The organism is Pontibacter sp. HSC-14F20, from assembly GCF_019599265.1.
GTDB lineage: Bacteria > Bacteroidota > Bacteroidia > Cytophagales > Hymenobacteraceae > Pontibacter.
Map to the genome: position 1 here is coordinate 1 of NZ_JAHZTC010000002.1, position 115,343 is coordinate 115,343.

Below are 115,343 nucleotides of genomic sequence, written 5' to 3' on the forward strand. Positions count from 1 at the left end.
ATACAAGTGATCGTTCGGTTGGCCAGCACGACTTCTGATAATAAGAGAAGCGATCAGGTAAAAACATGGTTTTACCTGATCGCTTCTAAGGGTTGCTCCTAAATGAGGGACTTTTTCAGTGCCCTCCTTAACAGATGGGGCTTTTTTTATGCTCAGCGGAATTACAATAGTTGTCTCAAACTTCATCAAAGCCGTCTGAATCCCACCGACACTTTCTGCTACCTGAAGAAGGGTATAGCGGCAGGATCGTTTCATGCTACCACTGTTGTCATCCTGTAGAGATCTTTGTAAAGAGGTCTTACTCCTGGCAGTAACTTCAGGTTAACATCCGGGGGGTGTGGCCTTTATTTCTACCAAGTTTCTTAACAGAATGAAAGTAAGTTTTTGAGCCTGTCTTTTAGAATAAAACGACCCAGGTATAGTGGAGTAGGGGAAAAGGCTCATTTTTCATTTATGCCTGGTGTCTTGTACATGTGCGCCACACTTTCCTGCTTAATTCCCGAACGCGAAAACCAGTAACAGCACAAAACCACCCACCGCCAGCAGCCCGTGCCCGACAGCCAATACTTTAGGTATAGGGCGACCTGTCAGATCCCGGGATACCATGTACAAACCTCCCAGTGCAGCCAGCACAAACAGCACCAGGCTCTCCCACGGGTTAGGGCCTCCTTTAGCGATGTAGATCATCAGCAGCACCAGACCGACGACCGCCATGGGGCCGTGCGAGAAAACAATGGCCTTGGGCGTCTCTTTGCCACGGAGCACGAAGGTGAGCAGGTACATACCCAGCAACGCGGCCAGCGCGAAAAAACCAATGGAGGTATAAATCAAACTCATGGCTTTCGGGGTTTACGTGATAGGGTTATTGATTTCGCGCTCACCTGAAGTGTTGCCACCTGATGCAAGTAAGTGACCGGTTTTGGGATCAATAGCTTTCCGTTCCAGATTGAGGATAGCAGGCCCTTCAATCACACTCCCATCTATCATAAAGCGGCTTCCGTGGCAGGGACAGTCCCAGGTTTTCTCAGCGTTGTTCCAATTCACGATACATTTCATGTGGGTACAGACTGCAGAGCAGACATGCAGTTGATTTTGCTCATCACGGTATACGGCCAATTTTTCAGAGTCTACCTCAATGGTTTTGCCTTCACCCTGACCTATGTCAGCAAAATGACTAACCTGCCCGGCAGGTATGTCTTTCAGGTACTGCGCTGCGACGTTGGCATTTTCCTTGATAAACTGACCTGCAGTAGCCAGGTTAGCCCCTCTAGTTGCGTCAAATGCCTCCAACCATGGAGTTTTCTCGCCCGCTATCATTTCGGCTAATTGAATACCGGCCACAGTGCCGTAAGTGAGACCGTCAGCGTAGAAGCCGGTGGCAATGTACGTTCGCTTCGCCCCTTTGTGGGTAAGTCCAATGTATGGCACCCCGTCCCCGGAGCGGTAGTGCTGTGCCGACCACCTGAACTCCACTGAGGCCACATCAAAGTGCTGCCGGGCATAGGCCTCCAGTTCGTTAAAATAATGCTGGTATTCCTGGTGCGAGGCATGGCCGGTTTTGTGATGATTGCCCGCTATCATCAGCATATCCAGCTCCATGGAGTTGGTGCTGTGAGTAGTAATGGCGTGGTGAGTCTTGTCGTTGTGCCAGTAATAAGCATCCGGATAAGCACCTGACTTCAAGCGCATGGCTACGACATAGCTTCTATAGGGAGCAGCCACGGTTTGCACAGAATGGATGCCGATGGGGATGTGCGTGGCGATGACCATTTGGTTGCAGGTTACTGTACCATGTGCTGTTGTTAGTAGGCAGTGGTCTTCTTCCTCCTTCAGGTCCAGCGCGGTGGTGTGTTCGTAGATCTGCCCACCCAATTGGGTGACAGCTTTTGCCAGGCCCAGCACATACCGCAGCGGGTGGAATCGAGCCTGCCCTTCCATGCGCACAGCCCGCTTAACATTGTCAAACCTGAGCCCGGGAACCTGGGTTACAAATTCAGTGGCCATACCTGCCTGTTGCAGTGCCTCCGCCTCCTTCTCTATGGTAGAGACCATGTCCTCATCCTGGGTAAAAAAATACCACGGCCGCCGCGCGAAATGGCAGTCCATGCTATACCTGTGGGCATGATGCTCCATATAATTCAGGGCCGTGAACCTCGCTTCAGCAACGGTATTGGCGACCTCCTGGCTTCTGGTATTGGCTATGTGATGAAAATATGGCCCTACAGGTACATACAGGTTGCCTGTAGACCAGCCGGTGGTACCGCCTCCCACGCTGCGCGCCTCCAGTACCGCCACTCGCTTACCTGCTTTCACAAGTTGGTGGGCAGTGGTGATTCCGGTTATGCCGCCACCTATAATGGCTACGTCCACTCGCAGGTTACCATCCAAAGTGGGGTGATCCGGGCGTTGGGGAGTGGTAGCCTCCCAGAAAGACTGTGTCTCCATAATGAGTGGTAAAAGTATAAGTGTTATTACAAAATCGACTTCTTAGCGCACATATTTAACTGTCCATCAGGTCGAGTAGCAGCTCTCTTAAATCCTTTGAAAAACATTGGCCACCACCTGATCGCAGTAGATCAGATTGAAATCATACACAGCGGCCTTAGGATACCAACTCTCCAACTGCTTGCGCAGCATGTTTTTAGCCCTGTTCAGACGCACTTTTACATTTGCTTCTGTCAGGCTCATCACCTCGGCTGTCTCATGCACATTAAGGCCCTCCAGCTCACGCAGTACAAACACGGTGCGATATTCGGGAGCCAGTTTTTCAATGCATTTCTCCAGCACCTGACCAAGCTCCCGGTTCAACACCTCTTTATTTCCGTCAGAGGACGGACTTGTCTCTATGAAATCTACTTTTCCGGTATGGCTGGCCTCTGAGAAGGCGGATCTGAGTTTATGCACTTTTTCCATATTCCAGTGATAGCACTTGTTTAGCATGATTCTGATCAGCCAGGTTTTATAAGTGGAGCGGGACTCAAACCTTCCCAAATTCAGATAAGCCGCTATGTGAGCTTCCTGCATCAGGTCCTGCACGTCATCATGCACAAGTCCGAAAGAACGGCCCACTTTGTAAAGTGCTCCATTGTGTCGCCTGATCAGGATTTCAAACAGATCTTTCTCACCGGCATTTATCTTTGAGACAATCTCACCATCCGGGGTATAACTGGCTGAAACTTCCATTTTATGCATGTTTTTCAAGCGGGTAAGTGTGATTAACTGATTGTATATCAGATTTGTATTCAAGTACCAGTCGCTCTTATAAATAGTTGCCTGTCCATAAGAAGCTTGTCTGGAACCAATCCTTTTAACTTAGAGTAGGTGGGCTCCCAATTGGTTACAAAAGCACAGCTGATGCCTGTCGTTGGCAAGCGGGGAGTATGGTTAAAGGAGATAGCCGGATTGCGTTTCAAACCTTTTGCCTTTAGGAAGAACATGCATCAACATATTTTCCAGACAGAGTGGCTCGTGAGGTGCCAGTTGTGCGTAGTTATTTTCCTTTAAGTGCCTGCCATCAAACAGCACCACCAGCCCAGAGCCAATGGTCTCCAGACAATTCCCACCTGTAATAAGGACCGCAGTGTCTTCTCCAAGCCCTATACCTATAAGAGCCGGGTTGGCAGCCAGACTTTCTATCATTCTGGGAATGCGGCGGCGGTTCACAAAGTGGGTATCTATAATCACATTTTTCAGGAAGCCCAATCCGTTACCAAGTTCAACTGCCCCTTTCACCAACAGACTTTGTTCTATTGCCCCCAGAATCATTATTTCGGCCATGGCCATAGCACCAGCACTGGTCCCGGAGATTAAAAACTTTTCCTCCTGCCAGTATCTTTCCTCTAAAATTTTCAGTGCCTGTGATCCCGCAAAAACCTCTGTAATCCTGCGCTGGTCACCTCCCGTGAACATGACAGCATCCGTTTTCCGCAACCGGTCCAGGTTTTCGGGCTTAACTATATCCTCTTTTGTTTGCAGGTGCAGAGTGCCTACGTTGTCGCAGCCCAGAAGCAGGAAACTATCATAATAGGCCTGCGCCATTTCCTCCGGAATGTGGGAAGCAGTTGTAATGACCTCGATGCGGGTGCCGATTCCATGAAGCTCGTCATGGATGCGTTTGAGAATGCCGGTCTCAAAGAAGCGCACTTGCGCTCGCAAATGCGCCTCATCAGGCATGGGCAAGGAGCCTTTGTCCTCGTTTCCGCCTATCGCCACAATTTTTCCCTTCGGATATCGCATGGGTTCTCTTTTAAACTCTTAGAGTGCTTCTGGCAGGTATAGGTTACAACCTGGGCAATTCCGGTGGCACCACAAAAACGATGACGCTACTTGTAACCAATTACCGCCGAACGACTCCAATAGGTATACAATCACTTAAAATCAGAAAACATGAAACATTCAGAGAGAATCACAATCAATGCCCTGGCTTTATTGCTTGGTATGTTCGTCTTCGGATCAACTGTTTTGGCACAGGGAAATCCGACTTTGTCTGATGCAGAAGTAGCATCGGCGGCGGTAACAGCCAACCAAATCGACATTGATTTTGCTGCTATCGCGGAAGAGAAATCTAAGAATGCACAGGTGCTGAAATTTGCCCAGACTATGGCCAATGACCACCAGGCTGTAATTGAGCAGGCAGTTGCGCTGGTGGAAAAGCTTGGTGTGACGCCCAAGGACAACGCAGTAAGCCAGCAGCTGAAAGCCGACGCAGAAAAAACAAAACAGCAACTACGCTCCAAATCAGGGAAGGACTTTGACAAAACTTATATAGACAATGAAGTGGCTTACCACGAATCTGTTATCGCTGCGGTAAAAAATCTGCTTATTCCCGAGTCGGAGAATGCAGAACTGAGGGACTTGTTAAAGGCCGTGGTACCAGCCCTGGAGGCGCACCTGGAACATGCGAAAATGATACAGCACGAAATGTCCGGAAAATGAGGCGACCAATCTTGATGACAAAGCGCGGCGGGGTATTGTGCTGCGCTTTGATGTTTCTGACGGGGTTTTCCTTTTCGGGAGCAGGGCCTGTTGCAAAGACGCACAGGGTAGAGATCAGGCAAATGAAGTTCAACCCGTCCCATCTGAGTGTGAAACCGGGGGATACGGTGGTGTTCATAAACCTGGATATGGTGACCCATGATGTGACAGAGGCCACCGGCCAGTCGTGGAAGTCGCCGCCCCTGCCTGCCAAAAGCTCCTGGAAGAAAGTTGCCAGGACTAGCGCCACTTACTATTGCAGTTTTCATCCTGTTATGAAGGGTGCTATTACTGTTAAATAACGGCCAGGGAAAACCAATTCGCAGCGTCACGTATTGCTTTAGAGGTGTTTCACTGAAACCACCTTATCTGTTACATACGCCCAATGGGTGGAACAAGCGCAATATGAAAGGCACGAATAAAACCATCTGGACCATAGGCCACTCTACCAGAAGACAGCAGGAATTTGTGGCATTACTGCAGGCATTTGAGATTGAGGTGTTGTCTGATGTTCGGCGCTATCCTGGTTCTAAAAAATATCCGCACTTTAACGTCTCTGACCTGGAGCTATACCTACCCGAGGCTGGCATTACCTACAGCCAGCATCCCGAGCTTGGCGGTCGCAGAAAGCCAAGGCCGGACACGGCCAATACGGTCTGGCGGAGTGAATCCTTTCGAGGCTACGCAGATTACGCTGAAACGCCGGAGTTCGAAGAAGGTATAAGAAGATTGACGGAGATAGCATCTCAGCAGCCTACAGCTTACATGTGCTCTGAGGCAGTATGGTGGCGTTGTCACCGTGCCATCATCTCTGACTATTTGAAAGAAAGAGGCTGGACTGTGTTACACATCATGGATAGTAGCACCGCCAAAGAACACCCTTTCACCACGGCTTACCTTGAGACTCATTGATTCATGCAGACACTAACTGGATAGCAGAAAAGCGGAGCAGTTAAATGGCCGGTTCTGGCAAATATTCCAAGATGACGCCTCCAGATAATTGTAAAAATTCATTTTCTATACCTGATCTTACTGTTGTGCAGGTACGAGCTTTTGTGTTTGTAAGTGAGCGGGCTAGCAGGAGATGATCAGGCCTTAATTTAATTTTAAGGAATTAATCTTAACTTTAAGTCTCGAGTGTGAGGTAACCTATTCGAGACCGTTTTAGTCTGTTGCAAATAAAAGCGCTGGATAACAGCTGTTTGTGTTTGATATAATCCCAGCGGGATCACTTCTGGAAAGCCTCAAACCTGCGTTTGGGGCTTTTTTTGTTTCTACCGTCTTCAAACTTAAACCCTTTGGGTAGTTTCGAGTTTAAACGGCTTAGCTTACTTAAAGTCTATTCATGGAAAACTTTGTCAAGATTCAGGTGCCGATTACTGTCTCTTACCCTGCTTTGGAGGGCGTGCTCAAAAAACAACTGGTAGGAGAATACATACCCAAACCCTCAGAAGAAGCCAGCGATTCACCTTACGCGCAGATTCTGGATGTGGGGCTAGCAGGCAGCAGTTCAGGTAACGGCGACATTATCTTAAGAGTCAGGATCCGGATATTGCGGACCATCCTCAAACGTGACAACGTGGACCTGTATGTGCTGGCAACGCCCGGTTATGATAATGACACGCAGCAGGTATACATCCGCAGGTTCAACATGCAGGCCCAGACGACCAGCCGCTTTTATAATTCCTCGCTCGAGGTGCTGGTCAATAAAGTGGCCTATAACCAGATCATCCAGAAGGCAAGGGTAAACCTCGCCGAAATTATTTCGGGTGAGCTGATTAAGGCAAACGGAATGCTGGAGACAGGTATGGAACTGAAAGGGCTAAAACTGACCGGTGCTGTGGAAGAGGTGCGCGTGCAGGATATTACCCCGAAATCCAACCGGATGTTTCTGAACCTGGAGTTGCAGGCAAAAGTGGAAGTAGACGTGTTTGATCTGAGTGAATTGCTGCCTGCTTAGCTTCCTTGAAAGGAACAGTATTTATAACGGGAATCTATTGGCAGGTATAGATGCTGAAATTTTTTCTACAATAATTAATTTTGCTCAATCTGGATAACACCTTGATGCTTAGGTGGATTAAACCAAAATTGCGTTGCCGCGTTTTATACAGTTACCGTGAGGAGAGCGAATAAATATATTAGGTTTTGCGAATTAAGGAAAAAGCCCTACTTTTGCACTCCCAACACGGGAATAACAAGTGCCGATTCTGTAGCTCAGCTGGTAGAGCAATACACTTTTAATGTATGGGTCCTGGGTTCGAATCCCAGCGGGATCACGGAAAACAAAAATGCTGCTTACGTATGTGAGCAGCTTTTTTGTTTTTAGCCCTCACTTAGCATTGCCCTCAAAGTTTGTCTTGTGCAGTATACCTTTGCTGCACAGGTATAGCAGGCTGCAAAAGCAGCTACATCGTATCGTGCCATTAAACCAAAAGTCCCCGGCTATTGTGGTAGCCGGGGACTTTCAGGTATAAGGTATAGGCAGCCTATTCTGTTTTATAGAGCGTCTCAAACAGCCTGTACTTGTATTGCTTATACTCCTGTAATACCGCTACCATGGCAAATAAGGTCAGGGCGATCACAAGAGGGTATACCATGTACAGCATCGGGTGCAGCAGCGGCAAAAACAGCAGGCCCAGCAGCAGGATTGAAATGAAACTGTACAGATATGAAGTCTTGGCACTGAAACTCAGGATACCGCCTTTCACCATCTTAGGGCTTGTAAAGGAAGCAATGATAGCGATAGGTGTCAGCACCAGAACGGCGGCACTATACATCAGCAGAATAAAAGTCGCCTGCTCGTGGTTAAAGAAAGCAACATACAGCACCACAATGGCCGCGTCTATCAGGATAGGCATACGCAGCGGCAGCAGGCTGGCCCGCAGAAATTCTTTGTAGCTTCCGGTAGCACGCTCAGTTGTCAGCCACAGGTTTTTGTAAAAGCCCCACACGTTGTTGAACACGTAGGTATAGATCACGAGTGGACCCACAAACAACCAGAGCGTTGCGTTCTTGTCGAGCATGTGAATGCCCTTGGCCGAATATACCGTGGCGTCGATGCCGAGCATGAGCACCTTAAAACCCAGACCAAACAGGAGTAGCTGCTTGGCCATTTTGTGGTTCTTGAACAGGCGCCAGCCCAGGCTCCGGCGGGCATCGTTGCTGTAGTTCACAGTGCGGCGCTTCGGCTCGTAGGCTGCTTGCTCCAGCAAGTAATTGGCAAGCAGAAAAAAAGCCAGCGAAGCCAGGTGAACTACCAACATCATTACCGAATTGACAGGCTCAAACATAGGCGCGCGGGCCTCTAAGGCTATAAAAGCGCCCACCATAATCACTGCTCCCCAAAATGCACTGCCACGCCAGTTGATGCGCCGCTCAATAAATACCTGTAGCGACCGCCTGGTAATGTGCGCCGTCAGGAACACCAGAAAACTCTGCATGAGGTGCAGGGCGGTATAGTCAGACGACATCATGAAGAGCAGCAGCAGGAAGTTGAGCAGCACAAAATAAAACGGCGACACCAGCTCCACTACCAGTTCAGTACTGAAGCGTTTGAGTGGTTTGATAGGGTAGATGCGGTTAATGAAATCCGCTTTCGGGATATAAGCCGGAAAAAAGCCACGCAGTATTGTAAAGCTCAGTAGCAGCAGGTTGGTATAGCCCAGCATCTGGCTGACATCCATATTCAGTACACCTTCGCGGGCCTGCTGTAACAGGTATGTAAAAAGCCAGGCATAAAAGGCTGACAGCACAATACCCAGCGCAAGCAGGAGCACCCGTTGCATTTTCTTTTGCCGGAAATAGCTGTTTAACCTCGCCTTGCAGGAATATAAAATCAGATCCATGTAATTGCGTTTAGGAGTTTGAGAGCCGGGGAATTCAGGAGTGCTTTTCAATCTCAGACTCCTAAACCCTAAAACTCTCTAACTAATTCAACATCCAGTCGATGTCGGCCTCGGTGGTGGCGTGGTGCGGAAGCAGCAACTGGAACAGAGCCTGGTCAATTAATGCTTCACCGTTCATGGTGAACTCCTGCACCGATCCGTTATACATCAGCTGTCCGTCGTTGAGCACACCAATGTGCGTCGCCACGCGCTCTACATAATTGAGGTCATGCGATGAGATAAGTACTACCCGGTTTGGTGTACTGTAGTTGCGGATCAGTTTCACAAGTAGCTGGGCAGCAATGGGGTCGAGGCCTGTAAAAGGTTCATCCAGAATGAGCACGCGCGGTTTGTGCAGGATAGCGGCTACAATGCCCACCTTCTTTTTCATGCCGGTAGAATAGCCCGCTATATTTTTGTGCAGCGACTCCCGCTCCGTAAAAAAGTAATTGGTCAGGCTATTGATGCGCTGCTGGGCTTCGTCTTCGGGCAACTTATACAGTTTCGCCACAAAGTTGAGATACTCTAGTCCTGTAAACTCTTCGATAAGCGGATTGTCTTCGCACAGAGCGCCTAAATCCTGCTTCACCTCCAGTGCATTGGTCAGGTAATCCTTGCCATATAGTGAAATAGTGCCGCTGTCAGGCTTTATGAGATCGAGAATGCTGTTAAGGAAAGTGCTTTTGCCGACGCCATTTTTGCCGAGCAGGCAATAGCACTGGCCCTGATCTATTGTCATGTCAAGCGATTGCAATACGTGTTTGTTGCCATACGCTTTGGATAGTCCTTTTATCTCGATGCTCATACACTTCCCTGGCTAAATATTGTAATATAACTATTCTTAATGCAGGTATAAATTTAGGTATACACCCGAAATAGTCCAAACATTAAATGCGAAACTTAAGCATAAGGCCAGCGGTGTCCTTAAAACTTTATGCGCTTTTGTGCTAAAGCAACATTGTTAGCTATGCATATGGTTTCGGCGCTTCCCAAATGTTTTGCGTTTTTTCGGGATTAGTTATGCAAACCTTTCACTTCCAAAATGTTGCAACAAGTATGCTAGCTGAACAACAAAACAGGAATAATGTTTTTAGTCTAGTCTAAAAAAATGTATAAGGAAATCTAAACTTTTATTTAAGTTTGTCTCGTAATAGTTAGAAAAAGCTTAATTGAGAAAAATGAAGAACATATACCTGATCTGTGCTTTTTTAGTCATTCCGCTTACGGTTTATGCCCAGGTTGGTAATGTAAAGGGACACGTAATGGCAGGGAACGCACCTGCAGCCTTTGCCAGCATTGGTCTGGTTGGGAGCAGCACCGGCACCACTGCCGATGAAAACGGCTATTTTGAGTTAGGCCAGGTACAGGCAGGACAGCATAAACTTCATGTTTCAGCAATCGGTTTTAGGGCGCAGGAACTGGAAATTACTGTTAGGGCAGGAGAAGTGAGCACGGTAAAAGTTACCCTACAGCCACAGGACGCCCGTTTGCGCGAAGTTGTCGTATCGGGCACCATGCGCGAAACGTATCTGCTGGAGTCGCCGGTGCCTGTAGAGATCTATACCCCGAAGTATTTTCAGAAGAACCCGACACCGGCTATTTTCGAAGCACTTGAAATTGTGAATGGGGTGCAGCCTCAGATCAACTGCAATGTGTGCGGCACCGGCGACATCCATATTAACGGCATGGAAGGGGCCTATACGATGGTGCTGATAGACGGAATGCCGATCGTGAGTGCCCTCTCCACGGTGTATGGTCTGAGCGGTATACCTAACAGTTTGATTGAGCGGGTTGAAGTGGTGAAGGGACCAGCCTCTACTTTGTACGGATCCGAAGCGGTGGCAGGGCTTATCAACATCATCACCAAAAGTCCTGCCACGGCGCCACGCCTTTCTGCCGACTTATTCTATACCTCACACCGCGAACTGAACGCTGACCTTGGGTATAGCAAGCGCTGGAACCGCGTATCGACTATGCTAAGTACCAATTATTTTCGTTTTGCCGACCGACGCGACATGAACCAGGATAATTTTACAGATATCCCGCTGCAGCATCGCTTTTCAATTTTCAACAAATGGAGCCTGAACCGTCCGCAAAACCGTGTGGCCAACCTGGCGGCCCGCTATTATTACGAAGACCGTTTTGGAGGGGAGATGCCCTGGCAGCCCGTGCACCGTGGGGGAGATCAGGTATACGGTGAGTCGGTGTATACGAGTCGTTATGAAGTGCTGGGAAGCTACCAGTTGCCTATACCTGAAAACCTGTTGCTGAGCTTTTCCTACAACGATCACCAGCAGAACGCCGCTTATGGAGAGACAGTTTACAGAGGGCATCAGCGCGTAGGTTTTGGGCAGTTGGTATGGGACCGTGATCTTGGAGTAAAGCAGAAGCTGCTACTGGGTGGAAACTACCGCTATACCTGGTACGATGATAACACACCTGCCACGCAGCGGGGCGAAGATGACGAAAATCAGCCGGACCGCTCCTCGCTGCCAGGGGCTTTTGCCCAGCACGAGTTCAAAGCCTCCGACAAGTTTACTTTGCTTTCCGGCCTGCGCTACGACTTCCATTCGGAACACGGCGGCATTTTCTCTCCACGCCTAAGCATGCGCTGGGCACCAAACGGGGACAATATCTTCCGGCTGGGTATGGGCAATGGTTACCGTGTGGTCAACCTGTTTACCGAAGACCACGCCGCCCTGACCGGTGCCCGCGAGGTAGTCATCCGGAATGAGTTGAAGCCGGAGCAGTCTTACAACGCCAACCTGAATTACCAGCGCTACATTCCGATCGGCAGCGGATTTCTGAACCTGGAAGGATCGGTTTTCTATACCTATTTCACAAACAAGATCATCGCTGATTTTTTGACGAACAACACACAGATCATTTACGACAACCTGAGCGGGCATGCCATTTCCAAAGGTATAGCCCTAAACACAGAGCTGGCTTTTACGTTCCCGCTGCGCCTGTATGCTGGTGTTACTTTGATGGATGTATACCAGGTAAAGGACACAGGCGAGGGGCAGAAAGAACGCATTCCGCAATTGCACGCACCTCGGTTTTCGGGCACTTTCACAGCATCATATCAGTTAAGGCAACTCGGCCTCACGCTCGACTACACAGGCAGCGTAAAAGGCCCGATGTACCTGCCGGTGCAGGAAAATGATTTCAGGCCTGAGAAGTCACCCTGGTTTAGTCTGCAGAACCTGCAAGCAACCAAGACCATGGGAGAGGGGCTGGAGGTATACGGAGGTGTGAAAAACCTGTTCAATTTCATGCCCCAGCACCCGCTCATGCGCCCCTTTGATCCATTTGATAAGCAAGTAGAGGTAGACAACCCTTACGGCTACAGCTTCGATACGGAGTACAACTATGCGCCTATGCAGGGCCGGCGGTTTTTCCTGGGTATTCGCTATACCTTACCGCAATAGCTATCAGCCTGACTGTTTGGGGAATAAGGTATAGACTGCGATTGAGAAGCTGCTTGTGTGTTAAAAAAGTGTACTTGTGGGAGTCTGGCAGTTGCAATTCTCAATTCTGCAGTATACTTTTGCAAACCTAATCAGCTGCGCACGTGGTGAAACTGGTAGACACGCCATCTTGAGGGGGTGGTGCCTTCGGGTGTGGGAGTTCGAATCTCCCCGCGCGCACTCTAAAAGCTCTATTCTTAACTGAATGGGGCTTTTTTGTTTTTAAGGCTTATGAAGGTATAGCAAGTCAGGTATAGCATATGGCGCGAGCGTCCCTGCCTTATCATGTCCCCTAAGTTTTCTGTAACGCGAGTTGATAGCCCCGGCACCTGCTCGAGCAGATATTCCATCCTCTCCCAATGATTTTCTCTCCTGGCAACGGCTGCTTTTTGGAAGGCGTAAAGCCAGCCCGTGCAGCTATGGCGCCTAAGGCTCCTTTTACTGTCAGCGTCTCCTTGCCTATCTGCTGCTCGAGTACTTGCAGCTGAAGCGGCTCAAAAACATGCGCTGCTCTGCCAGTTTCTTGAGCCAAAGCCGCTCCACTTTCACGCCGCCCTTGAGCACCAGGTGCCACCGCTCCATGACCCAGCGCCTGCGGTAATTGACTCAGCGCCTGCGGTCATAGTCGAGCATGAGCAGGGCGGTGACTTCATCTTCCGCCTGGATGGTGGTGAGCAGACACCAGGCTACAGGCTCTTGCCCTGCTGGAGGCGCCGCCTCTATGGCCTTTACCAGCCCCAGCGGCAGGCCCGCCGGGCTCATCGCCAGCGCCGAGTGCAGGCTCAGCCCCAGGTTCACCCCGCCGCTGCCCCCGCCCAGGTCGCCCAGCCCCTCCGTGGCATGGTGGGACAGGTAGCTCAGGCCAGGTCGTGTCCTGGCTCACCAGCACCCCCTGGCAGTCTTGGCAGCGCTGGGCCGTCCGAGGGTAGTGCCCGCAGCTCACATCCACCTCCTCTTTGGAGAAGAGGCGCCAGGCGGCCTTACGCAACCCTTTGCCAACAGCGCTGGAAAAGGCCATCTCAGGGGGCTCCAACAGCCTGTCGGCCAGGGCCGACAAACTTTTCGCCTCGCCTCTGTCTTCCACTCCGCATGCCTTAAACTCTCTTGTGCCCCAGCTCTCTTCCATAAACCCACCTCCTTTCCGGCTATTCTACGAAACTTATGGCACAGGATAAGGCCACAAGCTCGTGTCTGGTATAGTGGGGCCTCTGGCCCGGAGGTTGCTCTGTAGCTTTTGCAGGTATAGCGTCCTATGTTGTTTTATAGCTTCGCCTGTGCGGCGGGCACTCGCTTTTTGTCTTGACAAAAAAATCGAGGCACCCTACCCCCAGTAAGCAAAAAAATCAAGACGCTCCAAATCGAGGGCCCCTACCCCCACTCGCTGAACGCTCTTGACAGGGGGACCCCTTCACCCCCAACAGTGGAGTGTCAATTGGTGCACCTGGCTCAGGAGATCTGTTTCATTGCTTAAGGGGCAAGTTAGTCTTGTTATACCTGTCAGTAGCTTGTGATGTTGTAACTACAATGTTTTATACTTATAAATCCGCAATGGCGGGAAATTACCCCTTTGAAGGGGGCAGGGGGATGTTAATCGTGCACATGTAACCGCAGTTCAACGCTTATACCTGTAAATCGGCAGCTACACCAAAATCCCCCTCCTGTTTTGGGGTAGGGACTCTCTACAAAAGGAGGGGCTAGAGGAGGTAATTCAATCCGGAGACTCCTTGAAGAAGAGCCCCCTTTGTATAGATCCAGACTTATACCTTCCGCTCAAACGGATTTTCAGGCTTTACCAGCATCACCTGCTCTCGTTCTACTACTACAGCGCCTGCGGGGGCGCCTTTGGGTTTGCGGACCCACTTTTTGGGAGTGTAAAGAACCGGGCAGAGGGAGTCGCTTTTGCGTTTGCTGTAGTAGGCGGCCAGTTGAGCGGCTTTCTCGAGTACGGTGGCAGGTATAGCTTTGCCTGCCTGGTACTTGATCACTACATGCGAGCCTGATACGTCTTTGGCATGCAGCCAGATGTCTTCTTTGTAGGTATGGCGCTGCGTGAGCAGGTCGTTGTTCTGGGCACTTTTGCCAACCAGGATCTTAAAACCTTCAGTTTCAAATAACCGGAATGGCGCTTCCTGCTGGGCTTGCTGTTTGGTCGTGAGCAAGTGAGTGTACTCCTTCAGGTATAGCTTGAGCGCTTTATAGGTCTTAGCCTCCACAAGTGCCTGCAACGCATCTTCCAGCACAATGGCTTCCTCCAGTTTGCGCTCTTGACGCTCCTCAAGTTGATTGACCTCCACGTGCTGCTTTTTGGCTTTTCGGTACAGGCGCTCGGCTTGCTTTTGGGGTGTCTCCGTGGCCTTGAGCTTGAACTTGCGCTGGCGGTCGGTATAGAAATCGTAGAGCACTACTTCGGTAGCACGGGGCGGAATGTTAGTCAGGTTGGCCATAATGATGTCGGCGATCTGGGAGTAGGAGCGTCCGTGGCGCAACTCGTGCAGACGTGCCTCGGTCTGCTCCAGTATGGCCTGTGTGGCGCGTTGTTTTTTTAGGAGCTGCTGCTGCGTCTGTTCAAATAATCGCTCGAAGCCGGTCTCGCTCAGGTAGCTGCGGGTAAAACCATTTAGGGCTTCCATTGGGTTATCGTATTCCTGCAGCACTTCACCTAATTGGAGCAGCGACAGCCGCAGCTTGCCATTGAGTCTGATGACGTAGTACGCTTCCGGGGCTTCGAGTTGCTCGAGCATCGTCTGCACCAGTTCCCATTTCTCCTCGAGCGAAGCGTTGCGATACCCCAGCTGCTCCAGGAATAGGGCCGGCAGGTCGCCGAAGGTCGGGTATACCTTCTTGAGATTTCCATCCCCTGCGACAAAAGCATCAAGGTTTTGTCGCAGGGGCCTGTCCATCTGCAGTGGGTTTAGCTCCAGATCGGCACCGAATTTTTTGTGAAAGGGCTTTAGCGGCTCTTCGCCACGAAAAAGCACGATGTTAGAGCGGTTGCCGAAAAGTTTAAACAGCAAGATATAGCCCTTGCTAAGCTTTAAATAGAAGCTTCGTTCGTTCAGATGCTGCACCACATCCTGCACGGTTCTCCCCAGCAGTTCACCAAACAGGTTAATGGTATTAGCCTTTGCCCGCTTAAACTCAGTCGGGAAGGAAAGTGACGAAAAGTGCGAAGTGAGTGCAGCACGGATGTACAGCTCCTGCTCTCCGGCTGCAAAACCAATGACCAGTTCGTCCTTGTTCTGACTGAAGCAGGCAATCACTTCCATCCCCACCAGCTGAGTGCGCAGCTGTTCGGAGAGTTGCCTTAAGAAATAGTAATTCTGGTGCATGAGCTAAAATGACAAAGGACAATTTGACGAAAGACAATGGATAGCTGCCGGAAAGAGGAAAGTAGTAAGAATCCGAATGGATAATCTATCAAGACTTATTCAGTGAATTTTTTGAAATAGTCTTTTGTCTTAGGTCAGGAAGCCAAAGAACCTCCAAACTATACCTCAATCTGCAGACCATCGTAGCCTAATCGGATAAAGTCGGGGAGGGTGAGTTCTACTTCGCGGTGCAGGCCCAGCAGGTGACTGATGTGGGTCAGGTAGGCACGTTCGGGCTGCAGGTCTTTCAGCAACTCAACAGCCTCCTGCAGCGAGAAGTGCGAAATGTGTGGCTCCAGGCGCAGAGCGTTCAGTACGATCACCTTAGAGCCGCGTACCTTTTCCTTCTCCGTTTCCGAAATGTAGTTGGCATCGGTAATGTAAGTGAAGTCGCCGACCCGGTAGCCCAGCACGGGCAGCTTGTAGTGCTTCACCCGGATAGGTATAAAAGGGACGCCCTCAATTTCAAAAGGATCCTCAGTAATAGGATTTAGCGCCACACGGGGTATGCCCGGGTACTGTATACCTGAGAAGATGTAGGCAAACTCCCGCTTGAGCTGCTCCAGCACACGTTCCTCGCCGTAGAGCGGCATGTCTTTGTGTTGCGAGAAGTTGTAGGCGCGGATGTCGTCGAGGCCGGCGGTGTGGTCTTTGTGCTCGTGGGTAAACACCAGGGCATCGAGCGTGCGGATACGTTCGCGCAGCACCTGCTGGCGAAAATCGGGACCGGAGTCGATGATGATGCTCTTGCCCTCCACCTGCAGATGTACCGAGACGCGCAGGCGCTTGTCCCTGTAATCAACAGAACGGCACACTTCGCAGGAGCAACCGATAACCGGTACGCCCTGCGAAGTGCCCGTGCCTAAAAGCGTTACTTTCAATTGGTTTTTTCCTGGTTGCGAATGTCCTGGTAAAGCTGTCGGTACTTTTCGCTCAGCAGGCTTTCATCTACTGTGATGGTTCTCAGAATGTCGTACAGGCAATTGATTTTCCCCTCCAGGCTGAAGTACTTGTTCACGACAGCCACCTTCATGTCTTTGAGCACACAGTAACCCGCTTTAAAATTCCCCTTCTCGTAGCGCAGCACAAAATCCGACTCCGCAAAAATATCCTCCAGCTTATTTAAAAATGGCCGTGTGTACTTCAGCTCCATCTATAGCTCTCCGGTGTGCTTCTTTACAGTCTGTACCAGCATATCGAAATCAAGTGGCTTTGGCAGGTACTCATTAATGCCTACTTCCTTGAAGTCTTCCATGGTATAGTTGTTGGCGTTGCCTGTTACCGCAATGATCGGAATGTTGGAGATCTGCTCGTCTTTGTGTGCGCGGATTTCCTTTGAGCACTCCATGCCATTCTTGATCGGAATGTTGAGGTCCATCAGGATGGCGTCGATCTTGTTGTTTTCTACCTGTTTGATCACTTCGCTGCCATTCTTGGCGGTCAGGATCTTGTAGTTCTGAAGCTCGAGGATTTTCTTAGTCAGGTTCAGGATCACAGAACTGTCTTCTGCAATCAGGATGGTCTTGTTGTCTGCCATGGATTTAATAAACTATAAAATGATCTCTTTATAAGTTCTGCAGTAGTTTTTGTATTGGGCCAGCAGCTTCGCAAAGTTATTTCCTACGTTTTCGAACTGGTCATGTTTAATGTCATGTTCCAGGATTTTGGCTAGCTCGGCCACCTGGTTTATGCCAAGTGTAAAGCCGGTTCCCTTTAGCTGATGCAATGTACTTAAAATACTTTTGTATTGTTGTGCGTCCAGTTCTTTTTTGGCCTCTTCGAGCAATTCACCGGCTTCCTGCTCAAATTCTACATACAACTGGTGCGCAAAGTCCGCGCCGCCGATTTCTTTGAGCTGCTCTGTTATGGACAGGTCAATTACAGGTATAGCCTCAGCTTCTGAAGCATCGTCTACTGCCGCGGTCAATCCGGCGGTGTTGTCGCGCTTCCAGTTTTGCTCGTACCACCGCATGATCACCTTGTACAGATCAGAGCTCTTCACCGGCTTGGAAATATAATCGTCCATACCCTGGCTCATGAACTTCTCGGCATCTTCGCGCATGGAGTAGGCTGTCATGGCTACCACCGGAGGACATGCGCTGCCCAGTTTTTCTTTGATGATGGTGGTTGCTGTCACGCCGTCCATCTCTGGCATCTGAATGTCCATAAACACCATGTCGTAGCCATTATTAAGGGCTCTGTCGATGGCTTCGTAACCGTTGGAGGCAACATCAGTACGACAGCCTAAGCGTTCCAGCAGCTTAAAGGCTACTTTCTGGTTGATCTGGTTGTCGTCTACCAGCAGCACGTAAGGGGAGAAGTCCAGCACCTCAGCTTCGGCATTCTGCAGCTGCATACGCTGCAGCTGTGCCTCCACTTCCGCGTTGTTGGCTTTTTTCACTTTTATCGTAAACCAGAAGTCACTGCCATCGTTTGGCTTGGACTCTACCCAGATATCTCCACCAAGCAGGTGTGTGAGCTGCTTCGAAATGGCCAAACCGAGTCCCGTACCACCAAAAGTTTTGGTAGAAGAATTATCAAGCTGCGTAAAATCGGTGAAGAGCAGTCGCTGGTCGTCCTCGGTTATACCTATACCTGAGTCTTTCACCCGTACCTTCAGTACATACTCCTCGCCTTTTTTCAATGGCTCGGCATCTACGTGTATGCTTACTTCGCCTTCGTTCGTAAACTTAATGGCGTTAGAGGTGAGGTTAGACAATACCTGCAGGAAGCGCGTCTCGTCGGTGAGGACATAACGCGGCGTTTCCGGGGTAATCGTGTATGTAAAGTTCAGGTCTTTCTGCTGAGCACGGTTAGCAAAGAGTGAGTATATCTTGTTGAGCGTATCGTGCACGTCCACACCACTCTCGTGCAGTACCAACTTGCCGGCCTGCATTTTCGACAGGTCCAGGATGTCGTTGAGGATCGCCAGCAGCGCATCTGAAGATTTGCGCAGTGTATCGATGTACTCTTTCTGCTCTTCGTCACTGACAATCTGGCTTAGCAAGTCGATCATACCGATGATGCCGTTCATCGGGGTACGCAGCTCGTGGCTCATGTTGGCCAGGAACTGTGTCTTCACTTTCAGCAGGTTTTCGGCTTCTTCTTTTGCCTTCAACAGGGCTACCTGCGTACGCTTCAGTTCCGAAACATCGCGCAGTACACCTTCCAAACCTGCAGGCTGACCATCCTGGTCATAAGTAAGGCGCGAATCTAGCAGCACAGTTTTAGTAGAGCCATCCTTGCAGATCATCTCAATCTCGAAGTCACGGATGCTTTCCTGCTCCAGTACCCGCTCTTTTACCAGTGCCCGGTCAGTTACATTGGCATACAGCTGATCTGAAGGAATACGATGAACTTCTTCTACTTCATAACCCAGTAAGTTATAAATTGAAGGGCTTACCAGCTCAAACACACCACTCAGCGTGGTACGGTAGTACACGTCCTGGAAGGACTCGAATATACTTCGGAATTTTACTTCGCTCTGGGCCAGTGCCAGCTGCGAGCGCTTCTTGTCTGTGATGTCGAGGGCTATACCTGAAATCTCCTCAAAGCTACCGTCCTCCAGGTAAATTGGGTTGAGGTATACCTCGCGCCAGCTTTCCGGATTGTGCAGGTGTATTTCAAAGTGCTGTGGCTGCCCCTGAAAGGCCTGCTCATATTTGTCTTTCCAAAATTCAAACGAGCTTTCGTGGAAGTTCAGCACCTCGTCGTCATTCAGCTTGGTGTAGAGCTCCAGTTCATGGCCGCTTCGGTTGAAGAAGGCGGTAGCAAAGTTCTTATTGAAAGAAGTAAGCTCAAGCTCACGGTTGAGCGACCACATGTGGTGCGTCCCGGATTCAAAGATGGCGTTGAGGCGTGCGTTCTGGTTGTTAATTTGCTCTTCGTTGCGCTTGCGCTCAATGGCCAGCGCCACCTGGTTCGAGATAAAGTGCAGAATCTCAATGTCGGTGTGCACATAAGCGTTCGGGTCCTGGTAGTCCTGCAGGGTGATCACCCCGATAATGCGATCGCCGATGGCCAGCGGGGAGCAGAGCATGACTTCAGGTATAGCGCCATATAGGGTAATGTCCTGTTCTCTGGCCAGCTCCAGCAGCTCCGACTTCTGCATGTAAAGCGGCTTGCCTGTTTCAATGATATACTCCGACAGCCCATGGGAGAACTGTCGACGCACCTGCGTTTTGGAAGATTTGTCTACAAACTGATCGACCAGGTATACAAAGTGCAGATGGCGGTGGTTATCGTCGCAAAGGGCAATGTAGATGTTGCGTGTCTCGATGATTTTGCTTAACTCCCGGTGTATAGCCGAGTAAAGTGAGTTGAGGTCCTTGCTGCTGATAGCCAGGTTAGCGATACTATAATATACCTTTTGCAAACGTTCCGCTTTGATGCGGTCGGTAATGTCGTGCAGGATGGCACGCGTTGCCACCGGACGACCATCCTGCCAGCTGCAGGTGATGGAGCCGATCAGATGGACGGGCTTCCCGGCCTTGGTCAGGAATACGGTTTCCATCTTGTTCACGTTCTCGCCCTTGTACAAATTGCGCAGCTGGTAGATTAGCTTGGCCTTGTAGTAAGGATGCACAATGTCGTTGAGCGTGAGTGACTCAATGTCGTAATCGGTATAGCCCAGGCGTTCTTTCCAGGCTTTGTTCACGAAGATGAACTTGTTATCTACCGAGATATTCTGGATCAGGTCATGGGCATTGTCGAAGAGGTCCTGGAGGCGGACTTTGTTGTCCTTCAGGGCTTCCATGGCAATACGCTTGTCGGTCATGTCCTTGCCTACGCTGGTCAGGCCGATCAGCTCGCCATCCGGTCCGTACTCAAACATGCAGTTCCAGCGCACGGTCTTCACCTGGCCGGATTTAGTGATCAGGTCGCGCTCATAGTAGGAGTTCAGTTGCCGGGTTTCTATGGATCGCTTGAAGTCGGTCAGGCGGTTTTCGCGGTCGGCTTCCGACACCAGCAGTTCATAGAAATTCTGCCCGATCAGTTCTTCCCGGCTATATTCCACATAGGTGAGGAAATAATCGTTGGCATAGGCGATGTTGCCGTTTTTGTCGAGGCTGTAATAGATCAGGTTTACCTTCTCCAGGAAACTTCGGAAGTGGGCCATCGACTCGCGGGCAATCTCCTCGCGGCGTTTCGAACCCTGCACCTGCTTGCGCTCAGTGATATCGCGCTTAAATACCAGAATGTGGTAAGTACCGTCGATCATCACCCGGTTCAGGTTGAGCTCGGTATCCATGGTGGAGCCGTCTTTGCGGATGTTTTTCCAATCTACTGTGATCGGCTTTCCGGTCGCCATCAGCTGCTCGGTTAGCATGGCTGTTTTCTCGGCTGAAGGTATGCCGTCAGGCTGATACTCCGGCGAAAACTCATTCGGAGACTTGCCTACCAGTTCTTCGCGTTTGCAGCGGAAATACTCCAGCGCCTTCTCATTGCAGTCTACTACAATGCCATCCCGGAAAAGCAGGATCGCGTCGTAAGTAGACTCAAACATGATTTTATACTTGTCCTCGGTGTAGGTAAGCTTGCGTTGCAGGTCGTGTTTGGCAATGTAGTTGCCGATGGCGCTCCCGATAAAGTCGAGCAGCGACATAAACGACTCGGTAATTTTAGCATCGTGCCCTGGCCATACCAGTAGCAGTGCTGTAAGGCCCGCCTCCGAGCTGACAGGCAGCACCGTCAGGTGCTGGCCCAGCAGTTCTTCCATCTGGTGTATGGTAGCGTATAGCGCTTTGTGGCGGTCAGGTTGAATGAGTTGCTCGGCATGTGTACGCGGAAAGGCAATTGAGGTGGGCAGATTGCCCGACAGTGTTTCGCCTGTGCTGAAAGAAAGCAAGATACTGCCTTTTGCAGCATCATAGGTATAAACGGCCCCGCCAATGATGTCGGTCTTGTCCAGCAGCTCGTTCAAGGTATAGCGCAGCACATCCTCACGACTTTCGGAGCCCGATAGGTTCGTGATCAGGTGATTGACGAACTCGAGCTGGTGATTCCGGTAGCGCACGTTGCGTTCCGCACCAACTGCCTCGTACAGGTTTTTAGCAGAACCGAAGATGACTGTCTGGCCATTGAAGTTGCCCTTTCTGAGGGAAATCTCCACCGGCATCAGTTCATTGTCTATTTCACGAAGCCACCACTCAAAGCGCTGCGGTTCCCCCTTCAATGTGTTCTGCAACTGGTTGCGTAAGGCGACGCGCTCAAACAGGTTAAGCTCAAACTGCTTAAAAAGCGACTTGCCGATGATTTCCTCTTTTCGGAATTCCACCAGATCGGAAGCGCTTTGGTTTATATCAATGAAAATGCCATCGCGATCGAGAACGAAGAGTGGTTCGGCGCTATCATCGAACAGATTATGATAACTGGAGTCGTTGGCTTCTGCAGCTACGCTCTCCGGAATATCGAAATACAAAAATGGCTGTCCCTGAAACTCCAGTTGCTGACAATGGAAGGTGCACCGGTTGCCCTGTAAGTCCTTTACTTCGCCTGTCACTTTATCCTGACGGGTCAGCGATACCTTAAAGGCAGCAAAATCATCTTCGTCGGCCAGTCCGATAAGCGGGCGAATGGCAGTGCCCTGCTCTACAGAAAAGATCGTTTCTGCTTTGGTATTGGCGGCCAGCAGCTCTCCTGCGGCAGATGTCACCAGCAAAGCATGGTCAGCAGGGTATAGCTGACGAAGCACCTGCAGCAGGTTGTCGGCAAGAATTGTCAGGTTGTTGGTAGTTTGTCGACTAGGTATCAGTGGCATCCGGTTGTAGATCAGTTCTCGTTTAAACCCATAAATTAGTAAAAAAACAAAAGCAAAGGCACTTTTGCTTCCTGAATAACAAGAAAGGGAGTTAATTTGTGGCAAATTTACGAAGTAAATCGTTTGTCTTACCCATGCCTGCAGTTCAAGCCCCCCGTTTTCTGATTGTAGTAGTTGGTCCGACTGCTGTGGGCAAAACCGATTTGTGCGTACGCCTTGCCCGGCATTTCGGTACCGAGATCATTTCAGCTGACTCACGCCAGTTTTACCAGGAAATGTCAATTGGTACGGCCAAACCTACGCCGGAGGAGCAGCAAGGTATACAGCATCATTTTGTGGATTCGCACCCGATCACAGAAACTTACAATGCAGGCGCTTACGAGCAGGATGTGCTGGCTTTACTTGGGCAATTATACCAACAATATAAATCCGTGATTCTGACAGGTGGCTCGGGGCTGTATGTGCGGGCCGTCACCGACGGGATGGATGAAATGCCGGAAACAGACCCTGCCGTGCGCGACAAACTGACTGCGCGCTACCGGCAGGAAGGGCTGCAGCCGTTGTTAGTGCAGTTGCAGCAACTCGACCCTGCTTATTACGAGCGGGTAGACAAGGCCAATCCGCAGCGTGTTATACGTGCGCTGGAGGTATGCCTTTCGAGCGGACAGCCTTATTCTGATTTCCGGAAAGCAGGTGCTCAGGAGCGCCCTTTCCACATCATCAAAGTTGGCCTGAACCGTAACCGGCAGGAACTGTACGAGCGCATTGACCGCCGCATGGACCTGATGCTGGAGCAGGGGCTCTTAGAGGAAGCGAAAACTCTATACCCGTACCGCGATCATAATGCCTTGCAAACAGTTGGCTACAAAGAGATATTTGACTACCTGGAAGGGAAGTACGATTGGGAGGAAGCGGTGCGCCTTTTGAAGCGGAACAGCCGACGTTATGCCAAGCGGCAGCTCACCTGGTTTCACAAACATCAGGACTATACCTGGTTTCATCCGGAGCAGTGGGATGCCATCCTCACTTTCATCGGGGAGCAGATGCAGCACCCAAAACAGGTATAGGTATAGAAACAGCGAAGCCGGCACAGTAAGTAGCCGGCTTCGCTGTTTGGCAGGTATAGCGTGTTTATACCGACAGAATATCCACCATTTTAGTGAAGTTCGGGTTGATAAGTTTCTGCTTGGTGATGGTCTCGATGAAAGGAGTATACACCAGTTCTCTGTTGATGATACCGGCCATTTCGTTTGTGCGTCCCGCTATCAGGCCTTCCACGCAGGCGATGCCCAGCTGGCTGGCCAGCATACGGTCGGCTGCGGATGGCGCACCGCCACGCTGCACGTGGCCCAGTATGGTCACACGCGCATCCATGTCCGGGATCTGCTGCGATACTTTAGCCGCGATCTCTGTTGCGCTTCCCTCTTCGTCGCCTTCCGCTACAATCACGATAAAAGAAGTCTTGGAGCGTCTCCAGCCTGCTTTTAACTGGTCGATCACATAGTCAATGGAGGTGTCCGTTTCCGGGATCATCACAATTTCAGCGCCCCCGCCAATGGCGCAAGGTATAGCGATATAACCTGAGTCGCGTCCCATCACCTCCACAAAAAATACGCGTTCGTGACTGTCGGCCGTATCGCGGATCTTGTCGATGGCATCGAGGGCTGTGTTCACAGCTGTGTCGTAGCCAATGGTATAGTCAGTACCGTAAAGGTCGTTGTCGATCGTGCCGGGTGCACCAATGGTAGGGATGCCATACTCCTCGAAAAAAATGTTGGCTCCAGTAAAAGTACCATCTCCTCCAATTGCCACCAGGCCCTCAATTCCGTTTGCCTTTAACTGCTCGTAAGCAGCCTGGCGTCCTTCTTTTGTTGCAAACTCCTTGCTGCGTGCCGATTTCAGGATCGTGCCGCCTTTCTGTATGATGTTGCTCACTGTCAATGACTCCATTCTGAAAATGTCGCCTTTGATCATGCCGTTGTAGCCTCTTCTGATACCGTAAACTTCCAAATCGTTGTAAACGGCTGTCCGTACGATCGCTCGAATACAGGCATTCATGCCCGGCGCGTCGCCTCCTGATGTAAATACTCCAATCCTCTTCATAAAGAGTTGCTGTTTGATGTGTTCCGTGTAGAAGCCGGTTTCCAGCTCCGTTCAATAGATCCCCGCAAAATACGCCGTGGTTTTAATGAAATCGCAAGGTAGCCATTTGTTGATTTAAGTGGAAATAAAAAAAGAATACAAAATCATAACTAATAAGATAGCAAAAACCGTATGTAAATGCACTACCGTCTGCAGACTTAAAGCAAGAAAAATACGTTTCTACTGTAGTTACTGCAAAATTAGATGCCTGGGTGTAGCAATACTTAGAGCATTCGTTATTAAATTGTTACGAATTAGTCAATCAGTGAAAAAGGAGCCGTATGTTTAGTTTTTTTGAAAGCGAGGCAGAGAAAAAATTAAAGAGCCACATTACCAACCTTGGAGCTCTCGCTAAGGCAGATGGTCACGTGGATCCTACTGAAATGGAGTTTATTATTTCGATCGGGGAGCGGCACGGTATGAAATCAAGCGAGGTGCGCAACCTGCTTTCGAATGTGCAGGCTGTGAAACCGCAGCTGCCCTCTAACGATACCGAGCGCTTTGATCAGATCTACGACCTGGTGGAAATGATGCTGGCCGACGGCATCGTAGACGAAAGCGAAATGGAGTTTTGTGTCAACATGGCCGTGCGGCTTGGTTTCAAGAAATCTATTGTCGGGGTGCTGGTACGCAGGATCTCCATTGGCGTGAAGGACGGACTCTCGCGCGAACAAATACGGGAGGATGCACAGTCTTTCCTGAATTACTAAAAGGACTGCATGAAAAACCTGCGCGTTTGGAATGGGGCCATTTTGGGAACCTACGCTTTGGCGCTGTTAGTACTGGCCTATTTCTTTTTCGCGCACGAACTCTACCTCATTTCCTACGAGCCTACCTTACTATCCGACGATTTCATTCTTCGTTTTTTTGCCTTCTGGTTCATCAGCTTTCTGCTCACCATCATGGTCTACCTGCTCAACCTGAGCCTGAACTACCTTTGGCTGCCCCGCTCTGAAAAAATTGTGGCTATGCAGGCAGGTAAACTAATATTGGCTGTAGGACTTTCAGCTGCTTTTTTTGCGGTCGTGATCGTCACACTCAGCGGCCTGCAGTAATCTCCTCTACATAGGCCAGAACACAGGCACCAGGACCAATATCACAATCACCAGGATCAAAGTAAGTGGTGAACCAATCCGGATGAAATCCCAGAAGCGGTACTTGCCCGGGCTGTAAACCAGGATGCAGGCAGGTTCAAAAGGCGTAACCAGCGACACTGAGGCCCCCAGCATAATGGCGATGGCAAAGGCACGCGGATCAGCACCCAGTTCCATGGCAGCCCGCAACGCCACAGGTATAACCACCAGCGCCGCGGCCGCATTCGACATCGGTTGGGTGAGGATTACGGTCAGGATTACAAAGCCCGCCAGTATACCTGTTGTGCCGCCAATGGGCTCCATCACCTGCACAATGCCCTGCGCCAGAAACTCGGCGGCACCGGAGTTTTCCATGGCTGCGCCAAAAGCCGTCATGCCTCCTATGAGTATAAGCAGACGCCAGTCGATGGCATTGTAGGCTTTCTCGGTACTGATAGCCCGCAGCAGGATACTCGCAACAGCGGCCGATAGGAAAGCGATAGAGAGTGGAAGCAGCTTCAGTGTCCCTGCCAGTATGGCCAACGCAAAACAGGCAATCACGATCAGACCCTTTTTCTTTTTGTAGAACACTGGCTCAAACTCATCGAGCACGGCAATGTGGTTCGAGTTGCGGACCTGTTCAAAGCGCTCAGGGGCTCCCTGTACCAGCAGGACATCTCCCATGTGCATTTTTATACTTCCTATTTTACTACGCAGCGTTTCGCCATGCCGCGAGACAGCCAGCACCACCAGACCAAATCGCCGCAGAAACTCTGACTCTTTAATGGTGCGGTTAATCAGGTTCGACTGCCGGGTGATCATGATTTCGGCCAGCCGGATATTTTCCGTTTCGAGGTCTTCAGAAATAAGTGCATCGGCCATGATCTGCAGACCTTTGGTTTCCTTTACCTTCAACAGGGTATCGATATCTCCCTCCACCAGCAAAATATCATTGGCGCGGATGCGGGTACGGAAGTCGGGCAGGAAGTTTTCTTTGGCGCGGATAACGTTGAGCATGCGCAGGTTCAGCGTAGTTAGCTCTGAGGTAAAGACCAGCTGCCCTACGAGCGGCGAATCAGGTTGTACCACTACTTCAGTCACATATTTTTGCAGCTTATACTCTTCGGCCAGTTCCTGGTCGGCGTGGTCCGGCAACATGCGCTGCCCAAAGGTCATCATGTAGATGATACCCACCACAAAGATGATGAAGCCTATACCTGATATCTCGAACAGCCCGATCGGTTCCAAACCAGCCTTGGCGATGTAGCCGCTGACAGCCACGTTGGTAGAGGTGCCGATGAGCGTGCAGGTACCTCCCAGAATAGCGGCATAGGCCAGCGGCATCAGTAGTTTCGACGCGCTCAGGTTGATGCGTTTGGAGAGGCCGACCAGCGGTGTGATGAACATGGCCGTTACGGTGGTATTGTTCATAAAAGCCGAAACCACACCCGTTACCAGCATAATAATAAACAGCATCAGGTTGTTGCTCTGCTGGGCAAGCCGTACGAGCCGTACCACGGCAAAATCGAGTATACCGGTCTCCTCGAGGGCGGCGCTAAGTATGAAGATGGAGGCAATGATAATGATAAAGTCGCTGCTGAAACCGGCGAAGGCCTCCTCAGGGCTAATGATGCGCAAACCTGCCAGAATGATGAGCATGACCAGCGTGACCAACTCAACGGACACCTTTTCGGTTGCGAACAGCACAACCGCTATCACCAGCAAGGTCAGTACAATGGTTATTTCCATAGAAGACGATTGGAAGCACACCAGATAGAAGGTGTAGCAACGGCTTTTACGTGACAAAGCCGCTCCCGATAGTCTCTTACCGGAAAATATTTGCAGTGCCAGCTCTTTATACCTGATCAGGACACCGTTTGGGTTCCCCCTATCAGGTATAGCAGGTTAAGCTAAAGCCTCGTCAATAGAGGTCAGGATGATCTGGCAGGCCTCGCGGATCTGCGCTTCGGTGATGGTGAGTGGTGGTGCGATGCGCATGGAGTTTTCGCAGAACAGGAACCAGTCAGTCAGCACGCCGTTGAGGATGGCCCGGTCGATCACCGCTTTTAAGACCTCAAACGACTCGAATTCTGCTGCCATCATCAGCCCTTGGTTGCGTATACCATTGATGCGCGGATGCACGAGTAACTGCTTAATCAGCTCGGCTTTTTGTGCGACGCCCTCCAGCAGGTTTTCTTCCTCAATGACCTGTAGCGTGGCAAGAGAGGCAGCGCAACTCACCGGGTGTCCGCCAAAGGTAGAGCAGTGGCCCAGAATCGGCTCGGTTTTAAAAACAGACATGATTTCCTGCGGTGCAATGAAAGCACCTATCGGCATGCCGCCTCCCATCCCTTTGGCGCAGACCAGTATGTCCGGCTCTATGCCGAACTGCTCAAAGGCCCAGAAGGTGCCCGTTCTGCCGAAGCCACATTGTATCTCATCCAGAATTAGCAGCGTGCCGGTCTGGTTGCAGCGTTCCCGTAGTTGCTTCAGGTAATCCTTCTCCGGCACACGAACACCAGCCTCTCCCTGCACAGTCTCTATCAAAACCGCGGCTGTACGCGCTGTTATTTGCTCCAGGTCTGCGACGCTATTGTAATGGATGTGGCGCACGTCGGGCAGGAGCGGACGAAAGGCATTCTTAAAGCTTTCGCTGCCGTTCATCGAAAGGGCACCCTGTGTAGAGCCGTGGTAGGCGTTGTAGCATGAAATCAGCTCGGTGCGGCCGGTATAGCGTTTTGCCAGTTTCAGGGCACCTTCCACCGCCTCTGCCCCGGAGTTGAGCAGGTAGGTGTTATTGAGTCGATCAGGTAATGTGCCGCTAAGAGCATGGGCCAGCTGTACCTGCGGCGCCTGTACAAACTCGCCGTATACCATCAGGTGCATGTAACGGTCAAGCTGGTCATGAATGGCCCGTAGCACTTTCGGGTGGCGGTGCCCCACATTGCTCACGCCTATACCTGAAATCAGGTCGATGTAGCGGTGGCCATCACTGCCATACATGTAAATTCCTTCTGCCTTCTCCACTTCGATCATCAGCGGAAAGTCACTTGTCTGCGCCTGGTGCTGCAAAAACAGCTGTCTCAATGATACCATGCCGCAATTTAGGCAATTTGAAGCTTTGCTCACACCATTTATACTTTCCGGCTAGTCAAAATTGGCTGCTGTTCGTACAATATGAGGGGCCGGTAAAAAGCCCGGCTTTAGATGTTGAACTTTAAAAAGGAGGATCAAATGCCACAAGGAGATAAATCATCTTACACAGATAAGCAGAAACGCCAGGCAGAGCATATTGAAAAAAGCTACGAGAAAAAAGGCGTGAGCAATGAAGAAGCTGAAAAGCGTGCCTGGGCAACAGTAAACAAGCAAGACGGAGGCGGCAAGAAAAGCGGCTCCGGAAGAGGCAAATAAGGTATAGAAACCTACATTAAGAGATAGATAAAAGAAAGACCGGAAGTGTTTGCTTCCGGCCTTTCTCGTCTATGGGTAATTGTTGGTATGCGCCTGTGGATCGTCTTCGTCCAGGGAGGCAGATACCGTAGGTGGTATACCTTGCAATGGTCTGTTGTGAGAAAACGGACGCTCCCGCATGGCACGCTCCTGCTGTTTTTGATGATTACTCCTCTTACGGCGGGCATATGCTACCAGGGCCATGCCAGCCAGCGCGACTATACCTGTCGCGGCCATTACTTTCGGTATGGTGTTGTCAGGGGCGGGAGGTACGGAGAGCACGCCCTGCTCGTCGGCAATGGCGGGCTCATGCACATACCGGCCATGAACCGGCACCGCCAGCGACCAGAAATCCTTTACAAGTTGTTCAAGCTGTCGCATGAGCTGCGTGCCTTCCATCGGCAGTCCGTGTCCGGTAGCTGCCACACTGGGGTTTAGCTCCATCAGTTTCTCCACGGAGCGGTGCGCCGAGCCCCAGTCGGAGGTATAGTATTTAGGAGGGCCATGCACTTCTCGTTTCTGCGTCATCACCGCCAACATCGACTCACCGTCGCGTGTGACGAAGGCGTCGCCTGCCAGTAGTACCCGGTCACGCTCCCGGAAAAAAGAAACGTGTCCTGCCGTATGGCCAGGTGTGTGGATCCAGCGCCATTCGGGCAGGCCGGGAACAGAGCCATCGGTTGGCAGCAGCTCTAGGTTCTCATGTATATCAATAGGTTTTTTAGGGTATAGGAACGACATGTACGCCATACCGCCGCCGCCCACACTCGGGTCTGGTGGCGGATAAGATGATTTTCCGTTCAGATAGGGCATCTCCAGCGGATGGGCGTACACGGGTACTTCCCATTCCCGGGCCAGCTCCTTTACAGCGCCGATGTGATCAAAATGGCCGTGGGTAAGCAGGATGGCTTTGGGACGGTTGCCCCCGAACAGTTCATCCACCACTTTCCGGATCTTATCCGCGGAGCCGTACATGCCGGCGTCCACGAGTACCCACGAGTGGTCAGGTGATGTTACAAAGTAGAGATTGACAAATACGGTCTTGAGTCCCCATACTCCCGGTGCAACTGCAAAAGCTTCCTTGCTATCGTGGGTCGAGGTACGATAAGTAGTTTCCATAGGCATTCACCATGTTTTGATTTCAAATGATAACGGGCGGAATATATACTACGGCTGTCGTGGTAATTGGCTGCAGTGAGCGGGCATATTCAGCGCTGATTTGTCTGGTTGTCATATATTATACCTGAAAAGAGTGACTTTGCTGCCAAAATGCTAGCTATACCCGACATGAAGAAGCCTGGTGTATACCTCACAATAAAGGCATACTTTTTGTGTTTATACCTGCGCAGACCTTCACTAAAATTAATGTGGACAATGTTTCCTGATTGGCAGGAATTATTTATCTTTCTGAAAACGTTACATACACATGGTAAATTTATTTGTTCCCCCCAGCTATATGGCCGTCTACGCGAAGTGTGTGGATGCGTCTATGCCGGCTTTCGAACCGGAAGAGTGGATCGAGGAAGGGCGAGTGTATCCTGTGAAGCACTTTACCGAGCCCCTCAACCAGGGTGACGGCTTTGCCGTGACGATCATGGATGAGGACGGCGTGGAGATCCATCCTTCTTCTTCGCACTGGAGTTTTGCCTCCACTAGATTTGAATTGTACACCCTCCATTTGAATTAATATCAAAACTGCTGATATTTTCGTTAACCAATAAGGCTGCCCCGGCAGCCTTTTTCTTTGCTTAAGTATGGAGTAGATTTTAATGTTGAGTATCGCTGAGTTTAATTTGCTTTCGCCCCGCGAACAAGCCGCCATGGTGCTGGAACAGGGCCGCTACCTGCATCATATTATTCGTGGGTGGTGCAAAATTGATTTGTACTGGTTTCATAACTATTATGTGGAGGTTTGGTTCTTGTACGATCTGAAAACCATCGGGCTGGTTCGCACCCTCACCAACAAGGCCTCGCTGGACCCTTACCTTGAAACAATCAAGCTCAAAGTCAAAACCTAGGTATAGCTGCACTGCCATTCTTCAAGCATTCAGATCGTGTACAGGTATAGCAGTTGTTTGTGGGGAGAATAAGCGGGGGTTTGCCGGAATTTGGTACTTTTGCAGGTATACGATACCGGTATCATCCATAATCGAGACAAATGAAAAAAGCCTTACCAAAGAAAGATATCCTTTTAGTCAGTACTTCTACCACCCATGGCACAGACTACCTGGAGCACTGCCAGAGCGAGATAAAAGAGTTGTTAGGCGACCGCAAGAACATCCTGTTTATACCTTATGCCCGTCCGGGCGGCATCTCTCACGCAGACTACACAGCCAAGGCAGGCGAAGCCTTTGAAGCAATGGGCATCAAATTAAGCAGTGTACACGAGGCCGAAAACCCGGTTGCGGCCGTAGAGCAGGCGGAGGCGGTTTTTATAGGCGGAGGTAATACATTTCTGCTGTTGCGCCAGCTCTATGCCAACAAACTGATCGAGCCGCTGCAGAAGCGGGTGGAGCAGGGCATGCCGTACATGGGCACGAGCGCCGGCACCAACGTGGCGGGCAAAACCATCGGTACTACTAACGACATGCCTATTGTGTTCCCTAAATCATTCGATGCACTACAGCTGGTGCCTTTCAACATCAATCCCCACTACCTTGACCCGCTACCTGATACGACCCACATGGGCGAAACGCGCGAGACGCGCATTCAGGAGTTTCATGTGCACAACCGTCAGCCTGTAGTGGGTTTGCGTGAGGGCAGTATGCTGCGCATCAAAGGAGATAAGATCAACCTGTTGGGGCCTCATACAGCGCGCGTCTTTTTGCAGGGTAAGCCCGCCATGGAATTTAAGTCCACGGACGATATACAATTCTTGCTGGAAGCTTACTGAAAAGAAAACCAGTAAAAGCAAAAGCCCCTGCCATCTCATTAGCAGGGGCTTTTTTGAAAAAAACAAGGCAAAATGCCAGGTCCTTTTACTGTTCTCACTATAATTATCTATTCAAAAAAAACTACTGTGCTCTGTTATTGGCCTCCAGTTTTTTCAGGAGGAGCTTGGTGAACTCACGCTCACTACGGTATAGTTTGATAACCTGGTTAGAGGAAATCACGCGCTGGTAACGCGACACATACTCTTTTTCCAGTTCCAGTTCTTTTTCGCGGGTGTTGAACATGCCATCCAGACGGGCTTTCGCCTCCTGATCGCTCAGTTCGTCCACGTCTTGGCGGTAACCGCTGCGATAGGAGCGGACCAGTTCACGGCGCTTGGCTTCGTACTCATTATAAAGCGGCCAGAACTTCTGCGACTGTTCGGCTGTCAGTCCCATCTTGTCAGTTAAAAAAGCCACTTTGGCTGCTTCCACGTTTTTGTCCTGCGAGCGGCCAGACTGTGCCATGGCTGCGGTGCTGCCAAACGTAAATGCGCAAAAAAGAAATAAAATAAAGGGCAATCTTTTCATGTGTGTATTAGTAGTCAGTCATATCCAGTTGGTAATACTCGAGTTCTTCTTCGGCTGCTTTCGGACTTACGTTCAAAAACTCTGCTGTCATATCAGGGTCGGAGAGTGAAGGCATCTCGGCAAAATCAGAACTCTCGAGCACGGCATAGGTGCTCAGGTAATCCATGATCGCTTCGTCGGCCACGGTGGCCAGAATGACTGCTGATTTCTCTTTTTCCTGACGCAGTTGCGAGAAGTACACGATGCCTGCCACCAAAAGCAGCACCAGCGGTGCCATGGCCAACTTCAACGGCTTCCATGCAGCGGCATACCACGGGGCAGGGCTATACCCGGCACCAGCAGTGCGCTCCATGATCTGCGCAGGCAGCCGGTCGAAGTACTTTTCCGGTACCTCGTAGATGTTGCGCTTGGGCAGGTCGCTTAGTTTAAAATCGTTTTTCATGGTCATTGTACTTATGGGTTAGATAGCTATAGCGCGCTATAGTTTAATCCTGTTTAATAAATTCTTCAATTTTTTTTACTGCGTGATGATAAGAGGCCTTTAAAGCGCCCACCGAAGTGCCCAGAATCTCAGACATTTCCTCGTATTTCAGCTCGTCGTAGTACTTCATGTTAAAGACCAGTCGTTGCTTGTCTGGCAGCTTTAGCAATGCTTTTTGCAGTTTGAGTTGTATCTCGTCTCCGTCAATATCCGGTGAGGAATCGATCTTCTCTGTGAGCTCGGCGGCTACATCGTTTATGGGCAAGAAGAATTTTTTGCGCTTACTCGAAAGGAAGGTAAGGCACTCGTTGGTGGCAATACGGTAAAGCCAGGTATAAAGCTGCGCATCCTGCCGGAAATTCTCCAGGTTCTTCCATACCTTGATAAAGACCTCCTGCGTCAGATCATCGGCGTCGTCGTGGTCGATCACCATCTTCCGGATGTGCCAGTAAATTTTTTGCTGGTACTTCCGGACAAGCTGGTTGAAGGCCAGGTTGCGGCTATCGGGGTTGGCGAATTTTTCTAAGATCTCTTTGTCTTCCACGTGTCAGGGAGCAGGGGCAGGGCGGTTATACCTCTCTGAATATGCAATATAATGCATAAAAACAGAAGGGGCTGCACTTTAGCAGTACAGCCCCTTCTGTTTTTCTAAAATAAGGTATAACCCTTATGTATTACTTGCGGCTAATGGCACGCTCAGCGGCAGCCACAATGTTGTCAGTGCTCAGGCCGTACTTCTCCATCAGCTGGTCCGGTGTGCCAGACTCTCCAAACGAATCGTTTACGCCCACCATTTCCAGTGGAGCAGGTAGCTGGCGACCCAATAGTTGCGCCACCGAATCACCCAGGCCACCATGTAGCTGGTGCTCTTCTGCCGTCACCACACACTTGGTTTTGCCAACTGATTTCAAAATGGCCTCGTCGTCAAGCGGCTTGATGGTGTGGATGTTAATTACTTCAGCATTGATGCCTTTCTCAGCCAGTTTGTGACCTGCCTCGATAGCTTTCCATACCAGGTGACCTGTGGCCAGAATAGTAATGTCAGTTCCTTCGTTCAGCATCACCGCTTTTCCGATTTCGAACTTCTGATCGGCAGGAGTGAAGTTAGGAACAGCCGGACGACCAAAACGCAGGTATACCGGACCTTCGTAATCGGCAATCGCGATGGTGGCGGCTTTGGTCTGGTTGAAGTCGCATGGGTTGATTACGGTCATGTGCGGCAGCATTTTCATCATGCCCACATCTTCCAGAATCTGGTGCGTGGCACCGTCCTCACCCAAGGTCAAACCGGCGTGCGAGGCGCAAATCTTCACGTTCTTGCCCGAGTAAGCGATCGACTGACGGATCTGATCGTACACGCGGCCCGTCGAGAAGTTTGCAAACGTACCTGTGAACGGAATCTTACCACCAATGGTCATACCTGCGGCCAGACCCATCATGTTGGCCTCGGCTATACCTACCTGGTAAAAACGCTCCGGAAACTCCTTTTTGAAGGCATCCATTTTTAGCGAACCGATCAGGTCAGCGCAAAGGGCTACTACGTTCGGGTTGGTGCGGCCAAGCTCCAGCAAGCCTACGCCAAAACCAGAACGGGTGTCTTTTTTCTCTGTATATGTATACTCTTTCATTGCTGTGTTTTAAAGCTTAGTAATCTGAAGCTGCCTCTACGGCTAGTTGCTGAAGTGCGATCTCGAGCTGCTCGTCGTTCGGCGCTACGCCGTGCCACTTGTGCGAACCCATCATGAAGTCCACGCCAAAGCCCATCTCGGTGTTCATCAGGATCATCACTGGTTTGCCGTTGCCGGTAGCTTTCTTCGCGTCTTCGAGTGCAGGTAGCAGGGTTTCAAAGTTGTTGCCGTCCGCCTCCAGTACATGCCAGCCGAATGCTTCGAATTTGGTACGGAGGTCGCCCAGCGCCAGAACTTCTTCGGTACCACCGTCAATCTGCTGGTAGTTGCGGTCTACGGTCGCAATCAGGTTATCCACTTTATTGTGAGCAGCATACATGGCCGCCTCCCATACCTGACCTTCGCCCAACTCGCCGTCGCCCATCAGCACGTACACCAGGTTGTTGTCTTTGTTCAGCTTCTTGGTCTGAGCAGCACCAACTGCCACCGAAAGTCCCTGACCCAATGAGCCAGAAGCTACGCGTATACCTGGCAGGCCTTCTTCTGTAGCCGGGTGGCCTTGCAGCCTGGAGTTGATCTTGCGGAAAGTAGCCAGTTCTGACACTTCAAAGAAGCCGGCGCGAGCCAACACACTGTACCATACCGGCGAGATGTGTCCGTTGGAAAGGAAGAAAAGGTCTTCGCCTTCGCCGTCCATGTTGAAAGGTTTTGCCTTGTAGTTCAACACCTTGAAGTACAGCGACACAAAATAATCCGTGCAGCCGAGTGAGCCGCCCGGGTGGCCGGAGTTTACCGCATGTACCATGCGCACGATGTCACGGCGAACCTGTGCCGCAATTTGCTTCAGCTCGTCGATGCTTTTGTTGTGTGGGTTCACGTTTTATGAATTGTTAAATTGTTGATTGCTAAATTGTCTAATTTTTGATTGCTGAATTGTTTATTCATGATAACAATCAAGTGTATTTTCTTCCAGCACACGGGTCAGGTGATACCTGAAATGCTGTAGCCAAGTGTCTTGTCTCTCTTCCGGAAACAAATATACAACGAAAAAAGCGCAGCCGCCTTTTCGGACAACTGCGCTTTGCGTTACTTTTTCAGAATCTGGGCGGCGTGGTCGGCCGTTTTCACTTTCGTCATGATGTCCTCGATGGTGCCCTCCTCGTCGATGACGAAGGTATAGCGCATGGTGCCCATGTACTTGCGGCCATACATCGATTTCTCCTGCCAGACGCCGTATTGTTCCACTATTTTTTTATCAGTGTCCGCCAGTAGCGTGAAAGGCAGTTCGTATTTGCCAATGAAATTCTGGTGTGACTTCTCGCTGTCGATGCTCACCCCGATCACTTCGTAGCCCTGTGCCTGCAGCTCGCTGTAGTTGTCGCGCAGGTTGCAGCTCTGGGCGGTGCAGCCGGGCGTGTTGTCTTTCGGGTAGAAATACATGACTACTTTTTTGCCGCGGTAGTCGCTCAGTTTCACCGTATTGCCGTGCTGGTCTTTTGCCTCAAACTCCGGCGCTTTATCTCCGATTTTCAGTTCCATGCTTTTTTATCTTGACATTAAACCATTTGACAAAGGACAAAAGTGGAATAAATTTTAAAAAGTCTTTTGTCACAAAGCCTTTTGTCCAGAAATTAGATAGTGGTCGTGAACTCCGCCTCGTTTCCGGCGTTGTCTTTTACCTTCAGTACCACCTTGCCAGACAAAGGTATGCTTTTATCTAATTTTTCGGAGTATATGGTGGCAGTTTTATGCTCGTACTTCATCAGCAACCATTTGCCATTCACTTCGCAGCGGAAAGAGTTTATACCTGACAGATTGTCTCCGATTCGGAATTTGATCTGTGTCTTGCTTTTGCTGAGCAGTTTGATCGTAGGTGCTTTCACATCTTCGAGTACTTTGAACTTGCCCATACTGCGGGTGGAGAAGGTGATGCTGTTGCCGTCCCAGACGCCGCCCATCATGCCGCGGCCTTTGCCCAGACCCAGGTAATATACAGCAGCTTTGCGCTTGTCGGTTACCGGTGTTTCTGGTGTGATAGTCACTTTCACTGCTTTGTGCAATGGCGTGAAGTAGTCGCCGATGGTATACACATCGCCTTCTTTTTTTGCCTGCAGGTAGAGCGTGTCGTACAGACTCTCCTTGTCAAAGCGGATGCTCATGTCGCGGTTGCTGAAGCTGTGTTCCTGACCCGCAGGTATAGCAGCCTGTAAATCGAGTGGGGTGGAGGTGCCGCAGAATTCCAGCGACTCAGGCAAACCGCCGCGCAGGTCATAGAGGCTCACCGAGGCAGTGCCTTTGGTATAACTTGGCACCAGCATCAGGCGTTGGTTGTTCACCACCATCTCCACGTTGCGCGGTGTAGACGATGTATCAGAGGCGTTCACTTTTAGGACGTTGCCGATGATCTCGTAGCTCAGCTGAGGTTTCGTTACTTTGCCATTGGCAGCCTGCGTGAAAGTCGGTTTTTGCCCTTTCACCACAAAAGTAAGGGTAGAAGCATTGTTGTAAGTGTCTTTTGCTACGAGCCGGATGTGATAAATCGAGTCTGCCTGCACGTTGAGCCTCCCCCGGTTTTGCGGAGCGGTATAGAGCGGCAGGTCGTTGCCATAGTCTACATAAGCCTTCTGGAAAGTACGTCCTGTGCGGCGGTAAACGTTGTAGTTCACGTGCTGCGATACCTGTTTCGAGAGCTCAAAAGGTACCCGGTCGATGTGGTGGTTGTATACCTGCTTGTCATTCACAAACACGGTCACGTCTTGGGTGCCGTTCCGGTTTTGTGTGTCGTCATAGCGGTCGATGGTCTGCAACTCAAAACCGATCAAACCATGGGCGAACACGGTATCCGGCAAGGTATGGGCGCCGTTGGTTTTCTTGGGAGTATATTCCTTCCGTGCAAATTCCTGGTTGATGCGGGCATGGATGTTCAGCGGCTGCACGCCCAAACCCAACAAATCAGGAGGTGTCGTGTCAGTGATCTCTTTGAAGCCCCAGCGAAGCGGATTGTACAGACGGTCCTCGGCGTCGCGAATCTCAAAGTGCAGGTGCGGACCGCCGGAGCCTCCCGTGTTTCCGGACAAAGCGATGATCTGCCCTTTCTTTACCGGAAACAGGTTTTTCTCCGGGAACACTTCCAGCTCAAAGGTCTCCTTCTCGTACTGCTTCTGCAGAATATAATCCGCCAAAGGGTCATAGAAAGCCAGCAAATGCGAATAAGTAGTGGTAAGACCGTTGGGGTGCGTCACGTAAATGATGTTGCCATACCCATAAGTTGACATCTTCACACGCGAGATATACCCGTCCGCAGCAGCGTATACCGACAAACCTTCGCGCTGATCGGTTTTAATGTCGATGCCGCCGTGGAAATGGGTGGAGCGTATCTCACCCATGGAGCCGGACAGGAAGTTGCGCTGTCCCGGCTTGATGGGAAACATAAAATAGCCCTGTTCCGGCGCCGGTTGAGCGGCCAGTCCGAGGGTGGTGAATACGTAAGCGAAAAGGAGCACCAGGCGCTTATTTAATTTCAAAATCAAGTAGTTTTTTATCTTCAACATAGCCTTCCAATCTGTCGCCGATCTGCACCGGACCTACTCCCTCAGGCGTACCTGTAAAGATAATATCGCCTTTCTTCAGGGTGATGAAGCGGGAGATATACGCGATGATGTCGTCAAAAGTGTTCAGCATCATCTTCGAATTTCCATTTTGTCTTGTCTCGCCGTTTACCTCAAGCTTGAAGTTGATATTTTGCAAATCCTCAAACTGATCAAGCAGCAGAAATTCCGAGATAGGAGCCGAACCATTGAAGCCTTTGGCCAGCGTCCAAGGCAATCCTTTGGCTTTGGCCTTGGCCTGGAGGTCGCGGGCCGTGAAGTCTATACCCAGACCAATCGCATCGTAGTATTTGTGAGCGAACTTCTTGTCGATGTTCTTGCCTTCGCGGCTGATGCGCACAAGCAGCTCCACCTCGTGGTGGATGTCCTGGCTGTATTCCGGATAATAAAAAGGCTCGTTGTTGCGAAGGATGGCCGTATCAGGCATAAAAAATATCACCGGTTCGTCCGGCACTTCATTCTTCAGTTCGGCTATATGATCGGCGTAATTGCGGCCGATGGCTACTATTTTCATAAAAGGGTCAGGGTGTTTTCTTTATCGATACTCAAAAATAGGCTATATCCGGTTTTCGTGCAGCATGATTTGCTAAAAAGAATCAATTAAAAGACAATTTTTTAGAAGTTCCTATACCTGTGGCAGGCGCAGGCTCTTTTTATACTTTAACAAGAGAAGGTCCGCATTATTGTGCTGAGGGGGACTACAACATTTTATATTAGAGCGTTCGTATACCTATGCAGCTGACAGTCTAAGTGGCAACCTGTCATTCCAGGTCAAGTTGCACTTTGTTTTATCAGTTAAAGTATAGTAATTTTAACATATTAAACGATTCAAGCATACCTGACTTTTAAAATTGGTTCAAAATTTGAAACAGCCATTTTATGAAGTCATTTAAATTTTAAAACTATGTACAAGAAGTTAATCGCCTTTTCAATAGCGGTAGTGATGATGGTAGCCTGTACAACGGTGCCGATCACAGGCCGCAGGCAGCTGAGTCTCGTGTCAGACGCGCAGATGATGCAAATGAGTTACGACGCTTACGACCAGTTCCTGAAAGAGAACAAGCTTTCGCGTGACGCACAGGCTACGGCCATGGTGAAACGTACTGGCCAGCGCATACAGCGTGCCGTGGAACAGTATATGGCTGCCAACAACATGTCAAATCAATTGCAGGGCTTTGCGTGGGAGCACAACCTGATCGAGGATGACCAGGTGAACGCCTGGGCCATGGCTGGTGGTAAAACCGTGACTTACACAGGTATACTGCCGATCGCTCAGAACGAAACTGGCCTGGCTGTGGTAATGGGCCACGAAATTGCCCATGCTATTGCCAAACACAGCAACGAGCGCATGAGCCAGCAATTGGCCCAGCAGTTCGGAGGCCAAACGCTTTCGGCCCTGGCTGGCACGCAACCTGGTGTGGCGCAGCAACTGATTATGACTGCCTACAGTGCCGGTTCTACACTCGGCCTGCTGAAGTATGGCCGTAACCAGGAAAGCGAAGCCGATCAACTAGGGCTAATTTTTATGGCCATGGCCGGTTATAATCCGCAGGAGGCTATCCCTTTCTGGGAGCGTATGGAGGCGAAGTCTGGCGGTCAGGCACCACCGGAATTCCTGAGCACGCACCCGAGCGCTGGTACTCGTCGTGCCACCCTGCAGAAGCATATGCCGGAAGCGATGAAATACTACAAGAAATAATCACTAACCCGATAAACCTACATGACTCCATCACCCTTAGCCAATGGCCGGCACCTGCTGCTGACCTGCCTGCGCTGGTCGCTGGCCCTGACTCTGATCCTACTGGTAGCGGCTGGTTGTACGCGCCGCGAAGCTTTCCCCGAGGAAAGTGAAGAGGAACCACTCGACGCAGAAGCCGGACCAAAGTATGACGGGCAATTGTTGGCACAAGTGGTGTTGGACGAGATCGATTTTGTAGTGCCGCAGCAGGAGCTGGTTCAGCCTTTTATAAAGGAGTTTGGCAACGGCACGGTGGTGAACAAAGTAACGATCCATAAGGTGCAGGACAACAAAAACCTTCCTGCTACTTATTACCTGGTAGGTTTGGGCATGTACAACGGCTCTTTCCGCTCGATGGCTCTGGAACTGGATGTGGCTTCTGACAACAGCCTATACCTGAGTAGTAAGTCGATGAAGCATATTTGCGAAGCTACTGCCGGTTGCGATTTCTGTTACTTCAGCTTCGAGGACAACAGAATCACGGGCTGCCAGTGCTCGATCCGGGCCGCTGGTTACGACTGTCGCCATAAGGTGCAGGAGGGCAATAAGCTGCTGCAGGGCGTCAGGTTAAAGAACCCGAGACAGGAATAGCCTTAGGTATAGACCACAAGAAAGAGCGGGCTGCCAGTTATCTGGCAGCCCGCTCTTGGTTATTTTTAATGCTATACCTGGAAGGCTCTTTTCAGAGACTTAGGACACACTACTCTGCATGTTCCGCAGTCTGATGCGTGTCAGAATTTTCTTGGTATACAGCGGGAAGTCGCCTTTCATCATCCAGTCGTAGTAGCTTGGCTCTTTGCTCAGCACTTCCTCCACCGGCACATTGCGGTGCTTGCCGAAGTTAAAGACTTCCTGCCCGGCATTGTTGTACACAATGCGACCAGCCAGATCGGCTGACTTCTCGAAGGTGAATTTGTGAAGCTGGGCCATGTCGTTCTGGATTGGTGCTTCCTCTATACCTTCTGACACTTCCACGATCGTGTTTTCGTAGCGCTCGAGCTGGGCTTTCAGAATGTGGTAAGTCGCTACGGTGTCGGCCTCCGCGCTGTGGGCATTCTCGAGCGTTTTGTTGCAATAGTATTTGTAAGCAGCTGAGAGCGTGCGCTTCTCCATCATATGGAAAATACGGCAGGCGTCTACCACGTGGCGGTTGTCGATGTCGAAGTCTATACCTATCCGCAGAAACTCCTCGGCCAGCAAAGGTATATCGAAGCGCACCAGGTTGTAGCCACCCAGATCGCAGCCCTCCATAAACTGGTAGAGATTGCGGGCCACTTGCTGGAAGGTAGGACAGTCCTTTACGTCCTCGTCGTAAATCTTGTGGATCAAACTCGACTCGAGCGGAATCGGCACGGTCGGGTTGATGCGGCGGGTTTTGAGGATTTCTTCGCCGTTTGGCATCACTTTCAACACGCTGATCTCGACGATGCGGTCTTTACAAATGTCGGTGCCGGTGGTTTCGAGATCGAAGAATACGATGGGGCGCTTCAGGTTCAACTTCATGGTTGGGTGGTTTAAAGAACCGCTTTTTTGAGCGCCTCCAGGTCAAGATTTTGATAAGTGCCGGAGCTCATAAGCAGCAGGTTGGCGTTTTGCCATTCCATACCTTTCAGGTGCTCGAGCAGGGCGGTTGAGTCGGTGAACACCTGCAGCTTCGGGTTGCCGAAAGCGTTGCGCAGGTCTTCTACCGACAGCATTTCCATGCGTTTGTGCTCCACCGTTTTAGGGCTGAAAAAAACGATCGGCACATCGGCTCTGTCGAGCGATCGCGCATACTGCGGCAGGAAATTCTTGTTGAGACTGCTGAAGGTATGCAGCTCCACACAGGCCACCAGCTTGCGCTGCGGGTACTGCGTTTTCACAGCTTCTGTTGTTGCCTTTACTTTAGAAGGTGCATGGGCAAAGTCACGGAAAATCACGGTTTTGTCGTTTTCGTCGAGTCGCTCCAGTCGTTTGGCGGCGCCTTTAAAGGTCTTGAGCGCTTCGTAAAAATCATGCGCTTTGATGCCGATCTTCTTGCAGACTTCCTTGGCCGCACTGATGTTGCGGAGGTTATGCTCCCCGAAAAGCGGGATCTCTACATCGCCCTCTTTCTTGGTATGCAGAATGGTTTTGCCGTGATGGATGCTGTGCGGATGCACCGTGTAGCCAATGTAAGCAATATCAGCCGGGTTGCGCGGTACGGCCGCCAGTTGTACCTGTTCGTCGTCTTGGTTGTAAATGAGCGTGCCGGCCTTTGGTGTCATCTCCGCGAAAATGCGGAACTGGTCGCGGTATACCTCCGGCGTCGGGAACACGTTAATATGGTCCCAGCTGATGCCGCTGATCACACCGATGTGGTGGTGGTACAGGTGGAATTTAGGTACGCGTTTGATCGGGTCGGAGAGGTACTCATCCCCTTCGATAATGATGATCGGTGCCTCCTCAGTTAGCCTCACCATGCGGTCGAAGCCCTCGAGCTGGGCGCCTACGGCGTAGTCGAACAGGCGGCCGCTATGCTGGAGCACGTGCATGATGATGGAGGTAATGGACGTCTTGCCATGGCTACCGCCTATCACGATGCGTTGTTTGTTTCTGCTTAGCTCATAAATGAAATCCGGAAATGAGTAGACCGGTATACCTGTCTCCTGTGCGCGAAGCAGTTCCGGGTTATCAGCGCGGGCGTGCATCCCCAGGATGACAGCGTCCGGGCGGTCTTCCAGCTTTTCGGGAAACCAGCCTTCTGCGGCGGGCAGTATACCTGCGGCAGCCAGTCGGCTCTTGGCCGGCTCGTAGATCTCGTCGTCCGAACCAGTTACTTTTATACCCTGGTCGTGCAAAGCCAGCGCCAGGTTGTGCATGATGCTGCCACCTGTGGCAATCAGGTGAATATGTTTAAAATCCGTTCTCTCCATAATCCGTGCTATCAGTTTAGCGAACCGACAAAATTAGAATTCCTAAGTTAAATGTAAATAGCTATACGCTAATATGTGGATATCTTCCGTAATTTGTGGATTACTTGGGCGGCTTACTTTTTAAATTTGTGGTATGGAGGAGATGAAAATGAACGTGCGGCCAACTGGCAACCGCGGCACCTGGAGCAAAAAAGCGCCTGCCGTGGCAGAGTTGGGTAAAAAACCGCCGCAGGCACTGGATTTGGAGGAGGCCGTGCTAGGCGCTCTGATGTTGGAGAAAGATGCGCTTACCACCGTAATCGACATTCTGCGACCAAACTCTTTTTACAAAGAGGCGCACCAACGCATTTTTAAAGCGATCCTGGCGCTGTTCGACAAGTCAGAGCCAATCGACATTTTAACAGTAACCCACGAGCTGCGCGAAAATGGTGAGTTGGAGCTGGCCGGTGGCGCTTACTACGTCACACAGCTGACAACCCGCGTTAACTCGGCGGCCAACATCGAGTACCACGCCCGTATCATCACGGAAAACTCGATCAAACGCGACCTGATCTCGATCTCCTCTGAAGTGCTCTCAAGCGCTTTCGAAGACACTACTGATGTATTTGAGCTCCTCGACAGAACAGAGGCCAAGCTTTACGAAGTATCCGAATCGAACATCCGCAAGAACTTCGACGACATGCGCTCTTTGATGCATGCCGCTATCAAGGAACTGGAAGAAAAGCGTAAGCAAACGGATGGTCTGACCGGTGTGCCAAGCGGTATGACGGCCCTGGACCGCGTGACTTCCGGCTGGCAGAAATCGGATTTGATCATTCTGGCTGCCCGCCCTGCGATGGGTAAAACAGCCTTCGTGCTTTCCTGCCTGCGCAACGCCGCTGTGGATTTCAAAAAAGGGGTAGCGATTTTCTCGCTGGAGATGTCCTCGCTGCAGCTGGTAAATCGTCTGATTTCTTCGGAAGCCGAGCTCGATTCTGAAAAGATCAAGAAAGGCAGTCTCGAAGATTATGAGTGGGCGCAGCTCAACCATAAAATATCAAAACTGACCGAAGCGCCGATCTTCATCGATGATACGCCTGGTCTCTCTATCCGTGAGCTCCGCACCAAGTGCCGCCGCCTAAAAGCACAGTACGACATCCAGATGGTCATCATTGACTACCTGCAGCTGATGAGCGGTAACGCCGAGGGCAAGGGTGGCGGTAACCGTGAACAGGAGATTGCCTCTATTTCGCGAGCCATGAAGATGCTGGCCAAGGAACTGAACGTGCCGGTAATTGCTCTGTCGCAGTTAAGCCGCGCCGTGGAAACCCGTGGAGGTGACAAGCGTCCGCAGCTGTCCGACCTTCGTGAATCAGGCTCCATTGAGCAGGATGCTGACATGGTGCTCTTCCTCTACCGTCCGGAATATTACGGCATCACCGAAGACGAAATGGGCAACCCGACTGCCGGGGTAGGTGAGGTGATCATCGCCAAGCACCGTAACGGCTCCCTGGAGAACGTGCAGCTCAAGTTTATTGGTAAATACACGAAGTTTACGAACCTGGACTCTGATTTTGGTGGTGACGGTGGCTTTAACGCATTGCCGAACAGCAGCTTCGACACGGAAACACCAGGCGCTATCAGACTGGGAAGCCGCATGAACGACGGTAGTAAAGGTGGGGGAGGATTCCCGGCCTCAGGCTTCGACGAGGAGCCACCGTTCTAATTTTTAGACAAAGACAAATCTGACTTAAGACAAAGGACGCTAAAAGCATTTATCTATCGCACGAAAGGGTACCTGCTTTAATGTATTGCTAACCTAAGTCTTCGTGTCGACATAAATTCCTAAAAAGCCGCTAAGCCCCAGAGCCAGCGGCTTTTTGATTTTACATCCACTCTACTTTCTCGTCCAGTGGCACCATGCGTTTGCCTTCACCTGCAGATTCATCCGCATAGCCCAGGTATAAAATACCCAGAACAACATCCTCATCGCGCAGGTGCAGCATATTTTTCATAGGAGGTTTATAGGCCATACCGCCAGAACCCCAATAGCTCGCTATACCGAAGGCCGTGGCACCCAGCAATAAGTTTTGGATGGCGCAGGAAGTAGCAGCTATTTCTTCCAGAGCAGGAATTTTGGGCAAGTTACCCCGCTGCATGTAAGCCACGATTACATGCGAGGCCTGATCGCCCATGTGCAGCAGTTTGTCATACCGCTGCTGCAGGAAATTCTCTTCTTCCGTGTGCTTTTTGTACAACTCGGCATGTGCCAGGCAGAAGTCCTGTATTTTATCACCAGCGAATACCTTGAACCGCCACGGCTCCGTATGCCCGTGGGTGGGAGCCCAATCGGCCAACTCCAGTAGTTGCTTTATTTGCTCGTCAGGTATACGCTGCCCGTTCATTTTGCCAGGCTTCGTCGTTCTGCGGTTTTGAATGATGTTGCTTATTTCTGAGAATGATATGCCCATTGTGATTGATTCTTTGTTTATACAAAGGTACGGACAGTTATTGCCCTATCCCAATTGTTGCTTGTCACCGGCAGAAACATCGTGGTAAATTGAAACAATACTTATGCGGGAATTGCTTTAGTCCTGGGCAGCACAGTATCTGCACAAGATTCATTATCTTTCAGACCCTTTTCAGACATTAGTAACATCCTTATGGACTTTAATATATTATTTAATAGTATACCTGAACCCATTGTTGTGCTCTCCCGGGAGTACAAAGTTGTGGCAGCAACAGATGCCTTTCTGGAAACCAGCCTGCGTACAAGGGAACAGCTGGTAGGAGCACATTTTCTTTTGGAGGCATTCCCTGAGAAAGAACTTGCCTACCAAGACAACCCCGTTAAAAAAGGGCTGGATCAGGTGCTGGAAACCAAACAGACAGTGCGGCTGGCGGTAACGCGCTACGATATTCCCAAACCAGAATCGGAAGAAGGTGGCTATGAAGTGCGCTTTTGGGAGATAATTCAGATACCGATCCTGGATAGAGCGGGCAATGTAGAATACATTATGCAGAAGCCCCTGGATGTAACTGAACGCGAAATCACACAAGATGCACTGCAGAAGAGCGAAGAGAAGTTCAGGTTTATGGCAGAAGCCATGCCGCAATTGATCTTTACTGTAGATCAGGAAGGAAAGCCATCTTACTTCAACAAGCGCTGGGAAGAATTTACAGGTATAAGTCTGGAGGAGTTGGTGCAGACAGGATGGCATCAGGTCATACATCCGGATGATCTGGAAAATACGATGGCTAAATGGGAGGCTGCTCATAAGGCGGGCACCGAGATGCAGGTGGAGTTGCGCAAGCGCGATAAAAATGGCATCTATCGCTGGCATCTGTGCCGTTCCATCCCTATGAAGGATGCTGTGGGCAACATCACGATGTGGATAGGCAGCTCTACCGATATACACGATACAAGAAAACTGGTGCAGGAACTGCTGGACTCCAACGAACAGATGGTACTGCTGGCAGACCAGGTGCAGCATGCCTACGAAAAAGCTGAATCAGAGCGCAAAACGCTGGAAAGGCTCATTATGGAAGCCCCGGCCATGTTTGTTATTCTGAGAGGTCCCGAGCACAGGTTCGAGTTAATGAACGATCAGTACCAACAACTGTATCCAGGCAGAAACCTGATCGGAATGCCCTTGGGCGAGGCATTGCCGGATATAAAGGCGCAGGGCTTCATTGAGCTGCTCGACAAGGTATACCAGACGGGCGAAACCTACATCGCGGAGGGCGTGCCTATTATTTTGCCTAAGGCGGGTTCAGGCGAAATGGAAGAGAGGTGCTTTAATTTCTCTTATCAGCCTATATATGAAGCCGATAAAATTACGGGTATACTGGCTTTCGGCTATGATATAACAAATGAAATTCTTTTTAAGAAGAAGCTGGAAAACCAATAGCTAATTAAGTTTGCATTCGGATAAAAATTGGGAGCGAGGGATAATTCGTAGATGGAGGCAGCCAGGTTAGATTTTCAGCAGCTCAGGATAAAGCATATTCTGTATAAGTCGAAGGTGCGCTCATTCCTGTACGGCGGAACATTCGACAAGACTTTCTTTTCCACTGCCGGTCCAATAGACATCTGGTTTTCCACAGTGGGTACCATACGCTATGCACGCGAGCCCGAAATCTCACAACTTATCCGGCTTCATCAGCAACTAACCACGCTTGTTTTAAGCCTGCATAAGCTATACAGTAGCGGGCAAATAGAACAGGCTTACGATGGCCTAAAGGAAGTAGACTTCAAGTCAGACCAATTTATTCAGATTCTCTCAGGCTTAGACGAGCGGCTCAAGCAGGTATAGGTATAAAACAAAGGAGGCCGGTTATAGATCATAACCGGCCTCCTTTGTTTTGCCAAAAGCTTACCTCAATTTCAAATCCACCAGGATCTGCTCGATTTTCTGGTTCAGCTGCTTGTCAACAGCATCAAAATCGTCTTTGGAAGCCAGGGGCTCGTTTACGCTGATGTAGAACTTGATCTTTGGTTCGGTGCCAGACGGGCGGGCTGAGATTTTGCTGCCGTCTTCAGTGAGGTACTGCAATACGTTAGAGCTCTCCAGGTCCAGCTTCGACTCTTCGCCTGTAATCAGGTTTTTGCGGGTGCTGTGTTTGTAATCACTAACCTCAAGCACTTTAGAGCCGGCAATGGTCTGAGGCGGATTGGCGCGCATGTCGGCCATCATCTGCTGAATTTCCTCGGCGCCACGCTGTCCCTTTTTAGTAAAGGACACAAGTTCCTCTTTGTAGAAGCCATGCTGCGTGTAGATCTCTACCAGCATCTCCATTAGGGTTTGGCCTCTGTCTTTGGCCACGGCTGCCATTTCAGCAATTAGGGCGCAGGCGGAGATGGCGTCTTTGTCGCGCACGAAGTCGCCGATCATGTAGCCGTAGCTTTCCTCGCCGCCGCCAATGTAGAGTTCTTTGCCTTCCAGCGCACGGATCTTCTCGGCAATATACTTGAAGCCGGTCAGGGTCTCATACAGGGTCACGTTGTAGCTATCGGCAATGTCTTTGATCAGGTCAGTGGTCACAATGGTTTTTACGATGAACTCCTTGCCGGTCAGTTTTCCGGCTTGCTGCCAGGCTAGCAGGAGGTAGTTCATCAACAGGGCACCGGTCTGGTTACCGTTCAGGAGTTCAAACTCTCCCTTCAGGTTCCTAACAGCTATACCTACGCGGTCAGAATCCGGGTCAGTGGCCATCACCAAGTCGGCGTCTATCTCTTTGGCCTTGTTCAGCGCCAGGGTCATCGCCTCTTTCTCTTCCGGGTTCGGGTATACCACCGTTGGGAAGTTACCGTCTGGTGTAGCCTGCTCTTCTACGATGTACACGTTTGTGAAACCAAAGCGCTTGAGCACTTCCGGTACAAGCGTTATACCTGTGCCATGGATCGAGGAGAATACAATTTTGAGATCATGCTGGTTGCGGATGGCTTCCTGAGAAACGGAAAGGCTCTGCACTTTGGCCATGTAAGCTTCGTCCATCTCCTGACCGAGCATGTGGATATTACCCGGCTTCGCCTCAAACTTTACTTCATCGATAGAAGTAATTTTGTTCACCTCGGCAATGATGTTTTTGTCGTGTGGAGTGGTTACCTGTGCGCCATCGTTCCAGTATACTTTGTAGCCGTTGTATTCTTTCGGGTTGTGCGAAGCTGTTACCACCACACCGCTGTGGCAGCCAAGGTGACGAATGGCGAAAGACAATTGCGGGGTAGGGCGGAGGGCCTCAAACAGGTATACCTCTATGTCGTTAGCCGAGAAAATATCGGCGGCGATGCGGGCAAAGATGTCGGAGTTGTTGCGGCAGTCGTGGGCGATAGCCACTTTTACACGCTCTCCCGGGAAGTTCTGTTTCAGGTAGTTGCACAGCCCCTGCGTGGCCATACCTAAGGTATAGCGGTTCATGCGGTTGCTGCCTGCACCCATGATGCCACGCAGACCGCCTGTACCAAACTCCAGGTCTTTATAAAAAGCGTCGGCCAGCGCCTCGTGCTCGTTGCGTTCCAGTAATCCGTTTATTTCTGATTTAGTCGCCTCGTCGTAGTTGCCGCTCAGCCAAGCGTCTATTTTATGCTGTATAGCTGGTTCAATCATAGTTCTTTTTGGTAATATATGTTGATGATGGTAATGTCTGTTATAGTAATAAAGTTATATGGCGTGAGCGTCCACGCTCGTGACTACTTTCGTGGGGCCTCTGGCCCAGGTATAGAGGGCCTAGGTATAGCGACCTGTGTTGCTTTGTAGCCTGCCCTGGCCGGGCGGGCCCTACTTTTTGTCTTGACACAAAAATCGAGGGCCCCCTACCCCCACTCGCTGAACGCTCTTGACAGGGGGACCCCTTCACCCCAACAGTGGAGTGTCGGTTGGTGCACTTGGCGAAGTGAGCTGTTTCATAGTCTAAAGGGGTAAGTTAGTCTTGCTATACCTGCCAGTGGTTTATTAAGAAAGAAACTAGTGTATTTATACCTGGACTTTACTCACTCACCAATCCACTTACTCCTTTACTCTATACCTCTGACACCACAAAAAATCACACCAGCCCTTCGTTTACCGCATAGCGGTTCTGAGAACTGGTGTGATATCGGTATATCAAAATAGAGGTATCTGATTCGGTTTACACCGTGCTATACTTTGCTTGCGGCCTAAAGGTTGCCACGTAGCGCCTGCTCACGCTCGATGGCTTCGAACAGGGCTTTGAAGTTGCCTTTTCCAAACGATTTGGCGCCTTTGCGCTGGATGATCTCATAGAAAACAGTTGGTCTGTCTTCTACCGGCTTGGTGAAAATCTGCAAGAGATAGCCTTCATCGTCGCGGTCTACGAGGATGTTGAGTTTGCGCAGATCTGCCATGTCTTCGTCGATGTGGCCAATGCGCTCGATCAGGTCTTCGTAATAAGTTTCCGGCACATGCAGGAATTCCACGCCACGGCGGCGAAGCTCTGCTACAGTATGCAGAATGTCGTTGGTGGCTACGGCTATGTGTTGCACGCCGGCACCACGGTAAAACTCCAGGTACTCATCAATCTGCGACTTCTTCTTGCCTTCAGCCGGCTCGTTGATCGGGAATTTGATGTAGCCGTTGCCGTTCGATACCACTTTAGACATAAGCGCGGTATATTCCGTGCTGATGTCGTTATCGTCGAAGGTAAGCAGCAGCTTAAAGCCCATCACATCCTCATAAAACTTTACCCACTCGTTCATACGGCCCAGTTCTACGTTGCCTACGCAGTGGTCTACATACTTGAGGCCAACCGGCTCAATGTCGAGCTCACTCTGGCGTGGCACATAACCCGGCATAAATACACCGTTGTAGTTTTTGCGCTCCACAAAGGTATGGATGGTATCGCCGTAGGTATGGATGGAGGCCACTTTTACTTCGCCGTGCTCGTCGGTAAGCGTCTGCGGCTCCAGGGCAGGTTTTGCGCCACGCTCTACAGTGCCACGGAATGACGCCTCGGCATCGTCCACCCACAGGGCCAGTACTTTTACACCGTCGCCGTGCAGGTGCACATGCTGGGCAATATCTGAGTTCGGGTCCAGTGAAGTAGTTAGTACCAAACGGATTTTCTCCTGCTGCACCACATAAGAAGCACGGTCTCGCACACCCGTTTCGGGACCGGCGTAGGCTACCAGCTTAAAGCCGAAAGCTGTCTGATAGAAGTGAGCAGCCTGCTTGGCGTTACCCACATAAAACTCAATATGGTCGGTGCCGTTCAGGGGCAGAATATCTGTTGCCATAGGTATAGATATGGTTTAAATCATAAGATGCTGTAAAAATACAGCTTTTAAACGTTTATCAAAACCAAAGAAGTATTGCGGCAAATTATCATTGTTAATTCTTGCAATTACTAGAGCATGTTTCCAACTTTGTAAAAAACAGAACGACGCTATGAACGCAAATGCACTGAACAGTTCGCTGGTGGCTATCATCAGTAAGAAAGAAGAACTGAACGCGCTGGACTACAACGACGAGCGCTACGACGATATGGAAGAGGAACTTCACGATATGGAAGATGATTTCAACGAGGAGTTCGGCGACTACCTGGAAGACGCGCTGGAAGAAGTGCACGGCAAGCTGCGCTCCGACGCGGATATCCTGCTGCCCACTGCCTACCTGGCCAATACGCTGGAAGGTGGCATCCTGAACGCCAATGGCGAGAAAGAGGGTGTGTGGGTAGAATCAGATGAGTTTCCGGGTACAGAGATGCGCCTGGTGCTGACTGCCAACCCTGCCCGTTTTGTGGTGCTGATCGGCGACCAGGAGCGTGAGCTCTGGAAAGCTGAGTAAGGTATAGCTTTAGAAGAAAATAGCAGACTACGGTCTGCTTTGTGATAAAACCACACGTGCTCTTAGGTATAAAGGGCGGGTGTGGTTTTTTCGTGTATAGTCACGAACATCCGTTTTTTGAAACGTTTAGTCACGTTTGGATGCCTTTTGTGAAAGGCTTTTCTGACTCTGTGCAGGAGTTGAGCATTAAAATGTGCTTCCAAAGATTAACTCAGCTGACTAAACAGGTATAGTATGCTTCCAGCTCACAACTTGCCATGATGCCATAAGAAACTTTGCCTCTAAGCTTGGGCTACTGTTAAAATTTTCTATATTAGTATTATACTATGGTTGAGCGGTTCCATAATGGAATTTCAGGTATAATAAACTAACCCCCGCACATAATACAAATAACCGAAACAGCTCCTTTTATACTATATATAAATTGCCCCTAAATTTTATTTTTCAGAACCAACAGCAGGAGAATCATAAGTGAAAAATAAATGGAGGTTAGCTTTCTGGATTTGTCTGGCGTTTCTACTGACTAGCGTACTTTTGGGATTCTACCAAATTCTTGATCAAGGTGTGACAATAACTCATATGCGTGAAGGCTACTCCAGTACAGAAAACGATTTGGAAACCTTGGCAGACTTAATAAATAAAACTGACTTAACTAAAATAGAAGCAGAAAGAGTGCTCAAGAGCCATAGACTTTACGGGTTCATGGACTTCAATTCTGACACAGTGGCACTTGAAAGGGTGAATATGATTTTTGAAAAGGGCAGATTGAGCTGAATTGAAAAGTAATGATAATGAAAGAAAAAGCACGACTCGCCAACAGGGCATAACCATCAGCAGCGGCCGACGGCCTCGCTACCATTTATACGAACCGTAATACAAGCTCGGATGACAACTAAACGCTTCGAAATATGGCGGACAAAACTGATGATGCTATCATAGAATTCTTCAAGGGGCGAGAATCCTTATTAAAATTATTCAGGCTTCTTCGACAGGTTATCGAAAGAAATTATTCTCCCGAAATAAAGGTCTCCAAGACACAAATATCATTTGGGGAGAGGTATAAATACATTTGGGTATGGCTTCCTCAAATGTGGGTTGTTAAAAGACCGGAGGGCAGTTTAGCACTAACGATCGTTACCGGCGAAAAACTATCGAGTGACAGAATAGTTGAATCCGTTCAGCCGAAGAAAGGCTATTGGACGCACCATATGATAATTGAAAACGAAAAAGGCATTGACGACCAAATCGAGGACTTGATCAAAAAGAGCTATGACTTTTATATAGAACGTCTGGGCAACAATAAGCAACAAAGAGCGAAGAAAAAAACCAGCAGATAACAGCGCATATAATGTATGGTGGGAAATTGGTAAACTCAGGTTTTGTGCTTCCAAGTAAGTTTGTTGCAAGACGTCAGGAATTACTTCGAAAACTGTTACAAGTCATACACACAAACCGTCAGCAAATTTCACAACCAACCACCTCATCAAACCAAAATGAAAGTTCACACTACCAATTACTTTGACACTTTTATTCAAGTGGCAGAGGATACAAAAACAGATTGTGGGATAAAGCCGACATCAAAAGACGAGAAAAAAACGATTGCCGAAATGCAATATGATTTGATCGCCAGGCATCCGTACAGGTATACTTCTGACGATGTATTATTTCAGGTTTTTGCAGCTAGAAATGATCTGTCCGAAGCCGAATACACCCAGGCAAGAGATCAATTTTTCTCAAAGGGGCAAGCCTGTTTCAGAGCATCGCCTCTGACAAAAACCTACGGTTTTGGGGTCCATTGCAACAGCGAAGGTAAAATTGCCATCTTCGGGGTGGAAACGGCCGAATACGAAAAATTTGCAGTCGACCCAGACCTGAAGAAAGTAAAAGCCATGAAATCGAGCAGAAAATGAAATCCATTTTTGACAAGCCAACACGTGATGAAGTCATTGCCAGAGTAGCTACCATCACTGCAGACAACAGTGCTCAATGGGGCAAAATGAATATTCACCAGATGGTTGAGCACAATACTTACTGGAACGGCTGGATTTTGGGAAAGGACAGCCATACCTACAAACAGTCTTTTCTGGGTAAAGTATTTGGCAAAATAGCGTTACGGAAAATGATAAAGGACGAGAAGCCTTTTGATAAGAATATACCTACTTCCTTTCAGTTCAAACCGAAAGAAACGGACGTAGATCTGGAAGCAGAAAAATTGAAATGGGTATCACTGACTGAGGCTTATGAAAATTACCACAATCCAGCCTTTATTCACGATTTTTTTGGTAAGATGACGAAGCAAGAGATTGGCATACTGGTATACAAACATTCAGACCATCATCTGAGACAATTCGGTAAATAAGCAAGCCACTTCCCGCTATTATCGGCTGGTTTTGAGTCGGATAGACTGCTGTTTAGCTATAAAAAATCCCCACAAGAATGAGTTTCCTGAAAGCAGAGTGGCGTAAGTTAGTGATGGCAAACTACGAGGTGGACAAGTCGGTGCTTGCGCCATACCTGCCGTATGGCACAGAGTTGGATTTATGGAACGGCAAATGTTATGTCAGTCTGGTGGGGTTTATGTTTTTAAACACAAAGCTGCTGAACATCAAAATTCCCTTTCATGTAAACTTCGAAGAGGTTAATCTTCGGTTTTACGTCCGGCGACTGGAGAACAAGGTATGGAAACGGGGCGTCGTGTTTATCAAAGAGATCGTTCCCAAACCTGCACTGACCTTTGTTGCCAACACGGTCTATAAAGAGAATTATCAAACGCTGCCGATGCGGCACGAGTGGCGTGAAGGTGCAAGCGAACAGCTCGTTTCGTATAGCTGGAAAATGAATGCCAAATGGCAAAGCATCAGTGTTAAGGCAAGCAAACAAGCCACTGAAATTATTCCTTTAAGTGAAGCAGAATTTATTACGGAACATTATTGGGGCTATGCGAAAGTAGGCGACACGAAATCAAATGAGTACGAGGTAACTCACCCAAGATGGCAGGTATATGAGGTGCTGGAATATAACATAGCAGTTGATTTTGGGCAGGTATACAGACCCGTTTTTAGTTTTCTGAGTAACCAAACACCCGCTTCTGTGATGCTGGCAGAAGGCTCAGAAATAACCGTTGAAAACAAGAAGAGTATAAAGAAGTCCTCTATGTGATTGCGTAAGTTTACGCATCGTACTTTTTGCATATCTGATACGCGACATTTCACCATCAAACACACCATACCATGTCTCCAATCATCACTACCCAAGAACTCGCTTCAATCCTGAGCAATGAAAGCCTGGTATTGATCGATGCCCGCTCCGGCCCTAATAGTACCACCAAGTACAAGCAAGAGCATCTGGCCGGGGCACTGCATGTAGACCTGGACAAAGATCTGGCTGATATTAAACCTGACGCAGCCCAGGGAGGACGCCACCCGCTACCAGAACCGGAAAAATTTGCCGAACTGCTGGGCCGCTTAGGTATAGTACATGGCAGCCGTTTGGTAGTATATGATGATATGAGCGGTGCCAACGCCGCTTCCCGATTCTGGTGGATGCTGCGCGCTGCCGGACACACCCAGGTACAAGTGCTCGATGGCGGCTATCAGGCGGCTATGGCGGCCGGTATACCTGTGAGCAGCGGAGAAGAACAGCCAATGCCAGTGGAGCCATACCCATTCAAAGCCTGGGAACTGCCAACCATTTCGATGGAAGAAGTTGCGAAGGTTGTTAAGGACCCGGACTATTTGGTGGTGGATGTACGGGATGCGGCCCGCTATCGTGGGGAAACCGAGCCAATCGATTTGATAGCCGGACATATTCCGGGAGCTACGAACATTCCTTTTCAACAAAATCTGGCAGCAGATGGTACTTTCCTATCACCTGAAGTGCTGCGGGAAAAATACGAAACCTTGTTGGACGGTCGTGCAATGGACCATGTAGCGGTGCACTGTGGTTCCGGGGTAACGGCCTGCCATACGGTGCTTGCCATGGATTATGCCGGCTTAGGTATACCGACACTCTATGTGGGTTCCTGGAGCGAGTGGTCGCGCAACGATCGCCCGATCGGAACCGGAGCCTAGGATAGGTATAACCTTAAGGTATAGGTATAAATGCAAATCGGCTGCTGAATGATTTCAGCAGCCGATTTGCATTTGGCAGGTATAGCGCTTAGTAGCCTAGCTTCTGGCGCACGCGCTCCAAAACTGGCGTGGCAATGGCTTTCGCCTTTTCAGCGCCTTCCAATAATTTCTTGTCTATTTCGGGCAGGTTGTTCATGTAGTAATTGAACAGCTCACGCTCTTTGGCAAACTTGCGCACAATCAACTCATACAATGCTTGCTTGGCATGTCCGTAGCCGTAGCCACCGTTCTGGTAGTTATTGCGCATCTGCAGAATCTCTTCCGGAGAAGCGAGCAGACTGTAAAGTCTAAAGGTAGTGTCCTCGTCCGGATCTTTAGGGTCTTCCAGCGGCGTACTGTCCGTCACAATGCTCATGATCGTTTTGCGCAGCGGCTTGTCGGCCTCAAAAATATCGATGATGTTGCCGTAAGATTTGCTCATTTTCTCGCCGTTAACGCCCGGCACAGTCATCACCGTCTCATCCGTTTTCGCATCCGGCAGCACAAACGTATCACCGTAAATGTGGTTGAACGAACTGGCAATGTCACGGGTAATCTCGAGGTGCTGGATCTGGTCTTTGCCTACCGGCACGATGTTGGCGTCATACATCAGGATGTCGGCTGCCATCAGCACCGGGTAAGTAAACAGACCTGCGTTCACGTCAGCCAGTCCTCTGCGGCTCGATTTATCCTTGAACGAGTGCGCATTGGCCAGCATCGGGAAGGGAGCGAAGCAGTTGAGGTACCAGGTCAGTTCGGTTACCATCGGCACGTCCGACTGGCGGTAGAGGATGTGTTTATCAGTATCGAAGCCACAGGCCAACCAGGCGGCGGCTACCGAGTAAGTGTTGTGGCGCAGCACCTGCGGGTCGCGGATAGTAGTAAGTGAGTGCAGGTCGGCTATAAAGTAAAGCGCCTGCTCCTGCGATGCCTTCGAAAGTTCGATGGCTGGAAGGATAGCACCCAGCAGGTTGCCCAAGTGGGGACGGCCTGTGCTCTGAATGCCCGTAAGGTATCGTGCCATAGTCGGGGGAATGGTTTACAATTGCAAAAATAACGCAAATTGCTGAAAACACGCCTAGCCCGACTACGACAATTCTATACCTGTAGCTTTAAAGTTTCCTGAGCGAGTGATTTTTTGAGCTTCCAATCTCGTCCTGCGTTTTGGTCAGCAGCTTTACTTCCGTGTCGCTTACCTGCAGAAAGTACATGGGGTCGATGTCGCCGGCCGTAGGTATAAGCTGCAACACTACAGCATCCGGGTTTTGCTTGTTGCCTTTGGCCAGAAACCACTTGCCGCTGCTGTTCACTACACTTTTGTCTGCCGGTTTGCCCATGTATACCTGTTTCATGTTGAACGATCCATTTGAGCCCTTTGCGCCAGTGTTCAGCGTCAACTCTGTCTGGATACCCTGGCAGTCTTTGCAAGCCAGTGTGCCGCGGAAAGTGCCACTTGGTGGAGCTAACAAAGGAGTTGCTTCAAGGGTAGGCTCAGCTGCTGATGTGGCCTCGGCTTTTACTGGCTTGGCTGTGGTTTTGGCTTTTGATTTTGCCGGGGCTTTTGCTGCTGTCTTCTTACCGCCGCGGTTTTCCTCCAGCCATTCTTTGTAGCTTTTGCCAGATTGCGCCTGTACTTGCTGCAGGCCCAAGGTGAGAGAGAATAGGACGAAAAGTGCGATTATTGCTTTCATGTCGTTTCGTGTTTGTCGTTCGGGGTGATCTTATCACAAAATATACCAGTTTTTCAAAACCACATTTCTGACCGGGCTATTTCTGATTTAACTGTTGAAAATATAATTTATTGTGTGCTGCAGCGAAGCTGATGCAGGAGCGGTTGCCACATGGCCTTGTGTCAGGATGTGAGATACGGAAGCAGCGCAGTGGGGTTGGAGCAAAGTGAAGGGCTGAGCATAAATTGCATCGTTTTTGAAATAGTGTGCTGCCTATTCTCCTGTAAAAGCAAATGGCCAGGCGCTTCACTTAAGAGCAGGCACCCAGCCATTCAAAAAAAAATCAAATCAAATCTTATTATTCTAAGTCAATTACATCATAGGCTTGCTCGGGTTAAATAAAAAATCAATCTTATAATATTTAGGCTGGAGTCAGCTTTTTATTTTTTTGGTATAGTCTGTTCAGGTTGCTCACCGAAATAGCTACAAGGATCAGTGCTACTCCCAGCCACTGTACCGTCCATACCTCTTCCTGCAGCACCAGGTACGACATGGCCACAGCCACCGGCAACTCCGCCGAGCTTAAAATGGCGCTTAGCGCTAAGCCGGTTTTAGGTATGCCATAGGCAAAGAACAGCGGCGGAATGACTGTACCAAACACAGCCAGCAGCAAGCCCCACTTGAGCAGGCCATCACCCAAAGCTCCGTTAAACAGAAACATTGGTGGGAAAATGCTCAGCACAAGTATAGTGGCACCCGTTAACAGCAGGGCACTCTTGGTAGCCGGGTGCAGGTTGTTGCCAGCTGCACCGTTTATCATCAGAAATACGGAATAACAGGCAGCCGCCAGCAGTCCGAAGCCGACACCCGCCAGGTCAAAGTCAGGTATAGCACCGGAGAAAAGTCTGCCCGCCATGGCCGTACCCAACAGCACCAGCAGCACCATAATCACCTGCGACGGTTGTGGCATTTTGCGCTTGATCACCGACTCTAGTAAAAGGCTCATCCAGGTAAACTGCATCAGCAGTAGGATGGCGATGGAGGCCGGCACGGCCTGAACACACTTATAATAGAAGATGCTCACCAGGCCCGTACTCGTACCCATTGCCACTAGTTTGAGCTTATCCAGAGTCGAAACACCAAGGCTGCGGCGGCCCAGCAGTTGGCGCACCAGCACAATACCCCAAAGTATAACAAAGCCAAAGGAAACCTGTGTGCCCGTTACGTCACCCAAGGTATAGCCTTCTTTGTAAGCCAGTTTTACGAATGTGGATAGTATGCCGAAGCTGCAAGCTCCGAGAAATACCAAAAGGATGCCTCTGAACATAGCTGTCCCTTCTGAAATTTAAGGTAAAAAAATAAGGTATAGGTGAGCTACACAAGCCCGGTCGCGGAAATGGGTACTCTTAGAGGTCGTGCAGGACGTACCCCGTAATGAAAATCTGTGTATGTGCTAAGTGTGCAGCCATTGTATTTTGCAAGACCGCAAAGATAAGGCTGTAATCAATTCAAAAGCAAATTTATTTTATAACACAGGCTATTCCTTGCTGTCATCAGCAGCAGTCTCTATCATGTTTTCAGCAGTGCGACGACCAAGGTAACCGTCTATCAGGTAATGCGCCAGGTATAGCACAGGAGTGAGGGCGATGGCAATAAAGAATTTGTAAATATAGTTGATCGCCGCCACCGACATGATCATCGAAAGAGGCCAGTTTCCGAAAATGTAGAAAGCCACAAACAACACAACCACACTATCGATCAACTGCGAAACCAGCGTAGAGCCCGTCGCCCGCAGCCAGATTTTGCTGCTCCCCGTAAAACCGCGCAGCCAGTGAAAAACGGTGGCATCCAGAAACTGCGAGATCAGGAAAGCGACCATCGAGCCGATAATTATGCCCAGCCCCTGCCGGTAAATGGAGTTGAAAGCGTAGTCGATGTTGAAGGGATTGCCGGTTGCATCCTGGTTGTTGAGTTCCAGCCAGAAAGCGGCAGGCGGCAGACCCGTTACGATAGTGATGACCAGGAAAGCATACAGGATCAGAACAACGGTGAGGAGGCTGATTTTCTTCACACCCGGCTTGCCGAAATACTCGTTGATAATGTCGGTGGTCACAAACACGACGGGCCAGATAATAACACCGGCAGTGAGGTTAAAGTCAAATTTCTCTCCCATGATCCCGATCTGGGCACCCGGCATGCCAAACAGTGCTTCTGCCGAAAATATCTTTACCCCAATCAGTTCAGCCAGCAGGGCGTTAGCCAGAAAGATGCCACTCAGGACGAGGAACAGGTTGGTGCGTTTTTTCTCAAGGGAAGTGTTTGCCGCCATAGGTATAGTTATGCTGCAGCAATATAGCAATTTTGAGGTTAACGATCCGGCAGATGGGGGCGTAACTGGGCTTATTCCAGCACACAAAATATACTTCCTTCTACGGCCAGATCGGTCTTTGGGAATATTTCCTGTGCTTCTGTGAGTAGGGGCGTCAGGTCTTTGTAGCGCACCGAAAAGTGACCTAGCAAGAGATGACGTACCTGTGCGGCTGCGGCCATTTCGGCGGCCTGTCGGGCGGTACTGTGGAAGGTATAGTGGGCCCGTTCCTGGAGCTCGTTCATAAAGGTGGCCTCGTGGTAAAGCAGGTCCACGCCCCGCAGGTAGGGGAGTAACTCAGGCTTATACCTGCTGTCAGCGCAATAAGCATAGCTGCGGCTGCGCTTGGGCTCCAGCGTGACTGTCGAGTTGCGTACCAGCACATTACCCTGTTCGTCGTGTACGTCCTCGCCCCACTTCAGGCGCACAAGTTGCGGCGGCGTCAGGAAGCCAGGCAGGTTCTCTTTGATCAACGGTCGTGGCTTGGGTTTTTCGCGGAACAGGAAACCGCAGCAGGGAATACGGTGCTCCATCGGAATGGTATGTACCGTGATCTTTTTGTCCTCGTAAATTTTGCGGTAGCAGGTCGTGTCAAGCTCATGAAAAATAAGCTTGTAGCACAGGTTGGTGCCGGAGTATTTGAGCTGCAGGCTAAGGATTTCGGAGAGGCCGGGAGGGCCGAAGAGATGCAGTGGCTGTTGGCGGCCCTGCAAGTGCATGGTAGAAAGCAGACCTGCCAGACCAAAGTAATGGTCGCCATGCAGGTGGCTGATGTAGATGTTAGAAATGCGCTGATGCTTTATCTTGTAAAGCATCAGCTGCATTTGGGTTCCTTCTCCGCAATCAATCAGGTGTAGTTGATTGTCGATGGTCAGCAATTGGGCGGTATGGTGCCGGTTTGCCGAAGGTGTGGCCGACGAACTGCCGAGTATCCTGAGTTCGAAATCCACGAAATTGGATTTGTTAGTCTTCCTTGTTGGTCAGGTCCTGCTCGATCTCGTGCAGAAACACGCGGTCGATTGCCTCTTCCACTGTTGGAAGGATGTTAAGTACAGACTCCAGTTTAGAGATCGTGATCAGTTTCATCACATGGTCCTGCAGGCTTGTCAGAATCAGCAAACCGTTTGAAGAGTTGCACAGTCTGTTAGCGATCAGGATAGAGCTCAGCCCCGAAGAGTCAGTATATTTTACGTTATTGAGGTCAAGAATCAGGTTGGTGATCCCTTCAGCGTTCAATTTCACGAACTCAGATTTTAAATCCGGAGCGATTGAAGTATCAAGTTTCTTCTCGTCTATCGTGATAATCGTGTAGTTTTCTTTCTTATCAATCGTGTACTTCATAGATCTACCAGTAAAGGATTTAAACGCGAATGTACCAAAATCCACGTTAATAATTCTAATTTTTCTCGTTAAAAATGTTTTCTACGATGTGACTCTCAATGCGTGAGAGCACATTATCGTAACTTTCTTTATGAAAAGCCTGCCCTGTGAAAACCTCGTAAAGCTCAATGTAGCGGTCCGAAATACTATGCACCACTTCATCGGTCATTTCAGGTACAGTTTGCCCTTCTTTTCCCTGAAAATCATTTTCGATCAGCCACTGTCGTACAAACTCTTTCGACAGCTGCTTTTGCGACTCGCCGCTGTCCTGACGCGCCTCATACCCTTCCAGGTAAAAGTAGCGCGAAGAGTCCGGCGTATGAATCTCGTCGATCAGGTATACCTCGCCGTTGTAGCTTCCAAACTCATACTTGGTATCGACCAGTATCAGTCCGCGCTGTGCGGCCAGTTCCGTGCCTCTCGCAAAGAGTGCCCGGGTATAAGCTTCTAATTTAATATATTCTTGCTCAGATACAATGCCTTTCGCTATAATTTCTTCACGCGAGATGTCCTCATCGTGTCCTTCGTCAGCTTTGGTCGTCGGGGTGATGATCGGTTCCGGTAATCTGTCATTCTCGCGCAGGCCTTCCGGCAGTGCTACCCCGCATACGCTGCGTTTGCCGGCCTTGTACTCACGCCATGCATGTCCGGCCAGGTAACCTCTGATCACCATCTCCACCTTGTAGGGTTCGCAACGGTAACCGATCGTTACGTTCGGGTCTGGCGTCGATAACACCCAGTTCGGTACCAGGTCTGAAGTAGCTTTAAGGTTTAAGCTCGCTATTTGGTTCAATACCTGGCCTTTATAAGGTATAGCTCTTGGTAGCACCACATCAAAAGCCGAGATACGGTCAGTGGCTAGTACTGCCAGACGGTTACTGAAAAAATAAACATCGCGTACCTTGCCTCTATAAAAACCGGTCTGTCCGGCGAAGGAGAAGTTAGTTTCTTTTATGGCCTCCATTAGGTCTGTTGGGTTTGAGAAGGACAAAGTTAAAATATTTTTGTCGGTCAGAGTTATAAGGTATAGGTATAAATGTAAAATGCCTTCGCAGACGGGGGGCTATCTGAGTTTTGACATTGCTATATACTCCTGAGTATAGTGAAAGTTTTATATTATGAAATCTATTGTTTGTACATTATTGAGAATGTTGTGTCGGGGGCAAAATTTTATCCCTCAGCGGCTCCCTGTAATGAATAATGTTGTGCGCCATTCCTTTAAAAATGACAAAATGAAAGGGCAGCATGGCATACCAGTACAGTCTGCCTGCCAGCCCGTCCGGCCGGAAAGCGGCTAGCTGCTCCAGGTAGTTGCTATCGGCCTCACGACATATTTTAAACTGTAGCCAGGCCTCGCCGGGAAGTTTCATTTCAGCATAAAGCAACAAACGATCGCCCTTACGGTCAACGGCCAGTACCCGCCAGAAATCAATAGAATCGCCGGCTCTGATATCGGAGGGGTGACGTCTGCCGCGCTGCAAGCCAACGCCTCCCACCATTTTATCGAGCAGGCCACGTATCTCCCATAGGAAATCGGTCTTGTACCAGCCGCGCTCCCCGCCGATGCGCAGAATGTTATCCATCACCTGTTCGGGAGCTCTGTCGAAGCGCATGCGCTGCCTGTCGGTGAGTACGCCGTGTTCTGGTATTTGTACAAAATCCATGAAGTTGAGTTCGATGGTGCCACTTACCAGTGCATCCTTCCAGCTCGACACCACCATGTTTTGCTCCATCTTGGTAAAAGCCAGATTTAGAGCACTCTCGTAGCTCAGGCACTTGTGCGGGATCAGCTGCTCTATACTGCTGTCTTTCACCACCGCATCGTTGCGCAGGCTCTCTACCAGACTACGGGCCAAGGCGTAGTTGGTACTCGTAACAAAGTACAACCAGTAGGAGGAAAGTTTGGGTGTGAGCACCGGCAGGGTGAAGATGTGCCGCTTCAGGTTTCGGACCCGGGCCAGTTGCAAAAGCATCTGCTTGTAGGTGAGCACATCGGCCCCGCCGATCTCGAAGCGTCTGTCATAACAGTCTGCGTGGCCGAGCACTGCAGTCAGGTAAAACATGACATCGCGAATGGCGATGGGTTGGCAGCGGGAGTTGAGCCAGCGGGGTGTCACCATTACAGGTAACTTTTCAACCAAGTCGCGGATGATCTCAAAGGAAGCACTGCCCGACCCGATGATGATGGCCGCCCGAAGCACCGTGAGTGATGCTTTGGCTGGCGCAAGCACGTCCTCCACCTGTCGGCGTGAAGTCAGGTGCTTGGACAGATGTGCATCATTGGCGATGCCGCTAAGGTAAATTATCTGCTTTGCGCTGGTAGTGTTGAGGTAGTTGACAAAGTTCGTGGCCGATGCTTTTTCTGCCGTCTCGAAGTCTGCCGAGCCGGAGCCCATGGAATGCACCAGGTAATAGGCGGCTTCAATGTCGTGGGGCAGATCCGGCAGACTTTCCGGCTTGAGCAGATCTCCTTTTACCACCTGAATTTTACCCTGCAGACTGTCAGACACGTCAAAGCGGCGCGGATCACGGACCAGGCAGATCACCTCGTGTTGTGCCTCTATCAGCACAGGCAGCAATCGCTTGCCAATGTAGCCGTTTGCGCCGGTCAGGAGTATTTTCATCAGGGTTTGTCAGACAGTTTATACCTGTACAACAGGTATAGCATTGGATTGTTATGTGCAGGCAATTATACCTTTTCAAAGATAATGAAATTGCGGATAAATGCTGCGGATACTATAAGGTGTGTAAGCAGCTGATTTGCAGTTGTATGAAATTAATTTTTCAGCTAACTTCAAATTATATGAAATTATTATTTGGATTATTTGAAATGCTGCTCTAAATTTGCATCATCAAGTCTGATATCCCTTTGTGGGTATCGATTTATAAAGAAGCGTGGAGAGACAGGCTCTGTGAAACGCTAGCAACCAGCCTCAGGCAAGGTGCTAATTCCTGATTCCGGAAGTCCGGATGTATATAAATTGATAACGTTATGGAAAAGGGAACCAAGCCAACGCAACTTCTTTTATTTTTTACACAAGCAGCTCAACTGCCTGTTCTTTCGCATGCTTATACCTGTGCTACTACCCCCTGTAGCCGAATGTGCATGTGTTGTCGCTGCTGTTGCTAGCGCGACCAATTTCCCCGTTTTTTTTGCTGCAATAGCGCCTAGCCGCAGGTAGATCCTGTGAGCAGATGTCTGTAGCCTTTTCTTTTTCTTGTCTTAAAACAAGCTAATCTATTCTATAATTTCCAAAATTTTAACTGCACAAGTATGTCTAATTCACCTCATTTCGAAACACTTCAATTACACGCTGGCCAGGAAATCGATCCCACTACCCGTTCCCGCGCTGTGCCGATCTACCAGACTTCTTCCTATGTCTTCAAAGATGCCGAACACGGAGCTAACCTGTTCGCTTTGAAGGAGTTCGGAAACATCTATACCCGCATCATGAACCCCACCACCGATGTGTTTGAGAAGCGCATTGCTGCTTTGGAAGGTGGTGTGGCGGCAGTGGCGGTAGCGTCAGGGCAGGCAGCCCAATTCATCGCGCTCAGCAATATCCTGCAGGCCGGTGACAATTTTGTTTCTTCCAGCTTCCTTTACGGCGGTACTTACAACCAATTCAAGGTATCCTTTAAAAGGCTAGGTATAGAGGTGCGCTTTGCCGAAAGCGACGAACCCGAAAGCTTTACGCAATTGATCAACGAAAACACGAAAGCGATCTATGTGGAAACGATCGGCAACCCGCGCTTCAACATTCCTGACTTCGAAGCCATCGCTGCTGTGGCCAAAGCGCACGATATTCCATTGGTGGTGGATAACACCTTTGGGGCGGGTGGCTACCTGTTCAGACCAATTGAGCATGGAGCAAACGTGGTGGTAGAGTCAGCAACCAAGTGGATCGGCGGCCACGGTACCAGCATTGGTGGTGTGATCGTGGACGGCGGCAACTTCAACTGGGGCAACGGCAAGTTTCCGCAGTTCTCAGAGCCTTCAGAAGGTTACCATGGGCTCAACTTCTGGGAGGTTTTTGGTACGGATGGACCATTTGGCAACATCGCTTTCGCCACGAGGGCGCGGGTAGAGGGCCTGCGTGATTTTGGTCCGGCGCTCAGTCCATTCAACTCCTTTTTGCTGCTGCAGGGTCTGGAGACTCTCTCGCTGCGCGTGGACCGCACGGTCCAGAACGCGCTAGCGCTGGCCGAGTGGCTGGAGCAACACGAGCAGGTAGAAAGCGTGAATTACCCGGGTCTGCCGTCCAGCAAATACCATGGCCTGGCGAAGAAATACCTGAAAAGAGGGTATGGCGGTGTGCTGTCTTTCAACCTGAAAGGCGACAAAAAGCAGGCAGAAGTATTTGTGAACAGTATGCAGCTGATCAGTCACCTGGCCAACCTCGGCGATGCCAAAACCCTGATCATACATCCGGCCTCTACCACTCACCAGCAGCTTTCGGAGACAGAGCAGCAGAGCGCGGGTGTAACGCCAACACTACTGCGCCTCTCTGCAGGTATAGAGCACCTCGATGACATAATTGCTGACCTGGAACAGGCTTTTGCTAAAGTCGGTCAGCTGGATAAAGAAGCCGTTTTGAACGAAGCATAATGCCTGAACAATTAAATTTTCATTACCAGAAACAGTTTCAGCTGGAGTCGGGAGCCTCGCTTCCCGGCTTCCAACTGGCCTATACAACCTATGGACAACTCAACAGAGAAAAAAGTAATGTGGTGTGGGTATGCCACGCCCTCACGGGCAGCTCGGACTTTACCGACTGGTGGGGTGAATTATTTGGCGAGGGAAAACTATACGACCCGGCGGACTGGTTTGTGGTTTGTGCGAACACCCTGGGTGGCTCCTATGGATCCACGGGACCACTTTCGGTTAATCCGGAAACGCTGCAACCCTTCTACCACAGCTTCCCGGAGCTGACCAACCGGGATATCGTGCGGGCTTTTGATCTGCTGCGACAGGATTTAGGTATAACGCAGGTACATACTTTGCTCGGCGGTTCGCTGGGTGGGCAGCAGGCGCTGGAGTGGGCCATTTTGCTGCCGGAGGTTTTCCAGAACCTGATCCAAGTAGCTTCTAACGCGCGGCATTCGGCCTGGGGAATCGCTTTTAACGAGAGTCAGCGCATGGCCATTCGGCAGGACCCGACCTGGCAGACCAATACCAAAGAAGCAGGTATAGCAGGTCTCAAAACTGCCCGTGCCATTGCCATGCTTTCTTACAGACACTATACATGTTATGAGGCGAGTCAGCAGGAGCCGGGCAACAGCATCACCGACAATTTCAGGGCGGCCTCTTACCAGGTATACCAGGGCGAAAAACTGGCCGGTCGCTTCAATGCCTATACCTACTGGCTGCTCTCCAAAGCCATGGACTCGCACAATGTTGGCCGCGATAGGGGGGGAGTTAAGAAAGCCTTGGACAGGATTCGGGCCAAAGCGCTCTTTGTCGGGGTAGACACTGACCTGCTTTTCCCTACGGAAGAGCAGGAGCAGCTACACCGGCTGGTGCCGGGCTCTCATTTCGCGCTGCTCCATTCAGGCTACGGGCACGATGGTTTTTTGGTGGAAACGGTACAGCTTACGCAGGTTATCCGGGAATTTTATGAAACAGTAACAGTAAAGCACATTCACTATGAAAATACAGAAGTTTAGGAAACGCATCGGGTTGATCGGGTTTGGCTGCGTAGGGCAGGGGCTGTACGATGTGGTAGAAGCGAACCGGCACCTTGGCTGGGAAATAGGCTGTATCTGCGTAAAAGATAAAGAAAAGACACGCTCACTGCCAGCCTCCGCCTTTACCTACGATGTGCAGGAGGTGCTGCAGGACCCGAGCCTCGACATTATCGCCGAACTGATCAGCGACACTAAGGAGGCGCTCGGTATACTCAGGCAAGCCCTGCAGCAGGGTAAAACCGTGGTATCGGCCAACAAAAAAGTGATCGCCGAAAACCTGCCGGAACTGATCCAGCTGCAACAGCGGCACGGAGGCGTGTTACTGTATGAAGCGTCTGTGTGCGGCAGTATACCTGTGCTGCGCACGCTCGAAGCATATTATGGATCAGAACCACTGGTTGAAGTACGCGGAATCCTGAACGGATCCTCTAATTATATATTAAGTAAGCTGCACGCAGAGCACATTGATTTCCAGGCTGCCCTGGCGCAGGCGCAGGAACTGGGTTTCGCGGAGGCCGATCCGTCTTTGGACGTGGAGGGGACAGACGCGCTGCACAAGCTCTGCATTATGGCTGCACACGCTTATGGTTTGTTGGTGCATCCTGATGATGTGCTTCACTTGGGCATCCAGTATATTAGCTCCGAAGCTGTTGAACTGGCCGCTGCCCTGGGTTGCCGCATCAAACTGGTTGGTTCTTTGAAAGCTACTCCCACCGGACAAATTGAATTGCGGGTACTACCTACACTTATACCTGAAACAGATGCGCTGTATGATGTGGAAGCGGAGTTCAATGGACTGGAGATAGAGGCCCGGTTTGCGGGAAAGCAATTCCTGAAAGGGCGCGGTGCCGGCAGTCACCCGACCGGCTCAGCTGTGTGGGCCGATGTTACGGCAACTATTCGGGGCTACCGCTATACCTACCCCAAGCTCTGTACCAGTCAGGCAACGGCCACCTCAGGCAATGAACAGATTACTGTTTTATTGCAAGGGCAGTCAGATCGTCTTGCGGAGCTCCAAGACTTAGTACAACCCGCCAACCAGTATAAAATTATCGGTCAGAGCCAGGTTATTCTGTCATTAACCCCACAGCAACTTAAGCAGCACGAGTCTTTTCTGAAGCAGCAAGGCATTTTTGTGGCGGCTATACCTGAAAGCGTAGCACTTGATATAGTACCAGAGAAGTATAGAAGCGAGGAGGCTGTACCTGTAGGAAGCTTATAAGTTTGTTTTTTGCTCCAAGAAGAGAGCGAAAGCCGGAAAGTGTATTTATTGAGCAGGAGCTTTATGGGAATAGTTCAATTTGTTTATTTAAACAATTGTAATTTTAAATTGTACATTCATTGTATAGTTTTGTTGTAATAAATTGGATTACTGATGATATAATAGCTTTTTAAAATATTTATTTAAATAACGCTGTCATTTTCATCTGTTTATGGTTTTACTATCGTACAAAGAATATTTATGGACGATTCATAATACCTGACAGCAATGAAAATCTATATACCCTGGCTAAGCTATCTACTTCTGATAATTATATTTTCATCGTGTAGAAATGACAACGTTTCGCCAATTCGGAACGTGCGTTTTGACCCCGGCTTGTTAAATCCGTTGCAGGCGGCCGGTGATATACCTTGCACGGCTCATACCTATTATTATAATGGTGCAGAAAAGTCGCTGGGCACGGTTTACAATGGCATGATACTTTTGTCGTTCAGCGACGAAGTGAATGATGAGCAAAAAGCCATAACAGCAGCAGGGCGTCATGGGTTTATAGAAGCGCTCGGGCAACCGATTCAATCAAACTCTGCCCGGCTATACCCGGCTAAACTGGCTCCGGGTCTCAATTGTCAGCAGGTGGAGGTAGCACTTTCTGAAATTTTAAAGAATCCGGCTGTGGCCTATGCTGCCCCCTATTTTGAAACAGCTGGCGGACAACTACTGGGTGTATCTAACGAATTTATAGTAGTTGTAGAAGGTGGCCGGCAACCGGCTGCGCAGGTACTAAAGGGCCTGAGTGAGGCAACCAAAACTGAGATTGTAAGCGCCCTGAGCGATAATACTTTTGTGATGCGCGCCAATAAAAATTCACGAGGCAACGCGCTTGAAATGGCTAACTTCTTTTATAAGCAGCCCCGCATCAAGCATGCGGAGCCTGATTTTGTGGTCTCGCTGGCCATGTAAAATACCTGATTGTGATGGTTTTGGGTTAAGAGTGAGAAAGCCCCGCCCCGGATTTCCGGAGGCGGGGCTTTCCTTTTTATAGGGACCATTAGTTTGATTAACCAAGGTATACGGCAGCTGCTTTGTTGCGTAGGTTGTAGGATGAGGCCATTACTTCGCCATAGGCACCCGCCGTACGGATCGCGATCAAATCGCCACGGTTCGTTTCGGGTAGAACCACTGCTTTACCGAAGCAGTCAGACGATTCGCAGATTGGACCCACGACGTCGTAGCGTTCTTCAGCTCCCTGGCTGCTAATGTTCTCAATTTTGTGGTACGACTGGTACAGCGCCGGACGGATCAGTTCAGTCATACCGGCATCCAGGATGGCAAAGTTAGTCGACACACCTTTCTTAATGTAGAGCACCTTCGAGATAAGCGTACCACTCTGGGCAACCAGGGCCCGGCCAAGTTCAAAATGCACCTGCTGGTTCGGGCGAACTTCTAAAAACTGATTGAAGAGTGAGAAGTAAGCCTCAAAATCAGGTATAGGCTGCTCGTCCGGGCTATAATAATCCACACCCAGGCCACCGCCCACGTTAATGTGCTCCAGCTGTACCTGCTGCGATTCAAACCAATCCTGAAACTCATTCACACGCGTGCATAGGTTGCGGAAAGCCGACAAGTCTGTGATCTGGGAACCGATGTGAAAATGCAGACCGATCAGTGACAGGTTAGGCAGTGTTTTGAGCAGCGTCAGTACATCGGGTAGTTCCCAGGCATTGATGCCAAACTTGTTTTCCTCGAGCCCGGTGGTGATGTACTTGTGCGTATTGGCATTCACGTTCGGGTTAATACGCAGTGCAATGCGGGCCGTTTTGCCTTTGGCCTCCGCCAGTTCGTTCAGCACGATCAATTCATGGCTCGACTCGCAGTTAAAGCAGAAAATGTCCTGATCCAGCGCATAATTGATCTCGGCATCCGACTTGCCCACGCCTGCAAACACGACATGGTGCGCCGGGAAGCCATTTTCAATAGCGCATTTCACTTCATTGCCACTCACACAGTCAGCACCAAAGCCCACGGCACGCATCTCCTGCAAGATGGGGCTATTGGTGTTAGCCTTCATGGCGTAGTGTACCTGAAAGTTATACTTGGCGGCCTCCTGGCTGGCCTGCTGCAGGGTTTGGCGCAACAGGTTGAGGTCGTATACATAAAAAGGAGTGGTATGCTGCTGCAACTCCTGCACAGATAAATTAAGCATTGCTGTTGTTCCTTTCAAAGATGCCCTCGTTCAACTGAATCAGGGATCTTTCTTTATCGGTTGTGTTGATCAATAAACTGATGTTGTTTTTGCTTCCGCCATAAGAGATCATGCGAAGCGGTATGTCTTTGAGCGCCTCAAATATCTTCAATCCTGAGCCGCTGCGCTCGGCAATAAAATCGCCGACCACACAGATGATGCTCTGGTTCTGGTCTACTTCTACCTGGCCGTACTCCTGCAACTCGCGGGTGATCTCGGTCAGAAACTTTGGGTTGTCGATGGTCAGCGACACAGCTACTTCGGATGTTGTGATCATGTCGATCGGGGTCTTATACCTTTCGAACACCTCGAACACGCTGCGCAGAAAACCATAGGCCAGAAGCATGCGCCCTGATTTAATTTTGATCGCCGTGATACCGTCTTTCGCTGCTACCGCCTTGATACCGCCTTTTCCGGTCTGGGCCGAGATAGTAGTGCCATGCGCTTCCGGCTGCATGGTATTGAGCAGGCGAACAGGTATATTCTTCTGCTTCGCCGGCTGTACACTCGACGGGTGCAGGATCTTGGCCCCAAAGTAAGCAAGTTCTGCCGCCTCATCAAAAGAAAGCTCTGCGATTGGGAAGGTATTCTTCACAACCCGTGGATCGTTGTTGTGCATTCCATCAATATCGGTCCAGATCTGAATTTCGGAGGCATCGGCTGCTGCACCGATCAGGGAGGCAGAGTAATCCGAACCACCACGCTTTAAGTTGTCAACCTCGCCAAAAGCGTTGCGGCAAATGTAACCTTGCGTGATAAAAAGCCTGGTGTTCGGGTACTTCTCCAATTCCAGTTTAAGGTTCTTGCTGATGTAGGCATTGTCCGGCTCCTCATTTTCGTCGATCTTCATAAAATTCAGAGCTGGCAGCAATACGGATGGTATACCCTGCTCCTCGAGGAAGAACTGAAACAAGGCCGTAGACAGCAATTCGCCCTGTGCTAACACGGCACGCTCTTCGTAAATGGTAAAGAGGTCGAGCGTAAAAGAGCGGATGTGGTCGAAGTGCGTGGAGATCAGCTCGAGTGCCTGTTTTTTCTTTTCGTCGGTGAAGTAGAGCGCCTCTACTACCTGTTTGTATTTATCGTGTAGCGCATCTATGAGCGCATTTGCTTTTTGGTTGTCATTCTGGTAGAGCGTCTCTGCGAGCTGCACCAGCTGGTTCGTAGTACCCGACATCGCCGAGAGCACTACGATCTTGGGCGAGCCATCGTTAATCAGATCCGCCACCGCTTTCATTCTTTCAGCCGAACCTACAGAGGTGCCGCCGAACTTTAAAACTTTCATCTAATCAGTTTGAAATAAAGGGTATAGTCAGAAGATGGTCAGGTATAGCCTTTTGCAAGGTATAGATTGAGCAAAATCCGGCTGTAAATTTAGCAAATTCAGTGCAGATGTATCATAACCGGATAAAAAAGAAAAGGCAGCCATTTGCGGCTGCCTTTTCTGGAGGTGTTATACCTTAATGTTAGTTTTTCATGATCCTGGTAGTGGACTCCATACCTGCGCCCACCACTTTGAGAATATACATACCCGACTGTAACTGATTGAGCTTAAGTTCCAGCATGTTGACCCCAGCATCCAGGTCCAGGTCTTTGGTCATGACACGGCGACCGTTGATGTCGTAAATGGTCATGGCGGCCACCTGTGCTTCTGGTGCGGTAAGCGTTACCTTGATCACATCCTGGAATGGGTTCGGATAAGCCTGTGTAGCCAACTCACGCGCCAGGCCTTTGGCATTTACCGCAATTACATTGCTGTAGGCAAACTGACCATCCAGATCTACCTGCTTGAGTCGGTAGTAAACTGTTCCCTGTACCGGCGTGCGGTCGGTGAAAGTGTACTTGGACTCCAGGCTGGTCGTGCCTTTTCCTTTCACAGTACCCACCATTTCAAAGCTCCTCGCATCGAGGCTGCGCTCTATCTCAAAGCGATCGTTGTCCAGTTCCGAAGCCGTAAGCCACTCCAGGTGCGCCTGGTTGTTACGGACGGTAGCTGTGAAGTAGACAAGTTCGACAGGGAGCGGGATGATGACAGGCTCGTCGCCAAGCAGACGGATGACAATGCTGAGGGTAGTAATCTGACCACCTTGCAGCAATTCAATCCTGAGTGGGAAAGCCCCTTCACCCAGCGCACTTGGATTATTAACCGAGATAGTACCATCAGACGCTAATGTCAGGCCGTCCGGTAAGCTGCCAAATACAATGTCAGCATCTTCGATTTCACCATCAGGGTCAGTAGCAAAAGCTAAGATATCATCTACGGAGTACTCATCGTTATACCTTGGCGGGTTGATGGTATAGAAAGCGTCGCAGTTAACTGTGATTGTTACCTCATCGAATGAGGCTTCACCACCTTCACCGCATACTGGGGTAGAAGTCCATCGGAAAACGTAGGTGCCTGGATCTAGGTTAGAGGCTGTCGCATTATTCGCGCTTGCCGGAGAGAACACAGCTTGAGATGGTCCGCTGATTTGAGTCCACAAGCCGGCATCCTGTCCCACATCGTTTGCACTGAGCACCACACTGGTTCCGCACACAGTTCGGTCTTCACCCGCATTAGCTTGTAAGACAGTATTGGCCACCTGTACTGTAACAGTATTCGCTAAAATGATTTCCCCACAACCAGGACTGGTAACCGTTACATAGAAGATCTGATTTCCCTCTGTCAGTGCAGGAGTAGATCTTGTTATAGGTTCACCATTTCCTGTGAATGCTGAGCCAATCTGTTCGTCAGTACCGAAGTTTATTTCTGTACCCACCCTGCGATAGATGCGGTAGGTATAAACCGTGTTCGCATTGAATTCTGTTTGCACACCGATGGTTGCACCGTTTCCGACGCAAACCTTATTGTTCTCTGCAAACACAAAGTTGTTTACAGATGGGCCGGAAATAAACACAGTTGCCTGGTCGGCGATGGTTACACCGCAAGCATCTTCACCCGGGAAAGATACGCGCAAGCCAATTGTGGTGTTGGCTGAAATTGGGCCGGTAGTCAGGGTAACGTTTCCTGCTGCTCCTGACGCTGGTGCTCCAATTGGCAGTCCGGTTGACTGGTTGACTAACTGGTAAACATAGGCTGGGTTAGAGCCAGAGAGTAAATAGCTCACACTGCGACTGCCACATACGGGTTGTGGAGTAATCGGTGTCAGTTCCAGACCAGTAGTAGCAGGCTGCGGACTCACAGTTACTGCCACCGTATTGGTCGAGGTAGCGTCACACGCCGTGCCAGCCAGGCTTCTGGCCCTGTACGTAACCGTCTGATTTTCATTTGCTGCTGTCAGGTTTGTGAACGGTCCCGAGATCAAGGTGATTGGTCCGCCAGTGCCCAGCACAGAACTGCCTGATTCCTCCCCGTTAATCAGCAGGCGATAAATAATGCCATAATCTGAACCAGACAACTCAAAACTAGTTGTGTTTCCGCCGCATACTGTCGCTGTTGTTGGGCTAAGTGTAAATACAGCTGTCGGTGGAGCACAGGCCACAATTACCGGTTCTGACTGTTGGCTTTCACAGCCATTTGGTGGAGTGAAAGTGGCTGTTACAGTTGCTCCTGCGAACAGATCCTGTGCTGATATACCTTCTACTCCCCAGGTAGTACCTGAGATAAAGACCGGCGTAGGATATGGGGTGCCTTCGATGTAAATGTTGATTTGTCCACCTGAAGCAGATGCTGGCGCAATGCCTGTAATCGTTGTAGCGCCAGCAGTTATTGGGTTGATAGTTAAGACGCTTTCTGGCCCAGGTGTAGCTGTTACTACGTTAGAGTTAACACTTGACACATTATTCGGAGATACGGCTCTGGCCGTAATAGCTGTACCCGCAGCAATGCCTCCTGCTGTCATCGACGTAAAATTGGCCACCCAAATACCGGTGCTTGTAACTGTAGCGGTAACCGGCGTCGTGCCATCGCTTTGCGTAACGAGCGTTCCGGTTCTGGTGCCAGCTGTACCACCAGTGTAAAACTGAATAGTCGTACCAATAGGGTTTGTGGAAGTGCCTGAGAGAGTAGTGACAAAACCGCAGTCAGGTGTATCGATAACTGGGGTAGTTAATGTAGAAACAACTCTAAGAGCAATTGAAGGAGCCGAATACAGACCGCATCCGCCAGTAGTTTCTGTTCTTACAGTAAGTACATCATTTGGCGTGAGGGCAGTTGATAAGGCTGTTAAATCCAATGTCCCTGTTGGGTTATTTGTGGCCCCTGTAATCGTTAATAAGACATTAGTCGGTTGACCATTTCTAAAAAGTACAATTCTGCTTACAGGACTGTTGCCGTTTGTTACTGTTACATTAATTGATTCTAAAGTAGAGGGTATAGGTGTTGAGCTAGTAACATTATTAATTGTAGTTCCCTGATAAGTGATACTTGTAATCTCTACTCTATGCGCTAAAACAGTTTCTACAGACTGTCCATTTCCTCTACAGTATTGATTTGATCTAGGGGATTCACATCCTATAGGGTTATTACTTTCATCTACAGGGGTAGATGTAATGTAATAATTAGTATTGGAGGAAGTATTATAAGCTAAAGTTATTGGTTGAATACTTGCAGGAGATATAACTGTCTCAAACACTTGTAAAGAATTTGGAAGGCTGTAAATTCTGATTCTCTGCCGTTGAGCATAATTTGGTTCAAAGATTATATTTCTAGGATTACCACCGGTACTTCCTGTAATTCTAGGAGCAGGAGTTTCGCAAAAAACAGTATTAACCGTTACCGTATTCGAAAGAGGTGAGATGGTTTTACCTGGTGCTGTTACTCTGGCCGTAATTGTATTTCCCGGTTGCAATAAGTTGCTTGGGATACCACTCAACGTCCATATACCGTTCACGCTCACAGTAGGGCAAGCCAGCTGGCCAGCGCCACCGCAAATGGATTCACCGTTTAACAGTACAGTCACAACAGAGCCTGGTACTTCTGTGCTGGTACCTGAAATGGATGTACTGTTTGCATTGATTGGGCTGCTTACTACAGGAGCTGCGGAAGGAGCAGGTGTTATACCTGAATTTCTGATTTGGGTTAAGGTAGTAGGAGGAAATATACCTAGTAAAGCTCGCCAGGCATCTGGTGCGTTGTACCCATAGGCCTGAAAATTAACACCACCTACATCTGAGATAGTACCTGTAAAACCACTTTGTGCACTAGTAATAGTAATGCCGCTCATGCGTAACGGAGTGGTAGTGGTAATTTCGCCTCCGAATGCACTCAGTGGCACATAGAAATCATAGAAAAAATCAGCGTTATCTCCGTTTGTAGAGCCAGCCACCGCTCGTTGTGAGTATTGGTCAACTGAACCCGTAAAGATGGTACCGCTGGTGACACCACTATGGTCTAGTACTTGTACAGAAGAATTCGAAGCCAGAAGCACTTCGAACTCAAATCCTGGATTAGCCCCTGTACCCTCAAATAAGTTATTTGAATCTATTAGGACGCTATAACCTTTGGAAGCCGTTGAGTTACCGCCAAGTCTGACACGGAAAAGTAAATTTGTGCCATCAAAATACACTGCAATAGGGGAACCTGTAGAAGGAGAGGTGATAGGGGTCGCCGGACCAGCCAGGTCAGTGTGCCCTCCAGCAGTACCTGTGTTCAGGTCCCCTGTAGGTTCTGATGTTAAGGCCGGGAATTGCCGGTAAGGAATTTCACTGTTGCCAGTTCCTTCATCTCTGCCGTTAGCAAATCCTGTTCTATTGATGGAGACATATCCATCGGTGTTGGGGTCTAATATTTGTTGGCCAGTTCCGACAGCCGTTCTTGTAATCAGACCGGGAGTGGTTTGCGCAAAAGCGCTTGCGATCGTGACTACGAGTAAAATGGCAACCAACAGGCTGCACCGTAGTAACGAGACTTGTATATATTTTTTCATAGTTTGGGTAAAAGTTTGTTATAGCAGTATTTAATTTAAGGGTAATCAACACAATGAATTTTAGTATAAACCGGACAGTACATGCCCAGGTCTCACTATTAGAATGTATTGAGTTATACGTTCCTGTGCTATAAAACTTTAGTGTGCAATTGGACTTAAATTGATTAGGTCTGCCAAGTCAAATTGTATCGTTAAGCTTCTATACTTCTATAATTTTATCTAGCAATATTCAGACTATTAGAAGTTTCTTATGTTATAGGTGATTTTATAGCTCGGGTAGAAGAAATAGTTTGATACCTAAACTCAGTGCTGGTGAAGTAATGAAAAAGTAGTGCAATTTTAAGGGAATTCTTTAACTGCACATGGAGTGGAAATGTACAATAACCAAGCTATATAGAGGTCGTCTATATAAATGACTGTGAAAGGATTAGAAATTAGATAAATCCTGTATGCTCCTAAACTAAAGAAAGGATAATGCTAGCTGAATTTCCACCGAAACCAGCCGCGTTGATCATGATCCGATTAATGCAGGAAACAGGCTGACTTGGCAGTGTGGAGGTATAGCCTGGAATGGAAATTTGTTGCTGCGTAAACAGTAGCAATGCATACTGCAAGCTAAGCGCGCCGGATGCACCCAGCGTATGGCCAAGCAGGTGTTTATTCGTGGTAATAGCGGGAAGGTTTTTTTCAAAGAGCGCCTTGATGGCATTTAATTCAGCCTTGTCGCCGGCTCTGGTGCCCGGCGAATGGGTGATGATCACATCAACAGCTTGCTTTTGAAACGAGAGCTGCGACAATGCGTGCCGCATGGACTGCTGAAAGTTTAGTCCTTCATCAGAAATCCCAGTTTTGCTCTTGATCTGTTCAAAGCCAAACCCAGTAGCTTCAATGATCACATCGCCCTTACTAAGTTGAGAGGCAGGCGTTTTTTCCAGTGCCAGCACAGCAGCCCCTTCACCTAGCACAAAGGTATTCTGACCGGAAATGCCGTAGGGCTGGCAAGGGTAAAGCTGATCATGCATGGCAGAGTAAATTCCAATCGCTTTCATTTGAGCAATGGTGAAGTCCGTTAAAGGTGCTTCAGTGCCGCCAGCCAGGAAGCGGCGGGCCATACCGGCGCGTAGCCAGGCTACTCCGTTTGCCACGGCCATCAGCGCCGTGCTGCAGGTAATGGAATGACTAATCTGTGCCCCACCCGCATGTACCGCATGGCCTACCCAACTCGATAAATTGCCCAATGTAGTGGTAGGAGAGGCGGAAGACGAGAGTTTTTGCTGCTGAAAGTCTTCGAAATGTTGCTCAAATAAGCCGGTAGCCCCTCTGGATGAACCGATGTTCACAGCCAATTCTTCCTGCGTACCCGAGAGTGGATGAAGCCACCTGGCCTGTTCTGTAGCCTGGCGCGCGGCAAAAATGGCCAGCAGCACAGAGCGGTCCAGCTGGCGATAGCTGGGGTTGTCTGTCTGAAGTTTTCGTAGTGCGCTTTCGCCAGTTTCTGAGAGGGCGGCTACAGGAGTTGCCTGCTCTTGATGTTGTATAACAGAAAAAGAAGGCTTGCCGGAAAGATAGGCTTGTGCTGCAGATTGCGCATCTATACCTAATGCAGAGATTGCCCCGCAGCCCCTGATCACGATATGTTCTCTTTCAGCTTCCAAATCAATCGTAAAGGTAAAGGGTTTCAGACGGAATTTCCTCAGGTGTTGACCGGGACTCTGGAAGCCAGACAGGATTAATCATGTAAAGTAGTTTGGGATGGCGGCTCAAAGTAACGTGCTCCGGTGATTAGTTCGCGCATACCTTGTATGGTCAGGTATACCTGGTCAAGCTGCGCATCGGTAATGCAGTAAGGAGGAATCACATAGATTATGTTGCCAAGCGGACGCAGAATTACACCTTGTTCCAGGGCAAAGCTGTAAAGCGTATCGCCCAGTTTGTTAAAGTAGGAAGTGCCATCGGCTTCGAATTCCACTGCCAGAATGGTGCCTTGCTGCCGTACATCTGCTATTTTATCCATTGATTTCAACTGCTCAGCAAAAGTTGCGTGGCGCTTGCTAATGCGATCGATGTGTTGCTGCGTTTCTTCCTGTAGCAGCAAATCCAGGCTGGCCAGACCAGCGGCGCAGGCAACTGGGTTTCCGGTGTAGCTGTGCCCGTGAAACAAGGTTTTGCGCTTGTCATCGCTCAGGAAGGCTTCGTAGATTTTTTCGTTGCAGGAAGTGGTACCCAGCGCCATCGTGCCGCCGGTGAGTCCTTTCGAGAGCGTGACCATATCCGGTTTATGTTGCAAATAATCGCTGGCGAAGGTGCGGCCGGTGCGACCGAAACCTGTCATCACCTCATCGGCAATAGTCAGGATGTCGTGCTGTTGGCAGATGGCGAGCAACTGGTCGAGTACCTCCGGCTGATACATCACCATACCTGCCGTGCCGAGTACCAGTGGTTCGTAAATAAATGCGGCTACGTCACTACTTCGGGCAAAAGCCTCCAGCTGTTTTACGGTTTCTTCTGCCTGTCCAGGTATAGGCACATCAATAAATTCCACCTCAAACAAATATGACCAAAAGGGGGCAGTAAAGGCGCTACGGGCACTCACGGCCATGGCGCCAAAGGTGTCGCCATGGTAGCTGTCGCGGAAAGCAATGATTTTGCGTTTCGGTATACCTTTGTTCTGCCAGTATTGTATGGCCATTTTTAGCGCGACCTCTACAGCAGTGGAGCCATTGTCGGAGTAAAAGATGCGGCTCTGGCCCTGGGGTAAGATCCGGATTAAGCGCTCAGCAAAAGTTACAGCGGCGGGATGCGTGAATCCGGCAAAAATGACGTGCTCCAGGGTCTGCAATTGCTCCGCAACTTTTTGAGCAATGTAAGGGTGCGCATGTCCGTGCAGGTTTACCCACCACGAAGCTACTGCATCAATGTACGTCTTTCCGTCCTCTGCATAGAGTAAAGCTCCTTCGCCCCGCACAATAGGTATAGGAAGGGCGGCGGTTTTCATCTGCGTGTACGGGTGCCAGATAACCCGCTGGTCGCGGCTGGCAAGGTTATCGGAAAGGGGCATAAGTCAGGTATAGCTCTGGTGCGAAAGTATAAAACACCCGGGTATTTGCCTACCGATTGTGTGGAAAAAAGCGCTTTAGCAGCCTTTTGCCCCGGCTGAGCATGGCGGGCGACCCGTCTTTCAGCAGAAATTCAATCTGGGATTTTAGTTCATCTCCTATCCACGGAAACTCATCCTGCAGGTATGCCAGTACATCCAGGCAGTTAACCTTTACTGCCACAGGTGTGCGCGGATCGATCAACCACTCAAACATGGTTTCCACAATGGCTTCATGTTCAGGTATAGCGCTCCAGGCGGTACTGTAAATTTGCCTTGCCTTTGGATTTGCACATCGCATCAGTATTTTGGTGAAATGCCGCTGGCAACTCAGGTTCTGCTGAGCAGGCAATCGACTGACAAAATCCGGCAGGTGAGGCACGAACTGTTCTGGGTAGGTATAGGCCACTTCTTCCAGCACCCAGGCAGCCCGAAAAGCAACAGCTGGTTTGTGCCGCGTGTAGCAAAGATTCAGTAAATCAGTGACTGGCAGCTTGCCTGAATTCGCCTGAGCCGCTAAATGCTGTACCTGCGCTTTGCCCGGTGTCTGACTCAAAACCTCAAAAAGTACTTCTGTATGCATGCGCCGTGTCCAAAATTTGGGATATCAGGTATAGCACCTGACCAAATTTAGGAATAGAGAATAGCTTTTCATAGTACAAATAGCAAGGAAGTTGCCTGGTGCTATGTCAAGTTTTAACCGGAAGCTGTAATCGTTTTAGTAGAGTTTAAACAATAGGCTAGGTATAGGTGTATCCTTTGTTATATGAACTTACAGGTAAGAGGTGAAGCTCTTAGCATACTCAGCTACAGCCTCTTGGCAAAAGTCAGCCTCCTGCCGGATAGAGGGCAGACGGCGCAGCCCGGTATACTTGATGATGAAGTCCTCCGAAGTCTGGTTCTCTTCCCCGTTAAAAATGATACCCGCCACAGGCACTTTGCGGTAACGCAGCACCTCGGCCGTGAGCAAGGTATGGTTGATGCTACCCAGGTAGTTTCTCGAGACGAGGATCACTTCCAGACCCAGCTGCTGCACCAGGTCCAGCACCAGGTAGCGCTTGTTAAGAGGCACCATCAGGCCGCCAGCTCCCTCCACAATTAGGTTATTCTGCGTTTCGGGGAGTTTCAGACCGTGCACATCTATTTCTATACCTTCGGCGGCCGCTGCCTTGTGCGGAGAGGCAGCCATCTTGAGGCAGTAAGCTTCAGGGTGAAACACAGAGCTTGCGTTCGAGACCAAACTCCTGACCATGTCGGTGTCCGTAAAATCGAGGCCACCCGCCTGCACGGGTTTCCAGTAATCGGCGTGTAAGGCTTCGGTGAGTATGGCTGCGGCAACTGTTTTGCCAACGTCCGTTCCGATGCCTGTTACAAAATATCTTTTCATGTACCTTTCGCTATGGCCTGCACGAGGCCGTCAATTTCTTCTTCACTATTATAGGCATGCACGATCACGCGAAGCCGCTCTGTACCGGCAGGCACAGTAGGGGGCAACACGGGGCGCACATCAAATCCAGCTTGTTGCAGCGCAGCCGCCAGCGTCTTGAGTTGCCGGGACTCTTGCGGGAAAACAGATAGGATCACACTGTTTTCCGGGGTGCAGCGTATGCCGCTAAGTTTGTTCAGTTTTTGGTACAGTCGGGTTGCAAGTTGCTGCACGCGCTCACGCTCGGGCGCAAGTTCGGGTAGCAGGGTATAAGCACACTTCAGGGCGACCAGCGCATGCGTCGGCAGACCTGTTGTAAATATAAATGCTCTACTATAATTGATCAAAAAGTCGCGCAGCACTTGTGGACCGACAACAGCCGCTCCATGTGCGCCCATGGCTTTTCCATAGGTGATGACCTGCGCAAATACTTGTTTTTCCAGCCCAAGAGCCACTGTTAATCCTTCGCCTTTATCGCCATAAAGACCAACGGCATGTGCCTCGTCCACAATCAAAGCGGCTCCCTGTTCGTAGCATACCTGAGCCAGTTCTCTCAAAGGTGCTTTGTCGCCATCCATGGAGTAAACCGATTCTACCACCACGTATACCTGTCCGGTCACGCGCTTCATTTTTTGCCGGAGGTCTTCTACACTGTTGTGCCTGAAGCTGTAGGTTTTGGCAAAGCTCAACCGCAAACCGTCTTTCATGGAAGCGTGGCTGGCCTCGTCGTAAAACACCGTGTCGCCACGCTGCGGCAAAGCAGACAATAACCCCACATTGGCTGTATACCCCGAGTTGAAAAGCAGCGCCGCCTCCCCCTTGTGGTAGGACGCAATGATGCCCTCCAGCTCTTCGAAAAGGCCGTGGTTGCCGGATAGCAGTCGGGAGCCTGTTGCCCCCAAAGGCAAATGGCTATAGTGTTCCTCTTCCTTGTGGATGAGCGCCCGCAATTTCTCACTGCGAGCAAGGCCGAGGTAGTCGTTGGAGCAGAAGTCAATGAGCCCGGCGGTGGTTTTAAGCGAACGTAATATCTCCTGGACCCCCCGCTCCGCCAGCTTCTGCTGTAGTTTATTTTTTAATGGACTATTAGACAAAGGGATTCCTGACAAAAGATTGAATAACGAAAATCAAGTTACAAAAAAGTCTTTTGTCTTATGTCAGATAGTCTTTTGTCAAAGAAAAACTAACAAATGTGTTGTGCTTCTTCTTTAAAAGACTTGCGGGGCGTCAGACCCAGCATTTCGAACATGGCTTTGTCTGCGTCGAAGTCCGGGTTTGGCGTTGTCAGCAGCTTTTCGCCTGTGAAGATAGAATTGGCGCCGGCCAGGAAGCAAAGGGCCTGGTCGGTTACGCTCATGCGCTCACGTCCAGCCGATAGTCGTACCATCGTTTTTGGCATCAGGATACGGGCTGTCGCGATCATGCGCACCATTTCCCAAACCGTAACCAGCGGCTGGTTTTCCAGGGGCGTACCTTTTACCGGTACAAGCGCATTCACGGGCACAGACTCCGGGTGCTGTACCAGAGTAGACAAGGTATGGAGCATACCGATGCGGTCTTCGTCTGTTTCGCCCAAACCGATGATGCCACCCGAACAAACAGATATACCTGCCTTGCGCACGTTTTCAATCGTGTCGAGGCGGTCATCATAGGTACGGGTTGTGATGATATTGGAGTAATTTTCTTCTGACGTGTCGAGGTTGTGGTTGTAGGCGTACAGACCGGCTTCTTTCAGCTTTTCGGCCTGATACTCGTTCACCATACCCAGGGTGCAGCAAACTTCCAGACCCATTTCATTCACACCTTTCACCATGTCCAGCACCTTGTCGAAGTCGCGGTTGTCGCGCACTTCGCGCCAGGCCGCCCCCATGCAGAAACGGGTAGAACCGCCTTCTTTGGCACGCTGTGCCGCCGTGAGCACCTGCTCCTGACTCAACAGTTTGTGCACGTCCACATCCGTATGGAAACGGGCCGCCTGCGGACAATACGCGCAATCCTCCGGGCAGCCACCGGTTTTCACTGACAATAAAGTACATACCTGTACCTCACCGGTTGCCTGGTGCTGTTTGTGCACATTGGCTGCCTCCACGATCAGTTCAAGCGCTGGTTTGTTGTAAATCGCTTTGATCTCCTCTAATGTCCAGTCGTTTCGAATAGCTGCGTTTAGTCCGTCTTGCGTCATAATGCTTGGGTTTGGATTACGAAGATAATTTGAAGATTTAGGAATAAAAAATCAAGCCTGGGGGTATGTTTGGTGGATAACTTGTTAACTATTTAAGCTACTGCATTATTTCTGTGGATAAAATGGTTTGTTAATTTGTTAGGAAACTGCATTTAGGAGGTTAGGGTTGGAACACAGGTATAGCCGAAAAAATTAATCGGGCATGTTTACTTCCTGCAAACAGCAGTCAGCCCCGCACGACAACAGAGGAAGTCGTTTTAAGGTATACCTTAATCTGTAAAATTTAGAGTCCTGTTCTGACGTACTGACCTATGCTGCTAACTTCTACTTCCCCTGCCACCACACCCTTTCTTCTTTTTCCTGAAAATGTGCTTCGGAAGCTCAGCATAATTATTTTCGTGCTGCTGCTCGCTGATATTGCCGGGATTATACTGGACAGTGTGTTGCGGTATGACTCCAGACTGACGCGGATTTTGATGTATTATTTCAACTTCAACGGAGAGAGCAACATCCCTGCTTTTTTCTCATCGGTGATGTTGCTGGCTGCCAGCGGTCTCCTTTTTCTGACTCACCGTCAACACAAAAGCGCTGCAAAGGTCAGTTATACCTGGCATTGGTTTATACTGGGGTGCATTTTCCTGTTCATGGCCATCGACGAGAACACACAGATACACGAGCGGGTGGCGGATTTTGTGCGGCCACATCTGGTAACAGACCTGTCAGGTATGCTGCACTGGGCCTGGGTGGTGCCATACGGTGTGCTCACGCTCGCTGTGGTGGCCTATTTCTTGCGTTTTGTGCTCCGGCTTCCTACCTATACCCGTAACCTGATTCTGCTATCGGGTGCGCTGTTTGTGACAGGTGCTTTAGGGCTGGAGTTTTTTGAGGGTTATCTGTATAAGCTTTACGGGATCGACCACCTGTACAACCGAATCCTCTACTGCCTGGAAGAACTGATGGAAATGTCCGGGGTAGCGCTGTTCATTTACGCCCTGCTCGACAACCTGGCTAGGTATGGCACTCAGATCGTGATCGCTCCCAAAGACAGCGAAGCATAATATTCGTACCTTTGCAGGTATACGGGCATTCGCCCACGACTTTATACCTGGATTTATGTCATTTTCCTCATTGGGCCTTTCGGCGCCACTTCTTCGCTCCATCCAAGCTCACGGCTATACCTCTCCTTATCCCATCCAAGCGCAGGCTATACCTGCCATTCTGGAAGGGAAGGACCTGCTAGGTATAGCGCAGACGGGTTCCGGTAAAACAGCCAGTTTCGCGCTGCCTATTCTGGAGATGTACCAGATGAAGCAAGCCGGCCGCAACCGCTTTGTGCGCACGCTGGTGCTGGTGCCGACGCGCGAGCTGGCAGTACAGATCGAGGAAGTTTTCCGGGCTTTCGGAAAGGAGCTTGACAGACCGGTGAAGACGCTGGCAGTGTATGGCGGTATTTCCATCAATCCGCAGATGATGAAGATGAGCGGTACGGATGTGCTCATCGCAACGCCTGGCCGCCTCTTAGACCTGATCGAGCACAAAGCGGTGCACCTTTCGGAGGTGGAAACGCTGGTGCTGGACGAGGCTGATAAAATGCTGAATTTAGGATTTCAGGAGGAGGTGAACAAATTGCTTGCTATGCTTCCTGACAGGCGTCAAAATCTGTTGTTCTCGGCTACCCTGAGCCAGGATGTAGAAGACCTGATTGCAAAGCTGCTGACTAACCCTGTACGGGTAACGGTGCAGGAAGAAGCTACCGTGCCGGAACTGATCAAGCAACTCGCCTACCAGATCGATCCCGAGAAGAAGGGACCTTTGCTGCGCTACCTTATCCGGCAATACGACATGCAACAGGTGCTGGTGTTTGCTTCGTCTATCCGGACAGCCGACAATGTGGTGGGCAAACTCAAGAAGCATGGCATAGAAGCCGCAGCTTTTCACGGCGACAGAAGCCAGGGCGGCAGAACAGAAGCGCTTCGGCAGTTTAAGGCGGGAAAGTTGCGTGTACTGGTCGCCACTGATCTGGCCTCCCGAGGTATAGACATCAAGTTTTTGCCTTTTGTGATCAATTACGAACTGCCCCGCTCCCCGAAAGATTATGTGCACCGCATCGGTCGTACGGGGCGCGCCGAGTCCTCCGGCGAAGCCATCTCGCTGATCACTCCCGATGACGCGCACCACTTCAAAATCATCCAAAAGAAAATGGGCGTGAGAGTGGAGATCCTGCCAACCGACGAAATTGACCTGCAGGGGCAGTAAGGTATAGAGCGGTATAGCAAGTGTCCGAGTCATACGCTATACCGCTCTATACCTAAGAAATATTTTACCCTTTTTTCAGTAAATGACTCAGGTCGCCTGCCCTGAACCAGCGGTAGCCGTAAGCCTCCAAAGTGATGTAGTGCCTGCCTTTGTCATCGGCCTCACTCACGTAGTTCACCATCAGGTCAATCAGCTTTTGCTCTTTCTCCTGCTCGCCTTTCTTTTCCTGTTTCAGGTCTAGTATGACTTCATGCGCTTTTTCATCGAAGTTGTGCAGGATGATCAGCGAACTGCCTTGCCAGCTGTAGTGCATGCAGAGTACGTTAGGCTTGTTCATTTTTAAAATCTGCCAGTCTCCAAACCCGATTTCGGTACATTCCTGCCGTAGGCGAATCAGGGCGGTCATCCAGTTGAGGAGCGATTCAGGTTCGCGGCGCTGGTTCTCGACGTTGATGTGGTGATAGGAATAAGGGCCTTTGTCAATAACAGGGTGCACCAGTTTGTCGGCGGTAGAGAAGCCCGCCTGGTCATCATCCGTCCATTGCATGGGGGTGCGCACTGCGTCACGTTCTTTCAGACTCAGGTCGTCGCCCATCCCTATTTCGTCGCCGTAGCGGATAACAGGTGTACCCGGCAGTGAGAACATCAGGCTGTAGGCCAGTTCGCTTTGCTGCCTGTTACCGAGCATGGTGGAAAGACGGCGACGTATACCCCGATCATAGAGCTGCATGTCATCGTCCGGCGCAAAACGGGCAAAAACTTCTTCGCGCTGCTCGTCAGTCAGGCGACCAAGGTCAAGTTCGTCGTGATTGCGCAGGAAGTGCGCCCATTGCACCGTCGGGAAATTGGTACGGGTTTCCTCCAGCGCATCAATCAGCGGATCAATATTGGAGGTGGCCAATGCGTAGAACATGTGCTGGTTCACGTAGAAATTGAACATCATGTGGATGCCATTTCCTTCTTCGCCAAAATACTTTTTGTTTTCCTCGGGCAGCACATTAGCCTCGCCTAACAGTATGGCATCGCCCTGGCGCCATTGCACAAAGCGGCGAATCTCGCGCAGGTAGTCAAAGTTGAGTTCGTGTTTGCTGGTGTTTGGTTCCGGCGACTCGATCATAAAAGGCACTGCATCTACTCTAAACCCGGATACGCCCAGTTGTAACCAGAAACCGATGATGCGTTTGATCTCGGCCCGCACATCCGGATTGTCCCAGTTGAGGTCGGGCTGGAAATTATGGAAACGATGGAAGTACCAGGATTTTGCATTTTTATTGTAGCTCCAGGTGGAGTCCTGCACGCCCGGAAATACCATGCCCTCGTTCCAGTCCGACGGTTTTGTTTTGTTCCACACATACCAGTCGCGGTGCAGCGCATTTTCACTGCTCTGTGCGTCCTGAAACCAGGGGTGCTGATCGGAGGTATGGTTCACCACCAGATCGATGATCACCTTGATGCCACGCTTGTTGGCCTGGTGCATAAACTCCACAAAATTCCCGCTCGAGCCGTGCCGTGGGTCTACTCCATAATAGTCTGAGATGTCGTAGCCGTTGTCTTTGTTGGGAGAGGGCTGGAAAGGGGCGAGCCAGATACAGTCGATACCCATGGCATTGAGGTAATCGAGGCGACGAGCAAGTCCCTCGAAATCCCCCACGCCGTCGCCGTTCAGGTCCATAAACGTCTCCAGATCGAGACTGTAAATGATTGAGTTTTTATACCATAGCTCTTCCAGCATAGCGAATCGGTTTTGGTTAGTTAAAAATGATTCGTCTATACGGAAGAAATCGGGCAAAAGTCGGAGGCAGTCTTAAAAGGAGGTGAACTGTTCAGGACTTTTTATGAGTCAGCCACTTGTCGTAGTGCATCTCAAATTTGATCTCGGAACGGCCGTGTATACCTGTTTCACGCCAGCCTTGCTTTCGGTAAAATTGTTCGGCCCTGGTGCCGGGGTCTGTGCCCAGCCAGATGGTTTCTGTTGTTTGCTGAAAATACCAGTCGAGCATGATGCGGTGCAGTTGCTTTCCTATACCTTGTCCTTCAAACTCCGGCAGCAGGAACAAGGCCCATACATTATAGTCTTGCAGGTCGACGATAGCAAAGCCCACGACTTGTCCTTCCACTTCACACACCCAGCCTTTGCCGCGCTCCGTCAGGTATAGCGCACAGAGTTCATCGGTTACCAATGTCGGGTCGGAGAGGATGTTTTCCTTTACCGAGTGGCGGATGATTTGGAGTTGAGGAATGTCGGAGGTTGTGGCTTTGCGGAAGAGCATGGGTGAAATGAGATGGATCAATCGGAAACGAAGAACCAAGGAATATTGAACCAACCATTTTGAAAATATATGGTTACTTGATCTCCGTTCTCAATTTGATTGTAAAATTCTTGTTCTACGGACACCTCCTCGTTTTTGTCTTGGGTGCCCCAGTTTGTAAGTTCAAGATAATAAGAAGTATTCTTGCCCGTGCTGATGCGTTTATTTACTATGGTTGCCTTGTATATTTTGCTATCTGATTTATCGTAATAGCAATTCAGGGTAATGATTGCACCATAACTATAACAAACCACAGCTATTAAAATGCTGGATGCGGCTAGGTAATCTTTCGCTTTTTTAAAATTAAACTCACGATTGCGTAAAAAAATAATGTTCAATAAAGCGACAGCTAAAATTGAGGTAAACAGCCCTGCATTATTGAAATCGTAAATTTTAAAATCTAGAAGTGCTCTTAACCCAAGCGCGAAGCTAGGGGCAAATATAGCCCAAGACAAAGATGGATGAACGCTCTCATTATTTTCGTCAATTCTGAAAAGCCCACTTGAGAATTTTAAATTGATAAGAGTTAGAACAGGTATGGCAATGGAAGTGAGTATAGCGAATTCGTATGGAATTGGGTAAAAAAATGTCCAGACACCAGCCAATCCGCCTGTCCAATTCAATATTTTAGCTTTCTTTTGAGCTGATCGAAATTTAGCCGCTCTTGCCTCAAGCGTGTGCCCGTACTGTTCATTAGATAAGATCTGCTGTGTGTCCGCTTCTATTTTCAGATCATCGAGGTTAGGGTAATATCTGGTGAGTAAATCCACTAGTTCAGATAAGTTCTTAATGGAGGAATAGAACTTAAGGCTTTTCTTATCCGATGTGGCTGATTCAATGATAATATTATTAATTGTGACTTTAAATCCCTTTATTTCATCAAAATAAAGTTCTCTATCAGAAAATGTTTTAATCACCTGAATTCTATCGTCATGTACAATAATTCTACCATTAATCGTATTAAGTAATCCGATTGTAAAGAATCCAATCATGAACAAACCCATTGGCCACAATAAAAAAATGAGTGGCAAGTTATTGTCTTCCATGAAGGGTACAATTAGACTCAAAATACCCAGCAATATGATGAGTGGAGCAAAAATGAAAACGAAAATTGCTGGCCCCTTTGCCGTCTTGTATACCTGCATTTATGACGTGAATTTCTGATTTAATTTACGATATTAAATATAGACATTGTAGCTAAAAAACTGCATGTGCTATAAGGACAATAAGTTGAAGCGAGCTAGTTCAAACAAAAAAGTCCCCCACTCACACTGAGCAGGGGACTTTCCTATACCTGTAGCTATACCTATACCTTACTTCTCTTTCTCCTCCACAACCTCACCATTTCGGTAAAGTCTGGTCTTGTATACTTTGCCTTCTGCGTTGTAGTATTTCCAGGTGCCGGTGGCTCTGTTGTTGCGGTGCTGACCGGTTACTTCCACTTTGCCGTCTTCGAAGTACTGCTTGTAAGGTCCGAAGCGCAGACCGTCTTTATAACTTGTCTCAGACTTTAGCTTGCCGCTTTCATAGAATTCCTGACTACTCACGATTTTGCCGTCGCCTTTGCCGTAGGTATACTTCGCTTTGGCCTGGCCATTTTCATAGTAAACAATGCGCTCGCCCGTCAGTTTGTCGGCGTTGTAGGTTTCAGCTACCTCTACTTTTTTGCCGGGTGCATCATAGTAAGCTTTCCAGTTTCCGGTGCGTAGTTTGTTTTTGTATTGCTCCTCGGCTTTTATGTTGCCGGAAGGGTAGTAGGTTGTGATCCTGCGGTCATCACCGTTGTTGCTGTATTGTCCTTCTTCTTTCAGTTTGCCATCTTCGAAGTATACCTGCGAAAGCCCCTGAACCTGACCGTTGCGGTAAGTGATCATGCTGCGCAGGTTGCCGTTCTCGAAGTAAGCTTTGGAAGGTCCGTGCATTTTACCTGACGCGAAGCTTCCCTCGGTGCTCAGTTTACCACTGCGGTAATAACTCTTGAACGTGCCATTGCGTTGACCCGCCACATTGATCACTTCTGTCTCCAACTGACCATTGTCGAAATAGGTTTTGTAAGAGCCCTCCAGCATACCATTGCGGTAAGTGGCCTCGGTCTCTAGGTTGCCGTTCTCGTAGTAAGTTTTGGCCGGACCGTTCTGTTGACTGTTCTGGTAGGTAATCTCCGATTTAAGCTTGCCGTTCGGATAAAACTCGCGTACCAGTCCCTCCGGAAAACCGTTTACAAAAGACGTTTCCTTACGCACTTTGCCATCGGCATAAAATGTCTTGAACACGTCGCTTTGCTGGTCTTTGTCGTAGTTGCCTTCCTGCAACAAGCGGCCATCCGGATGAAACGCTTTGAAGGGTCCCTGCTTCTGATCCTGCACATAGGTTACCTGCATGCGGGGCTGTCCGTTCTGGTAGTACTCGGTGAACACGCTATCCTTTTTGCCTTCTACAAACTTGGCAAAGGCCTCCCGCTCACCAGTCGGGTAATAGCGGTTGTAGTAGCCCACAATCGCCGAGTCTGGCGTCATGTAGTATACCTCTTTCACCGTCGCCATAGACTGGTCGTGGTAGGTCACTACTTTGCGCGTGGACTGCCCGTAAGCAGAAGCACTGACAAGCAAAACAGCAGGTAAGATTAAAAACAATTTCGACATGGGTACTAAATGTGACTGTTAATTATGGTTAGGTTTCAGGGCAGATGATTTTCTGACAAAAGACAGTAGAATTTCGGGTGTATTTTAATTCAAACTTATGTTGCTTCTTTCAGCATTTGAATAAATAGTGCGCCACCACAAAGCAGGTATACATTACAAATCAAGCGTAAAGGGATTTAAGAGGTCCTTTGTCAAAAAGGCTTTTGACTACATATACCTATACCTTCTTTTTGGTAATTTCCTTAGCGACTAGCTTCATAAACGGGTCGGTGTCTCTTACATATTTCTGAGCCAGTTCCACCGCCTTGGCATTGTTGACTTTGCTCAAACTCAGCAATGCGCGACGGACTACATATTTGTCGGGTTCGCTGTTGATCAGGTGAAGAAGCATTTTTTCGCAGCCCTCCACATCAATATAGCCAAGCAATTCAGCCATTTGCCACCTTGCCTGTGGTTGATCAGAAAAAACGGCCTTTCGCACAAAACGGAGCTTATTCTCCAGTTTCTCTTCCACTCTTTTAAGCACTATACCTGCTTCGTTGTCGATGGCGAGCGCATACACCAGCAGTTGTGCCAGATCATGGTTGAATTCCCGGTTGAGCTGAACCAATGCTTCGTCGGCCGCTTTGTACAAAGCATCCCAACCCGGATACCCGGCTTCCCATTCACCCAATCCTCTTTCATCGTTGTAAGTGTCGGGCGTCATGTTGGCCCATTCCCAAAATTTGGCCAGTTCGGTTTTTAACGACATATCAATCTAAAATGCATAAACACCAAAAGTACAGTAAACAGTTTAATGTTTAGGTTCAGCGCTACACCATTTTGAGCTTTTGAATCAAAAAGGGAGATCAGCTAGTCTATAGGTAGCCTTGCTCGCCACTTCTAATTCTGAATTTCTAATTTTTAATTTAGTCAAGCCCAAGTAAAAAAAAGAAGCCTTACGAAATAACGTAAGGCTTCCTGCAAAAAATATACCTGTTCAGGCAATTACATTTTTTCGATCACCAAAGCAGAGGCACCGCCACCGCCATTGCAGATACCGGTCACACCGATCTTACCGCCTTTTTTGTCGAGCACGTTGCAAAGTGTGGTCACGATGCGGGCACCGGAAGCACCGAGTGGGTGACCCAATGATACGGCCCCACCAAACACGTTCACGTTGCCGCCTTCCAGACCAAGTTTCTGGTTGTTGGCAATAGATACTACCGAGAAGGCCTCGTTGATCTCGTAGAAGTCAACTTCCTCAGCTGATACACCCGCATTTTTCAATGCCTTAGGTATAGCCAACGCTGGTGTTGTGGTGAACCAGATCGGGTCCTGCTCGGCATCAGCGAAACCGCGGATCTTCGCGATTGGCTTCACACCCAGTTCCTCAGCCTTCTCTTTGCTCATCAGTACCAGGGCAGCGGCACCGTCATTCAAAGTAGAGGCGTTGGCGGCTGTCACCGTACCTGCTTTGTCGAAAACAGGGCGTAGTCCGGTTATTTTATCAAAGCTTACTTTTTTGTATTCTTCATCCTCTGATACCATGATCGGATCTTTGCCACGCTGCGGAATTTCTACCGGCACGATCTCGTCCTTCATCATACCTGCCTCGGCGGCAGCTGCTGATTTCTTATAAGAGCTGATTGCGTACTCATCCTGCATTTCGCGGGTGATCTTCATCTCACGGGCCGTGTTTTCAGCGGCATTGCCCATATGGAAGTCGTTGTAAACATCCCACAGACCATCTTTTACCAGTCCGTCGGTCATCTGGCCGTGGCCTAATTTGGCACCGAAACGCGCTTTGTCCAGGTAGTAAGGCACATTCGACATGCTTTCCATACCACCTGCCACGATCACGTCTTTGTGACCCAGCATGATCGCCTGCGCCGCAAACATGATCGCTTTCGTGCCTGATGCGCATACCTTGTTCACCGTTGTACACTCCACCTCGTAACCCAGACCCGCCTTGATGGCAGCCTGACGGGCAGGAGCCTGACCAACATTGGCCGAAAGTACGTTGCCCATGATTACTTCCTGCACCAGATTTTTGTCAACACCGGCTTTTTCGAGCGCACCTTTGATGGCGGCTGCTCCCAGTTCGGTGGCAGAAAGGCTGGCTAAAGCGCCGCCAAAGCTTCCGATCGGGGTACGCACAGCCGAAATAATATATACTTCCTTCGTTTGCATAAGATTGTGTGTAATAGTTTTATAGTGTGAAATTATCAGGATTCGAGCTGAAAACCAAACAATCGTTAGGTAAATGGTTTGCTAAAGGCTAAATGGTTTAATTGTTAAATTGTTAGGTGGCAAGGTCGGGTTTGGCAAGTATATTAATGCATTGGCAGGACCAGCGGCCTTTAAACCTTCCTACTGGAGTTGCCTCTAAGGGTATAACGCGGGCAGCCGCAAAATAATTTGTACATTACAGAACCAATCAAATCCGCTAACCGATAGCCAAAACTTTTACAATGAAGAAACTCCTATTGTTGATGGCGCTGTTTGGTACTGGCCTTACGCAGGCACAGGCACAACAGCAAACCACCAAAAAACCACTCACCCACGACGTATACGACAGCTGGAAGGCAGTTGGTGGCGACAGACTCTCCAACAACGGCCAGTATGTACTTTTCAACGTTGACCCGCAGGAAGGCGATGGTGCCTTATTTATTAAAAACTACGCCAGCAAGGCCATGCGCGAGTTTGCCCGTGGTACCAAAGCAGAGTTCACCAACGACAGTCGCTATGCCGTGTTCCAGATCAAGCCGGAGTATAACACAGTGCGTGCGCTCAAACTGAAAAAGAAAAAAGGCGACGACCTGCCAAAAGACTCACTGGCCATTGTGGCACTGGAGAACATGAACGTGGTGAAAGTGCCGCGCGTGAAATCCTTTAAGCTGCCGAAAGAGGGAAACAACTGGGTAGCCTATCAACTGGAGAAGCCGGTTCCGGCGAAAAAAGAGACAACTAAAAAAGGAGAAGCCAAAACAGAACCTGCTATACCTGAGACCCCGAAAACTGAGGCTTCAAAAGCAACTGCTGCGAAACCGGCTGCCAAGCCGAAGCAGAAAAAGTCGGAAGGTACGGAGCTGGTATTGCGCAACCTGCAAACCGGAAAGGAGCATCGCTTTAACCGCGTAGTGGATTACATGTTCGCCGAGAAGGGTAATATGCTCTATTTCGTAAAGGACGAACTCGACTCGCTTCACACAGCCGGGGTATACGCTTTCAATACCGCCGACTTTAAAGTAATGCCGATCGACACGGGCAAAGTGACCTACAAAGGTATCAGCACCGACAAGGCAGGTGAGCAACTGGCCTATGTAGCAACCACCGACACTGTAGGAGCGGAGCTGCGTTATTTTAACCTCTACCACTGGAACAAGAAAGATAATAAAGCAGTTACGCTGGCCGATACGGTAACCAAAGGAATGCCTGCGGCCTGGATGGTGAGCGAACATGGCAACCTGCGCTTTTCGGAAGATGGCCGCCGTTTGTTCTTTGGCACTTTCCCGCGCCCGACCCGCTTCGAAAAAGACACCACCAAGCTGGAAGAAGAAAAGGTGAACCTCGACATCTGGGGTTACAAAGATCCCTTGATTCAACCGATGCAGATCAAGCAACTCAGCCGTGATCAGAAGCGCTCTTTCCTGGCGTTATATGACCTGCGCGGCAAGAAAATGCAGCAGCTTGCCACCCTCGAAATGCCTGACGTATACCTGGACGCTTATGGCCAGGCAGACGTAGCGCTAGGTGTGAGCGATGAGAAGTATAAAGTAACCATTGGGTATGACACCCCAACCCGCAAAGACTCCTACCTGATCGACCTGAAAAAAGGAACTTCAAAGCAGATTCTGACCGAGACGAGAGGTATGCCACGTCTGTCGCCCCAGGGGCAGTATGTATACTGGTACGAACCTACTGACAGCAGCTGGCATGCCATGACCACCAAAGGCGGCGCCAATATCAACCTGACCAAGCGCATCGGCTTGCCTTTCTATGAAGAGGATAACGACGTGCCCGCTTTGCCAGGCTCCTACGGCACGGCTGGATGGGTAGAAAAAGACAATGCTTTTCTGGTGTATGACCGTTTCGACATCTGGAAGCTGGACCCAAGCGGCAAAAAAGCGCCTGAGAACCTGACCGACAAATATGGCCGTACAAACAAGCTGAGCCTGCGTTACGAAAAACTCGACAATGAAGAGAAGTTTATACCTGCCGATGCAACGCTATACCTGAGTGCTTTCAACCACACCGACAAGTCAGCCGGCTTCTTCCGCGACCATGTGAGCAAAATAATGCAGCCGGAGAAACTGGTGATGACGCCAAACGGTTATACATCGTTCAAAAAGGCCAAAAACAGCGACCGCACCACATTCCGCCGGGGTTCTTTCCGGGAGTACAACGATCTCTATACCTCCGACCTGAGCTTTGCTAATGTGGAGAAACTGAGCGATGCCAACCCGCAGATGAAGGACTACCTGTGGGGCAATGTAGAACTGGTAAGCTGGAAATCAACGGATGGTATACCTTTGGAAGGCCTGTTGTATAAGCCGGAGAATTTTGATCCGAAGCGAAAGTACCCGATGATGGTGTATTTCTATGAGCGTTCCTCTGACGGTATACACAACCACCGCGTGCCGGCGCCAAGCGCCTCTACCATCAACATTCCGTACTTCGTGAGCAACGACTACCTCGTGTTTGTGCCGGACATCGTGTATACCGAAGGTTATCCGGGCGAGAGCGCCATGGATTGTATCATACCGGGTGTGCAGAGCATTGTGTCGCAGGGCTTCGTGGATGATAAGAACATGGCGCTACAGGGGCAGAGTTGGGGCGGTTACCAGATCGCCTACATGGTGACGCGCACCAACATGTTCAAGGCTGCAATGGCCGGTGCGCCGGTGTCGAACATGACGAGTGCTTACGGCGGTATCCGCTGGGGCACAGGCCTGAGCCGTCAGTTCCAGTATGAGCGTACGCAGAGCCGCATTGGCGGTACACTATGGGAAAAGCCAATGCAGTTTATCGAGAACTCACCGCTCTTCTTTGCTGACCGTGTGAAAACACCTTTGCTGATTATGCACAACGATCAGGACGGTGCTGTGCCGTGGTACCAGGGCATCGAGTTTTTTATGGCGCTGCGTCGTCTCGAGAAACCGGTGTGGATGCTCGTGTACAATGGAGAAGACCATAACCTGATGCAGCGCAAAAACCGAAAAGATTTGTCGGTGCGTATGTCGCAGTTCTTCGACCATTACCTGAAAGGCGCTCCGGCTCCGAAGTGGCTTGATCAGGGTGTGCCGACTTTGCTCAAAGGAAAAGACTATGGTTTTGAACTGACCGAACCACAGGTTTCTTCCGCTCCGAAAGAGTAGTTGAAAAATTTATACCTGAACAAGAAAGGAGCTGCCTACGGGTGGCTCCTTTTTTATTTGTATACCTGCAGAGTTGTTATACCTGTGAGTCTGTTTCCCAGCCCGGCAAGTTGTCCCAGCGCTGGGTGGTTCGCATAAACTGCCCTGTCCCGAAAGCGACCTCTTTCCCTTTTTCATTATACAAAGTAGCCTCTGCCACAAAAAGAGTTTTGCCAACAGAACGCACTGTGCCAACGGCTTTCAGTATACCTGCGTTTATCGGCCGTAGCAGGTTGATCTGAAAAGAAGAAGTGACAATAAACACATCTGTTACCAGTGAAGCGACTGCAAAGTAGGCGGCATCATCGAGCAGTTTGAAGTAGGTAGCGCCATGTATAGCCTGTGCCCCGTGGAAGTACTTCGGGTCTACAGGCAAACTGATTTCAGCCCTGCTATGCGACACCTCAATACTGCTGCCACTGAACAGTTGTTGTACGTTAGCGCTCAGGTATAGCTTTTCCAGTTTCCGGTAATGTGCTTCGGGTTTAGTAGACATGCGGTGTTTTTTGTGCAAGTATACGCAATGCGAATTAGGCAATTAAACTTTTATGGGAGTAAGAAAAGGCAGGGATTGCAGGATTGTTAGTATATTAGCTGTTGTCAGATATAGCTGAATAAATTGTTATGGATGGGGAAAGGAGTTGCCTTTTTTATCATTCACTCGCTATACACAAGCATAAAAGAATAAAAACACAATACGGTTATGTCAGAAGAATTGAAACAGTGCCCGAAATGTAGTTCACCTTACGGTTACGCCATGGGCGAAGAACTTTACGCTTGTCCGGAGTGCGGCAACGAATGGAATCCGGCTGAAGAGGAACAAGAAGCAGGCTTAAAAGTAGTGGATGCGAACGGTAACCAACTGCAGGACGGCGACACGGTTGTGGTGATAAAAGACCTGCCTGTGAAAGGTGCGCCGAAACCAGTGAAAGCTGGAACAAAAGTGAAGAATATTCGCCTAACCGACGGTGATCATAACATCGACTGCAAGATAGATGGTTTTGGGTCTATGGGGCTTAAGTCTGAGTTTGTAAGAAAAGCTTAATCAGGCTGTGTAAATAGGCGGGCAGGCGTCAGAATTATATGGTAGATATCGTCACTGAAATAGATATTAACAGACCACTTTTCGAAGTGTCATCTTATGCTGCAGATCCGGATAATGCGCCGGTGTGGTACGATAATATCAAGTCGGTGGAATGGAAGAAGTCGAAGCCCCTGGTTGTCGGTTCGCAGGTCGCTTTCGTCGCGCACTTTCTGGGTCAAAATCTCGCCTATACCTACGAAATTATAAGCTATGTTCCGGGGCAAAAAATGGTGATGCGAACGGCCGAAGAACCATTTCCGATGGAAACCACCTATACCTGGGAGGCGATCAATTCCGGCAGTACACACATGACCCTGCGCAATGCCGGGCAGCCGTCCGGGTTCTCTAAAGTGTTTGCTCCCTTTATGGCAACCATGATGCGTAAAGCCAATGTCAAGGATCTGAAAAAACTAAAGGAAATTCTGGAAAACAGCTAGATCTTATACCTTGAGCAAAGCAGCTTTAAAGATGAAAAACCCTTACGGCCCCGGCATCAACCATATCGAGTTCTGGGTAAAAACCTGGAAGAATCGGTGCTTTTCTATGGCGAGTTATTTCCGATGATCGGCTGGTACGCGCTCAACGAAACATCCTTTAGCTGCGGGCAGCACGAAATCTTTTTCAGGCAAATGCCTGTCGCATTTTATGATAGCCTGGGCGTCCGGCATATTTGTTTTCATGCCGTTAGTCGGGAAGTGGTTGATCAGGTAGGGGAGTGGCTGCAGAGGCAACATGCTGAGATTATACGCGGTCCGCAGGAGATGCCGTACTATTACTATAGCGCAAGCTATTATACCGTCGATTTTCGTGATCCGAATGGCTTCGTGCTGGAGGTGGCTTATACCCCTGAGGCCAGGCTTTAAAACACCTGAAAAAAACAAAGGCAGCTAGTTCTAGCTGCCCGTTTTCATAGTTATATTTTGTGCTAAACAAAGGCAGCTAGTTCTAGCTGCCCGTTTTCATAGTTATATTTTGTGCTATGAGTTCCTTATACTCCTTAGCTAAAACTATGTTGTGATTAGCACAAAAATTATTGTTGAAGTGCCTTTCTGTTTAGCCGGTATACCTGGTTTTACGGCAGTACCAGCGATGATATTCGCAGTTCTTTCACGCGGTCTTCAAAGTATTCGGCAGGCTTTCCTTCTCCAAGTACAGCGACGCTGCCAAACAGGTTGGTGAGCTCCTCACTGTGCTCTGCTTTCTGACCTTTTCGGATGTCGATGTAGGCAAATCGTGTCCAGATAATGGAGATGATGGCGCCTGTCTCCGGGTCAACCATCTGGCCTTCCATCATCAGATCAGAACTGCTGTACCAGCGCAGGCAGGTCTTGATCGTCACCGTTTCCATAAACTTCACTTCGCGCAGATATGCGATCTGATTGGACGTGACCACCCATGCTTTGCCTGTCGTTTTCCCCATCGCATAAATGTCCAGATCATAGTTGTCGCGCAGCTGATCCTCCCGGGCATTCAGGTAATAATCTATGTAGCGTCCGTTGTTCAGGTGGCCGAATGGGTCGCAGTCCTCGAAGCGGATCAGTGCCTTACTTTCCAGTATTTTGTTATAAGCTTTTTCCATATATAAAAGTGATTAAAAAAGACCGATTGGTTTATTTTAGATTAAAAAAAATCAGATTTTCAGTTCAGAATCTAGCATGTGCTCCAGCTGAGAAATAACCGTGTTGAGGTATTTGTTATCGCCGTAGGCTTTAGAAAGCATCACGCCGCCTTCAATCATGCTTACAAACAGAATGGAAAATCTGTGTGCGTCCGCTTCCGGTCTGAATTCACCACTCGCTATACCTTGCAGTACAATATTGGCGACGGTTTTATGGAGCCTATTAAGCACTTTGACAACACTTGCCCGCAGCAGGGGATTGGTATCATCAGCCTCAACAGATGTGTTCAAAACAGGGCAACCTCCTTGCACAGGAGGGGAAAAAAGGTAAGTTTTATAAAACTGCAGAATAGCTTGCAGCTTATCCGAAGCACTTTCTTTACCTGCAATTCGCTCTCCGATCATACGGGTAATGATGCCGGACGCATGTTCAAAAGCGGCCAAGGCAATTTCCTCTTTGCTCTCAAAGTGCCCGTAAATTCCTCCTTTCGTCAGACCGGTGGAAGCCATAATATCCTGCATGGACGTGCCGGCAAAGCCCTTCTGGTTGAAGAGGGGAGCTGACTGTGCTATAATAAGCTGGCGTGTGCGTTCCGATTTAGATAAAGCTGTATCCATCATGCTTGTGAATACGCAAAATAAACCAAGCGGTTTTTTATTTCCAAATTGGAGCTTACCAATCCGGTTTGGTAGGATCAGGTTTTCGGGTCGCTTTTTTGGGTAGCTGCTGGATATACTGTTGTTCTGCGCTGCGCATGGCTTCCAGCATCAGACGGGCCTTTTCGGGGTTGATGTTGTGCTGTTGCAGTCGGTTGTTTCTGGTCTGTGCCCGTTGTTCTGCATCAGAAAGCGGCTCCGCGCTACGGCTCCGTTCCAGCTGTTTCGGGTCGAAGTTGCTCTCGGGGTTCATCCCTTGCATCTCACCGGGCTCCTGACCGCTGATCTCCTGTTTCTCAGCCGGCTTACCATTTTCCTTTCCATCCTGCTCCTGACCTGCTCCTCCCTGCTCTTGCTGTTGCCCCTGGTCATCTTGCTCAGGTTTATCTACTTCCGCCTCCTGGTCGCCTTCGCTGTCGGGGTTTTTGCGGGGCTGTTCCACTTGTTCTACTTCTTCGGGTTTCTGTTGTTGGGGCTTCGGTTGGTTTTGGGCCGCTTGCTGATCAGCAGGCAAGTCCTCGTCTTCTGCATCTGCCCGGGCCAGTTCAGGGTGTTCTTCCAGTAGTTTCTGGATCAGCTCGAAGTTATACCTGGCCGCTTCATTGCCCGGCTCCACGATCAGCGTCTGGCGAAAGTAGGAGAGGGCCTGCTTGTACTTTTTGCTTTGTGCGGAAATGGCGCCCAGTTGTAGAAGTGAAACCGCTTTGATGTGGCGGGTGGCATGGTTGGCCAGCAAGGTATACTGCTGTTGCGCTTTCTGTAGCTCACCTATCCGGAAATAAGCATGCCCCAGGTTAAGCCGTACCTGGTCATCCTGCACATCGAGGTCTTCGAGCAGATATTCGTACGAGGCCACCGCTTCAATGTAATCGCCGCGCTTATAAGCCGCTGCAGCCAGGTCTGCGTGTTCGTTCATGAGCGAGATAGAGCGCAGTCCCCCCGACAGAAACCCGATAAACAGAATAACTGCCACAAACGCTTTCATATCCTGATCAGTTTAACAGTGATCAGTAGATCAAGCAGGATGAGGATCAGGGCCAGGGCCAGTGGGTAAATGTATTTGTTAGCAGTTACATCAATGGTTTTACTTTCGCGCAGCTCCCCTTCTATGTTGTTGATGGCGTTGATTAGGCGGCTGACTTCACTAATGCGGCCATTTACCTCGAAGTACTCGCCTTCGGTCGCATCTGCCAGTTGCTCCAGTCCCTCGGGGTGCAGACGCGTAATGACAGGATTGCCCTCCCGATCTTTTTTATAAGATGTCCCAACCGGAATCTGCGTACCGTCTGTGGTGCCGATGCCCAGGGCAAATACCCGTATGTTTTGTTCACGTAGCCTGTCAGCCCAGTCGGAGGTTCGACCTCCGAAATCTTCTCCGTCACTGATGAGCACCAGAATGCGGGCCTTTTGCTCACTTGCCCCCGGCGAAGCGGCTTGCCCGAATTTTTGGGATACAAGCTCCAGCACAGGTATAAAACTGGTTCCGCCATGTGGCAGCAGACCCGTGCGCAAGGTTTGGGTATAGAGCGTGAGTGCTTGCTGGTCGTAGGTAAGAGGACTTTGCAGATAAGCTTCCGAATCGAATACGATCAGTCCGATTCGGTCGGAATTGAAGCGGCTGATCAATCGTATGATATCACGTTTGGACCGTTCCAGGCGGGAGGGTTGCACATCGTTGGCATCCATAGAGGCCGAAAGGTCCACGGCGATGTAGATGTCCTTGCCGATCGTTTTGATCTCTTTTTTCATGGCTCCAAAAGAGGGCCCGAGGATGGCAATGATGAGCAGGACCACATAGGCGTGTCGCAGCACGAACTTCACCCAGACACCATGCGGGCGCTGCCCAAAAAAAGCCGATACCCTCTGTACCCGCCACAGATACCCGATGTACAGCCCCAGGAAGAGGATGCCGAACAGGATTTCGAGCAGTGTTAGCGTTTGGTACCAGGTCATGTTGAGCAGAATCAGGCAATTGCCCGATGACAAATATAAGAAAGGAAAGCCAATGTACAGGACTTTTGCGTGGCGCAGAAAGCAGATACAGGTATAGGTGGCGGAGCAGATGCCGTGTGGCGTAGTGAAAAGAGGGTGTCAGGTTAAATTATTTAAAAAAAATCTGGCATCAGAAAGCTAAATAGAATCAGGTAGTTAGTTTTAGAAAAGGGAGTTTAGAGGTATACCAGGCGGGTTTATTTGCTAAAATTTTGGGGTATGCTATTGTGTGAGCAAATTTAATGTAGTATGTTTGCAATCTCTTCAGCAGGGAGAGACCCGGAGGGGTGGGTGAGTGGCTTAAACCAGCAGTTTGCTAAACTGCCGTACTGGAAACGGTACCGGGGGTTCGAATCCCCCCTCCTCCGCAAGCGGAAAAAATAAATTGAAAATGTTTTGACAATTTAAATTCTTCGCTTACTTTTGCACCGCGTTCAACATTAACGGCGACACAATCGCTGACCGGAGTTGGAAGCATAGTTCGGGGTGTAGCGTAGCCCGGTATCGCGCCACATTTGGGATGTGGAGGTCGTAGGTTCGAATCCTGCCACCCCGACTTAAAAAATTTCGGAAGCAATTCCGAAATTTTTTGTTTAAGGGTAGAGCTAACGCTCTCCTAAGGACGCTGGTCTCGTAGCTCAGCTGGATAGAGCAACTGCCTTCTAAGCAGTAGGTCTTTGGTTCGAATCCAAACGGGATCACTTTCACACAACGCCAGATCGTCAAAAACGGTCTGGCGTTGTTGTTTTCGGGCTTTTTGACACTTTTGCACCATTCCGTATCAGCGTTAGATATCTCCTTTTATGCGCATCCGGGGCACACCGCAGAAAAGCCATAATCACAACCCTTTTTTACCTCCACAACAAAGCTTACAACAAAGGCGAACGCCTGCTCTACGTGTAAATACGCCTGAACGGTATACCTACAGAAACCTCACAGTGATATAACTGTCCGTGTTCCTTCCCCGGTCATCGGTGCAGGAAATCTTATACCTGCCGGACTTTTGTGGCTCAAAAAAAACCTTCTCGTTAGCGGGTGTGGCACGTAGAAATTTATCGTTGATATACCAGTATACTTGCTTAACTTCGTTGTGCGTGTTGCTGTGCAGCATCAGTTGCTGGCGTTCTTCCTGCTCAAGCAGATACTCCATACCTGCAGCCGGCGAGGTGATAACCGGAGCGTGCTCTTTAAAGATGCGGCGGCAACTGGGGTTGTGTGCCGGAATCTGCTGGTAAGGTATGCGCTCCGCATCGTAAAAGGTGAGTAGCTCCGGCGCATGGTTAGGGTACAACTGTTGCACAAAACCTGTTGGTGGCAGGCAGCTGGTGCAGTAGCTATACCGCTTGTCTCCGGACACGGTAATGTTTTTCAGGTGGCTGCACTTTTGCGTGGACGAGATGCCGGGTATAAAGTTATCCAGTACCTGATTTTTGCAGAAGCTGTTAACGGGGCTGCCGCTCTCTGCGCAAACCACTCTTAAACCAATGTCTTTAGGTTGTTGAAACCACCCGTCAGTGGAGTTATAATCGATGCTGTTGAAGATGTCGAAAAGCAGGGGAGTGGCCGAGTCGGTGCCATTGAGTTCGGGTACGCCTTCTCCTGAAAAATTGCCAACCCAAACCCCCACTGTGTACTTTTTGTTGTAGCCAATGCTCCAGGCATCTTTGCGGCCATAAGAGGTTCCAGTCTTCCAGGCGATTTTGGGCAGGTTCGGGCTGTTATGAGCGTTATGCGGCAGGTCAGGTCGCGTGAGCTGCGTCAGAATCTGGTTGACCATGAAGGCCGACCCCGGCGACAGAATTTGTGCTTCCTGTTGGGTAGAATCCTGCTGCAGCCACTTGACGGGACTATACCTTCCCTGGTTGGCCAAAGCGGCGTACAGCAAGGTCAACTCCTCCAGTTTTACATCACATCCTCCCAATATTAACGACAGGCCCAACTGGTTACCCTTTCGCTTCATCTCCGAAAATTCGGCCTGTTTCAGCTTCTGCACAAAAGCATCCACACCCACCAGGTCAAGCACTTTTACGGCAGGCACGTTGAGCGAAGTAGCCAGCGCGTGGGCTATGGTGACGTTGCCATTATAATTACCAAAGTAGTTTTGCGGGCGATACCCGGCATAGTCCACAGGTACGTCGGTGATCACAGCTTTTGGGGTGAGGAGGCCTTTGTCAAAGGCGGTGGCGTAAAGAAATGGCTTCAGGGTACTGCCCGGTGAGCGAACTGCCCGAATACCATCTACCTGTCCGTGGTGCGCAAAATCGTTAAAATCGGCAGAGCCCAGGTAGGCTTCTACTGCCTTGGTTTGGTTATTGATGACCAGCACCGCCGCGTTGTGAATATTCTGGTAGCGTAGCCGCTGCATGTAGTTATAGGCCAGTTGCTCCACTTTTTCCTGCACCTGCAGGCTAAGCGTGGTTTTGATGATGGGTTGATTCTTATACCTGCGGTACATGCGGTAGGCAAAGTGCGGTGCTACTTTCGGAGCATCCAGACGACGTGCTTCCAGCGGCTCCAGCAAGGCATCTTCAATATCCGATACCGGAAAAGCCTGTTGCGCCAGGTAATAACGCAGCCATTTATTCCGAAACTCCACTATGCGCTCGTTCTGCTCACCAATCCGCAGCGAGGAAGGCTTGTTCGGAATAACCGTCAGCGTGACCGCCTGCGCCAGACTCAGCTGCTTGGGCGATTGCTGGAAGTATAAAACAGAAGCCGCCTTCACACCTTCGATGTTCCCGCCAAAAGGCACCAGGTTCAGGTATAGCTGCAGGATTTCGTCTTTGCTGTAATACCACTCCAATTGCAGCGCCCGGAACATTTCCATCAGCTTGTTTGCATAGGTACGCTGCTGCGGGTATAGCAGCCGGGCCACCTGCATGGTAATGGTGGAAGCACCGGAAGTTTTCTTATTTTGAAAAATGTTGTTGGCGAGCGCCCGCGTGATGGCGAAGGGATTAATGCCCGGGTGATAATAGAAGTATTTGTCTTCCTTCAGCAGCACCGCTTTTTTGAGGACAGGATTTATTTCGTCCGGCTCCAGCTGCATCCGCCACTTATCATCCCGGCTCAGAAAAGCATTAATCACGCTGCCATCCGAAGCAGTGATAACAGGGGAGTAAGGGATGTTTACCTTAAGCGGGTAGAGATAGTTGAGAGTAACAAAGGCAAGGCAAAGCAGTAACATAAGGTATAGCGTATACCGGAGCCAGGGCTTGCTATACTTTAGCAGCCGATGGCTTGGGTTGTACCTTGGATGTTGTGTTGGCATGTCGGGTTATTTACTTACCTCACTCTCACTACTCCACCTCCCGAATAGCTATGATACTCCGCATTATACATGGCATCTGCCCCAATTGGTCCTAACTGGAAAGTACCCTTCGACACGGCACGCACCTGATAGAAAAAATACTGCGGCTGCGGCTTGGCAGTGGCGTAAAGATTGATCCTGTCGTCTCGGATGTCGATGTGGTCCGGGGTGGCGGGTTTTTGGGCTTCTATCCAGCCAAACTCGCGGGCAGTCATCAGGCGCGGGTTCTCTATTTCGAAACCGGCGGGTAGCATGTCTGTGATGGCAATGTTCGGCATACTTCTGCCATCCAGCGACTGCAGTTCCACACGCACCACCACTAGATCATTCTGCTTAAACGTGTTGTTGGTGATCTCCTGGCCATTGCGGTCAAAGAAGGTTTTTCGCACTTGCAGGTAATTGTCTTCGCGCTTCACATCACCGCTCTGGCTGATACCTTCCAGTTCCCAGAAATAGTATAAAGAGCCTGTTCCCTTACCACGAATGCTGATCGGGCCGCTGCCGATGTTGTTAGACAGCGTCATGTCCTTGCCCGAGAAAGTGCCGATCATTTTGCCATTCTGGTATACCTGCGCTGTCTGGCTGCCCTGGTTTCTGCTCGAAAGCTTGCCTAAGGCCATTAAGGCAAAAGCACGTTCCTGGGTGTTGTACCAGCGCTTGGAGCGTAGTTCATCCGATAAGTGCCTTGCCATCGTTCCAACCTGCGGATTTTCCGGATCAGCTTCTATTAAACTGTTCAGCGAGATCGCCATGTCTCGGATCGGTGAGTAAAAGCTGCCACCGAGCGCACGTACAGAGGTTTCCCCGGAGAAGGAGCGGGGCAGGATCTGATTAAAGCTTTCACGGCTGCCGTTCAGGGCGTAAGTGCTGGCCAGCAAATAGCGGGCATCTAAAGAGAGCAATTCCGGTTTGGCTTTGTAGTAGTTCATCGTGGACCAATCCACTTTATCGGCGATGCTGAGCACATACAGCGAGTAGGTGGTTTCGCGGGCTGCGATGAACTTGCTCTGCACTTGGCGACTGGCATCGTAATAGCGGTATTCTTCCATGGCCTTGGCTTTTACTTTTTGCTGCAGGTAGCGCAGGGCTTTATCGAGCACCTCCTGGGTTACCGGGAAGCCGGCTTTCTTGGCCTCCAGCAAAAAGTGTGTGGCGTAGGTGCTGCTCCACCAGTCGGTATAAGTGGCGCCGGGCCAATAGGTAAAGCCGCCGTCGTACTGCTGCATCAGCTCAATTTTAGTGATGGCCTCCTGCACCAGGTAGTTCGGGTTAAAGGTGCGGCTCTTCTGGTCCTGGTTCAGCGAACGGGCCAGGTCAGTGTAGTATAGCAGCGGGAAAGCCGTGGAAGTTGTCTGCTCCAGGCAACCATGCGGGTAGCGCAGCAGGAAGGTAATGTCATCGGTAAACTGTGCCAGCGGCGAACGACTCACTACCAGCTTAGCCGATACCGACGAAGGTATAAAATCGTTAGCTAGTTTGATGTCAGCGGTGGCGCCGTCTTTTACACTGCCGGCCTCGGTTACTTTGGTCAGCGGCGCGATAGGTCGAACGGTGATGTCAGTATTGCTGGCAAAAGTCTCGTTAAGTGCATTGACCTGTACTTTCACCGTAGCCTGACCAATGGCAGGTGTGGCCACTAGTTTGTAAGTCACCTGCGCCTCTGCGTTTGGATTTATACCTGCTGATTTCCTGGTTTCGCCAACTAGACGCAAAGGGCCTGTCACCGAAATGGTGCTGCTGGCAGTGGCTTTGGTAGTGGTGGTATTGCTTAGCGTTACCGGCACCAATATCGTATCGCGTGGACTCACAAAACGAGGAAGGGCCGTACTGATCACCACCGGATCCGAGACACGCATCATCTTTTCAGAAGAACCGAAGGCATTGTCCTTGTAAGCAACGGCCATCATACGGACCGCTCCTGAAAACTCAGGTATACGCACGTTTACAGTCGCTTCGCCATTGGCATTTGCCTTTAACTGCCCGCTCCACAACGATACCAGTTTTACCCTTTTGTTGGTGAGCGGGTTGATGCGTTTTGCCAGATCGTAGCCGTCGCCGCCGGTGCTGGAGCGCCCGCCCAGTTCCGGGAACAGGTATGGGTATAGGTCGTAGCCGGCAACTTCTAAGGCACGTTTCTGATAGAAGAAGCCATGTGGGTCTGGCGTCTGGTAATCCTTGATCTGCAGGATGCCTTCGTCTACCACAGCCAGCGTAACTTCTGCATTCGGAGCCGTTTTCACCTTAACCTGCTGCACCTTGCTGGAGCGGGAAGTTTCAGGAGCAAGTATAGTAACAGCCAGCTGCGTACTTTTCCTGGTAACAGTTAAAGGTTTAAATCCTCGGGCAATGGTCAGCGGCATCTGGTTGTCTTTTACCTGGCGCAGCGCAATGGCGGTGATGTAAGCTGTTGGCAGGTGCTCGTCCTTGATCGGCAGGGTAAGCGAGGCGGCTTTTTTATCGGTTTTAAGGTAGTAGTAGCTGAGCACTTTGTTCTGCTCCACGGTTACCAATATCTTGCCTGCAAATGGGGATTTGAGCAGCACTTTTGCCTCGTCACCTACCTCGTATTTTTCCTTGTCCAGCGAAATGTCTACTTCGCCTTCGGTGTTCACGGCAAAGGAGGTGCTTTCGGTATCGCCCCAGCCGTAGGCATAAAACTCCTGCGCCACATAGTTCTGGGCACCCGGCCGCATCACGCGTATTTCATATTGTCCGGAGGAAACAGGTGTGAAATTGAACGTAGCTCCGGTGGCAGGTAAGGCGATGTTCTGGCTGACGATGACATTTTCTTTGCGCTGCGATTTATAGTTGTATTCGTCGCTGCGCCGCTCAATCACAGACTCGTAGGTATAGCGCACCAGTTGCACGCGGGCTGTGGTATTAATGGGACTACCTGCACGGTTAAGCGCGATCAGCGGAATGTTCATGGCGCGGCGGGTGCTCACGTATTCATCGAAGTTCTTGATACCGAAAAAGGCCTGCTGCGTGCTCACGTCAAATTTGTTGAGGCGGTTTACCGGGCGACCTGTCTCATCAAAAACCGTGGTATAGAGTGAACCGTCCAGCAAGCCGATATCCTGGAAATTCTCCAGCTCAAACACCTCTTGTCCTTTGCCCTGCGCATCAGTCTGGCCCTGGCGAGTGCTGGTTTGGATGTTGATGGAGCCAGAGGTATGGATGTCGAATGTAAAATCCGGATAGCGTTTGGCTTCGAAAATTTTCTTTTTGAGGCTGAGCTGTGTTTCGTAATTGCGGTTGGCAGCCGGCGGACCGAATAGGTTTTGCGCAGTCAGGTTCAAGATAAGTTTCTCGCCTGCGTTGTAAGTTTCCTTGTTCAGGGCTGCAGTCACTTTCAGGCGGTCGGGCATAAACTCTTCTACACCTATTTTCTTTGCGTTGAGCAGCACGTCGTTTCCCGAGTACACTTCTAGGGTATAGGTACCCGTCACAGCGGCCCCGTTCAGTATAAAGTTGGTTTCGCTGGCGCCCTGCTTGTTGAGTTTACCTTTGGTGCTTCGGTATTCTTTGCCGTTGGGCAGCAGCAGTTTTACTTTGATGGGAAGTCCGGCCACTGTTTTCCAATCCGGTGTACGCACCACGGTGTTGACATGGATGGTGTCGCCGGGGCGGTAGAGGTCGCGGTCGCCGTAGATAAAGGCATCGTAGTTGAGTTCGTTCAGGCGTTTGCCGCCCACCTCAAAACGGGAAGTATTCACCTGCGTCTGGCTGTAAGGCATGTAATTAAAGTCATCTCCTTTGCGGGCCGTGATCATCCCGATCTTAAAATCCGGCGTTGTCTGGCTGGTGTTGCTGAGACGGGCTACGCCATCTTTGTCAGTAGTGGCTTTGTGCACCACCTGATTGTTCGTGCTGATGAAGTGAATTTCCACCCCATCCATCGTTGTCGCCTCGCGGATAGAGTTGGCAAAAACCACTACTTCATCCTTGCCCTGTTTGGCGATCAAACCAATATCCGAAACGGATACAATTTTGGAATCCTTCAGCCAGTTTTTGTCGGTGCTGGCCACAGTGATCACATACAAACCTTTAAACTGACTGTCGAAATCGAGGTCGTGCAGGTTGAGGTTGAGCAGATAAGAACTGCCTTGCTTGCGCAGACTTTCAGTGCTGTACTCGCGCTCAAAAAGGGTGTTGCCGTTGTTCTCATTCACATCGTAGTAGGAGCTGGAGTAGTATTCTTCCGTCGCTTCGTCGTAGTAGCCATCGTACATTTTGCCCTCGCGCAGGTAGTGCAGAATGTTGTTCTCGTATACCTTGCTGATGCTCACTTTAATGCGCGGCACCTGGTTCAGGTTAAGGGCAATGTTACGGGCGCCCTGGCTGCTCAGATAAATACTTTTGGCGTTGGCGAAACTGATGCCGGGTTGTGTATCAGCAAAAGTAACACTGTGCCGGTAGGGCTGGCCCATCGGTTTGCCTTCCATACCTGCCAGGTCGCCGGAGAGGGTCAGGGTATAGGTACTGCTCTGGTTGAAATTACCCTTCAGTACCAACCCATTCTGCAGGCGCTCGACGGTATACTCACGCCTCGGACTGACCTCTATTAAGTTGCCGATGTTGCTGTTGGTAACAGGTTGTGTGGTGAGAATGTAAATGCGCTCCTGACCTTCTTCCAAAGCGGTTGTTACTTCTGTCACCATCATGCGCTGGCGGCTTGGCAACAGGATATCCTGCTCTATGGTCTGGTCGGTTTGGTTGGTACTGCCGGCCACGCTCAGGCCCTGGGAAATATGCAGGCGCAGCGGAATCTCCTTGTCCTGTTGCCCCTCTACATTTTTTACGCGAATGGTGATGTTGTCGCGGTTGCCACTGGCCAGCTCAATTGGCAGTTCTTTGGTACCGGCGTATACCCGCAAATGCTCCCGCAACTCCTGGAAAAGCACCGGATAATTGAAATCCAGTTGCAAACTCGCCTCCAACTGGTTCGGGCTGTTTTCATTGGCCACCCAATAGCTTTTCACTTGCTGCAGCCGGAGGTAGGGGGTATGGAAGGTGATACCCTGCCCGGCAGGTATAGTATACTTCTCAGCCGTGTGGCGGAGCAGGTTTTCGGTTAGTTCTGCTTTGTAGTTGGTGGTCGGGGCGAAAGGCTTGTCAGGGGAAAAAACCAGTTCATTCGGCGCTGTCCATTTATACTTTCCGGCCACCTTTGGCGTAAGGCTCAGGTATGGAATCGTGTCCCACTGGTTCAGGAGCGAATCACTGACCAAATCTTTATCGAAGGTGAATACCAGGTTCTGCTCCCGGGCTATTTCCTGCTCAAAGTTCTTGCCTTTCAAGCGCAGTTCGTCGCTGTTGCTGCGGCAGCTGAAAAAGCAAAGTATGCACAGCAGCAAACTGATTCTGAGTAGATGTTGAAGCGGAGCGGGGTGATCTTGTAATATATTCATAGTAGGGATTGGGAAAGCGATTAACGCGCCGTATATGATTTACGTTGTAGGATGCCTGCATGCTGGTTTTTTACCTTGAAGCAGGTATAAAATATCCCTGAAAAACAGGTGTAGGCGTGCACTTTTTCCATCGGACAATATAGTGATTTTCTGTCTTACTTATACCTGTGCAGCATCTTGACCCTGCGCTATACCTGCTATTGCGCTTCACGAGAAAGGCATGGCGCCTGAAAAGGAATTAAATGCACAAGTCCACTGGATTATTGTGGGAGTAAGGTATATATTAGCTGAGGAAAATATAATGGGTGGAAGTGTTGAGAAATGGTAAGGTGGGAGCTAAAGTATGGTAACCTATAGCTTTGCACATAGTGCGATAAGGGTAGGTTCATGCTTTCGTGGTAGTTGGGCAAAATAATTATAATGAATGAACAAAAAATAAAGAACGTTTTTGCCCTTGACTCAAAGGAAAGGTATGGCTATCTGCTTAGGAAAGTTGCAGATTTTGAAACGATATACCTGATTGCCGACAATGAAGACAAATATGTGATGATTGGTTCAGAGGAAGTCAGTGTTATACCTGTTTGGCCCGAGAAAGAGTTTGCAGAATTGTTCTTAACAGATGATTGGAAAGAGTACAAAGTGGTAGAATATTCTATCTATGATTTCATGGACTGGTTAGACAATTTAGATAAGGAAAACACAGAATTAGCAGGCTTTCCTAACTTAGACTTCAATACTGTACATGTATCGGCAACAGATATGAAGAATCATCTTCTGTATCAAATAAGCCAGTACGAATAAAAAATACATTACCTAGCCCTGCACAGACACTTTACTCCGCTTCGCCCTTTAGCTGCACAATTCCGTTTATCTTAAGTGAAGAAAAATATCTTCTCATTTTGAATTTATAGAAAATAGTATGGCAGAATTCTGGGAATCAAGTTTTAGAGATAAACAAACGATGTGGGGTTTTGAACCTGCAGATTCCGCCATTGCAACTCTAAACTTATTTAGAGTAAACAGGCTTCATAAAATCTTAATACCTGGGTTTGGTTACGGCCGAAATGCAAAGATCTTTACCGATGCCGGCTTCAAGGTAACAGGAATAGAGATTTCAGAAACTGCCATTGAACTTGCCCATAAGCACTATGGAGATGATGTAAAAGTACATCACGGTTCTGTTAGTGCGATGCCGTTTGACTACGAATTATACGATGGGATTTTTTGTTACGCTTTAATCCACTTGTTAAATGAAAAAGAGCGGATTAAACTGACCAGTGATTGTTACACGCAACTGAAGCCTAATGGGTATATGGTTTTTGTGGCCATTTCAAAAAATGATGCTATGTATGGGGATGGAAAAGAAGTAAGCAAGGATAGATTTGAAACGAAGCACGGTGTGAAGCTATTCTTCTATGATTCTGATGCTGTAGAAAATGAATTTGGCAAGTATGGAATAATCGAATCAAAGGAGATAGATGAACCTGCCAAGAATATGGGAAACAGACGCTCACAAAAATTCTGGCTGATAACCTGCAGAAAGCAAGAAAAATATAATGCCCGTGGCTTATACAGGAATGAATCCCTCCCAAATTGCCAAAAGCTACGATAAAATTGCTTCGCAGTGGAATGCCGATATGATCGGGTCCGACTACGGCATCACGATGATCGACCGGGCCATAAAAAACTGTGCCGAGAAGAAAACAGCCTTGGATGTAGGATGCGGGAGCGGTGGCCGCATTGTAAACAAACTACTGGAAAACGCATTTAACCTGACCGCTATCGATTTTTCGGAAGGTATGCTAGCTTTGGCAAAGCAAAATCATCCGCAGCTGACTTTTGAAAAAGCAGATATCATCGAATGGGAAACAGATGATAGATTTGATCTAATTGTCGCGTGGGATAGTATTTTTCATTTACCGCTGGAATTCCAAGAACCTGTGGTCAGGAAGCTCTGCAATTTCTTAAACCCGCTGGGTATACTGGTATACACTTTTGGCGATGCAGTTGGAGCGCATGAAGATACCTGGCTTGGTGAAAAGTTTGGCTACAGCCCGATCGGGATAGACGAGAATCTGAGAGTTTTGGCTGCATGCAACTGCCAATGCAGGCACCTGGAGCTTGACCAGTACCCTCAAAATCACGTATCTGTTATAGCCAGAAAGAATAGCTGAACTCAAAAAGGAAGGATAATGCAATCGAACAGCAGCGAGGACAAGCCAACAAAGGCGACCAACAATCTGAATGCACAACTATACTACCACGGCACAAAGGCTAGTCTGAAGCAGGGCGACCTGATTGAGCCGGGTTACAACTCAAACTACGGTATGCGCAAGAAAGCCCCTTATGTATACCTGACCGCTACGCTGGATGCTGCTGTCTGGGGCGCTGAACTGGCCGTGGGCGAAGGAGCCGGTAGAATTTACATTGTGCAACCGACCGGCCCGATAGAAGACGACCCCAATCTGACAGACAAGAAATTCCCAGGTAACCCAACAAAATCTTACCGGACCAAACACGCACTTCGGGTAACCGGCGAGGTGGCAGAATGGCAGGGACATGCCCCAGAACAACTCCAGGCTATGAAAGACCACCTGGCGCGATTGAAGGAGCAGGGCATTGAAGCGATTGAAGATTGAGCCGGACTGCTATACCTGTGCCGCAACTATTAAAAAGTACATAGTCTGCCGGCAGGATTTGCATCTTAAGAATTCAGTTTGATCTGGAATGTACTTCCTTGCATTTCTCCTTTAGTAGCTATCTTCAACTTTTCCAAGGTGTAGCTGCAGTAAACCCGCTCCAGATAATTTCCCCGAACAAGGTATAAGTCCTGTGAATGAGCAGCACATGAGCGCTATTATGTTTCCTAGAGCGCACCGTAAAAGTAGCTTGGTTGCTATACCTGGCAACACATTATAATTCAGATTTACAGAAGATTTGACCATGAATGGCGAGTCAATACCTACTTCCGAGGACCTGCTAAAGTTGAAAGAGATCTTGCCGGCTGCCTTTATTGAAGACAAGCTGAACTTAGCGATTCTGAAGGAATTGCTGGGTGACCAGGTATACACTGAACCGGAGGTATACCAATTGACCTGGGCTGGCAAAGCTGCTGCCTATAAACAAGTCCAGGCGCCTATAACTGAAACGTTTATACCAGTGCCGGAAGCGTCTGTTAACTGGCAGCATACACAACATGTGTTCATTGAAGGAGATAATCTAAAGGTGCTGCAGGTGCTGCAGAATAACTATCAGGGAAAGGTGAAAGGCATCTACATCGATCCTCCGTACAACACCGGTTCCGATAGCTTTATCTACGCCGATAACTTTGCAGAAAAAAGTGTCCGTTCTCAGGCTAACCGAAAGCAAAATAGCCATTCCAATTGGCTCAGCATGATGCTGACCAGGTTGTTCCTCGCCCGCCAGTTGCTCCGGGAAGATGGTATCATTTTCGTGAGCATCGATGACAACGAGCTGGCTAATTTAAAATTGGTGATGGACGAGGTGTACGGGGAAGAGAACTTTATTGATTACTTCTCGTGGGCAAAATCCGAGACACCGGCCAACCTGTCCAAAAAGAGCAAAAAAGTAGTGGAGTATGTGCTCTGCTACCAGAAAAACAAAAACAACGAGAAATTCCAGGGAATCCGGAAAAACAGCACGAGTTCCAACGGACTGCTGAACCAGATGAATAAACCAGCCACACTCACCTTTCCTGCCAATGTAGTCACCACCCGACTGAAGGACGGCTTGCTACAGCAAGGCAGCTACGGAACTGATAGTTATGCTATCGAGCTGCTGGCTGATACCGAGGTGAAAAACGGGCTGTTTGTGAAGCCTGTTGTGCTGAAGGCTAAATTCAAGTGGTCGCAGCCTAAACTGGACAAGGAGATAAGCAAGGGCACCAACATCAGTATACTTACAATCAAGCTGAGCCCCTCGTACGAAAAACTGGTATACGACAAAGAGGTACCGCCAAACCTGATCAATTCTAAAGTCGGGGTTGGTACAAACGAAAATGCAAGTGCTGAACTCGAAAGCCTCTTTGGAGCGAAAGTGTTTGATTTTCCGAAACCGCCCAGTCTGATCAAGTACCTGCTGGGCTTTTCCGACGATCCGGATGGTATCTTTCTGGACTTTTTTGCCGGTTCGGGAGCCACTGCGCAGGCCGTGCTCGAAATGAACCAGCAGGATGGCGGCAACCGGAAGTACATCTGCGTGCAGCTCGACGAGCAGATCTCCCCAACTACAAAAGCCTACCAGCAGGGCTACAGAACCATTTCTGAAATTACCCGAAAACGCCTGCTCTTGCTGCACAACAAACTGCAAGCACAGGAAGGGAATTCGACACTCGATACAGGTTTCAGGTATTTTAAACTCGCATCTTCTAACTCTAAAATAAGTCACCAGAACGGCACAACGTATGAGCAGGAATAGGTCAGACAACTGATACACTTCAAACGGTCAGGTATACCTTTGACCGCTACCCTTACCGGACACCCAACCACCCAACCACCCAACCACTGGTTTAAATGAGAGACCTGAACAAAGCTATGAGCATTTCCTTCAAAGCATTTTAACGGGCAAGGGAAATTAAGATTGACGAGCCCCGGATCAGGTATAAGCGATATGGCTCATAGCCCAGACTTGATTTTTGAAGAATTATACTAAATTTGCGACCCGCCTCAACAGGCACGCTGCTTTTTCCGTTAGCATATACCTGCATGTATGACGCTAACACCCTTAAAGCCTGAACAGAACATGACAACGGATATAATTGATAAAACAACACTTTTCTCAGAAGTAGAACAGCAACTAAAGCAACAGCATTTTACCATCAGCAGCCAGGATCAGGACCGTCCCTGGGGCGGTTTTTTTGTGATTGACGAGGCGCAGGCGCAGGACTTTGCCAATGCGTATTTCGACAGCATACCGGTCGATCAACTAAAGATATCGGGTAAACTCAGCCCTAAAATATTACTGGTGGCACCGCAAAAGCGACTGAGCTGGCAGTACCATCATCGCCGCGCCGAAATCTGGAAAGTGGTGAAAGGAACCGTAGGTGTTGTGACCAGCGACACAGATGAAGAAGGCGAACTGAAAGTGCTAAAACCGGGCGACCTGATTACTCTGCGCCAGGGAGAGCGCCACCGGCTGGTAGGCTTGGATGACTGGGGCGTGCTGGCCGAGATCTGGCAACACACTGATGCTGCCAACCCTTCCAACGAAGATGATATTGTGCGCGTACAGGATGATTTCGGAAGATAAGCCAGGTATACGACAGGTATAAAAAAGGCGCTGTAATCAGTTTATAGCGCCTTTTTCGTGTTAATGCTCCAGCAAGTGCCGGCATTTAAAGAGTTGCTTCTCCACTTCCTGTATAGAGAAGCGCGGATTTTTGTTGCCAAAGTTGGTTTGCACGTAATTGAGGATGTTGGTGATCTGCCCTTTGCTCAGGTGCTCAAAACCCGGCATGCCCTGGTTGTAGTTTTTGCCATTCACGACAATGTTGCCCGTTTGCCCGTGTTGAATAATGCAGGCCAGGTCGTCACGGTGGTTCTCCAGGTAATCGGCGCCAGCCAGGGGCGGAATCAGGTTGCGGAGGCCGCTGCCGTCGTCCATGTGGCAATTGGCGCAATACTGGGTATAGAGCTGCTCCCCTTCGTTTTGCTTATCTGAGTAGAAGCACCGGGTCAGGGTGAGCAGGGCGGCTATACCGGCCGTATAGAGCAGGAATTTAGTTTTTACCAGCATCCTTCTTTTTCTTTTTAGGCAGCAGAGTCGGTATGTCGCGGAGCAACCGGTCGATCTGGACGGGGTCGGTGCCATCGTAAATGCCGCGTACGTGGCGGTTCTGGTCTACGAGCACAAAGGCGCCGCTGTGTACAAATCCGCCGGGTTCTTCTTCATCCTCCATTGCCGATACCATGTATTGCAGAGCAATGCTGTAAATGCTGTCTTTCTCACCGGTTACAAATTGCCACTTGTCGCTGTTCACCTGCAGGCGGTCAGCGTAGTCGCGCAGCACAGCCACTGTATCGTGTTTCGGGTCGATGGTGTGCGAAAGGAGCATCACCCGCGGGTCATCTTCAAAAGCCTCGTAAATGCGCAGCATCTGGCTCTTCATTTTAGGGCAGATGGTGGGGCAGGTAGTGAAGAAAAAATCAGTAACGTATACCTTGTCCTGCACGGTGAGGCTGGTCA

103 protein-coding genes, 5 tRNA genes and 1 riboswitch (1 of these 109 running past the window's edge) are annotated in these 115,343 nt (G+C 49.6%); of the genes, 45 read left to right on the plus strand and 63 right to left on the minus strand.

What is annotated here, in order from left to right:
- The 5 genes from K3G39_RS02610 to K3G39_RS02630 form a co-directional block, all read right to left on the minus strand.
- Window positions 1-255: hypothetical protein (locus tag K3G39_RS02610; RefSeq protein WP_220624625.1), on the minus strand; the 255-nt coding region annotated here is incomplete at its 3' end.
- 237 nt (window positions 256-492) lie between these two features.
- Window positions 493-837 (minus strand): hypothetical protein, encoded by a 345-nt coding sequence (locus K3G39_RS02615; RefSeq protein ID WP_220624626.1) that lies wholly within the window; start codon window positions 835-837, stop codon window positions 493-495.
- Between the two features lie 12 nt (window positions 838-849).
- Complete coding sequence (locus tag K3G39_RS02620) at window positions 850-2,445, minus strand: FAD-dependent oxidoreductase (protein WP_220624627.1); 1,596 nt, start codon at window positions 2,443-2,445, stop codon at window positions 850-852.
- A gap of 87 nt (window positions 2,446-2,532) precedes the next feature.
- Window positions 2,533-3,192 (minus strand): sigma-70 family RNA polymerase sigma factor, encoded by a 660-nt coding sequence (locus K3G39_RS02625; RefSeq protein WP_220624628.1) that lies wholly within the window; start codon window positions 3,190-3,192, stop codon window positions 2,533-2,535.
- 192 nt (window positions 3,193-3,384) lie between these two features.
- On the minus strand, window positions 3,385-4,236 hold the full coding sequence (locus K3G39_RS02630; protein ID WP_220624629.1) for a cyanophycinase: 852 nt from the start codon (window positions 4,234-4,236) through the stop codon (window positions 3,385-3,387).
- Window positions 4,237-4,386: 150 nt separating this feature from the next.
- Here K3G39_RS02630 and K3G39_RS02635 point away from each other — a divergent pair, with 150 nt between their 5' ends.
- The 5 genes from K3G39_RS02635 (at window position 4,387) to K3G39_RS02655 (ending at window position 7,250) form a co-directional block, all read left to right on the plus strand.
- Window positions 4,387-4,935: a DUF4142 domain-containing protein gene (locus K3G39_RS02635; protein WP_255593834.1), complete on the plus strand. Its 549-nt coding sequence runs from the start codon at window positions 4,387-4,389 to the stop codon at window positions 4,933-4,935.
- Window positions 4,936-4,985: 50 nt separating this feature from the next.
- Window positions 4,986-5,276 (plus strand): plastocyanin/azurin family copper-binding protein, encoded by a 291-nt coding sequence (locus K3G39_RS02640; protein WP_255593906.1) that lies wholly within the window; start codon window positions 4,986-4,988, stop codon window positions 5,274-5,276.
- Between the two features lie 103 nt (window positions 5,277-5,379).
- Complete coding sequence (locus K3G39_RS02645) at window positions 5,380-5,886, plus strand: DUF488 family protein (RefSeq protein ID WP_220624631.1); 507 nt, start codon at window positions 5,380-5,382, stop codon at window positions 5,884-5,886.
- Window positions 5,887-6,319: 433 nt separating this feature from the next.
- On the plus strand, window positions 6,320-6,934 hold the full coding sequence (locus K3G39_RS02650; protein ID WP_220624632.1) for a DUF4403 family protein: 615 nt from the start codon (window positions 6,320-6,322) through the stop codon (window positions 6,932-6,934).
- A 243-nt stretch (window positions 6,935-7,177) separates the two neighbouring features.
- A tRNA-Lys gene (locus tag K3G39_RS02655) sits at window positions 7,178-7,250 on the plus strand.
- A gap of 210 nt (window positions 7,251-7,460) precedes the next feature.
- On the opposite strand, the gene K3G39_RS02660 is transcribed toward K3G39_RS02655, so the two are convergent.
- Both K3G39_RS02660 and K3G39_RS02665 read right to left on the minus strand, forming a co-directional pair.
- Window positions 7,461-8,819 carry a hypothetical protein gene (locus K3G39_RS02660; RefSeq protein ID WP_220624633.1) on the minus strand — a complete coding sequence of 453 codons (1,359 nt, stop codon included), beginning with the start codon at window positions 8,817-8,819 and terminating at the stop codon, window positions 7,461-7,463.
- Between the two features lie 82 nt (window positions 8,820-8,901).
- Window positions 8,902-9,663, minus strand: coding sequence for an ABC transporter ATP-binding protein (locus tag K3G39_RS02665; RefSeq protein ID WP_220624634.1), 762 nt, complete (start codon window positions 9,661-9,663; stop codon window positions 8,902-8,904).
- Window positions 9,664-10,036: 373 nt separating this feature from the next.
- Between K3G39_RS02665 and K3G39_RS02670 the strand changes: the two genes are divergently transcribed.
- Together K3G39_RS02670 and K3G39_RS02675 are read left to right on the plus strand one after the other, a co-directional pair.
- Window positions 10,037-12,289: a TonB-dependent receptor gene (locus K3G39_RS02670; RefSeq protein WP_220624635.1), complete on the plus strand. Its 2,253-nt coding sequence runs from the start codon at window positions 10,037-10,039 to the stop codon at window positions 12,287-12,289.
- Window positions 12,290-12,426: 137 nt separating this feature from the next.
- Window positions 12,427-12,508 (plus strand) — tRNA-Leu (locus K3G39_RS02675).
- 279 nt (window positions 12,509-12,787) lie between these two features.
- Here K3G39_RS02675 and K3G39_RS20715 read toward each other — a convergent pair.
- From K3G39_RS20715 to K3G39_RS02705, 7 genes are all read right to left on the minus strand, one after another.
- Window positions 12,788-12,910 carry a hypothetical protein gene (locus K3G39_RS20715; RefSeq protein ID WP_255593835.1) on the minus strand — a complete coding sequence of 41 codons (123 nt, stop codon included), beginning with the start codon at window positions 12,908-12,910 and terminating at the stop codon, window positions 12,788-12,790.
- 67 nt (window positions 12,911-12,977) lie between these two features.
- Window positions 12,978-13,454: a hypothetical protein gene (locus K3G39_RS02680; RefSeq protein WP_220624636.1), complete on the minus strand. Its 477-nt coding sequence runs from the start codon at window positions 13,452-13,454 to the stop codon at window positions 12,978-12,980.
- Between the two features lie 631 nt (window positions 13,455-14,085).
- Window positions 14,086-15,657 (minus strand): NFACT RNA binding domain-containing protein, encoded by a 1,572-nt coding sequence (locus K3G39_RS02685; RefSeq protein ID WP_220624637.1) that lies wholly within the window; start codon window positions 15,655-15,657, stop codon window positions 14,086-14,088.
- A 158-nt stretch (window positions 15,658-15,815) separates the two neighbouring features.
- Entirely contained in the window at window positions 15,816-16,577 is a 762-nt protein-coding gene (locus tag K3G39_RS02690; RefSeq protein ID WP_220624638.1) for an MBL fold metallo-hydrolase, read from the minus strand.
- A complete protein-coding gene (locus tag K3G39_RS02695; protein ID WP_220624639.1) occupies window positions 16,574-16,849 on the minus strand; it encodes a hypothetical protein in 276 nt (91 codons plus the stop codon). The genes K3G39_RS02690 and K3G39_RS02695 overlap by 4 nt, the downstream gene beginning before the upstream one ends.
- Entirely contained in the window at window positions 16,850-17,233 is a 384-nt protein-coding gene (locus tag K3G39_RS02700; RefSeq protein ID WP_007653774.1) for a response regulator, read from the minus strand.
- A gap of 12 nt (window positions 17,234-17,245) precedes the next feature.
- A complete protein-coding gene (locus K3G39_RS02705; protein WP_220624640.1) occupies window positions 17,246-22,456 on the minus strand; it encodes a PAS domain S-box protein in 5,211 nt (1,736 codons plus the stop codon).
- Between the two features lie 134 nt (window positions 22,457-22,590).
- On the opposite strand from K3G39_RS02705, the gene miaA reads away from it, so the two are divergent.
- Window positions 22,591-23,523, plus strand: coding sequence for a tRNA (adenosine(37)-N6)-dimethylallyltransferase MiaA (miaA, locus tag K3G39_RS02710; RefSeq protein ID WP_220624641.1), 933 nt, complete (start codon window positions 22,591-22,593; stop codon window positions 23,521-23,523).
- A 64-nt stretch (window positions 23,524-23,587) separates the two neighbouring features.
- Here the strand turns inward: miaA and pfkA are convergent, their stop codons facing one another.
- Window positions 23,588-24,559, minus strand: a complete 972-nt coding sequence (gene pfkA / locus K3G39_RS02715; RefSeq protein ID WP_220624642.1) for a 6-phosphofructokinase — start codon at window positions 24,557-24,559, stop codon at window positions 23,588-23,590.
- A 320-nt stretch (window positions 24,560-24,879) separates the two neighbouring features.
- Between pfkA and K3G39_RS02720 the strand changes: the two genes are divergently transcribed.
- A complete protein-coding gene (locus K3G39_RS02720) occupies window positions 24,880-25,308 on the plus strand; it encodes a TerB family tellurite resistance protein (RefSeq protein ID WP_220624643.1) in 429 nt (142 codons plus the stop codon).
- Window positions 25,309-25,317: 9 nt separating this feature from the next.
- Window positions 25,318-25,653, plus strand: coding sequence for a hypothetical protein (locus K3G39_RS02725; RefSeq protein ID WP_220624644.1), 336 nt, complete (start codon window positions 25,318-25,320; stop codon window positions 25,651-25,653).
- A 6-nt stretch (window positions 25,654-25,659) separates the two neighbouring features.
- On the opposite strand, the gene K3G39_RS02730 is transcribed toward K3G39_RS02725, so the two are convergent.
- Complete coding sequence (locus tag K3G39_RS02730; RefSeq protein ID WP_220624645.1) at window positions 25,660-27,420, minus strand: SLC13 family permease; 1,761 nt, start codon at window positions 27,418-27,420, stop codon at window positions 25,660-25,662.
- A 156-nt stretch (window positions 27,421-27,576) separates the two neighbouring features.
- Window positions 27,577-28,767 carry an aspartate aminotransferase family protein gene (locus tag K3G39_RS02735; protein WP_220624646.1) on the minus strand — a complete coding sequence of 397 codons (1,191 nt, stop codon included), beginning with the start codon at window positions 28,765-28,767 and terminating at the stop codon, window positions 27,577-27,579.
- 138 nt (window positions 28,768-28,905) lie between these two features.
- On the opposite strand from K3G39_RS02735, the gene K3G39_RS02740 reads away from it, so the two are divergent.
- On the plus strand, window positions 28,906-29,082 hold the full coding sequence (locus K3G39_RS02740) for a hypothetical protein (RefSeq protein WP_220624647.1): 177 nt from the start codon (window positions 28,906-28,908) through the stop codon (window positions 29,080-29,082).
- 69 nt (window positions 29,083-29,151) lie between these two features.
- Here the strand turns inward: K3G39_RS02740 and K3G39_RS02745 are convergent, their stop codons facing one another.
- Window positions 29,152-30,240, minus strand: coding sequence for an MBL fold metallo-hydrolase (locus tag K3G39_RS02745; RefSeq protein WP_220624648.1), 1,089 nt, complete (start codon window positions 30,238-30,240; stop codon window positions 29,152-29,154).
- Between the two features lie 421 nt (window positions 30,241-30,661).
- On the opposite strand from K3G39_RS02745, the gene K3G39_RS20720 reads away from it, so the two are divergent.
- From K3G39_RS20720 to pepE, 3 genes are all read left to right on the plus strand, one after another.
- Window positions 30,662-30,808, plus strand: coding sequence for a hypothetical protein (locus K3G39_RS20720; protein WP_255593837.1), 147 nt, complete (start codon window positions 30,662-30,664; stop codon window positions 30,806-30,808).
- A gap of 82 nt (window positions 30,809-30,890) precedes the next feature.
- On the plus strand, window positions 30,891-31,139 hold the full coding sequence (locus tag K3G39_RS02755; protein WP_220624649.1) for a hypothetical protein: 249 nt from the start codon (window positions 30,891-30,893) through the stop codon (window positions 31,137-31,139).
- Between the two features lie 140 nt (window positions 31,140-31,279).
- Window positions 31,280-32,014 (plus strand): dipeptidase PepE, encoded by a 735-nt coding sequence (pepE, locus tag K3G39_RS02760; protein ID WP_220624650.1) that lies wholly within the window; start codon window positions 31,280-31,282, stop codon window positions 32,012-32,014.
- 121 nt (window positions 32,015-32,135) lie between these two features.
- On the opposite strand, the gene K3G39_RS02765 is transcribed toward pepE, so the two are convergent.
- The 8 genes from K3G39_RS02765 to K3G39_RS02800 all read right to left on the minus strand — a co-directional run bounded on the left by K3G39_RS02765 (window position 32,136) and on the right by K3G39_RS02800 (window position 38,813).
- Window positions 32,136-32,582: a hypothetical protein gene (locus tag K3G39_RS02765; RefSeq protein ID WP_255593838.1), complete on the minus strand. Its 447-nt coding sequence runs from the start codon at window positions 32,580-32,582 to the stop codon at window positions 32,136-32,138.
- Between the two features lie 7 nt (window positions 32,583-32,589).
- Window positions 32,590-33,024 (minus strand): hypothetical protein, encoded by a 435-nt coding sequence (locus tag K3G39_RS02770; protein ID WP_220624651.1) that lies wholly within the window; start codon window positions 33,022-33,024, stop codon window positions 32,590-32,592.
- 43 nt (window positions 33,025-33,067) lie between these two features.
- Window positions 33,068-33,607 carry an RNA polymerase sigma factor gene (locus K3G39_RS02775; protein WP_220624652.1) on the minus strand — a complete coding sequence of 180 codons (540 nt, stop codon included), beginning with the start codon at window positions 33,605-33,607 and terminating at the stop codon, window positions 33,068-33,070.
- 130 nt (window positions 33,608-33,737) lie between these two features.
- Complete coding sequence (locus K3G39_RS02780) at window positions 33,738-34,691, minus strand: transketolase family protein (RefSeq protein ID WP_220624653.1); 954 nt, start codon at window positions 34,689-34,691, stop codon at window positions 33,738-33,740.
- Between the two features lie 16 nt (window positions 34,692-34,707).
- Window positions 34,708-35,568: a transketolase gene (locus tag K3G39_RS02785; RefSeq protein ID WP_220624654.1), complete on the minus strand. Its 861-nt coding sequence runs from the start codon at window positions 35,566-35,568 to the stop codon at window positions 34,708-34,710.
- Window positions 35,569-35,777: 209 nt separating this feature from the next.
- A complete protein-coding gene (gene bcp, locus K3G39_RS02790) occupies window positions 35,778-36,230 on the minus strand; it encodes a thioredoxin-dependent thiol peroxidase (protein WP_220624655.1) in 453 nt (150 codons plus the stop codon).
- Between the two features lie 92 nt (window positions 36,231-36,322).
- Complete coding sequence (locus tag K3G39_RS21075; protein WP_220624656.1) at window positions 36,323-38,215, minus strand: M23 family metallopeptidase; 1,893 nt, start codon at window positions 38,213-38,215, stop codon at window positions 36,323-36,325.
- Window positions 38,202-38,813: a fumarylacetoacetate hydrolase family protein gene (locus K3G39_RS02800; protein WP_220624657.1), complete on the minus strand. Its 612-nt coding sequence runs from the start codon at window positions 38,811-38,813 to the stop codon at window positions 38,202-38,204. Before K3G39_RS02800 ends, K3G39_RS21075 begins: the two co-directional genes overlap by 14 nt.
- A 390-nt stretch (window positions 38,814-39,203) precedes the next feature.
- Between K3G39_RS02800 and K3G39_RS02805 the strand changes: the two genes are divergently transcribed.
- Together K3G39_RS02805 and K3G39_RS02810 are read left to right on the plus strand one after the other, a co-directional pair.
- On the plus strand, window positions 39,204-39,998 hold the full coding sequence (locus K3G39_RS02805; protein ID WP_220624658.1) for a M48 family metallopeptidase: 795 nt from the start codon (window positions 39,204-39,206) through the stop codon (window positions 39,996-39,998).
- Window positions 39,999-40,019: 21 nt separating this feature from the next.
- The gene (locus K3G39_RS02810) at window positions 40,020-40,628 is read left to right on the plus strand and encodes a hypothetical protein (protein ID WP_220624659.1); all 609 of its coding nucleotides are present in this window, start codon (window positions 40,020-40,022) and stop codon (window positions 40,626-40,628) included.
- 99 nt (window positions 40,629-40,727) lie between these two features.
- Here K3G39_RS02810 and K3G39_RS02815 read toward each other — a convergent pair whose 3' ends face one another.
- Both K3G39_RS02815 and murC read right to left on the minus strand, forming a co-directional pair.
- Window positions 40,728-41,540: a 3'-5' exonuclease gene (locus tag K3G39_RS02815; RefSeq protein WP_220624660.1), complete on the minus strand. Its 813-nt coding sequence runs from the start codon at window positions 41,538-41,540 to the stop codon at window positions 40,728-40,730.
- A gap of 11 nt (window positions 41,541-41,551) precedes the next feature.
- On the minus strand, window positions 41,552-42,931 hold the full coding sequence (gene murC, locus K3G39_RS02820; protein ID WP_220624661.1) for a UDP-N-acetylmuramate--L-alanine ligase: 1,380 nt from the start codon (window positions 42,929-42,931) through the stop codon (window positions 41,552-41,554).
- 133 nt (window positions 42,932-43,064) lie between these two features.
- On the opposite strand from murC, the gene dnaB reads away from it, so the two are divergent.
- Window positions 43,065-44,636 carry a replicative DNA helicase gene (dnaB, locus tag K3G39_RS02825; RefSeq protein ID WP_220624662.1) on the plus strand — a complete coding sequence of 524 codons (1,572 nt, stop codon included), beginning with the start codon at window positions 43,065-43,067 and terminating at the stop codon, window positions 44,634-44,636.
- A 160-nt stretch (window positions 44,637-44,796) separates the two neighbouring features.
- Here the strand turns inward: dnaB and K3G39_RS02830 are convergent, their stop codons facing one another.
- Window positions 44,797-45,381: a nitroreductase gene (locus K3G39_RS02830; protein WP_220624663.1), complete on the minus strand. Its 585-nt coding sequence runs from the start codon at window positions 45,379-45,381 to the stop codon at window positions 44,797-44,799.
- 192 nt (window positions 45,382-45,573) lie between these two features.
- Here K3G39_RS02830 and K3G39_RS02835 point away from each other — a divergent pair, with 192 nt between their 5' ends.
- Both K3G39_RS02835 and K3G39_RS02840 read left to right on the plus strand, forming a co-directional pair.
- Window positions 45,574-46,821 (plus strand): PAS domain-containing protein, encoded by a 1,248-nt coding sequence (locus K3G39_RS02835; RefSeq protein WP_220624664.1) that lies wholly within the window; start codon window positions 45,574-45,576, stop codon window positions 46,819-46,821.
- Window positions 46,822-46,872: 51 nt separating this feature from the next.
- On the plus strand, window positions 46,873-47,226 hold the full coding sequence (locus K3G39_RS02840; RefSeq protein WP_220624665.1) for a histidine kinase: 354 nt from the start codon (window positions 46,873-46,875) through the stop codon (window positions 47,224-47,226).
- A 60-nt stretch (window positions 47,227-47,286) separates the two neighbouring features.
- On the opposite strand, the gene K3G39_RS02845 is transcribed toward K3G39_RS02840, so the two are convergent.
- Together K3G39_RS02845 and hppD are read right to left on the minus strand one after the other, a co-directional pair.
- Window positions 47,287-49,020 (minus strand): phospho-sugar mutase, encoded by a 1,734-nt coding sequence (locus K3G39_RS02845; RefSeq protein ID WP_220624666.1) that lies wholly within the window; start codon window positions 49,018-49,020, stop codon window positions 47,287-47,289.
- 548 nt (window positions 49,021-49,568) lie between these two features.
- A complete protein-coding gene (gene hppD, locus K3G39_RS02850; protein WP_220624667.1) occupies window positions 49,569-50,663 on the minus strand; it encodes a 4-hydroxyphenylpyruvate dioxygenase in 1,095 nt (364 codons plus the stop codon).
- Window positions 50,664-50,814: 151 nt separating this feature from the next.
- Between hppD and K3G39_RS02855 the strand changes: the two genes are divergently transcribed.
- The 7 genes from K3G39_RS02855 to K3G39_RS02885 all read left to right on the plus strand — a co-directional run bounded on the left by K3G39_RS02855 (window position 50,815) and on the right by K3G39_RS02885 (window position 55,283).
- On the plus strand, window positions 50,815-51,213 hold the full coding sequence (locus K3G39_RS02855; RefSeq protein WP_220624668.1) for a hypothetical protein: 399 nt from the start codon (window positions 50,815-50,817) through the stop codon (window positions 51,211-51,213).
- A gap of 471 nt (window positions 51,214-51,684) precedes the next feature.
- Window positions 51,685-51,987, plus strand: coding sequence for a hypothetical protein (locus tag K3G39_RS02860; protein ID WP_220624669.1), 303 nt, complete (start codon window positions 51,685-51,687; stop codon window positions 51,985-51,987).
- 134 nt (window positions 51,988-52,121) lie between these two features.
- Window positions 52,122-52,550 carry a DUF5655 domain-containing protein gene (locus K3G39_RS02865; protein ID WP_220624670.1) on the plus strand — a complete coding sequence of 143 codons (429 nt, stop codon included), beginning with the start codon at window positions 52,122-52,124 and terminating at the stop codon, window positions 52,548-52,550.
- Window positions 52,551-52,706: 156 nt separating this feature from the next.
- Entirely contained in the window at window positions 52,707-53,123 is a 417-nt protein-coding gene (locus K3G39_RS02870) for a DUF6157 family protein (RefSeq protein WP_220624671.1), read from the plus strand.
- Window positions 53,120-53,572, plus strand: coding sequence for a DUF1569 domain-containing protein (locus K3G39_RS02875; protein WP_220624672.1), 453 nt, complete (start codon window positions 53,120-53,122; stop codon window positions 53,570-53,572). The genes K3G39_RS02870 and K3G39_RS02875 overlap by 4 nt, the downstream gene beginning before the upstream one ends.
- Window positions 53,573-53,649: 77 nt before the next feature.
- Complete coding sequence (locus tag K3G39_RS02880) at window positions 53,650-54,372, plus strand: YqjF family protein (protein WP_220624673.1); 723 nt, start codon at window positions 53,650-53,652, stop codon at window positions 54,370-54,372.
- Window positions 54,373-54,443: 71 nt separating this feature from the next.
- A complete protein-coding gene (locus tag K3G39_RS02885; RefSeq protein WP_220624674.1) occupies window positions 54,444-55,283 on the plus strand; it encodes a sulfurtransferase in 840 nt (279 codons plus the stop codon).
- Between the two features lie 88 nt (window positions 55,284-55,371).
- Here the strand turns inward: K3G39_RS02885 and trpS are convergent, their stop codons facing one another.
- The 8 genes from trpS to K3G39_RS02925 form a co-directional block, all read right to left on the minus strand.
- Complete coding sequence (gene trpS / locus K3G39_RS02890; protein ID WP_220624675.1) at window positions 55,372-56,346, minus strand: tryptophan--tRNA ligase; 975 nt, start codon at window positions 56,344-56,346, stop codon at window positions 55,372-55,374.
- An 88-nt stretch (window positions 56,347-56,434) separates the two neighbouring features.
- Window positions 56,435-57,013, minus strand: coding sequence for a copper resistance protein NlpE N-terminal domain-containing protein (locus K3G39_RS02895; RefSeq protein ID WP_220624676.1), 579 nt, complete (start codon window positions 57,011-57,013; stop codon window positions 56,435-56,437).
- A 400-nt stretch (window positions 57,014-57,413) separates the two neighbouring features.
- Complete coding sequence (locus K3G39_RS02900; protein ID WP_220624677.1) at window positions 57,414-58,319, minus strand: DMT family transporter; 906 nt, start codon at window positions 58,317-58,319, stop codon at window positions 57,414-57,416.
- A gap of 210 nt (window positions 58,320-58,529) precedes the next feature.
- Entirely contained in the window at window positions 58,530-59,321 is a 792-nt protein-coding gene (locus tag K3G39_RS02905; protein WP_220624678.1) for a queuosine precursor transporter, read from the minus strand.
- A gap of 71 nt (window positions 59,322-59,392) precedes the next feature.
- Complete coding sequence (locus K3G39_RS02910; RefSeq protein WP_220624679.1) at window positions 59,393-60,310, minus strand: ribonuclease Z; 918 nt, start codon at window positions 60,308-60,310, stop codon at window positions 59,393-59,395.
- 13 nt (window positions 60,311-60,323) lie between these two features.
- A complete protein-coding gene (locus K3G39_RS02915) occupies window positions 60,324-60,701 on the minus strand; it encodes an STAS domain-containing protein (RefSeq protein ID WP_007657896.1) in 378 nt (125 codons plus the stop codon).
- Between the two features lie 55 nt (window positions 60,702-60,756).
- Window positions 60,757-61,704 (minus strand): phosphoribosylaminoimidazolesuccinocarboxamide synthase, encoded by a 948-nt coding sequence (locus K3G39_RS02920; protein ID WP_220624680.1) that lies wholly within the window; start codon window positions 61,702-61,704, stop codon window positions 60,757-60,759.
- 175 nt (window positions 61,705-61,879) lie between these two features.
- Entirely contained in the window at window positions 61,880-63,364 is a 1,485-nt protein-coding gene (locus K3G39_RS02925) for an SDR family oxidoreductase (RefSeq protein WP_220624681.1), read from the minus strand.
- A 256-nt stretch (window positions 63,365-63,620) separates the two neighbouring features.
- Window positions 63,621-63,723: riboswitch (SAM riboswitch) on the plus strand.
- A gap of 291 nt (window positions 63,724-64,014) precedes the next feature.
- Between K3G39_RS02925 and K3G39_RS02930 the strand changes: the two genes are divergently transcribed.
- The 4 genes from K3G39_RS02930 (at window position 64,015) to K3G39_RS02945 (ending at window position 68,610) form a co-directional block, all read left to right on the plus strand.
- Window positions 64,015-65,349, plus strand: coding sequence for an O-acetylhomoserine aminocarboxypropyltransferase/cysteine synthase family protein (locus tag K3G39_RS02930; protein WP_220624682.1), 1,335 nt, complete (start codon window positions 64,015-64,017; stop codon window positions 65,347-65,349).
- Window positions 65,349-66,407, plus strand: a complete 1,059-nt coding sequence (gene metX / locus K3G39_RS02935) for a homoserine O-acetyltransferase (RefSeq protein WP_220624683.1) — start codon at window positions 65,349-65,351, stop codon at window positions 66,405-66,407. The genes K3G39_RS02930 and metX overlap by 1 nt, the downstream gene beginning before the upstream one ends.
- Entirely contained in the window at window positions 66,388-67,650 is a 1,263-nt protein-coding gene (locus K3G39_RS02940) for a homoserine dehydrogenase (RefSeq protein WP_220624684.1), read from the plus strand. Before metX ends, K3G39_RS02940 begins: the two co-directional genes overlap by 20 nt.
- A gap of 357 nt (window positions 67,651-68,007) precedes the next feature.
- On the plus strand, window positions 68,008-68,610 hold the full coding sequence (locus K3G39_RS02945; RefSeq protein WP_220624685.1) for a hypothetical protein: 603 nt from the start codon (window positions 68,008-68,010) through the stop codon (window positions 68,608-68,610).
- 97 nt (window positions 68,611-68,707) lie between these two features.
- On the opposite strand, the gene lysA is transcribed toward K3G39_RS02945, so the two are convergent.
- The 9 genes from lysA to bioB all read right to left on the minus strand — a co-directional run bounded on the left by lysA (window position 68,708) and on the right by bioB (window position 82,461).
- Entirely contained in the window at window positions 68,708-69,853 is a 1,146-nt protein-coding gene (gene lysA / locus K3G39_RS02950) for a diaminopimelate decarboxylase (RefSeq protein ID WP_220624686.1), read from the minus strand.
- On the minus strand, window positions 69,846-71,177 hold the full coding sequence (locus K3G39_RS02955) for an aspartate kinase (protein ID WP_220624687.1): 1,332 nt from the start codon (window positions 71,175-71,177) through the stop codon (window positions 69,846-69,848). Before K3G39_RS02955 ends, lysA begins: the two co-directional genes overlap by 8 nt.
- 181 nt (window positions 71,178-71,358) lie before the next feature.
- Window positions 71,359-74,067 (minus strand): T9SS type A sorting domain-containing protein, encoded by a 2,709-nt coding sequence (locus tag K3G39_RS20730; protein ID WP_255593846.1) that lies wholly within the window; start codon window positions 74,065-74,067, stop codon window positions 71,359-71,361.
- A 2,147-nt stretch (window positions 74,068-76,214) separates the two neighbouring features.
- The gene (locus K3G39_RS02965; protein WP_220624688.1) at window positions 76,215-77,414 is read right to left on the minus strand and encodes a beta-ketoacyl synthase N-terminal-like domain-containing protein; all 1,200 of its coding nucleotides are present in this window, start codon (window positions 77,412-77,414) and stop codon (window positions 76,215-76,217) included.
- A 74-nt stretch (window positions 77,415-77,488) separates the two neighbouring features.
- Window positions 77,489-78,817 (minus strand): adenosylmethionine--8-amino-7-oxononanoate transaminase, encoded by a 1,329-nt coding sequence (gene bioA / locus K3G39_RS02970; protein WP_220624689.1) that lies wholly within the window; start codon window positions 78,815-78,817, stop codon window positions 77,489-77,491.
- 49 nt (window positions 78,818-78,866) lie between these two features.
- Window positions 78,867-79,436: a hypothetical protein gene (locus tag K3G39_RS02975; protein ID WP_220624690.1), complete on the minus strand. Its 570-nt coding sequence runs from the start codon at window positions 79,434-79,436 to the stop codon at window positions 78,867-78,869.
- A gap of 189 nt (window positions 79,437-79,625) precedes the next feature.
- A complete protein-coding gene (gene bioD / locus K3G39_RS02980; protein ID WP_220624691.1) occupies window positions 79,626-80,240 on the minus strand; it encodes a dethiobiotin synthase in 615 nt (204 codons plus the stop codon).
- On the minus strand, window positions 80,237-81,373 hold the full coding sequence (locus K3G39_RS02985; protein WP_255593848.1) for an 8-amino-7-oxononanoate synthase: 1,137 nt from the start codon (window positions 81,371-81,373) through the stop codon (window positions 80,237-80,239). Before K3G39_RS02985 ends, bioD begins: the two co-directional genes overlap by 4 nt.
- 89 nt (window positions 81,374-81,462) lie before the next feature.
- Window positions 81,463-82,461, minus strand: coding sequence for a biotin synthase BioB (gene bioB, locus K3G39_RS02990; RefSeq protein ID WP_220624692.1), 999 nt, complete (start codon window positions 82,459-82,461; stop codon window positions 81,463-81,465).
- A 311-nt stretch (window positions 82,462-82,772) separates the two neighbouring features.
- On the opposite strand from bioB, the gene K3G39_RS02995 reads away from it, so the two are divergent.
- Both K3G39_RS02995 and K3G39_RS03000 read left to right on the plus strand, forming a co-directional pair.
- Entirely contained in the window at window positions 82,773-83,519 is a 747-nt protein-coding gene (locus K3G39_RS02995) for a multidrug transporter (protein ID WP_220624693.1), read from the plus strand.
- 55 nt (window positions 83,520-83,574) lie between these two features.
- Window positions 83,575-84,717, plus strand: coding sequence for a DEAD/DEAH box helicase (locus tag K3G39_RS03000; RefSeq protein WP_220624694.1), 1,143 nt, complete (start codon window positions 83,575-83,577; stop codon window positions 84,715-84,717).
- 64 nt (window positions 84,718-84,781) lie between these two features.
- Here the strand turns inward: K3G39_RS03000 and K3G39_RS03005 are convergent, their stop codons facing one another.
- From K3G39_RS03005 to K3G39_RS03030, 6 genes are all read right to left on the minus strand, one after another.
- The gene (locus tag K3G39_RS03005; RefSeq protein ID WP_220624695.1) at window positions 84,782-86,449 is read right to left on the minus strand and encodes an alpha-amylase family protein; all 1,668 of its coding nucleotides are present in this window, start codon (window positions 86,447-86,449) and stop codon (window positions 84,782-84,784) included.
- Between the two features lie 91 nt (window positions 86,450-86,540).
- Complete coding sequence (locus K3G39_RS03010; protein WP_220624696.1) at window positions 86,541-86,987, minus strand: GNAT family N-acetyltransferase; 447 nt, start codon at window positions 86,985-86,987, stop codon at window positions 86,541-86,543.
- Between the two features lie 17 nt (window positions 86,988-87,004).
- Window positions 87,005-88,072, minus strand: a complete 1,068-nt coding sequence (locus K3G39_RS03015; RefSeq protein ID WP_220624697.1) for a hypothetical protein — start codon at window positions 88,070-88,072, stop codon at window positions 87,005-87,007.
- Between the two features lie 267 nt (window positions 88,073-88,339).
- On the minus strand, window positions 88,340-89,668 hold the full coding sequence (locus K3G39_RS03020) for a toxin-antitoxin system YwqK family antitoxin (protein WP_220624698.1): 1,329 nt from the start codon (window positions 89,666-89,668) through the stop codon (window positions 88,340-88,342).
- Window positions 89,669-89,885: 217 nt separating this feature from the next.
- Entirely contained in the window at window positions 89,886-90,419 is a 534-nt protein-coding gene (locus K3G39_RS03025) for a HEAT repeat domain-containing protein (protein ID WP_220624699.1), read from the minus strand.
- 236 nt (window positions 90,420-90,655) lie between these two features.
- Complete coding sequence (locus K3G39_RS03030) at window positions 90,656-91,840, minus strand: acetyl-CoA C-acyltransferase (RefSeq protein WP_220624700.1); 1,185 nt, start codon at window positions 91,838-91,840, stop codon at window positions 90,656-90,658.
- 281 nt (window positions 91,841-92,121) lie between these two features.
- Between K3G39_RS03030 and K3G39_RS03035 the strand changes: the two genes are divergently transcribed.
- Window positions 92,122-95,028, plus strand: a complete 2,907-nt coding sequence (locus K3G39_RS03035; RefSeq protein WP_220624701.1) for a prolyl oligopeptidase family serine peptidase — start codon at window positions 92,122-92,124, stop codon at window positions 95,026-95,028.
- A 76-nt stretch (window positions 95,029-95,104) separates the two neighbouring features.
- Here the strand turns inward: K3G39_RS03035 and K3G39_RS03040 are convergent, their stop codons facing one another.
- Window positions 95,105-95,563, minus strand: coding sequence for a PaaI family thioesterase (locus K3G39_RS03040; protein WP_220624702.1), 459 nt, complete (start codon window positions 95,561-95,563; stop codon window positions 95,105-95,107).
- Between the two features lie 207 nt (window positions 95,564-95,770).
- Between K3G39_RS03040 and K3G39_RS03045 the strand changes: the two genes are divergently transcribed.
- From K3G39_RS03045 to K3G39_RS03055, 3 genes are all read left to right on the plus strand, one after another.
- Entirely contained in the window at window positions 95,771-96,112 is a 342-nt protein-coding gene (locus tag K3G39_RS03045) for a zinc ribbon domain-containing protein YjdM (protein WP_220624703.1), read from the plus strand.
- A gap of 38 nt (window positions 96,113-96,150) precedes the next feature.
- Entirely contained in the window at window positions 96,151-96,588 is a 438-nt protein-coding gene (locus K3G39_RS03050; protein WP_220624704.1) for an SRPBCC family protein, read from the plus strand.
- A gap of 96 nt (window positions 96,589-96,684) precedes the next feature.
- Entirely contained in the window at window positions 96,685-97,014 is a 330-nt protein-coding gene (locus K3G39_RS03055) for a VOC family protein (RefSeq protein WP_255593852.1), read from the plus strand.
- 209 nt (window positions 97,015-97,223) lie between these two features.
- Here K3G39_RS03055 and K3G39_RS03060 read toward each other — a convergent pair whose 3' ends face one another.
- Genes K3G39_RS03060 through K3G39_RS03075 form a run of 4 tightly spaced genes read right to left on the minus strand, consistent with a single transcriptional unit; the run spans window position 97,224 to window position 100,379 of the window.
- On the minus strand, window positions 97,224-97,730 hold the full coding sequence (locus K3G39_RS03060; RefSeq protein ID WP_220624705.1) for a thioesterase family protein: 507 nt from the start codon (window positions 97,728-97,730) through the stop codon (window positions 97,224-97,226).
- A 51-nt stretch (window positions 97,731-97,781) separates the two neighbouring features.
- A complete protein-coding gene (locus K3G39_RS03065) occupies window positions 97,782-98,390 on the minus strand; it encodes a TetR/AcrR family transcriptional regulator (protein ID WP_220624706.1) in 609 nt (202 codons plus the stop codon).
- A gap of 52 nt (window positions 98,391-98,442) precedes the next feature.
- Complete coding sequence (locus tag K3G39_RS03070) at window positions 98,443-99,411, minus strand: aerotolerance protein (RefSeq protein WP_220624707.1); 969 nt, start codon at window positions 99,409-99,411, stop codon at window positions 98,443-98,445.
- Entirely contained in the window at window positions 99,408-100,379 is a 972-nt protein-coding gene (locus K3G39_RS03075) for a VWA domain-containing protein (protein ID WP_220624708.1), read from the minus strand. Before K3G39_RS03075 ends, K3G39_RS03070 begins: the two co-directional genes overlap by 4 nt.
- A gap of 320 nt (window positions 100,380-100,699) precedes the next feature.
- Here K3G39_RS03075 and K3G39_RS03080 point away from each other — a divergent pair.
- The 3 genes from K3G39_RS03080 to K3G39_RS03090 all read left to right on the plus strand — a co-directional run bounded on the left by K3G39_RS03080 (window position 100,700) and on the right by K3G39_RS03090 (window position 101,119).
- A tRNA-Ser gene (locus K3G39_RS03080) sits at window positions 100,700-100,786 on the plus strand.
- Window positions 100,787-100,900: 114 nt separating this feature from the next.
- A tRNA-Pro gene (locus K3G39_RS03085) sits at window positions 100,901-100,974 on the plus strand.
- 71 nt (window positions 100,975-101,045) lie between these two features.
- A tRNA-Arg gene (locus K3G39_RS03090) sits at window positions 101,046-101,119 on the plus strand.
- A gap of 221 nt (window positions 101,120-101,340) precedes the next feature.
- On the opposite strand, the gene pbpC is transcribed toward K3G39_RS03090, so the two are convergent.
- Together pbpC and K3G39_RS03100 are read right to left on the minus strand one after the other, a co-directional pair.
- Window positions 101,341-103,689 (minus strand): penicillin-binding protein 1C, encoded by a 2,349-nt coding sequence (gene pbpC, locus K3G39_RS03095; protein WP_220624709.1) that lies wholly within the window; start codon window positions 103,687-103,689, stop codon window positions 101,341-101,343.
- Window positions 103,690-103,703: 14 nt separating this feature from the next.
- A complete protein-coding gene (locus K3G39_RS03100; RefSeq protein ID WP_220624710.1) occupies window positions 103,704-109,139 on the minus strand; it encodes an alpha-2-macroglobulin in 5,436 nt (1,811 codons plus the stop codon).
- A 420-nt stretch (window positions 109,140-109,559) separates the two neighbouring features.
- Between K3G39_RS03100 and K3G39_RS03105 the strand changes: the two genes are divergently transcribed.
- From K3G39_RS03105 to K3G39_RS03130, 6 genes are all read left to right on the plus strand, one after another.
- Complete coding sequence (locus tag K3G39_RS03105) at window positions 109,560-109,940, plus strand: DUF2750 domain-containing protein (protein WP_220624711.1); 381 nt, start codon at window positions 109,560-109,562, stop codon at window positions 109,938-109,940.
- A gap of 118 nt (window positions 109,941-110,058) precedes the next feature.
- Window positions 110,059-110,751: a bifunctional 2-polyprenyl-6-hydroxyphenol methylase/3-demethylubiquinol 3-O-methyltransferase UbiG gene (locus K3G39_RS03110; RefSeq protein WP_220624712.1), complete on the plus strand. Its 693-nt coding sequence runs from the start codon at window positions 110,059-110,061 to the stop codon at window positions 110,749-110,751.
- Entirely contained in the window at window positions 110,717-111,313 is a 597-nt protein-coding gene (locus K3G39_RS03115; RefSeq protein ID WP_220624713.1) for a trans-aconitate 2-methyltransferase, read from the plus strand. The genes K3G39_RS03110 and K3G39_RS03115 overlap by 35 nt, the downstream gene beginning before the upstream one ends.
- Before the next feature lie 18 nt (window positions 111,314-111,331).
- Window positions 111,332-111,778 (plus strand): NAD(+)--rifampin ADP-ribosyltransferase, encoded by a 447-nt coding sequence (arr, locus tag K3G39_RS03120; protein WP_220624714.1) that lies wholly within the window; start codon window positions 111,332-111,334, stop codon window positions 111,776-111,778.
- Between the two features lie 304 nt (window positions 111,779-112,082).
- The gene (locus tag K3G39_RS03125; protein ID WP_220624715.1) at window positions 112,083-113,576 is read left to right on the plus strand and encodes a site-specific DNA-methyltransferase; all 1,494 of its coding nucleotides are present in this window, start codon (window positions 112,083-112,085) and stop codon (window positions 113,574-113,576) included.
- A 324-nt stretch (window positions 113,577-113,900) separates the two neighbouring features.
- Window positions 113,901-114,407: a phosphoheptose isomerase gene (locus K3G39_RS03130; protein WP_220624716.1), complete on the plus strand. Its 507-nt coding sequence runs from the start codon at window positions 113,901-113,903 to the stop codon at window positions 114,405-114,407.
- Between the two features lie 60 nt (window positions 114,408-114,467).
- Here K3G39_RS03130 and K3G39_RS03135 read toward each other — a convergent pair whose 3' ends face one another.
- On the minus strand, window positions 114,468-114,893 hold the full coding sequence (locus tag K3G39_RS03135; RefSeq protein ID WP_220624717.1) for a cytochrome c: 426 nt from the start codon (window positions 114,891-114,893) through the stop codon (window positions 114,468-114,470).
- Window positions 114,877-115,343, minus strand: partial view of an SCO family protein gene (locus K3G39_RS03140; protein ID WP_220624718.1) — the 3' portion only. The gene runs 220 nt beyond the window's last position; only the last 467 of its 687 coding nucleotides appear in the window; its start codon lies off the right edge, out of view; the stop codon is at window positions 114,877-114,879. Before K3G39_RS03140 ends, K3G39_RS03135 begins: the two co-directional genes overlap by 17 nt.

Excerpts from the sequence above, each read along its gene's own strand:
- K3G39_RS02920 (WP_220624680.1), bottom strand. The coding sequence starts at position 61,704 with ATGGAGGCCATAAAAGAAACTAACTTCTCCTTCGCCGGACAGACCGGT.
- K3G39_RS02650 (WP_220624632.1), top strand. The coding sequence starts at position 6,320 with ATGGAAAACTTTGTCAAGATTCAGGTGCCGATTACTGTCTCTTACCCT.
- K3G39_RS02895 (WP_220624676.1), bottom strand. The coding sequence starts at position 57,013 with ATGAAAGCAATAATCGCACTTTTCGTCCTATTCTCTCTCACCTTGGGC.
- K3G39_RS03035 (WP_220624701.1), top strand. The coding sequence starts at position 92,122 with ATGAAGAAACTCCTATTGTTGATGGCGCTGTTTGGTACTGGCCTTACG.
- pbpC (WP_220624709.1), bottom strand. The coding sequence starts at position 103,689 with ATGCCAACACAACATCCAAGGTACAACCCAAGCCATCGGCTGCTAAAG.
- K3G39_RS02635 (WP_255593834.1), top strand. The coding sequence starts at position 4,387 with ATGAAACATTCAGAGAGAATCACAATCAATGCCCTGGCTTTATTGCTT.
- K3G39_RS02845 (WP_220624666.1), bottom strand. The coding sequence starts at position 49,020 with ATGATTGAACCAGCTATACAGCATAAAATAGACGCTTGGCTGAGCGGC.
- K3G39_RS02780 (WP_220624653.1), bottom strand. The coding sequence starts at position 34,691 with ATGAAAGAGTATACATATACAGAGAAAAAAGACACCCGTTCTGGTTTT.
- K3G39_RS02810 (WP_220624659.1), top strand. The coding sequence starts at position 40,020 with ATGACTCCATCACCCTTAGCCAATGGCCGGCACCTGCTGCTGACCTGC.
- K3G39_RS02865 (WP_220624670.1), top strand. The coding sequence starts at position 52,122 with ATGGCGGACAAAACTGATGATGCTATCATAGAATTCTTCAAGGGGCGA.
- K3G39_RS03100 (WP_220624710.1), bottom strand. The coding sequence starts at position 109,139 with ATGAATATATTACAAGATCACCCCGCTCCGCTTCAACATCTACTCAGA.
- K3G39_RS02670 (WP_220624635.1), top strand. The coding sequence starts at position 10,037 with ATGAAGAACATATACCTGATCTGTGCTTTTTTAGTCATTCCGCTTACG.
- K3G39_RS02665 (WP_220624634.1), bottom strand. The coding sequence starts at position 9,663 with ATGAGCATCGAGATAAAAGGACTATCCAAAGCGTATGGCAACAAACAC.
- K3G39_RS02740 (WP_220624647.1), top strand. The coding sequence starts at position 28,906 with ATGCCACAAGGAGATAAATCATCTTACACAGATAAGCAGAAACGCCAG.
- bioA (WP_220624689.1), bottom strand. The coding sequence starts at position 78,817 with ATGCCCCTTTCCGATAACCTTGCCAGCCGCGACCAGCGGGTTATCTGG.
- lysA (WP_220624686.1), bottom strand. The coding sequence starts at position 69,853 with ATGCTTAATTTATCTGTGCAGGAGTTGCAGCAGCATACCACTCCTTTT.
- pfkA (WP_220624642.1), bottom strand. The coding sequence starts at position 24,559 with ATGAAGAGGATTGGAGTATTTACATCAGGAGGCGACGCGCCGGGCATG.
- K3G39_RS02900 (WP_220624677.1), bottom strand. The coding sequence starts at position 58,319 with ATGTTCAGAGGCATCCTTTTGGTATTTCTCGGAGCTTGCAGCTTCGGC.
- K3G39_RS02660 (WP_220624633.1), bottom strand. The coding sequence starts at position 8,819 with ATGGATCTGATTTTATATTCCTGCAAGGCGAGGTTAAACAGCTATTTC.
- K3G39_RS02735 (WP_220624646.1), bottom strand. The coding sequence starts at position 28,767 with ATGGTATCATTGAGACAGCTGTTTTTGCAGCACCAGGCGCAGACAAGT.
- K3G39_RS03010 (WP_220624696.1), bottom strand. The coding sequence starts at position 86,987 with ATGCTCTTCCGCAAAGCCACAACCTCCGACATTCCTCAACTCCAAATC.
- K3G39_RS03070 (WP_220624707.1), bottom strand. The coding sequence starts at position 99,411 with ATGAAAGCGTTTGTGGCAGTTATTCTGTTTATCGGGTTTCTGTCGGGG.
- K3G39_RS03045 (WP_220624703.1), top strand. The coding sequence starts at position 95,771 with ATGTCAGAAGAATTGAAACAGTGCCCGAAATGTAGTTCACCTTACGGT.
- K3G39_RS03135 (WP_220624717.1), bottom strand. The coding sequence starts at position 114,893 with ATGCTGGTAAAAACTAAATTCCTGCTCTATACGGCCGGTATAGCCGCC.
- K3G39_RS03130 (WP_220624716.1), top strand. The coding sequence starts at position 113,901 with ATGACAACGGATATAATTGATAAAACAACACTTTTCTCAGAAGTAGAA.
- K3G39_RS02905 (WP_220624678.1), bottom strand. The coding sequence starts at position 59,321 with ATGGCGGCAAACACTTCCCTTGAGAAAAAACGCACCAACCTGTTCCTC.
- K3G39_RS02630 (WP_220624629.1), bottom strand. The coding sequence starts at position 4,236 with ATGCGATATCCGAAGGGAAAAATTGTGGCGATAGGCGGAAACGAGGAC.
- K3G39_RS02620 (WP_220624627.1), bottom strand. The coding sequence starts at position 2,445 with ATGGAGACACAGTCTTTCTGGGAGGCTACCACTCCCCAACGCCCGGAT.
- K3G39_RS02915 (WP_007657896.1), bottom strand. The coding sequence starts at position 60,701 with ATGAAGTACACGATTGATAAGAAAGAAAACTACACGATTATCACGATA.
- K3G39_RS03000 (WP_220624694.1), top strand. The coding sequence starts at position 83,575 with ATGTCATTTTCCTCATTGGGCCTTTCGGCGCCACTTCTTCGCTCCATC.
- K3G39_RS02800 (WP_220624657.1), bottom strand. The coding sequence starts at position 38,813 with ATGAAAATAGTAGCCATCGGCCGCAATTACGCCGATCATATAGCCGAA.
- K3G39_RS02745 (WP_220624648.1), bottom strand. The coding sequence starts at position 30,240 with ATGGAAACTACTTATCGTACCTCGACCCACGATAGCAAGGAAGCTTTT.
- K3G39_RS02695 (WP_220624639.1), bottom strand. The coding sequence starts at position 16,849 with ATGGAGCTGAAGTACACACGGCCATTTTTAAATAAGCTGGAGGATATT.
- K3G39_RS02755 (WP_220624649.1), top strand. The coding sequence starts at position 30,891 with ATGTTGAGTATCGCTGAGTTTAATTTGCTTTCGCCCCGCGAACAAGCC.
- K3G39_RS02720 (WP_220624643.1), top strand. The coding sequence starts at position 24,880 with ATGTTTAGTTTTTTTGAAAGCGAGGCAGAGAAAAAATTAAAGAGCCAC.
- bioB (WP_220624692.1), bottom strand. The coding sequence starts at position 82,461 with ATGACGCAAGACGGACTAAACGCAGCTATTCGAAACGACTGGACATTA.
- K3G39_RS02885 (WP_220624674.1), top strand. The coding sequence starts at position 54,444 with ATGTCTCCAATCATCACTACCCAAGAACTCGCTTCAATCCTGAGCAAT.
- murC (WP_220624661.1), bottom strand. The coding sequence starts at position 42,931 with ATGGAGAGAACGGATTTTAAACATATTCACCTGATTGCCACAGGTGGC.
- K3G39_RS02870 (WP_220624671.1), top strand. The coding sequence starts at position 52,707 with ATGAAAGTTCACACTACCAATTACTTTGACACTTTTATTCAAGTGGCA.
- K3G39_RS03040 (WP_220624702.1), bottom strand. The coding sequence starts at position 95,563 with ATGTCTACTAAACCCGAAGCACATTACCGGAAACTGGAAAAGCTATAC.
- K3G39_RS02645 (WP_220624631.1), top strand. The coding sequence starts at position 5,380 with ATGAAAGGCACGAATAAAACCATCTGGACCATAGGCCACTCTACCAGA.
- K3G39_RS02875 (WP_220624672.1), top strand. The coding sequence starts at position 53,120 with ATGAAATCCATTTTTGACAAGCCAACACGTGATGAAGTCATTGCCAGA.
- K3G39_RS02625 (WP_220624628.1), bottom strand. The coding sequence starts at position 3,192 with ATGCATAAAATGGAAGTTTCAGCCAGTTATACCCCGGATGGTGAGATT.
- K3G39_RS03025 (WP_220624699.1), bottom strand. The coding sequence starts at position 90,419 with ATGTCGTTAAAAACCGAACTGGCCAAATTTTGGGAATGGGCCAACATG.
- K3G39_RS02770 (WP_220624651.1), bottom strand. The coding sequence starts at position 33,024 with ATGAAAAACGATTTTAAACTAAGCGACCTGCCCAAGCGCAACATCTAC.
- K3G39_RS03065 (WP_220624706.1), bottom strand. The coding sequence starts at position 98,390 with ATGATGGATACAGCTTTATCTAAATCGGAACGCACACGCCAGCTTATT.
- K3G39_RS03015 (WP_220624697.1), bottom strand. The coding sequence starts at position 88,072 with ATGGAAGACAATAACTTGCCACTCATTTTTTTATTGTGGCCAATGGGT.
- K3G39_RS03005 (WP_220624695.1), bottom strand. The coding sequence starts at position 86,449 with ATGCTGGAAGAGCTATGGTATAAAAACTCAATCATTTACAGTCTCGAT.
- K3G39_RS02700 (WP_007653774.1), bottom strand. The coding sequence starts at position 17,233 with ATGGCAGACAACAAGACCATCCTGATTGCAGAAGACAGTTCTGTGATC.
- K3G39_RS03050 (WP_220624704.1), top strand. The coding sequence starts at position 96,151 with ATGGTAGATATCGTCACTGAAATAGATATTAACAGACCACTTTTCGAA.
- K3G39_RS03125 (WP_220624715.1), top strand. The coding sequence starts at position 112,083 with ATGAATGGCGAGTCAATACCTACTTCCGAGGACCTGCTAAAGTTGAAA.
- miaA (WP_220624641.1), top strand. The coding sequence starts at position 22,591 with ATGCCTGCAGTTCAAGCCCCCCGTTTTCTGATTGTAGTAGTTGGTCCG.
- K3G39_RS02880 (WP_220624673.1), top strand. The coding sequence starts at position 53,650 with ATGAGTTTCCTGAAAGCAGAGTGGCGTAAGTTAGTGATGGCAAACTAC.
- K3G39_RS02705 (WP_220624640.1), bottom strand. The coding sequence starts at position 22,456 with ATGCCACTGATACCTAGTCGACAAACTACCAACAACCTGACAATTCTT.
- metX (WP_220624683.1), top strand. The coding sequence starts at position 65,349 with ATGCCTGAACAATTAAATTTTCATTACCAGAAACAGTTTCAGCTGGAG.
- K3G39_RS02930 (WP_220624682.1), top strand. The coding sequence starts at position 64,015 with ATGTCTAATTCACCTCATTTCGAAACACTTCAATTACACGCTGGCCAG.
- K3G39_RS03105 (WP_220624711.1), top strand. The coding sequence starts at position 109,560 with ATGAATGAACAAAAAATAAAGAACGTTTTTGCCCTTGACTCAAAGGAA.
- K3G39_RS02925 (WP_220624681.1), bottom strand. The coding sequence starts at position 63,364 with ATGAAAATACTCCTGACCGGCGCAAACGGCTACATTGGCAAGCGATTG.
- K3G39_RS02940 (WP_220624684.1), top strand. The coding sequence starts at position 66,388 with ATGAAAATACAGAAGTTTAGGAAACGCATCGGGTTGATCGGGTTTGGC.
- K3G39_RS02640 (WP_255593906.1), top strand. The coding sequence starts at position 4,986 with ATGTTTCTGACGGGGTTTTCCTTTTCGGGAGCAGGGCCTGTTGCAAAG.
- K3G39_RS02725 (WP_220624644.1), top strand. The coding sequence starts at position 25,318 with ATGAAAAACCTGCGCGTTTGGAATGGGGCCATTTTGGGAACCTACGCT.
- K3G39_RS02765 (WP_255593838.1), bottom strand. The coding sequence starts at position 32,582 with ATGAAAAGATTGCCCTTTATTTTATTTCTTTTTTGCGCATTTACGTTT.
- K3G39_RS02955 (WP_220624687.1), bottom strand. The coding sequence starts at position 71,177 with ATGAAAGTTTTAAAGTTCGGCGGCACCTCTGTAGGTTCGGCTGAAAGA.
- K3G39_RS02680 (WP_220624636.1), bottom strand. The coding sequence starts at position 13,454 with ATGGAAGAGAGCTGGGGCACAAGAGAGTTTAAGGCATGCGGAGTGGAA.
- trpS (WP_220624675.1), bottom strand. The coding sequence starts at position 56,346 with ATGGCACGATACCTTACGGGCATTCAGAGCACAGGCCGTCCCCACTTG.
- dnaB (WP_220624662.1), top strand. The coding sequence starts at position 43,065 with ATGGAGGAGATGAAAATGAACGTGCGGCCAACTGGCAACCGCGGCACC.
- K3G39_RS02835 (WP_220624664.1), top strand. The coding sequence starts at position 45,574 with ATGGACTTTAATATATTATTTAATAGTATACCTGAACCCATTGTTGTG.
- K3G39_RS03075 (WP_220624708.1), bottom strand. The coding sequence starts at position 100,379 with ATGACCTGGTACCAAACGCTAACACTGCTCGAAATCCTGTTCGGCATC.
- K3G39_RS02830 (WP_220624663.1), bottom strand. The coding sequence starts at position 45,381 with ATGGGCATATCATTCTCAGAAATAAGCAACATCATTCAAAACCGCAGA.
- K3G39_RS02615 (WP_220624626.1), bottom strand. The coding sequence starts at position 837 with ATGAGTTTGATTTATACCTCCATTGGTTTTTTCGCGCTGGCCGCGTTG.
- K3G39_RS02995 (WP_220624693.1), top strand. The coding sequence starts at position 82,773 with ATGCTGCTAACTTCTACTTCCCCTGCCACCACACCCTTTCTTCTTTTT.
- K3G39_RS02975 (WP_220624690.1), bottom strand. The coding sequence starts at position 79,436 with ATGCATACAGAAGTACTTTTTGAGGTTTTGAGTCAGACACCGGGCAAA.
- arr (WP_220624714.1), top strand. The coding sequence starts at position 111,332 with ATGCAATCGAACAGCAGCGAGGACAAGCCAACAAAGGCGACCAACAAT.
- K3G39_RS03110 (WP_220624712.1), top strand. The coding sequence starts at position 110,059 with ATGGCAGAATTCTGGGAATCAAGTTTTAGAGATAAACAAACGATGTGG.
- bioD (WP_220624691.1), bottom strand. The coding sequence starts at position 80,240 with ATGAAAAGATATTTTGTAACAGGCATCGGAACGGACGTTGGCAAAACA.
- K3G39_RS02730 (WP_220624645.1), bottom strand. The coding sequence starts at position 27,420 with ATGGAAATAACCATTGTACTGACCTTGCTGGTGATAGCGGTTGTGCTG.
- pepE (WP_220624650.1), top strand. The coding sequence starts at position 31,280 with ATGAAAAAAGCCTTACCAAAGAAAGATATCCTTTTAGTCAGTACTTCT.
- K3G39_RS02815 (WP_220624660.1), bottom strand. The coding sequence starts at position 41,540 with ATGAAGTTGAACCTGAAGCGCCCCATCGTATTCTTCGATCTCGAAACC.
- K3G39_RS03060 (WP_220624705.1), bottom strand. The coding sequence starts at position 97,730 with ATGGAAAAAGCTTATAACAAAATACTGGAAAGTAAGGCACTGATCCGC.
- hppD (WP_220624667.1), bottom strand. The coding sequence starts at position 50,663 with ATGGCAACAGATATTCTGCCCCTGAACGGCACCGACCATATTGAGTTT.
- K3G39_RS20715 (WP_255593835.1), bottom strand. The coding sequence starts at position 12,910 with ATGGAGCGGTGGCACCTGGTGCTCAAGGGCGGCGTGAAAGTGGAGCGG.
- K3G39_RS03020 (WP_220624698.1), bottom strand. The coding sequence starts at position 89,668 with ATGTCGAAATTGTTTTTAATCTTACCTGCTGTTTTGCTTGTCAGTGCT.
- K3G39_RS02805 (WP_220624658.1), top strand. The coding sequence starts at position 39,204 with ATGTACAAGAAGTTAATCGCCTTTTCAATAGCGGTAGTGATGATGGTA.
- K3G39_RS03030 (WP_220624700.1), bottom strand. The coding sequence starts at position 91,840 with ATGCAAACGAAGGAAGTATATATTATTTCGGCTGTGCGTACCCCGATC.
- bcp (WP_220624655.1), bottom strand. The coding sequence starts at position 36,230 with ATGGAACTGAAAATCGGAGATAAAGCGCCGGAGTTTGAGGCAAAAGAC.
- K3G39_RS03115 (WP_220624713.1), top strand. The coding sequence starts at position 110,717 with ATGAATCCCTCCCAAATTGCCAAAAGCTACGATAAAATTGCTTCGCAG.
- K3G39_RS02855 (WP_220624668.1), top strand. The coding sequence starts at position 50,815 with ATGAACGCAAATGCACTGAACAGTTCGCTGGTGGCTATCATCAGTAAG.
- K3G39_RS02685 (WP_220624637.1), bottom strand. The coding sequence starts at position 15,657 with ATGCACCAGAATTACTATTTCTTAAGGCAACTCTCCGAACAGCTGCGC.
- K3G39_RS02840 (WP_220624665.1), top strand. The coding sequence starts at position 46,873 with ATGGAGGCAGCCAGGTTAGATTTTCAGCAGCTCAGGATAAAGCATATT.